Source organism: Streptomyces sp. NPDC028368, from assembly GCF_055565615.1.
Genome location: NZ_JBVHTY010000005.1, coordinates 140,975 through 255,410, shown reverse-complemented (window position 1 = coordinate 255,410; position 114,436 = coordinate 140,975). Strand labels below are relative to the sequence as shown.

The window sequence follows — 114,436 nt, the reverse complement described above, 5'->3', positions numbered from 1 at the left end:
CGTCACCCGCCATCTCCTCCTCGACGGGCAGCTGGTCCTCCGGCTGCACCGCGGCTACGACTACCACCAGGCCCTCGACGGCAGCGTCGTCGCCTACGAGGCGGACAACGTCAACAGCGGCGCGAGCGACACCTGGTCCGTGCAGTTCACCGGCACCGCCCGGGTCTTCCACCCGGCCCTCGCCGAGCGTGCGCTCTTCGGCCGCACCCCACGACTGGCCGACGGCTCGCCCTTCGACCCGGTCTTCCTCCGCATCGAGCCGGAGTTCGTGACCCTGCACCACCTGACGGACGTGCCGGTCTTCCAGTACGCGGGGACCGTGTGACGCGCGGCCCGGTGGCGCACGGCCCATGGGGCCGCTTCCCCCTTCCGTACGCTGCGTGAGGCTTTCCGGCAGACCCACTCCGCCGCACCCAGTTGATCTAACATCTGGCGGGTGCTGCGCTCATCTGTAGCCCGGACGGCGGCAACGCCCGACCGGCACTTCCTCGGATCCCTGCTGAGCCGCTACGAAGGCGCCGGGGATCCCCTGTCGTGTGAACCCGTCGCCGAAGGCCTGCTGAACCACGGCTACTTCCTCGCCACCACACACGGCCGCTACTTCCTCAAGCACCACCTCGACGGCGACCTCGGCGCCATCACCCGCCAGCACCGCGCCACCCGCCGCCTCAGCGACCTCGGGCTGCCGGTCGCCCCTGCGGTCCGCGCCACCGACGGCCGGACCGTCACCGTCCTGGACGGCCGCTGCTACGCCCTGCACCCGTGGGTCGAGGGAAGCCACCTGGGCGGCGCCGCGCTGAGCCGCGCCCAGTCCCGTCGGCTCGGCGCGCTGCTCGGACTGGTGCACACCGCCCTGGACCAGGTCATGGCGGCCGACCCGCGTCCACAGCGGCCCGCCTACCCCACCGACTCCGCCGAACCCGCCCACACCTTCGAGCTGATCGACGAGCTGCTGGCGCTGGCCCGCCGGGCCCGCCCCCGCACCAGCTTCGACGAGCTCGCCGAACACCGCCTCCTGGAGCGCCGGGCCCTGCTGAAGCGGATGGCCCACCGCCGCCCGGCGGCCGGCGCCGCACCCGCCGCGGGCTGGGTGCACGGCGACTTCCATCCGCTCAATGTGCTCTACCGCGGCGCGGAACCGGCCGCGATCGTCGACTGGGACCGGCTGGGCATCCAGCCCCGCGCCGAAGAAGCCGTACGGGCCGCCGCGATCTTCTTCGTACGGCCCTGCGGCACCCTCGACCTGGCCAAGGTGGCGGCGTATGCGGGCGCCTACCGCAGCGCCTGCGGGGCCGGAGCCGACGAACTGGCCGCCGCCGTGCACCGGGTGTGGTGGGAGCGGCTGAACGATTTCTGGATGCTCACCTGGCGGTACCGGCTGGGCGACCCCCGCACCGATCCGCAGTTCCCGGCGGCGGCCGCGCTGGCGGTGTGGTGGACCCGGGAGTACGCGGCGGTGCGGGACGCGTTCGCGGGCCGATGTTCCACGTGAAACGGCGGGCCGCTCCAGAGATCCTGGAGCGGCCCGCCGTTTAAGTCGGCCGGTCGGTCAGCCGCCGGTGACACCCGTCGTCGCACCGCTGTCCGCGCCGGCGTTGGTGCCGGCGTTGGCGCCGCCATCGCTGGTCCCGGTCGTGGTCCCGCCGTCGTCGGCGCCACCGTCCACGGTCCCGCCGTCGGTCGTACCGCCGTCCGTCGTACCGCCGTCACTGGTGTCGGTGGGCGGCGCGGACGTCGGAGGCTCGGACGGCGGCGTCTCCGAGCTGCTGGGCGGCTCGGACGTCGGCGGCGTGCTGGGCTCGGCGCTCGGCGTCGGGGAGTACGTATTGGGGTCGCCGCCCGTGGTGCCGGGCTGGGTCTCCGGTGTGCTCGGCTCGTCCGACGGCGGCTCGGAGGTCTTGTCGCTCTTGGACACCGACGGCGTGGGTGACGTGGTGGCGTCCTTCCCTCCGCCGGTGCCGTTGCCGGTGTTCTTCAGCGCGAAGGCCACGCCCGCCGCGATGGCAATCACCGCAAGCACCGCGATCAGCCAGACCTTGCCGCGGCCGCTCTTGGCGGACCGGTGGCCGCCGTCGAAACCGCCGTCGTCGTCCCGCCCACCGGGCAGGATCGGCTGCGCCGTGGTGCGGCCGGAGTCCGGGTGCGGCAGCGCGGTGGTGGCCGCGTTCCCCATGGCGGGGGTGCTGCCGCCCTCGTGCATCGCGACCGGGCCGGTGTTCCAGGTGCCGCTGTGGCCGCCCTGCTCGTGCAGCATCTGCAGCGAGTACTGAACCAGCCCGCGCATCTCCTCAGCGGTCTGGAAACGGTCGTCCGGATCCTTGGCCAGCGACCGCATGACCAGGCCGTCCAGCTCCGGCGGCACCGCCTCGGCGACCTCGGACGGCGGCACCGGCATGTCCTGGACGTGCTGGTAGACGACCGACAGCGGGGTCTCTCCGGTGAACGGCGGCCGCAGCGCGAGGAGTTCGTACAGCAGGCAGCCGGTGGCGTACAGGTCGGAGCGCGTGTCGACGGTCTTGCCGAGCGCCTGCTCCGGGGAGAGGTACTGCGGGGTGCCCATGACCATGCCGGTCTGGGTCATCGTGGACTGCGCACCGTGCAGGGCACGGGCGATGCCGAAGTCCATGACCTTCACGGCACCGCTGTGCGTGATGATCACGTTCGCGGGCTTGATGTCACGGTGCACGATGCCGTGCTGGTGGCTGTAGGCCAGCGCCTCCAGCACCCCGGAGACGATGATCAGCGCCTGGTCCGGCGGCGGCGCATCGGCGTTGAGCAGCAGGTCACGGATGGTGTGGCCCTCGACCAGCTCCATCACGATGTACGGCACGGTGTTGCCGGCGACGAAGTCCTCGCCGGAGTCATAGACGGCAACAACGGCGTGGTGGTTCAGCCCGGCCACGGACTGTGCCTCGCGCGTGAACCGGGCCTTGGACACCGGGTCCTCGGCAAGGTCGGCGCGCAGCAGCTTCACGGCGACGGTACGGCCCAGCCGCACGTCCTCGGCCGCGAACACCTCCGCCATACCGCCCCGGCCGAGCCGGCGCGTGAGCCGGTAGCGGCCATCGCCGACCAGCCCTCCATTGCCCCACATCTCCGGTGTATCGGGGATGTTGGAGCCGGTGGCCTCAGGATCGGACGGGCCCTGGGGGCTCTGCGTCGGTGCCATCGGTCCTCGCCGTCGAATCGATCCGCATTGAAAGCGGTAAGGTCTCGGTCTTCGCTACAGCACGCTACAGGTTCGACGACACCCACCGGTCCGTCGTGGACCGGTCATCAAACCGCCCGGATGCCAGTAGGGGCAAGTTCACCAGGGGTAGTCGACGGCGCAAAAGATCTCTCACCCGTGACCGGATCTTGCACATCTGGTCACGGAACGGGCACACGGCTTGACGTGTCCGGGCCCTGGGGCAGACTTGGCTGCGGAATTCCAGAATTTGATCGCGATACGTACGGGCCGTGCGCCCAGGGGGAAGCGGAACCATGAGCCAGGACGGCGCTCAAGGCCAATTCGAGGGCCGTTCGGTCGGCGGAGGACGTTACCAGCTTCGTGATCTTCTGGGCGCGGGCGGAATGGCGTCCGTGCACCTCGCGTACGACAGCGTGCTGGACCGCGAGGTCGCGATCAAGACACTGCACACCGAGCTCGGCCGCGAGCAGGCATTCCGCGAGCGCTTCCGCCGCGAGGCGCAGGCCGTGGCGAAGCTCACGCACACCAATATCGTCTCGGTCTTCGACTCCGGCGAGGACGAGCTCGACGGCAGCATGGTGCCGTACATCATCATGGAGTACGTCTCCGGACAGCCGCTGCGCTCGGAGCTCGACAACGACGTCGCCCAGCACGGCGCGATGCCGACCGAGAAGGCGCTGAAGATCACCGCGGATGTGCTCGCCGCGCTCGAGGCAAGCCATGAGATGGGCCTGGTCCACCGGGACATCAAGCCGGGCAACGTCATGATGACCAAGCGCAATGTCGTCAAGGTCATGGACTTCGGTATCGCCCGCGCCATGCAGTCCGGCGTGACGTCCATGACGCAGACCGGCATGGTCGTCGGCACTCCGCAGTATCTGTCGCCCGAGCAGGCGCTGGGCCGCGGCGTGGATGCCCGCTCCGACCTCTACTCCGTCGGCATCATGCTCTTCGAGCTGCTGACCGGGCAGCTGCCCTTCGACGCGGACTCCCCGCTGGCCATCGCCTACGCCCATGTGCAGGAAGAGCCGCCGGTTCCCTCGAGCATCAACCGCTCGGTGCCGCCGGCGGTGGACGCGCTGGTGGCCCGTGCGCTGAAGAAGAACCCCAATGAGAGGTTCCCGACCGCCGAGGCGATGCAGGACGAGTGCCTGCGGATCGCCGGGTCCGCCCAGTCAGGGTCGTCGCCGCTGATCATCAGCGAGGGCCCGCGGGCGCGCTCGAGCGGCTCGTCGGTGTCCTCCGCGGTGTTCCCCACCGCGAGCGGCAATCCGCACACCCCGGTGCCGCCGAGCGTGCAGCAGCCGTATCAGCCGACGCAGGCGGCCTACGGTCCCTCGACTCCGCCGCCGGTGAACAACGCCTACCCGACCCCGGCACCGGCGCCCGCGCAAACCCCCGCGCCGTTCAACAGCGGCGGCTACCAGGCCCCGCCGACGTTCACGCCGCCGCCGATGGCTCCATCGATGCCGCCGACCGGTGGGCCCGGGGCGCCCCGTAAGAACAACACTGCGGTGATCGTCGTCTCGGCGATAGTCGGTGTCGTCGTGGTCACCGCGATCGCGATCGGAATCGGTCTGAGCGCTGGGGGTTCCACCAGCAACACCGGCAGCGACGACCCGACGTCGACGTACACGACGTCCTCCGACTCGGCGTCGCCCACCCAATCCACCGCGCCCGAGGACACCAGTTCGCCGTCGATCCCGACGACCAAGTGCACCGACCCGGAGAAGGTCATGTACGGCGACGACAAGGGCGAGATCTACTTCCCGTCCCTCTCGTACAGAAACCTCAACTCGGTGAAGGCGTGCCTGGACGCCGCACACTGGAAGTACAAGATCACCGAGAAAGACGGCTACTACACCTCCAAGAACACCATCTTGGAGCAGATACCCTCGAGCTTCGATCACTGGGACCCGGACAGCGGCGAGACGATCCAGCTGACCGTCACCTCCGGGCACTACGGCAGCTGACCTGGGCACACAACAAACGGGAGGGGCCGGCACACACTGTGTGCCGGCCCCTCTTGCCATGAGGTGCGCTGGGCCGCGGCCTGGAGCAATCAGAGATACGGGCCCGAGCGGGCACCGCCATGACCGGGCTGGCCGTCGTCGCCTTCGCTCGGGGCACCGGGCGGCAGGGCGCGGCGCATCGACTCCAGCTGGGCGCGGGCGGCCATCTGCTGGGCGAACAGCGCGGTCTGGATGCCGTGGAAAAGGCCCTCCAGCCAGCCCACCAGCTGGGCCTGGGCGATGCGCAGCTCCGCATCCGTCGGCACCGATTCGTCGGTGAACGGCAGGGAGAGCCGTTCCAGCTCCTCCACCAGCTCGGGCGCCAGCCCGTCCTCCAGCTCCTTGACCGAGCTGGAGTGGATCTCCTTGAGACGAACCCGGCTCGCCTCGTCCAGAGGAGCGGCCTTCACTTCCTCCAGCAGCTGCTTGATCATGCTGCCGATGCGCATGACCTTCGCAGGCTGTTCAACCATGTCCGTCACCGGAACCTCGCGGGGCTCTTCGCCGTCTTGCCCGCCGCCAACGGAGCCGGCGCTGCCGAGCGCCATGCCGTCCGGGCCGACAACCAGGACGTGTGGGTTCTCCTGCGACCGTTCGTTCATCGGCATATCCATGCCGCCATTGTCGCGTACCCCCACGTTGCCGAGTTGCCCGCCGTGCTCCTTCTGTGGATTTGGGCTCGCCCGGCAGCGGGACCGGTGGAGGCTGTGGAGTTGACCGCGAGCTGTGTTTGTGGGGACGGCGGCAGACCTGCGGCGGCTTGGTTTCACGTGAAACGGTGGTTATCCGGTGGAGCGGTGGTTTTCCGGTGAAGCGGGCTGTTTCACGTGAAACATCGGGCCACGCGTCAGCGGCGGCGCAAGCGCAGGCCGAGGAAGGCCAGTCCGAGGCCGGTGAGCGCCAGGCCGGCACCCATCGGGAGAACGCGTTCGACCGGAGCCGTTGGGCTTTCCAGGGCGTACGGGCTCGCGGAGGCGGCCGGGTCGGCGTCGACGTCGTCGGGTGGCGTGGGGCGCTGCTTCTTGGGCTTGGCGGGCGGCTGCAGCGGCTTGTACGGGCGCTGGTGGAGGTGTCCCGCGACGTCGGAACGGGGCGAGGCCGAGGGCGAGGGCCGGGAGGGGGCGTGCTTGCGGGGTGCGGGCTTGGGGGGCGCGGGTGCCGGGTCGGACGGCGCCGTACGGTCCGGGTTCTGTGCGCCTTCGGGTGGGCCCTCGGGGGGATCGGCGTACTCGGGGTCCGTGGAGTCCGAGGAGTCCGTGGAGTCGTCCCCCGGTGCCGGAGCGGAGTCCGGGTCGGACCGGTGCTGGCGGTCGTTCCACGGGAGGTAGTCGGGCGGGTCATCCGGATAGCGCGGCATCTCATCCGGGATCTCCGCGACGAAGTCCCGCAGGCTGGGGAGGTCCGGGACCTCCATGTCGGCGTCCGGCCGCGGGATCTCGGGCGGATACCCCAGCGACTCCGGGCGGCCGGGGTGTCCGCGGCCTTCCCCCGCGCGGCTTCCAGCGAGCGGTGGATCCTCCGCATAGCTGTCGGGCAGTGCATGCCGGTGTACGAGGTGCGGAGGGCGGACGAAGAGGGTGGTGCGCTGCTCCGCGGCCGCCGCGGTGGTGGTCGCCAGTGGGACGGGCAGGGCGGCGGCGGCCACCAGCAGACCGGTGGTGATGCGCGAACGGAATCCTGGAGCCACAGCCATGCCCCTCCCGTGCCGAGCCGTCGAGTGACATGCCCAGAGTCACATGTGACTACATTCACGACATCTTGGACATGTCATTCGGGTTATGTGTCGCGGACGGGAGGGACCGCGGAAGGCGGGGTCTTCGGCCACGCCGGCAGGGCTCCGAGTGGTCGGCGTACGCGGAGCCTGCCGGTGGCGCCGGCCGGTCAGACCGTCAGCACGACCTTGCCTACATGGGCGCTCGCGTCCACCACACGATGTGCCTCGGCGGCGTCCGCCATCGGGAGGGTGCGGTCCACGATCGGCCGCACCTGGCCGTTGCCGATCAGCGGCCAGACGTGTTCACGAACCGCCGCGACAATGGCCGCCTTCTCGCTCAGCGGGCGGGCCCGCAGCCCCGTGGCGGTGATCGCGGCGCGCTTGGCGAGCAGGGCGGCGAGATTCAGCTCCGCCTTCACCCCGCCCTGCATCCCGATGATCGCCAGCCGCCCGCTGACCGCCAGCGCCTTGACGTTCTTCTGCAGGTACTTCGCACCGATGATGTCGAGGATGACATCCGCGCCCTTGCCGTCGGTGGCCTTGCGGAGCTCCTGGACGAAGTCCTGCTCGCGGTAGTCGATGAGGATGTCCGCGCCGAGCTCGGCGCAACGGGCCAGCTTCTCGGGGCCGCCGGCGGTGACCGCGACCCGCGCGCCGACCGCCTTGGCCAGCTGGATCGCCATCGTGCCGATGCCGCTGGCGCCGCCGTGCACCAGCAGCGTTTCGCCGGGCCGCAGATGCGCGATCATGAAGACGTTCGACCAGACGGTGCACGCCACCTCGGGCAGCGCGGCGGCCGTCACCAGGTCCAGGCCGGGCGGCAGCGGCAGCACCTGTCCCGCCGGGACGGCGACCTTCTCCGCGTAACCGCCGCCCGCCAGCAGCGCACACACCTCGTCGCCGATGGCCCAGCCGTGCACGCCGGGCCCGACCGCGGCGATCCGGCCGGAGCATTCCAGACCGGGGTATGGCGAGGAGCCGGGCGGCGGGTCGTAGAAGCCCTGGCGCTGCAGCAGGTCCGCGCGGTTCACGGCGCTGGCCACAACCTCGATGAGGACCTCGCCCTCCGCGGGCTGCGGATCGGGCACGTCCGCCCAGACAAGTGCTTCGGGGCCACCGGGCTCCGGGATAGTGATCGCTCGCATGAGCGCGAGGCTACTCGCCGACCGGGCAGGGGGCGATGGGGCGGGGTCCGCGGACCACCGCCGGGTGGCGTGCCGTCACGTGCTGAAGGGCGTCCGGCTACTCGTCCATCCGGTGCTCGTCCGCCCTGCGCATCGGTGAGACGCCGGTGCCGGGCAGCGTCGGGGACTGGGCGCGGTTCTGCCTGCCGGGGAGGTCCTGCTCCGCCGTCGCCGCCGCGCGGACGATCGTGATGAGCCGGTCCGCGGACTGCAGCGGGCTGGCCGCCGGGTCGTCGTAACCGATCAGGCGGTGGCCGCGCAGCACGGAAACGACCAGGTCGTCGGTCTCTCGTACGGACTTGCCGACTTCGGACTTCACCACCGGCCGCTCGATCAGGTCCAGCCCGCTGCCCTGCTGGATCAGATCCTCCATGACGGTGCCCGCGCTGGGGCTGTGCACCGAGAGCCCCAGCAGTCGTCCGGCCGCGCTCGCCGAAGTGATCACGGCGTCGGCGCCCGACTGCCGCAGCAGCGGGGCGTTCTCCTCCTCGCGCACCGCCGCGACGATATTGGCCCGCTTGTTGAGCTGACGGGCGGTCAACGAGACCAGGACCGCGGTGTCATCGCGCTGGGTGGCGATCACGACCTGGTGCGCCCGCTGGATCTCCGCCCGCAGCAGCACATCGCTGCGGGTCGCATCGCCGACCACCCCCGCGAACCCCTCGGCCACCGCCGCCTCGATCACCTTGACGCTCGGGTCGACGATGACGATGCGGTCGCGGGTCAAGCCCGTGGCGCAGAGGGTCTGCACGGCGCTGCGGCCCTTGGTTCCGTAACCGACGATGACGGTGTGGTCGCGCAAGACGGTTCTCCAGCGTTTCAGTTGCCACTGCTCGCGGGTGCGCTCGGTCAGCACCTCAAGCGTCGTACCGACCAGGATGATCAGGAAGAGCACCCGCAGCGGCGTGATGAGCAGGATGTTCAGCAGCCGCGCACTGTCCCCGTACGGGACGATGTCGCCGTATCCCGTGGTCGAGAGCGTCACGGTCGCGTAGTAGACGCAGTCGAGGAAATCCACCGAGCCGTTGGCGTTGTCGTGGTACTCCGCGCGGTCGATCCACACGATGAAGACCGTCGCGAGCAGGACCAGCAGCGCCATCATCAGCCGCCGGGCGACCTGCCGCAGCGGCGCCTTGGGAGCGCGGCGCGGCAGTATCACCCGGTGGGAGCGGTCCTCGGGGACGTCGCGCGCCGCGGCGTCGTGGGACGGGAGCTTCACTCGGCGCCTCCGGCAAGGCCGTGCGAGGCCGCGGTCCCGGGCGGTGACCAGTCCGCCGGCCAGGGGAGTTCGAGGAGTTCGACCTCGGTGCCGCGATCGCCGCCGCCGGGCGGGATGACGGCCAGCGCGTCGGCGGCGGCGATCCCGCGCAGCATGGCGGGGCCGTGGAAGTGCAGCGGTTCGGCCATCAGCCCGTACCGCTCGTCGTCGCGATAGGCCACGGGGACGAGCCGGGTGTCGCGCGGATGTCCCTGGGCCGAGGACCACAGCGGCGTGCGGTACGCGGCCGGGGTGCGCCGGGCGGACAGCGTACGAAGCAGCGGCTCGGCAAGGGTGAGCAGCCCGGAGACGGCGGCGAGGGGGTTGCCGGGGAGCCCGACCAGGTGGCGGTGCGGGGTGATCCGGGCGAGCAGCATGGGGTGACCGGGGCGCACCTCGACACCATTCACCAGCACCTCGGAGCCCAGGCGGCGCAGCGTGGGGTGCACATGGTCGACGGGACCCGCCGCCGTGCCGCCGGTGGTGATGACGACATCGGCCCGAGACCCGGCGATCGCCTCGTACAGCGTGTCGAGGTCATCGGCGAGGTGGCGTGGCGCGGCCGCATCGGCGCCCAGCGCATGCAGCCAGGGGCCGAGCATCGGGCCGAGCGCGTCCCGGATCCGGCCCTCGTGCGGCAGGCCGTGGCGCAGCAGCTCATCGCCCAGGACGAAGACGTCGACCCGCGGGCGGGGGTAGGTGGTCAGCTCGTCGTACCCCGCGGCCGCGGCCAGGCCGAGGACCGCGGGCGTCACCAGGGTGCCGGTCGACAGCAGGTGGTCGCCGCGGCGGCACTCCTGGCCGCGCGGCCGGATGTCCTGGCCCGGTGACGCGAGCCGCTGGGCATACAGCCGGGTCCGCCCGTCGCTCAGCTCCCGCACCTCGCCGTGCTCGCTGCGCAGCACGGCCGTGGCGCCGGCCGGGACCCGCGCCCCGGTGGCGATGGGGATCGCGTGACCGTCGGGGAGCGGCCCGGTGGGGGCGTGACCGGCGAGGATGCCGGGGCGGTGGCCGGTGGCGTCGCCGGGGGGATCGAGGTGCCAGGGGCCGGGTCCGGAGACCGCCCAGCCGTCCATGGCCGAGGTGTCGAAGGACGGCAGGTCGGTGAGCGCGGCCAGCGGTGCGGCCAGCGTATGGCCGAGCGCGTCGCCCAGCGGTGCCGTCTCGGGCGGGAGCGGGCCGGGCACGGCGCGGCGGGCGAGGTCGCGAGCGGAGTGCCAGGCGGTGGGGGTGACCGGAGCGGGGTCGGGGTCGGCGGGGCCGGGGGATTCGACGTGAGGGCCGGCGGGGGACGAGGGGGCAGGGGCAGGCGTGCTGCCGGTCCCGGGGGCGTTGGCCGGGGTGGCGCCCGGCGGTGCGCCGTTGGGCCCGTGCGCGGCGTACGGCCCGTGCGCGGCATACGGGCCACTCGCGTCGTACGGCCCGGTCGCCTCGAACACGCCGCCCGCGCCGTACGCCCGCCCCGCCCCGTACGACGCGCTCGCGGCTTCGCGCCGGGCGCCCGCCGTCACGGCTTCGTTGGCCAGTGCGAGCGCGTCGTCCAGCGCGGCGTCGAACTCCCCGTCAGTCATTGCGCGGGCTTCGTTTCGCCACCCGTGGCGCCGTTGGTGCCGTCCGCGCTCTCCTCGCCCTCGGCGGCCCAGCGGTTCGCAAGGGCGGCGGCCCGGTGCGCCAGCTCGGTCACATCGCGGCCCTGCTGCCCTGCCGCGTACCCGATCAGAAAGGTCGTCAGCGGCGCCGCCGGGCGGGCCACGCCGTGTGCCGCATCGCGGGCGAGGTCGAGCAGGGCCGCGGTATCGACATCGAGCTCGATGCCCAGTTCGGCCTTGACGGTGGTGATCCATTCGTCCAACACGTGTCCATGCTCCCTGATGCGAGCGCGTGCCGCGCCGATGTCTTCCCAGGTGTCGCAGTCGAAGGATGCCGTGGACGTGGCGTCCGGGACCCGTTCGAGCGTCAGCTCGGACAGCAGGGCGCGCAGCGGCAGTCCGGCCAGGGTGCCGTGTTCGGCGCACAGCAGGGCCAGTTCGCGGCGCAGCGACTCGGCCCGGTAGGCGGCGACCAGCGGCTGGTCCCGCCCGTCGGCGTCCCGCAGCACGGCACCGTCGCGAGGCGCGCCACCGTCCGCGGTCCCGGTCGCCGCCGCGAGGAGGCCCCGTACGGTCCCGGCCGTCAGGAACGGCAGATCGGCGGAGAGGACGAGGACCGTCGGGGCGGTGGTGTGCCGCAGGCCGGCGTCCAGCGCGGCGAGCGGGCCGCCGCCGGGCGGTTCCTCCAAAGCGCGGACGACGGGGCGGTCCACCGGGCGCCTGGGGCCGACGACGACGGTGACCGCCGCGTCGGCGCAGGCGGCGAGCACCCGGTCCAGCAGGGCGCGGCCGCCGACGGACAGGGCGGGTTTGTCCGCCCCGCCGAGCCGGCGGGCCGCTCCTCCGGCCAGCACGATGGAGTCGTAGTCGGTGTGGTCGCTCACCCCTTGAGTATCGCCAGGGGCGCCGCGTTCACACAGGAGTCACAGCCGCCAAAGTTTTCACGGCGGTCACAGAGTGCGCAGCAGCAGGGCCGGCTGCTCCACACAGTCGGCGACGAAGCGCAGGAAGCCGCCGGCCGTGGCGCCGTCGCACACCCGGTGATCGAAGGTGAACGACAGCTGGACGACCTGCCGGACGGCCAACTCGCCCTCATGCACCCAGGGTTTGGCGGCTATCCGGCCGACGCCGAGCATCGCGGCCTCGGGGTGGTTGATGATCGGCGTGGAGCCGTCGACGCCGAAGACGCCGTAGTTGTTGAGGGTGAAGGTGCCGTGGGTCAGCTCGGCCAGGGACAGGCCGCCGGACCGGGCCGTTTCCGTGAGCCGGGCCAGTTCGGCGGACAGCTCCTCGACGGTACGGGTATGGGCGTCGCGCACCACCGGGACGACCAGGCCGCGGTCGGTCTGCGCCGCGAAGCCCAGGTGGACGGCGGGCAGCCGGACGATCTCCTGGGTTGTGGTGTCGACGGTGGCGTTGAGATCGGGGAAGCGCGCCAGCGCGGCCGTGCAGATCCTGGCCAGCAGCGCGAGCAGAGACACCTTGGGGGCGCCGGGGACATTCATCGCCCGGCGGGTGGCAAGGAGTTCGGTGGCGTCGGCGTCCACCCAGCAGGTGGCGTCGGGGATCTCGCGGCGGCTGCGGCTGAACTTCTCGGCGGCGGCGCCCCGCATCCCCTTCAGCGGGATGCGCTCGGCTCCCGGTACCGCCCCGGTGGCTGGCGCGGTCCCGGTGGCGGGCGCGGTGGCCACCACATCCGCCACGGAGGCCGTCGCTGCGGCCGGCTCCCGCTCCCGGATCGCCCGCTCCACGTCCGATCGCAGAATCAGCCCGTCCCGCCCGGATCCGGTCAACGCCCGCAGATCCAGGTCGTTTTCCCGCGCCATCCGGCGCACCAGCGGCGAGATGACGGCCACCGGGGTGGTGGTATCGGGAGCCTGCGGGCCGGCCGCCACCGGGGCCACGGTCACGGCCTGGACCGGCTCAGGCGGACTCGGTACGCCGTTCGCAGGCCCCGGTCCCCCCGGCCGTTCCCCCGGCCGGATCCTGCGCCGCCGCGCCGCGGCCGCGCTCGTGCCGTACCCGACCAGCACATTCCCCGAGCCGGCGGCCTCCTGCGCGGTCCCGGCGCCGGAGACGCCCGTCCCTACGGCATCACCCGCCGCCCCGTCCCCCGCCATGTCGTCCGGTATCGCACCCACCGCCACCGTCACCAGGGGCGCCCCTACCGGGACCTCGGCCCCTTCCTCGCCGAAGCGGGCGGTGACCACCCCGCCATAGGGGCACGGCACCTCCACCATCGCCTTGGCGGTCTCCACCTCCACCACCGGCTCGTCGACGGCCACCACCTGGCCGACCTCGACCAGCCACTGCACGATCGTCGCCTCGGTGAGGCCCTCCCCCAGGTCGGGCAGGGTGAATTCGCGGACCACGGCCATCACTCACCACGTCCCTCGGTCCAGTCCGACTCCCACTGGAGGCGGGCGACGGTGTCCAGGATCCGGTCCACACCGGGCAGATGGTGCCGCTCCAGCATCGGCGGCGGATACGGGATGTCGAAGCCGGCCACCCGCAGCACCGGCGCCTCCAGATGATGGAAGCAGCGCTCGGTGATCCGCGCGGCGATCTCGCCACCGGGGCCGCCGAACCCGGCCGACTCATGGACGACCACGGCGCGCCCGGTACGCCGTACCGACGCACAGACCGCGTCGTCGTCGAACGGCATCAACGAGCGCAGATCGAGGACCTCCAGGTCCCAGCCCTCGGCGCGGGCGGCCTCGGCGGCCTCCAGACACACCGGCAGCGACGGGCCATAGGTGATCAGGGTGGCACTCTCGCCGCGGCGCCGGATCTCGGCGCGGCCTATGGGGGCGACCGGCGCGGGGGCGTCGGGCGACCAGTCGTCCTTGGACCAGTACAGCCGCTTGGGCTCCAGGAACACGACCGGGTCGTCGGAGGCGATGGCGGCACGCAGCAGCCCGTAGGCGTCCGCGACGGTCGCCGGGGTGACCACCTGGAGGCCGGGGGTGGCCAGGTAGTAGGCCTCGGAGGAGTCGCTGTGGTGCTCGACACCGCCGATCCCGCCGCCGTAGGGGATCCGGATGGTCAGCGGCATCGGCACGGCGCCCTGTGTGCGGTTGCGCATCCGGGCGACATGGCTGACCAGCTGCTCGAACGCCGGGTAGGCGAACGCGTCGAACTGCATCTCCACGACCGGCCGCAGCCCGTACATGGCCATGCCGACGGCTGTGCCGAGGATGCCGGCCTCGGCGAGCGGGGTGTCGCTGCAGCGGTCCTCGCCGAACTCCTTGGCCAGGCCGTCGGTGACCCGGAAGACGCCGCCCAGGGCGCCGACGTCCTCGCCCATGAGATGCACGGTCGGGTCCTCGGCCATGGCGTCGTGCAGCGCGCGGGTCAGCGCCTGCGCCATGGTGGCGGGCTTGCGGGCGGCCGCGGTGGTCGTCATGGCCTGGTCTCCTCGGCGGGCGTCTGCTCGGCGTCCAGCTCGGCGCGCAACTGCGCAGCCTGGTCGCGTAGTTGGCTGGTCTGCTCGGCGTAGACGTGAGTGAACAGATCCATCGGGTCGAGCACCGGGTCCTGGTTCATCCGCTCCCGCAGGTCGGCCGCCAGCTGCTCGGCGCCGTCCCGGGCGGCGCCGGCGAACTCGTCGGTGAGCAGATCGCGGGCGGCCAGCTCGCGCTCCAGAAGGGCTATCGGGTCATGCGCCCGCCAGGTCTCGACCTCGGCATCGGTGCGGTAGCGGGTGGCGTCGTCGGCGTTGGTGTGCGCCTCGATGCGGTAGGTGACGGCCTCGATCAGGGTGGGGCCGCCGCCCCGGCGGGCCCGCGCTACGGCCTCGGTGATGACCTCGTGCAGCGCGGGCGCGTCATTGCCGTCCACCAGGCGGCCGGGCATGCCGTAGCCGACCGCCTTGTGAGCCAGGGAGGGGGCGGCGGACTGCTTGGCGAGCGGTACGGAGATCGCGAAGCCGTTGTTCTGGACGAGGAAGACGGCCGGCGCCTGCCAGACCGCCGCGAAATTCAGCGCCTCGTGGAAATCGCCCTCGCTCGTGCCGCCGTCGCCCACCATGGCCAGCGCCACGACGTCGTCGCCCTTGAGGCGGGCGGCGTGCGCCAGGCCCACGGCATGCGGGAGCTGGGTGGCGAGCGGGGTGCACAGGGGGGCGATGCGGTGCTCGTGCGGGTCGTATCCGGTGTGCCAGTCGCCGCGCAGCAGGGTCAGCGCCTGTACGGGGTCGAGGCCGCGGGCCACGGCGGCGAGGGTGTCGCGGTAGCTGGGGAAGAGCCAGTCGCGGTCCTCCAGGGCCAGCGCGGCGGCGACCTGGCAGGCCTCCTGCCCGGTGGAGGAGGGATAGACCGCCAGCCGTCCCTGCCGGGTCAGAGCCGTGGCCTGGGCGTTGTAGCGGCGGCCGCGCACCAGCTGGACGTAGAGCCGCTTGAGCAGGCCCGCATCGAGCCCGCGGGCGGCGTCCGTCCCCAGGAGGCGGTACGGCTCGGCGTCCGGCAGGAGGGGCGCGGGGTCGACGCGCGGCCGCCAGTCGGGCGGCGGGCCGGGCAGACCGCTCTTGTTCCTGCTGCTGCCGGGCTGCTCAAGGACCGTCATGACGAGCACCTCCTCGGATCGAAGGGGCGGCGCGAGGCGCCTGATAGGGGTGGTGGCGGGCGACTCATGGGCAGGATGCATCCGGTCGGGGCGGGTGAGCCCTTCCCTACCGATTGTTCGGTCGCCAATGCATTTTGGCTACAGGCGGACTCAGCCTGTGGACAAACGGTTCTCCACAGCTTCAGATGAATGCAGGACGTCCACAACGGGGAGGCGGGACCATATGCGGGACGAACAGATGGCCAATCCGGGCGGACAGCCGTCGGCGGCGTCCGCCCCGCCTGCACCGCCCGCGCGCCCCCTGGACACCGTCGACCGCGCGATCCTGCGCATGCTGCAGACCGACGGCCGGGCCTCGATACGTTCCGTCGCCGAGCGGGTCCATGTCTCGCGTGCCAACGCCTACGCACGGATCAACCGGCTGATCGACGACGGCGTCATACGCGGCTTCAGCGCCCTTGTCGACCAGGAACGCGCAGGTCAGGGCGCATCCGCATATATCACGCTGAAGATCGTGCAGAACTCCTGGCGGACCGTGCGCAGGCAGCTCACGGCGCTTCCCGGGGCGTCCCACATCGCGCTGGTCAGCGGCGATTTCGACGTACTGCTGCTGGTCCACACCAAGGACAACCGGGAACTGCGGGAACTGGTCCTCACCCGCATCCAGTCGATCCCGGAGGTGCTCAGCACCCGCACCCTGCTGGTCTTCGAGGAGACCGAACTGGGGCCGGAGGAGGAGCCGGGCCCGGCCGCCCCGTAGGCCGCCGCCGGGTGGACGGCCTCAGTTCTTGCGCAGCCCCGCAAATGCCGTACGCACCACGGCCTCGGCCACCTCGTCCCGGCTCGCCGCGCCGCCGCGCCCCGGCCGGTACCACTCCGCAATCGAGTTGATCATGCCGAAGAGGAGCCGGGTGGCCAGCCGGATGTCGACGTCGTCCCGCAGATCACCATCGGCGGCCGCCTGCTTGAGCAGATCGGCGACCTCGTGGTCGAACTCGCGGCGGCGCCCCATGGCCCACCGCTCGGCGTCGGTGTTCCCGCGCACCCGCAACAGCAGCGTCACATAGGGGAGTTCGTCCATCAGCACCTCGGCCTCGCGCCGGGTGACGTACTCCAGCCGCTCGATCGCCCGCCCCTCGACGGCGCCCGGCTCCTCCAGGACGCCGAACAGTCCGTCCAGGGCGCGGCTTATCGCCCGGCGGAGCAGCTCTTCCTTGCTGCGTACATGGTGGTAGATCGAGGACTTGGAAATGCCGGCCGCCTTGGAGAGATGCTCCATGGAGGTGCCGTCATATCCGCGCTCGATGAACACCTCGACGGCGACCGCGAGCAGCGAATCGGGCGTATAGGTGTCGCGCTTGGCCATGGTCATGATTAGAGCACCTGTCCCTCCAGGTCCGCACGGCGCCTGAGGGCCCACGACGGTGCGTAGCGGCCACCGGCATTGTGGCGGTACATCGAATCCAGCAGGTCCCACACCCAGCGGGCGCCGAGGCGCTCGGCCCACTCCATGGGGCCACCGGGGTAATTCACACCCAGCCGCATCGCGGTGTCGATGTCCTTCGGCGTCGCCACCTCGCGCGCCGCCGCGTCCACGGCGAAATCCACGATCATCGCGATCGTACGGGCGGCGATCATGCCCGGCACGTCCTGGATGACGCTGACCTGCTTGCCGAGCGCCTGGAAGAGCCCGACCGCCTCCGCGAGGTCCGCCTCGGAGGCCCCCTGGGGGGCGGCCAGCGCGATCCGGGTCGCGGCCCGGTAGTCCAGCGAGAGATCGAACCGGATGCACCTGCCGTGCGCCGCGGTCGTCGCCGGACGGCCGTCGGTCAGCGCCAGCCGGGCCCCGCCGGGCAGCCGGATGAAGCCCTCGGACTCCCCCGGTGTGCGCTCACCGGTGATCTTGATGCCCGACTCCTCGATCAGCTCACCCAGCACCGCGGCGGGACCGGGCAGCGTCGCATGCAGGCCGACGGCCTCCGGGGCGGGACACGGCGCGGCCGTCCGGGGCGCGGGGCGCTGCGCCCCCTCGGCGTAGTCGAACCAGCCACGCCCGGACTTCCGGCCGTGCAGCCCGGACTCCACCAGGCGCCGCTGCGCCAGAGAGGGCGCGAACTTCGGGTCCTGGAAGAACGATGTCCACACCGAGTGGGTGACCGCCTCGTTCACGTCCTGGCCGATGAGGTCGGTCAGCTCGAACGGGCCCATCTTGAAGCCGGTGCCGTCGCGCAGTACGGCGTCGATGGTGGCGGGGTCGGCGACCCGCTCCTCGTAGGCGCGCAGGGCCTCGGCGTAGAAGGGGCGGGCGATGCGGTTGACGATGAACCCGGGGGTGTCCGCGCCGCGCACCGGTGTCTTGCCCCAGGCCGCGGCGGTGTCGTACGCGGTGGTGGCGGCGCGCTCGTCGGTGGCGAAGCCGCTGATCACCTCGACCAGGGGGAGCAGCGGGGCGGGGTTGAAGAAGTGCAGGCCCACGCAGCGGCCGGGGTGGCGCAGCGGGCCGGCGACGGCGGTCACGGAGAGGGAGGAGGTGTTGGTGGCCAGCAGGCAGTCCGCCGCCACGATGTCCTCCAGCGTGGTGAACAGCTCCTGTTTGGCCGGAAGTTGTTCCAGAATCGCCTCGATCACCAGCGCGGCGTCGGCCAGCTCGGCGAGGCCCGCGGCGGGGGAGAGGCGGCCGCGGGCGGCATCCCGCTCCTGCGAAGTGATCCGGCCTTTTTCGACGAGCCGGTCCAGCCGCCGCACGATGGCCGCGGCGGCCTGCCCGGCCCGCTCCGGCACCGCGTCCCAGAGCCGTACGCGGTGCCCGGCGACCAGCGCCACCTGCGCAATTCCCTGCCCCATGGTGCCGGTACCCACCACTGCCACGGTGCTGCCGGTCCCGATTGCCGTCATGGCGATTGATCCTCCCCGACCCGAGTTGTCCACAGGCATCCGGGACCCTCTTGCCCCGACCGATCGTTCGGTTACTCTAACTCCGTTGGCACTTCCGCTCCCAGTCCTTGGTTCCGATCTCACCGTCCTCGGTTGTGATCCACCGTCCTCGGTTCCGATCTCACCGCCTCATCCGCTCTCCGCCCGGCTCGACGAGGAGTTGGTCATCGATGGCCGCCGAAATGACCCCAGCGCAGTTGATCGAGAAGCACCGCCCCACCCTCGACCAGACGCTCGAAGCGATCCGTACCCGCGCGTACTGGTCGCCGCACCCCGAGCACCCCAAGGCGTACGGCGAGAGCGGCGCGGCCGACGGCCTGGCCGCGTTCGAGGCGCTGCGCGGCAAGCGCTTCGAACTGGACCAGCCCGGCACGGACGACTGGGCGGGCCAGGAAGTCTCCCCGTACGGCCCGGAGTTGGGCATCAGCTATCCGCACCCGGACGTGGACGTGCTGCTGCCCGCCATGCGTGCCGCGATCCCCGCCTGGCGGGACGCGGGCCCCGAGGCGCGGGCGGCCGTGTGCCTGGAGATCCTGGCGCGGATCAGCGCGCGCACCCATGAGTTCGCGCAGGCCGTGATGCACACCAGCGGACAGGCCTTCATGATGGCCTTCCAGGCGGGCGGGCCGCATGCCCAGGACCGCGGCCTGGAGGCGGTGGCGTACGCGTATGCCGAGCAGGTCCGCACCCCCGGGGAGGCGTCCTGGTCCAAGCCGCAGGGCAAGCGCGACCCGCTGGAGCTGACCAAGTCCTTCACGGCCGTGCCGCGCGGCGTCGCCCTGGTGATCGGCTGCAACACCTTCCCGACGTGGAACGGCTATCCGGGCCTGTTCGCCTCCCTGGCCACCGGTAACCCGGTGCTGGTCAAGCCGCATCCGCGGGCCGTGCTGCCGCTGGCGCTGACCGTCAAGGTGGCGCGCGAGGTGCTGGAGGAGGCCGGTTTCCCGGCCGACCTGGTGTGCCTGGCCGTGGACCGGCCGGGCGAGGGCCTGGCCAAGACGCTGGCGGTGCGCCCCGAGGTCCGCGTCATCGACTACACGGGCTCGACCGCCTTCGGCAACTGGCTGGAGACGCACGCCCGCCAGGCGCAGGTCTTCACGGAGAAGGCCGGCGTCAACACCGTCGTCATCGACTCCACCGACGACTACAAGGGCATGCTCGCCAACCTCGCCTTCTCCCTCTCGCTGTACAGCGGCCAGATGTGCACCACCCCGCAGAATCTGCTGATCCCGCGCGGCGGCATCACCACGGACGCCGGACCCAAGTCGTACGACGAGGTGGTCAGCGATCTCTCGGGCGCGGTGAACGGTCTGCTGGGTGACGACGCGCGAGCCAACGCCCTGCTGGGCGCAATCGTCAATCCGCAGGTCAAGGAGCGCATCGAGGCCGCATCGGGGCTCGGCGAGGTGGCGCTGGCCTCCCGCGAGGTGGCCAACCCCGACTTCCCCGGGGCCACGGTCCGTACGCCGGTGATCGTCAAGCTGGACGGCGCCAAGCCGGACTCGGAGGCGGCCTACCTCTCGGAGTGCTTCGGCCCGGTGTCCTTCGCGGTGGCCGTCGACTCGGCGGCCGACGCGGTGGAGCTGTTGCGGCGCACCGTACGCGACAAGGGCGCCATGACGGTCGGCGCGTACACCACCGACGCCGAGGTGGAGCGCCTCGTTCAGGACGCCTGCCTGGAGGAGTGCGCGCAGCTGTCGCTCAACCTCACCGGTGGCGTCTATGTGAACCAGACGGCGGCGTTCTCCGATTTCCACGGCTCCGGCGGCAACCCGGCGGCCAATGCGGCGCTGTGCGACGGCGCGTTCGTGGCGAACCGCTTCCGTACGGTCGAGGTGCGCCGGCCGGCGTAAGCCTCGGGCCTCTCGCGGGCCTCAGGGCCTCTCAGGGGGCCTCAGGGGCCTCGATACGGGCGTGGCGGCCGATCCAGGAGTGCATCGCGATGGCGGCCGCGGCGCCCGCGTTGATCGACCGGGTCGAGCCGAACTGCGCGATGGAGCAGACCAGGGAGGCGTGCCGGCGCGCCTCTTCGGTCAGCCCCGGCCCTTCCTGGCCGAAGAGCAGCACACACCGGCGCGGCAGCTCGGTCGTCTCCAGCGGCACGGCGCCGGGGAGGTTGTCGATCCCGATGATCGGCAGCTCCTCGGCGGCCGCCCAGGCGGTGAGGTCGGCGGTGTCCGGGTGATGGCGCACGTGCTGGTAGCGGTCGGTGACCATGGCGCCGCGGCGGTTCCAGCGGCGCTGCCCGACGATGTGGATCTCCTTGGCCAGGAACGCGTTCGCGGTCCGTACGACCGAGCCGATGTTGAAGTCGTGGCCCCAGTTCTCGACGGCCACGTGGAAGTCGTGGCGGCGGGTGTCGAGGTCGGCGACGATCGCCTCGCGCGTCCAGTAGCGGTAGTGGTCGACGACATTGCGGCGGTCGCCGTGCGCGAGCAGCTCGGGGTCGTAACGGGCATCCTGCGGCCAGGGCTGCGGGTGCGGGCCGACGCCGACCTTGGGGCCGTAGCCCTCGTCGTACTGGAGGGGCTCCGCGCCCGGGGCGGTGGCCTCGCCCTCCGGGGCGGTCGTCTCGCCGCCCAGGGCGGTTTTCTCGCTGCTCACCCCACGAGGGTATGGCCACCGCTGTCGCCGTGTGCACGGGCCTCCGGCTCGCCGCCACCGGCCGGGGATGCGACGCCGCGGCGGAACAGCCGCTTGCGCAGGCCCGACAGCCGGACGGAGAGCCAGGTCAGGAAGTTCGTCGGCAGGAAGACCGCGTCCGCCGCGATCATCGCGAGGGAGAAGAACGGCAGCCCGAGCAGGACCGCGATGGACAGGTGCTCGCAGATCATCGCGACCAGCAGCACATTCTTCAGCCGGCGGTTGGCGAGGGTGAAGGGGAAGGCCACCTGGACGATGACTGTCCCGTAGGTGAGCAGCATGACCATCAGGCCGCTGCTGCCGAGCACCTGGGACAGGTCCGGCCAGGGGGAGAAGTAGTCCAGGTGCATCGGGTAGAAGACCGCGGTGCCGTCCTGCCAGCGCGAACCCTGGATCTTGTACCAGCCGGCGGTGGCGTAGATCAGGCAGACCTCGACCATGATCACCAGCAGTGCGCCGTTGTGCGCGAGCTTGGCGAGGGTGTCCAGGACGATGCGCGGCTCCCCCGGCGCGTACCGCCGCACCGCCCACCACAGGCCGTGCACCGCCCACAGGCCCCACAGCGCCAGGCTCCAGCCGATGTGCGGGAAGGGGCCCTTGCCGAACCAGGTGAGGCCATAGGCTCCGAGCAGCTGGGCCACGGCCAGGGCGAGGCCGAGGACGGCCCACAGGAGGATGCCGGTGAGGTCGCGCTCCTCCCGGGCGGGGGTGCCGCCCCCGTTGGCGGCCGCCCGCTCGGCACGGCGGGCGTCCAGGGACCACACCTGGCCGCACCGGGTGAGCACGAGATACATCGACATCAGGTGGATGACGTTGTCGCCGCCGTCCCCCAGGAAGATGCTGCGGTTCTGCAGAGAGAGCACACCGACCATGAAGAGCACCGACATGGTGCGGGTGCGCCAGCCGAGCATCAGCAGGGCGCCGGCCACGATGGCCAGCACATAGACGCATTCGAACCAGCCGCTGCTGCCGGACCAGGGCAGTACGGAGAAGGCGTGGTTGCCGCCCAGGAGCCGGCGCGCCATGTCCAGGCTGAAGGGGCTGTCGGGGCCGTAGAGGGCGTGGCGGTTGGGCCATTCCCGCAGCAGGAACAGCAGCCAGGTCGCGGAGAACCCGATCCGGATCACGGCGGTCTGATACGGGGCCATCGCCCGGCTGGTGATCTGCAGGAAGCCGCGGCCGATGGCGCGCTCGAGCCGGGTCTCCTCGAGGGGTGTCTCCGGCTGCTGGGGCTGCTGGGTCTCGGGAGGTGTCCGGGGTTCGGTGGCCGACTGGTGCGGCATCGGTGAAGTCACTGGTTCTTCGCCCCCTCGGGCAGGTCGTGTGCGGTGACCTGCCACCAGGGCAGTACGCGGTACATGGGCTTGTCGCTGATCTTCTCCGTGCTCCACGGCGGCGGGCTGACGGCCGTCGTCACCGAGCGCGCCTGCAGCTGCTCGACCCGGCCGTCCTTGGCCCACTCGGCGCCCATGCGGTACATCACGATGCGCCGGACGTAGCGCTCGGACAGCTCACCGCGCATCCCGATGGGGCTGTTCTGCGCGGAGTGCGAGTTGAGGAAGAACTCCCAGCCGCGGCGCAGCATGTTCTGCTGGGTGTGGCTGGGGAACGGGTTGTGGAGGATGTCGTGTGCATCCCGCGCGGTCAGGTCGGTCCAGCCGGTGGTCCGCGGCGTGCCGTCCCCACTGCGCAGCTGGGCACGGACCTGGACGTTGATGTTCTGCTGCAGCGGATTGGGCGCGAACAGCTTCCAGTTCTGCTCGTACTCGGGATAGACGTAGTCGCTGATCAGGTTGCCCTGCTGCTTGCTGAGCGTGTTCTGCGGTGCGACGTGCAGGAACATCATGGCCAGATGAATCGCGACGATCACGGCGCCGGCGCTGGCCGCCACACCTATGACGATCCGCGAGGGCAGCGAGAGCGCGGCGAGCGGCCGCGCTTTGTCCCCGTATGACTGCATTCCTGCCCCGTTCCCAGAATCCACTCGGCCGACACTCGACTGACTCTCGGTTCACTCCGCCACGGAACGGTACCTACGCGGCGGCACCCGGCACACCTTCCCCCGAGTTTTCTCAGGGTTGACACCCGCGGTCCGCCCGCCCACCATTGAACCGAACGATCGGTCGGTCGGGAGCGAGGGGGCACCACATGACGACGATCGCACCGGAAGAATCAGCGCTCGAAGCCGTCTTCGATGCCACCGTGGCCGCGGACGAACGCATCGAACCGCGGGACTGGATGCCGGATGCCTACCGCTCGTCCCTGGTACGCCAAATAGCGCAGCACGCCCACTCCGAGATCATCGGCATGCAGCCGGAAGCCAACTGGATCACCCGCGCGCCGTCCCTGCGCCGCAAGGCGATCCTCATGGCAAAGGTCCAGGACGAAGCCGGCCACGGCCTCTACCTCTACAGCGCCGCCGAAACCCTCGGCACCGGCCGCGACGAACTCCTCGACAAGCTGCACACCGGCCGCCAGAAGTACTCCTCGATCTTCAACTACCCGACCCTGACCTGGGCCGACGTCGGCGCCATCGGCTGGCTGGTGGACGGCGCGGCGATCACCAACCAGGTCCCGCTGTGCCGCTGCTCGTACGGCCCCTACGCCCGCGCCATGGTCCGCGTCTGCAAGGAGGAGTCCTTCCACCAACGCCAGGGGTACGAACTCCTGCTGGCCCTCAGCCGCGGCACCGACGCACAGCACGCCATGGCGCAGGACGCGGTGAACCGCTGGTGGTGGCCCTCGCTGATGATGTTCGGCCCGCCGGACGACGAATCGGCGCACTCCGCGCAGTCCATGGCCTGGAAGATCAAGCGGCATTCCAACGACGAGCTGCGCCAGCGCTTCGTCGACATCTGCATCCCGCAGGCCGAAGCCCTCGGGCTGACGCTCCCCGACCCGGATCTGACGTGGAACGACGAACGCGGCCACTGGGACTTCGGGCCCATCGACTGGGCCGAGTTCCGGGAAGTCCTCAAGGGCAACGGCCCCTGCAACGAACAGCGGATCAGCCGCAGGCGAAAGGCTCACGAGGACGGCGCCTGGGTGCGCGAGGCAGCCGCCGCACACGCGGCCAAGCATCACGGGAAGGCCGACCGATGACGACACCACGCCCCACCGAAACCCCCGCAGCCGCCGCGCCCGCAACCGCCCGGCCCACCGAATGGCCCCTGTGGGAGGTCTTCGTCCGCAGCCGCCGCGGCCTCTCCCACACCCACGCCGGCAGCCTGCACGCCCCCGACGCCACCATGGCGCTGCGCAACGCCCGCGATCTCTACACCCGCCGCTCGGAGGGCATCTCCATCTGGGTGGTCCCCTCCGCCCAGGTCACCGCCTCCTCCCCGGACGAGAAGGACGCCTTCTTCGAACCGGCCGGCGACAAGCCCTACCGCCACCCGACCTTCTACGAGATCCCGGACGGGGTGCATCACCTTTGACGAACCTCACCCTCACCCCGGCCCTGGCCCTCGGTGACGACGCCCTGATCCTCTCCCACCGCCTGGGCGAGTGGGCCGGCAACGCCCCCGTCCTCGAAGAGGAGGTCGCACTCGCCAACATCGCGCTGGACCTGCTCGGCCAGGCCCGCATACTGCTCTCCCTGGCAGGCGACGAGGACGAGCTGGCGTATCTGCGCGAGGAACGCCAGTTCCGCAACCTCCAGCTCGTCGAGCAGCCCAACGGCGACTTCGCCCACACCATCGCCCGCCAGCTCTACTTCTCCACCTACCAGCAGCTGCTGTTCGACCACCTCGCCACCGGCGGAAGCGAGCTTGCACCACTGGCGGCGAAGGCCGTCAAGGAGATCGCCTACCACCGCGACCACGCCGAACAGTGGACGCTGCGGCTGGGCGACGGCACCGACGAGAGCCACACCCGTATGCAGCGCGGACTCGACGCCCTGTGGCGCTTCACCGGCGAGCTCTTCGAACCGGTCGAAGGACTGGATGCGCCCTGGCCGGCGCTGCACGACGCCTGGACGACACGCATCACCACCCTCCTGGAACGGGCCACCCTCACCGTCCCCCAAGGACCACAGCGCGGCGCCTGGACCGCGGGCGCCGGCCGTCAGGGCCTGCACACCGAACCGTTCGGGCGGATGCTCGCCGAGATGCAGCACCTGCACCGCAGCCACCCGGGGGCGACATGGTGACCACCACCGGCCGCACCGCCCTCGAAGAGAAACTGCTGGCACTGGCCGGCTCCGTTCCCGACCCCGAGCTGCCCGTCCTCACCCTCGCCGAGCTCGGCGTGCTGCGCGGCGTACGACTGACATCCCCGGACCACGTCGAGGTGCAGCTCACGCCCACCTACACCGGCTGCCCCGCCATCGAGGCGATGTCGGCCGACATAGAGCGGGTGCTCCACGAAAACGGCATACCCGAGGTCGAGGTCCGTACGGTCCTCAGCCCGGCCTGGACCACCGACGCCATCACCCCCGAAGGCCGCCGCAAGCTCGCCGAATTCGGCATCGCGCCACCGCGCCCCACCGGACCGGCCGACGGCCCCGTCAGCATCGACCTGACGATCCGCTGCCCGCAGTGCGGATCCACCGACACCACCCTGCTCAGCCGCTTCTCCTCCACGGCATGCAAGGCCCTGCGCCGCTGCGAGTCCTGCCGCGAACCCTTCGACCACTTCAAGGAGTTGTGATGTTCCACCCGCTCCGGGTCCGGGAGGTCGAGCGGCTCACGGACGACGCGGTGGCCGTCACCTTCACGGTGCCGCCCGAGCTGCGCGAGACATTCCGGCACACCCCCGGACAGCACATCGCGCTGCGCAGATCGGTCGACGGCCAGGAGATTCGCCGCACGTACTCCATCTGCACCCCGGCCACCGACGATCCCGTACTGCGCGTGGGCATCCGCCTGGTCGAGGACGGCGCGTTCTCCACCTACGCCCTCAAAGAGCTGACGGCCGGCGACACCGTGGAGGTCATGGCCCCGGCCGGCCGGTTCACCCTCGCACCACGCCCCGGCCACTTCGTGGGCATCGTCGGCGGCAGCGGCATCACCCCCGTGCTCTCCATCGTCTCCACCCTGCTCGCCCGGCAGCCCGACGCCCGCTTCTGCCTGATCCGCAGCGACCGCACGGCGGCCTCGACGATGTTCCTGGAGGAGGTGGCCGACCTCAAGAACCGCTATCCGCAGCGCTTCCAGCTGATCCAGACCCTCTCCCGCGAAGAGCAGCAGGCCGGTCTGCCGTCCGGACGGCTGGACGAAGAACGGCTGCGTTCGCTGCTGCCCGCGCTCCTGACCATCGACTCGGTCGACGGCTGGTTCCTGTGCGGCCCGCTCGGCCTCGTCCAGAGCGCGGAACAGGCGCTGCGCTCCCTGGAAGTGCCCCGCAGCCGCATCCACCAAGAGATCTTCCACATCGACAACGGCACCACGGCCGCACCACCGGTCCCCACCGCCTCCGCGCCCGCACACAGCACGGTGACCGCCACCCTCGACGGACGGTCCGGCAAATGGCCGGTGCACGACGGCGAATCGCTGCTGGAGGCGGTGCTGCGCAATCGCGCGGACGCGCCGTACGCCTGCAAGGGCGGGGTGTGCGGCACCTGCCGGGCGTTCCTGGTGTCCGGCGAGATACGCATGGACCGCAACTTCGCGCTGGAGGCGGAGGAGGTCGACGCCGGGTATGTGCTGGCCTGCCAGTCGCATCCGGTCACGGAAAAGGTCGAGCTGGACTTCGACCGCTGACACCCACTCCCCCACCGGCGCGCGGGGACATTTCCCGCCCCTGCCATTCCCAATTCCTGCAACCTGTTCTACCTTGACGCTCCGTCAGAACAGTGCGCCGCGTGGGAGGACAGACCAGTGGACTTCACCTTCACCGAGGAGCAGCAAGCCGCCGTCGAAGCGGCCAAGGCCGTCTTCTCGGGGGTCGCTCCCGACAGCGTGCCCAGCCCCGCGCTCACCCCCGGAGCCGTCGCCGACGACTTCGACCGCGCGCTGTGGCAAAAGCTCGCCGACGCCGATCTGCTGAGCCTGCTGATCGCCCCCGAACACGGCGGCGCAGGCCTCGACCCGATCGCGCTCTGCCTCGTACTGCGCGAAGCGGCCAAGGTGCTGGCCCGCGTACCGCTGCTGGAGTCCACCGCCGCCGCACACACCCTCCAGGCGTACGCGACCGGCGAGCTACGCACCGACGTACTGCCCCGGATCGCCACCGGCGACCTCGTCGTGACGGCGGCCTCTGCCGGCCGCACCGGCCACGACCCCGCCGAACTCGCCGTAACCGCCCGCCAGGACGGCACGGACTGGATACTCGACGGCGCCCACACCACCGTCCCCTGGGCCCAGGCCGCCGACCGGATCCTGCTTCCCGCCCACACCCGCGACGGCCACGCCGTCCTCGCCCTCGTCCCCCGCACCCACCCCGGCGTCGCGCTCCAGGACCAGATCTCCACCAGCGGCGAGCGCTACGCCGAGGTCCGGCTGGATTCCGTACGCCTCGGCACCCGGGAAACGATCACCGACCCCGCCGCCTGGGAGACACTGCGCAACGTCCTGACCACCGGCACCTGCGCGCTCGCCCTGGGCCTCGGCGAACGCGTCCTGGCCATGACCAGCGACTACACCGCCAAGCGCGAACAGTTCGGCTTCCCCGTGGCCACCTTCCAGGCCGTCGCCGTCCAGACCGCCGACCGCTTCATCGACCTGCGTGCCATGGAAGCCACCCTCTGGCAGGCCGCCTGGCGCATCACCACCGGCGCGGCCGGAGCGCTACCGCCCGCGGGGGATGTCGCGGTCGCGAAGATCTGGGCAGCCGACGGCGTCCGGCGGGTCGTCCAGACCGCCCAGCACCTGCACGGCGGCTTCGGCGCCGACACCGACTATCCCCTGCACCGCTATCACGCCTGGGCCAAACAGCTCGAACTCTCCCTGGGCCCGGCCGCCGCCCACGAGGAAACGCTTGGCGATCTTCTCGCCGCGCATCCGCTGAGCTGAGCGGAGGAGGGGAGGGGAGGACGAGTGCGCTTCGAGGAGCGGGGGAAGCCGGGCGCGGTCGCGGAGCCGGTCACGAGGGAGCGGGGCGCGGACGACCCGCTCAGACGGCCCCCTCGCCGATGGCCGGCTCAGCCGTCCGGATCACACGCCCGGGTCACACGACCGTCCCGGCGCCGCCCTTTCCATCCGACACGGGGCGTCCGGTGGCCTCCCAGGCCTGCATACCGCCCGCGACGTTCACCGCGTCGATACCCTGCTGGATCAGATACTGCGCCACCTGGGCCGACCGCCCGCCGACCCGGCACAGGACATACACCTTGCCGCCCTCGGGCGCCGCTTCGGTCAACTCCCCGTAACGAGCCACGAATTCACTCATCGGAAGGTGCAGCGCGCCCTGCGCGTGACCGGCCTCCCACTCGTCGTCCTCGCGCACGTCCAGGAGGAAGTCCTCGGACGTGAGAGCGTCGACACCGACCGTGGGCACAGAACCAAATTGCATACTCCCGACGCTACCCGACCAGCTGCACGAGATACGCCTCGCGTTCTGCCACATCGGCGAGCAGCTTCTCGGCGATCTCGTCCAGCAGTGCATCCGGGTCCTGTGGCGCCATCTTGATCATCTCCCCGATCGCGCTCCCCTCCAGCTCCGCCGCAACGGCTGCCAGCATCTCCTTGCGCTGAGCCAGCCAATCCAGCCGGGCGTAGAGCTCCTCGCTCTCGCTCAGCCGCTCCTCGGCCGGTACGGGGCCGGCCGCCCACTCCTGCGCCAGCTCGCGCAGCACCGCTTCGTCACCCCGGCCGTACGCCGCATTGACCCGCGCGATGAACGCGTCCCGCCGGGTCCGCTCCGCATCGTCCCGCGCCAGATCCGGGTGGGCCTTGCGCACCAGGTCGCGGTAGACCTTGCGGGCCTCCTCGCTGGGCCGCACCTTCTGCGGCGGCTGCACCGGCTGCTCGGTGAGCATCGCCTGTGCCTCGGAGTACAGCCCGTCCGATCCCATCCAGCCGTGGAACAGCTCTTCCACGTTGGGCATCGGCAGCACCGAGGCCCGTGCTTCCTTGGCCTTACGGATGTCCTCGGGGTCACCCGTGCGCGCCGCCACCGCCTCGGCGATCTGCGCATCCAACTCGTCCAGCCGCGCGTACATGGGGCCGAGCCGCTGGTGATGGAGCCGGGAGAAGTTCTCCACCTCCACCCGGAAGGTCTCCACCGCGATCTCGAACTCGATCAACGCCTGCTCGGCTGCCAGCACCGCCTTCGCCAGACGCCGGGTCGCCTCGTCCTGAGCCGCCTGGTCGCCCCGACCGTCGCCAGGGTCGTCCGATGCCTGCGGGTCGGCCGGGGCTTCGGATGCCTGCGGGTCAGCCGGGCCGTCGGATGCGCCCGGTGCGCCCTGTGCACCTGGCGCGTCCACTGCGTCCGGTCGGTCCTGGCCGTCCTGCGCGTTCTCCGCGTGCGAGTTCGTCACCCGGTCAGCGTACGGCCCATGCGGGTGGGGAGGGGGCGGCTGCCTTCGTGGCGCACCGCCCGGCTTCCCCCTCCCCCTCCCCCCCACGCCCCCAGCCCACCCCCGCGGCCCATCCCCTGTCCCGCGCATCCCGCGCGCCCGGCCGCCCAGCCGCAGGGTGCGCACCCCCCACCCCCGCGCGCCGCCGTCCCCCGTCCCACCTCCCACTCACCGCAGCACCAACGCGTGCCGCGCTGTCCCATGGCCGTCGCTTCCATGACCGCTCAGGACCACGCCGGACCAGCGGGCCCACGCCAGGCCTACGCGTCGGCCTGCGTCAGCTCCACCTCGGTCCCGCGTCCGCCCGAAGTCGGCCCGCTCGCTCCGCACGTCTGGTCGCGTCCGACCCCGACGCCCGCAGCCCCCCGGTCCCAGCGGCCCCGCCGAAGGCCCGGCGCCAAGCCCGCAGCAGACCGCCCGCCAAAGAAATCCGGCCTGGTCACACACCCATTTCCGCGGCTATTCGACCACTCTTGACCGCCGCCACCAGGTCCGCGTGATCGGCCTCCGTGCGGTCCGCATACGCCACCGCGAACGCCGCCATCGCCTCGTCCAGCTCCTCCGCCTTGCCGCAGTACCCCGCCACCAGCCGCGGGTCGGCGCTGTGCGCATGCGCCCTCGCCAGCAGCGCGCCGGTCATCCGTGCGTAGTCGTCCAACTGCTCTCCGGTCAGCTGCGCCGGATCCACGCTTCCCTTGCGGTTCCGGAACTGCCGGACCTGGAACGGCAGCCCCTCCCGCCCGCACCCCGCCACGTCCTGCACCGTTGTCCAGCCCAGCAGCATGTCGCTCACGACCTGCATCCGCCGCTGCCCGCTCACCACCCGACGCCCCTCGTGCGCCACTGCCGGCACCTCAAAACCGGCCTTCTCCACGAACGGCGCCAGCACCGAACCGCGCGCCTCCTTCACCTGGAGCACCAGCGGCTCACCCCGGTGATCGAGCAGCAGCACCACGTACGAGCGCAGCCCCACGCTGCCCGTCCCGACCACCCGGAAGGCCACGTCCTGTACGGCATACCTGGCCAGCAGGGGCAGTCGGTCCTCGGGGAGCGTCTCCAGATAGCCGCTGAGTGACGAGGCCACCGCTGCCGCTTCCGCGTCCGACACCCGCCGCAGCACCGGCGGCGCGTCCACGAACCGCCGGCCACCGTCCGGCCCCCGCTCCGTGGCCTTCGCCGCGAACCGCGCACTGGTGTTCTTACGCGCCTTGGCGGAAACCCGCTCCAGCGTCCCCAGCAGGTCCCGGGCGTCGGTGTGCGAGACCAGCTCCTCGTCCGCGATCGCGTTCCACGCCTCGGTCACCGGCAGCTTTGCCAGCAACCGCATCGTGCGCCGATAAGCTCCCGCCGCATCCTGCGCCGCCTTCCGGCAGTCGTCCTCGCCGACGCCCGCCTCCCGGCCCGCAAGAACCAGCGACGCGACAAGCCGCTTCACATCCCACTCCCACGGCCCGTGCAAGGTCTCGTCGAAGTCATTGAGATCTATGACGAGGCCGCCGCGGGCGTCCGCATAGAGACCGAAGTTGGCGGCGTGTGCATCCCCGCAGAGCTGCGCGCCGATGCCGGTAACGGGAGTGGCCGTGAGGTCGTACGCCATAAGGCCCGCGGAGCCGCGCAGAAAGGCGAACGGGCCGGCTGCCATCCGCCCGACCCGTATCGGCGTCAGCTCCGGCAGCCTCCCGGCATTGGACTCCTCGACCGCCGCCACCGCATCCGGCCGCCCGGCCACGACCGACAGGGCGGCCTGCTCGGAACGGCGCAGCCGCTCACGCAGCACCCGGCCGGCGGCCTTGGGTGAAGCCCCCTGTGCCTCCGCCTTCGCGAACCCCGGTACGTACGGCACACGCGACATCGCGCGTCACCTCCCCCTTCACGGCCTGCTTCCGTCTGGCCTGATCGCCAGTTCTTTCTCGTTCGCCCATGACCGTACCGACACCGACCGCGGTCCGGCAGGGCCTGTGGATAACTCTCCGCAGGGGGCGGGCGGATGAGGAAGAGAGGGGATGGAAAGGGGGGATGGCAAGGGATCGCGGGGGCGCGCAGCGCGAGGCGAAAACGGGTCGGATCCGCTGAAGTGCAAGGCCAGAAGTGCAAGGTCAGACGTACAAGGTCAGACGTACAAGGTCAGACGTACGAGGTCAGACGTACGAGGTCAGATGTACGCGGTCAGAGTACGAACCCGGAAGGCCGGCGGCGACGCCCAGCAGCCGAGGGCCGTTCCACCACCAAGTGCTAGCCGCCGCCGGACAGTTGTCAGGAACCGGGAACAACGTCGTAGGCACGTCGCAGGGCGTTGAGACAAACCGTTGAGGAGAGGCGTTGGCGAACACCGACTCACTGACGCCGCGCCAGTTCCGCCGAGCGTCCCGACTGGACTAGCCACCCCAACACCCCGGGCCCCGCCAACACCGCCAACACCGCCACCCACGCTCCCACCTACACCCCCACAGCCTCCTCCATCTCCTCCTCAACCGCCCGCTCAGGCACCGTCGCCGCCACCGCGGCCGCCGCCACCGCCGCGGCATTGGCGGCCGCAGTCGCCTCGGCCCTGCGGCGCTGCCTCTCGGCCAGGCCCGCCACGCCGACCATCAGCAGGCCGACGACCAGCCATACAGCCAGCGTCCAGACGTGCCCGCCCAGGCCGTAGCCGTCGAAGTAGACCTGACTGCGGGTGCCCTCGACGAAGCCCGCACCGTTCCAGAACGAGTGCAGCGCAGCGAAGAAGCCGTTCTGCATCTCGGGGCGGAAGATTCCGCCGGAGGACGTGAAGTTGAGCATGACGAACAGCGCCATCACACCGAGCGTGGTCCAGCGCTTGAGGAAGGTGTGCAGTCCGGTACCGATCAGCAGGATGCCCGCGGAGTACAGCCAGCCCATGCCCCACACGCCCCACAGGCCGTGGTCGACGAGGTGGAAGACCGGACCGGCGAACGCCGTTCCGATGAGACCGACCACGAAGGATGTGCCGATCGCCAGCCCCGCACGCCGCCGCAACGGCAGCACGGCTCCGGCTCCGCCGATCACCGCGACCGAGGCGTACGAGCCGATGCTGATCGCGACCAGGAGGAAGAAGATGCCTTGGCCCGTCGGGTCGTCCTTGGCGGTCGGCACCACGTCCGTGACCTTGAGCGGGGCGCCCTGCTGCGCCGCGATCGGGGTGAAGATCTTCTGCACCACGGACGCGCTGGTGTCCGAGCCCGCGGTCGCCACGATCAGCTCAGGACCCGACGGCCGGCCTTCACCGCCCACCCCGCCGGCGCCCCAGTTCGGCTTCATCACGTACGCACCGAAGATGTCCTGGTGCTTGAGCTGGTCGACCGCAGCGGACCGGTCGCCGACCGTCCGTACCTCCAGGTCACCGTCCGCCTTGTCATTGATCGACTGGGCGAGCAGCTGCGCGCTCCGTCCCGACCCGACGATCGCCACGGGCAGGTGGTGCGGCGCGGGATTCGCGAAGGCGCCGAGGTAGGCCAGTCCCATGCCGACGCACATCAGCAGCGGGGTGATCAGGTGCGTCAGGACATGACGCAAACCGGCGGAGTGGGCGGAGCGATGCGTGCCCGGCCGCTCCGTACGGAGATCAACTCGGTCGGCACTACGAGGATCGCTTCGGTGGTGGTCGGGACGGGAGACCGAACTCATGGGGCGGGCCTTCTCAGCTAGTAGAACAACAGTCGAATCGGTCGCATCCGCTGTCGCGGGCGACCGCCTCGGCAGCCCTGACGGCGGGGACAGCGGCATCACTCCTCATCACGCGCGCCACGCCACGTACGCCACGCACGCCATATACGTGGCGTACATGGCGTATATGGCGTATATGGCGTACGTCTCATGTGCCTCATGCACCTCGTCCATCTCATGTACCTGAGCGCGACGCGACGGTGGCGCGATATGCCACCGAGAGCCGACCGGCTAACCCAACCCGAAGAGTTGGCAATTACAACCATCAGCTCACGTTGTACTATACAACTACTTCAACGAAAGGCAACCCCGTGCCCCACCGCGACACCTCCGTCGAGACCATCCAGCAGGAGATGACCGCGTTCGCCAGGCGGGCCCGCGCGACCGCCGCGCGGATGCACCCCGAGCTGTCACTGGTCTCCTACACTCTGCTCGCGCACCTCGATGACCAGCACGGATGTCGCGCCACCGACCTCGCGGCGCACTACCTCCTGGATAAGTCCACGGTCAGCCGGCAGATCGCCGCGCTGGAGAAGCTCGGCTTCGTCGAGCGCCGCGTCGACCCCGACGACCACCGCGTCCAGGTGCTGCATCCCACACAAAAGGGCGCCGAGGTGCTCGCCAACGTCACCGCGAGCCGCCGTCAGGCATTCCATGAGCGGCTGGCCGACTGGGACGAGGACGACCTCGACCGCTTCGCGACGTACCTACGGCGCTACAACGCCGCACAGGAACGCCTCGGCTGACACGGATCGGCTGACACGGATCGGCTGACGCGGAAGAGAACCAGCAAGGAGGCCAGGAGCCGACAGCTCAGCAGACGAACAGGCCGCCTCCCGCACTCCCGAAGCCCTCTCCGGAAGCCCTCCCCGGAAGCCTGCTGAAGCCCCCGAAGCCCCCTCCCGAGCCCCGCCAAAGCCCCTCGAAGCCCCAACCCCTACTGCAACCCCTACTGCCGAAACCGCTCCGGGCACTGCCCGCCATCGGTGAGATACGTCTCGGCCCACCGCGACAGTTCCTTGAGCGCGGGCTCCATCGCCAGCCCGGCCTCCGTCAGCCGGTATGCGACGCGCAGCGGCGGCCCCGCGTCCACCTCGCGTACGACCAGGCCGGTGGCCGCCAGCTCCATGAGGCGGTCGGACAGCATGCGCTCACTGATGCCCGGGATCGCCCGCCGCAGGTCGGCGAAGTGCACCGGCCCCGGCATCAAGGTGGCGACGATCAGGCCCGTCCAGCGTTTCCCGAACAGCTCGAAGACGCGCGTCATGCCGACGTCGACCTGCCTGCACGTCGCCTCGCTGTGGTTCGCCATGCGCCCAGGGTACCGCTTTCATGTTGGCTACTGCAGAAAAGTAAGCTCCTGTGCTATTAATAGGGACGTACGGAATTCAACAAGTGTGCCGAACATCGTCCGGCCGCGACCCGAAGGACCGATCATCATGGCCACCCTTCTGCACATCGATTCCTCCGTCTTTCCCGAGGGCGGCTCCGCCTCCCGCTCGGTGACCGCGGCCTTCCGCAAGACCTGGGAGGAGCAGCACCCCGACGGCACCGTCATCTACCGCGACCTGAGCGCCGCCCCGCTGCCGCACCTCGACGGCGTCGCCGCCTCCGCGGGCTTCTCCGACCCCGCCACCCACTCCCCCGAGCAGCAGGCCGCCTTCGCGGTGCGCGTCGAGCTCGCCGAGGAGCTGGAGCGGGCCGACGCCGTCCTGATAGGCGCCCCGATGTACAACTTCACGATCCCCTCCACGCTGAAGGCGTGGCTGGACCAGGTGATCATCATGGGCCGTACGTCGGGCGCCGAGCCGAGCGCCAAGGGCACCCCGGTCACCGTCGTCGCCAGCCGCGGCGGCTCGTACGCACCGGGCACCCCCCGCGAGGACTTCGAGTACGTGCAGAACTACCTCGAGGCCGTACTGGGCGCCGGCCTCGGCCTCGACGTCGACTTCATCGTCCCGGAGCTGACCATGGCGCCCGTGAACGCGGCGATGGCCGACCTGATCCCGAAGTTCGAGGCCTCCCGCGACAAGGCCCACGAGGACGCGGCGGCCAAGGCCAAGGCCCTCGTCGAGCGCTTCGCCGCCTGACGCCGTAACCAGCAACCAGCGGCAACCGGCAGCAGCTGGCGGCACCCGGCCCAACGGGCTCACGCCCCGAGCGGCTGGTGGGGGTGAAGGGCAATGCCCCTCACCCCCGCCAGCGCTCCCCGGTGGCCTCTACTCCCGCCCCGGCTCCGGCCCCCTCCCGATCCCCACCGTCACCAGCGCCCCCACCGCGAGCGCACCGCCCAGCCACATCACACCGACGGCACCCCAATCGTCCGCGGTCCGCCCGCCGGCCAGTGCCCCCAGTGCGATCGCCCCGTTGAACACCGCGACGAACAGCGCGGAGGCCGCCTCCCGCGCGCCCGGCGCCGCCGCCATCAGCCAGGTCTGCGTGCTGACCGAAACGCCCCCGTAGGCCAGCCCCCATACGGCCAGTACGAGCGCCGCCCCGGGCACCCCCGCGCCGCGCCCCAGTACCGGCAGCAGCAACACAGCCCCCGCCAGCACCGCACAGATCACCAGCAACGTGGCCCGCGGCGAACGCGCCGCCCCGGCACCGGCGGCGAAGTTCCCGATGAGCCCGGCGACACCGAAGGCCAGCAGCAGCGTGCTGATCTGCCCGGCACCTGCCCCGGCCACCTCCTCCAGCACCGGCCGCACATAGGTGTACGCGCCGAAATGACCCGTCACCAGCAACGCCACCAGCAGCAGCCCGGTCCGTACGGAGGCCCGGCGGAACAGCCTGAGCACCCCGCCCAGCCGCACCGCCCCGGTGGCCGGCAGCGGCGGCAGCAGTACGGCCATCGCCACGGCCACCGCTGCGCAGACTGCGGCCATCGCCGTGAACGACGCGCGCCAGCCGCCCAGTTCGCCCACGAACGTGCCCGCCGGCACCCCGAGTACAGATGCCGCCGCGACCCCGCTGAAGACGAGGGACGTGGCCGCCGCCACCCGTCGCCCCGGCACCAGCCGCACCGCAAGCCCCGCCGCTATCGTCCAGACCCCGCCCATCCCCAGGCCCACCAGCACCCGTGCCAGCAGCAGCACCGCGACATTCGGCGCATACGACGCGAGCAGATTCGCCGCCGCCAGCGTCGCCATCAAGGCGGTCAGCACCACCCGCCGGTCCAGCCGCCCCACCAGCCAGGTCAGCAACGGCGCCGCCACCGCCGCGACCAGGCCGGTGACGGTCACCGTCAGGCCCGCCGTCCCGTCAGAGATCCCCAGATCCCGGCCGATCGGCGTCAGCAGCCCCACCGGCAGCATCTCCGACGTCACCACCGTGAACGTCCCGGCCGCCAACGCCCCCACAGCAGGCCACCCGCCGCCCCGGGCGGGCTCCAACCCGCCTGGCCGTGCGGCGAGTTCATCCAGCCGGCCCGATTCCTCAGTTTTCGCCATGCCCCCAGCCAACTCCCGTGCGCATCGGGGAACAACGGCGAAGTCCTCAGCCTTCAATAAGCAGGACTCATCGATCTCCGACCAGCTGCACTCATCGACCGGACCGCGGTCCGGTCCGCCACCGAAGGGACCCCTTGAGCCGCATGAGCCCCAGGAGTGGCGTGAGCACGGCTGCCGTTTCCAGCCTCGACCTGCGCGAGCTGGAGTGCTTCCTGGTCCTCTCCGAGGAGCTGCACTTCGGCCGCGCCGGCGAGCGCCTGTACGTCTCACAGAGCCGCGTCAGCCAGCTGCTGCGCGCCCTGGAGTCCCGGATAGGCGCCCGCCTGGTGGAGCGCACCAGCCGCCGGGTGTGCCTCACCCCGCTCGGCGAGGAGTTCCGTACGTCCTTGCGCCCCGCCTACGAGGCGCTGCGCGCCACCGTCGAGTCCGCCCATGCGGCCGCCCGCGGCATCGAGGGCCGGCTGACCATCGGCTTCCAGGGCACCGCCGACGACCGGATCATGAGGGCCATCGACGCCTTCCACGCCCGCCACCCGGGCTGCGACACCGAGATCGTCGAAATCCCCCTCTGCGACCCCTTCGGCGCGCTCCGCAACGGCGCCGTCGACGTCGCGGTCACCCTGCTCCCCGTCGCCGAGCCCGATCTCACCCTCGGCCCGGTCTTCTCCGCCCAGCAGCAGACCCTGGCCCTGTCCGTACGGCATCCCCTGGCATCCCGGGCCACCCTCACCGCCGAGGACCTCGCCGACGTCCCGCTGATCTCCCCGGACGCTCCCGCTCCCGCCTATTGGCGCGAGGCCCACGCCCCCGCCTGCACGCCCGCAGGACGCCCCATACCCGCCGGCCCCAGCGTCAGCACGCTGCAAGAAGGCCTCACCCTCGCCGCGGCCGGCCGCGGCGGGATGCTGCTGTGCCGCCCCACCGCCGATTACCACGGCCGCCGCGACATCACCTTCCTCCCCGTGACCGGCCTCCCGGACTCCGTCCTGGGCCTCGTCCATCACCCCGCCCGCGAAACCGCCCGCATCCGCGCCTTCCGTACGGCCGTGACGCAGGCCAAGCAGGCCACGGACCCCGTGAATGTCATGGACACCGGTGATGCCATGGATGCCATGGATGCCGTGAATGGCACGGCTCCCGTCAAACGACGAATGCAATGGACGCAGTGAACCCGGTGAACGCAGCGAACGCGATGAATGGAACGGATGTCATGAATGTCACGAATGCAGTGAGCGCGAAGGACCCGGGACATGCGAGAGATCCGAGGAGTACGAGGGATGAGAGGGATGTGCGAGATATAGCGAATGCCTGAAGGTGATGCGCCCGGACCGAGTCGCCATCCCTGTGTCCCTGTGCGCAGCGCAACAAGGTGACAAACGCAACAAGAAACCCCCGGTCCGGATTTCTCCGGAGACCGGGGGTCTCATCTGTGCGCGAGGGGGGAGTTGAACCCCCACGCCCTTTCGGGCACTGGAACCTGAATCCAGCGCGTCTGCCTATTCCGCCACCCGCGCATGGGTGCTGCCGATTGATTCTCTCACGCGATCCGGGCTGTTCTGTCCGGGTCTTGTGCGAGCGCCTGCCGACATCCAGAAGATTAGCACGGTGTTGAGGGTGCCTTCACACGCCTTTCCCCCGGTCCCCGGCCCGGCGGGCGGCCCGCCGCGCTCACCGGGGCATTCGCCGAGGGCGGCCCTGAGGGTTCACACTCGCGGTGTCCGCCACCGGGGGCCGCGCCCCCTGGTCGGGCGCACCCCCGGGCCGGCCGCGGCGCGTGGCCGGAAGGGCTCATACCCCCGCCCGGTCGGACAGCGCGGCGGTTGCGGGACACTGTGTTGGGGGCACATCTACGATCGCAGTGCTTGAACAGTGGGCAAGGAGACAGGCAAGGTCCGGGCAACCCTGTGAGGGGCGACACTCGTCCTCCAAGCGGGAAAGGGGAACCAGCCGATTTCCCGGTGCGTGGATACGATCAGTAAGCAGTATCAGGACGACCCGATCAGGACGACCCCGACGAAGACTGAGGAAGGAGGTGCCCCGTGGGAGTACTGAAGCGTTTCGAGCAGCGTCTCGAAGGTCTCGTCAACGGCACCTTCGCCAAGGTGTTCAAGTCCGAGGTGCAGCCCGTTGAGATCGCCGGCGCGCTGCAGCGCGAGTGCGACAACAACGCCACCATCTGGAACCGCGACCGCACGGTCGTCCCCAATGACTTCATCGTCGAGCTGAGCACGCCCGACTTCGAGCGGCTGAGCCCGTACAGCGGCCAGCTCGGCGACGAGCTCTCGGGCATGGTCCGCGACTACGCCAAGCAGCAGCGGTACACCTTCATGGGCCCGGTCAAGGTCCATCTGGAGAAGGCCGACGATCTCGACACCGGCCTGTACCGCGTCCGCAGTCGTACGCTCGCCTCCAGCACGTCCCAGGAGCCGGGCGGCCAGGCGGCCGCCCACCGTGCCCCCGCGACGCCCCGTGGCGGCCAGCCCGGCGGCGGTCACGTGGGTGCGCCCCCCATGCCCTCGTCCCCGCCTCCCGGCGGCGCGCAGCCCGTACCTCGTACGGCACCGCCCGGTGCAGGGCCGCAGCCTCATGCGCAGACCCGGCGCTGGATCGAGATCAACGGCACCCGCCACCAGATCTCGCGCCCGACACTTGTGCTGGGCCGCAGCACCGACGCTGACGTACGGATCGACGACCCGGGTGTCTCCCGGCGTCACTGTGAGATCCGGGTCGGAACGCCCCCCACGATCCAGGATCTGGGTTCCACGAACGGCATCGTGGTAGACGGGCAGCACACCACTCGCGCTAATCTCCGCGACGGCTCGCGGATTGTCGTGGGCAGTACCACCATCGTTTACCGGCAAGCCGAAGGGTGAAGCGGGGGCAATGTCAGAGCTGACCCTCACGGTCATGCGGTTGGGTTTCCTCGCCGTACTGTGGCTGTTCGTCATCGTGGCCGTTCAGGTCATCCGCAGTGATTTGTTCGGCACGCGCGTCACACAGCGCGGTGCCGCCCGGCGCGGCGGGCAGGAAGCGCGTGCGCAGCGGCAGGCTGCGGCACCGCCGCAGCAGCAGCGCCGCCAGGACGGCGGGCGCGGCAACAACCGCCAGCGCCGCGGAGCGCCCACCAAGCTGGTGGTCTCCGAGGGTTCGCTGACCGGCACCACCGTCGCCCTCCAGGGCCAGACGATTTCTCTGGGCCGTGCGCACGACTCCACGATCGTGCTGGACGACGACTACGCGTCCAGCAGGCATGCCAGGATCTACCCGGACCGTGACGGCCAGTGGATCGTCGAGGACCTCGGTTCCACCAACGGCACGTACCTGGACCGGACCCGACTGACGACCCCGACACCGATTCCGCTGGGAGCCCCGATCCGCATCGGCAAGACCGTCATCGAGCTGCGGAAGTAGTACGACAATGAGCGAGCGGAGCGAGCGAGCCGCGGCGGTCCGCCCGACGGACCCGGGCGTGCTCCCGACCGGAGGGTGGGCAGTGTGGCTCGAGGAGACCGGCTGTACCCCGAACCGACGGGTGAGGTGCGCATGAGTCTGTCACTGCGCTTCGCCGCCGGATCGCACAAGGGCATGATCCGCGAGGGCAACGAGGACTCCGGCTATGCCGGTCCGCGCCTGCTTGCCATCGCCGACGGCATGGGCGGCCAGGCCGCCGGTGAGGTCGCCTCGTCCGAGGTGATCTCGACGCTGGTCCAGCTCGACGATGACGTCCCGGGCTCGGACATCCTCACGTCGCTGGGCACGGCCGTGCAGCGTGCCAATGACCAGCTGCGGGTGATGGTCGAGGAGGACCAGCAGCTGGAGGGCATGGGCACGACGCTCACCGCGCTGCTGTGGACCGGGCAGCGGCTCGGCCTCGTGCACGTCGGTGACTCGCGCGCCTATCTGCTGCGGGACGGTGTGCTGACGCAGATCACGCAGGACCACACCTGGGTGCAGCGGCTGGTCGACGAGGGCCGGATCACCGAGGAGGAGGCCACCACGCATCCGCAGCGGTCGCTGCTGATGCGGGCGCTGGGCAGTGGTGATCATGTCGAGCCCGACCTGTCGATCCGGGAGGTCCGGGCCGGCGACCGGTATCTGATCTGCTCGGACGGTCTTTCCGGGGTCGTCAGCCACCAGACGCTGGAAGAGACCCTCGCCGGCTACCACGGGCCGCACGAGACGGTGCAGGAGCTGATTCAGCTCGCGCTGCGCGGCGGCGGGCCCGACAACATCACCTGCATCGTCGCCGACGTCCTGGACGTGGACGGCACGGACACGATGGCCGGGCAGTTCAACGACACCCCGGTGATCGTCGGTGCCGTTGCCGAGAACCAGAGCCAGCTCAGCGACCCGAGCACCCTGCAGACGCCGGCGGCCCGCGCCGCCGAGCTCGGACGCCGGGACGGCCCTCCGGCGCCGCCCGGAGGTGCCTTCGGCCCGCCCGGCAGCGGCGGCCCGGGGGTCGGGGGCCCGCCCCAGGGTTCCTTCGGCGCGTTCACGGACGAGGACTTCCTCAAGCCGCAGCGGCGCGGAAAGTGGATCAAGCGGTCGCTGTTCATCGCCCTCGCGCTGGCCGTGGTCGGCGGCGGGCTCTACGGCGGCTACCGCTGGACGCAGACCCAGTACTTCGTCGGGGCCAAGGACAACCACGTCGCGCTCTACCGCGGCATCAGCCAGGACCTGGCGTGGATCTCGCTCAACAACGTGGACGAGGACCACCCCGAGATCGAACTCAAGTACCTACCGGTCTACCAGCGCAACCAGGTCAAGGCGACGATCCCGGTCGACAGCCGCACCCAGGCCGGCGAGAAGGTCACCGAGCTCGGCAAGCAGGCCAACGCCTGCCTCGCCAAGGAGCAGCGGGAGGCCGCCGCCGAGGAAGCGGCCCGTAACAAGGGCCGGGGCCAGGCCGGCGGTACGTCGGGCGGCAAGACCGGTTCGGCCGGCAAGCCCGGCAGCACCGCCAAGCCCGGCAGCACGGCCAAGCCCGGTTCGACGGACAAGTCGACGAAGCCGGACAGTGCTCTTCCCGGTGCGTTCGCCGCGTCCGCCACTCCCACACCCACCACCAGCCAGGCCCCCTCCGAGGAGCAGCAGAAGCTGGAAAAGAATTGCAGCACCCAGCAGTGAGGGCGTAGGGGGCCGTACATCTCATGAGCAGTACCACCAACACCACCACCATCGGCACGATCGGCGCCCCGAGCCGCCGCAACACCGAGCTGGCGATGCTCGTCTTCGCGGTGCTGATCCCGGTGTTCGCCTACATCAACGTCGGTCTGGCCAAGGACGGTTCGGTCCCCGCCGGCGTCCTCGGTTACGCGCTGGGGCTGGGGCTGCTGGCGGGTGTCGCGCATCTCGTCGTCCGGAAGTGGGCGCCGTACGCCGACCCGCTGATGCTGCCCATCGCCACCCTGCTCAACGGCCTGGGGCTGATCTTCATCTGGCGCCTCGACCAGGAGCCGGCGATCACGACCAAGCAGCTCGGCGGCGCGATGGCGCCGGGCCAGCTGATGTGGTCCACGCTCGGTGTCGGACTCTTCCTGGCCGTGCTGATCTTCCTCAAGGACCACCGTGTCCTGCAGCGCTACACCTATATCTCCATGGTCGTCGCGCTGGTGCTGCTGATCGCCCCGGTGTTCTTCCCGGCGCGGTTCGGTGCCCGAATCTGGATCACCATCCCGGGCATCGGCGGTCTGCAGCCCGGCGAGTTCGCCAAGATCATCATCGCGATCTTCTTCGCGGGCTATCTCATGGTCAAGCGGGACGCGCTGGCGCTGGCCAGCCGCCGCTTCATGGGGCTCTATCTGCCGCGCGGCCGTGACCTGGGCCCGATCCTCGTCATCTGGGCGCTGAGCCTGATGATCCTGGTCTTCGAGACCGACCTGGGTACCTCGCTGCTGTTCTTCGGTCTCTTCGTCGTGATGCTGTACGTGGCCACCGAGCGCACCAGCTGGATCGTGTTCGGCCTGCTGCTTAGCGGGGGCGGCGCGGTCGCGGTCGCGACCTTCGAGTCGCACGTCCAGGTCCGTGTCCACAACTGGCTCAACCCTCTGGAGCTGTCCAACGGCGGTGTCACCGAGACCGCGCAGGCGATGTACTCCTTCGGCTCCGGCGGGATCATGGGCTCCGGCCTCGGCCAGGGCTACTCCCGTCTCATCGGCGGCATCGCGCCCAAGAGTGACTACATTCTCGCCACCGTCGGCGAGGAGACCGGCCTGGCCGGCCTGATGGCGATTCTGATGCTGTACGGCCTGCTGATCGAGCGCGGTATCCGTACGGCGCTGGCCGCCCGTGACCCGTTCGGCAAGCTGCTGGCGATCGGCCTGTCCGGCGCCTTCGCGCTGCAGGTCTTCGTCGTCGCCGGCGGTGTGACGGGCCTGATCCCGCTGACGGGTATGACGATGCCGTTCCTCGCCCAGGGTGGTTCGTCCGTGATCGCGAACTGGGCGCTGGTCGCGATCCTGCTCCGGATCAGCGACACCGCGCGCCGGCCCGCCCCTGCCCCTGCCCCGTCCACCGACGCCGAGATGACCCAGGTGGTCCGCCCGTGAACAAGCCCCTGCGCCGGGTCGCGATCTTCTGCGGCCTGCTCGTCCTCGCTCTGCTGATCCGGGTCAACTGGGTGCAGTTCGTCCAGGGCGACCAGCTCAAGAACGACCCGCACAACCGCCGGGTCGCCATCGAGCGCTACAGCATTCCGCGCGGCGACATCATCGTCGACGGCAAGGCGGTCACCGGCTCGACGACGACCGACAGCGGCGACTTCAAGTACAAGCGGACGTACAAGAACGGCAAGATGTGGGCGCCGGTCACCGGCTATGCCTCGCAGGCCTTCGACGCCAACCAGCTGGAGAAGCTGAACGACGGCATCCTCTCCGGCACCGACGACAAGCTCTTCTTCAGCCGCACGGTCGACATGTTCAGCGGCGGCAAGAAGAAGGGCGGCAACGTGGTGACCACGCTGGACGCCAAGGCCCAGAAGGCCGCCTTCGACGGGCTCGGCAACAACAAGGGCGCGGTCGCCGCGATCAACCCGGAGACCGGTGCGATCCTGGCGCTGGCCAGCACCCCGTCGTACGACCCGTCGACGTTCGCGGGCAACTCGAACAAGGACGCCGAGGCGTACAGCGCGCTGCAGAAGAAGAACGACCCGGACGAGCCGATGCTCAACCGGGCGCTGCGCCAGACCTATCCGCCCGGCTCCACCTTCAAGGTCGTCACGGCCTCTGCGGCGCTGGAGAACGGTCTCTACGACGACGTCGACGCCAAGACGAAGTCGCCGTTGCCGTACATCCTCCCCGACACCTCCGGCTTCGAGCTGAAGAACGAGGGACCCATCCCGTGTGAGGACGCCAGCTTGCGTGTGGCGCTGCGGTATTCCTGCAACACGGTCTTCGGCAAGATCAGCGCCGACCTCGGCAACAAGAAGATGAAGGCCGAGGCGCAGAAGTTCGGCTTCAACGACTCGCAGATCGACACTCCGGTCCGGGCCGCGGAGAGCATCTTCCCCACGGACAACCGGCCGCAGAACGCGATGGCGGGCATCGGCCAGGCGTCCAACCGGGCCACGCCGCTGCAGATGGCCATGGTCGCCTCGGCGGTCGCCAACGGCGGCAAGCTGATGAAGCCGTACATGGTCGAGCAGCTGGAAGCCCAGAACCTCAGTGTGGTCCAGCAGCACACGCCGCAGGTGATGAGCCGTCCGCTCTCGCCGGAGAACGCGTCGAAGGTCCAGAGCATCATGGAGACCGTCGTCAAGGAGGGCACGGGAACCAACGCTCAGATCCCCGGCGTCACCGTGGGCGGCAAGACCGGTACCGCGCAGCACGGCGAGAACAACAAGGACAATCCGTACGCATGGTTCATTTCGTACGCGAAGACCGGTAAGGGCACCCCCGTCGCGGTCGCCGTTGTCATTGAGGGTTCCGACACACTCCGCGATGACATCGCGGGTGGCAAGCTCGCAGCTCCCATCGCCAAGAGCGTCATGGAGGCGGTACTCGAGAGCAACAAGTGACGCGGGTCATGCCAATACCGGTCACGTATCAGGTTGCGGCAGCGGCCCGGTCCGGTGCGGCACGCCGGGTACGGTATGCCCGGACAGCACACCGCCGGACCACACACGGGTGCGGTCGGGACTGACGGAGAGGGCTGGAGAAGCTTATGGAAGAGCCGCGTCGCCTCGGCGGCCGGTACGAGCTGGGGTCGGTGCTCGGCCGCGGTGGCATGGCGGAGGTCTACCTCGCCCATGACACCCGCCTGGGCCGCACCGTCGCTGTGAAGACGCTGCGGGTGGACCTCGCCCGCGATCCGTCCTTCCAGGCCCGGTTCCGCCGTGAGGCCCAGTCGGCCGCCTCGCTGAACCATCCGTCGATCGTCGCGGTGTACGACACCGGCGAGGACTACGTCGACGGGGTCTCGATCCCGTACATCGTCATGGAGTACGTCGACGGCTCGACGCTGCGTGAGCTGCTGCACTCCGGCCGGAAGCTGCTGCCCGAGCGCTCGCTGGAGATGACCATCGGCGTCCTCCAGGCGCTGGAGTACTCCCACCGGGCCGGCATCGTCCACCGCGACATCAAGCCGGCCAACGTCATGCTGACGCGCACCGGCCAGGTCAAGGTCATGGACTTCGGCATCGCCCGTGCCATGGGCGACTCCGGAATGACGATGACGCAGACCGCGGCGGTCATCGGCACCGCGCAGTACCTCTCGCCCGAGCAGGCCAAGGGCGAGCAGGTCGATGCCCGCTCCGACCTGTACTCCACGGGCTGTCTGCTGTACGAGCTGCTCACCGTGCGGCCGCCGTTCGTCGGTGATTCACCGGTCGCGGTGGCGTATCAGCATGTGCGGGAAGAGCCGCAGAAGCCGAGCAACTTTGATCCCGAGATCACGCCCGAGATGGACGCGATCGTCCTGAAGGCGCTGGTCAAGGACCCGGACTACCGCTATCAGTCGGCGGACGAGATGCGCGCCGACATCGAGGCGGCACTCGACGGCCAGCCGGTCGCCGCGACCTCCGCGATGGGCGTGGGCGGCTTCGACCAGGACCAGCCGACCACGATGCTGCGTCCGCAGGACGGCGGCGGCCCGAAGACGTCCATGCTCCCGCCGATGAACCCCGACGACGGGGGCTACGGCTACGACGATCGTGCCGACCGGCGACGGGGCGGCGGCCAGAAGAAGAGCCACACGTCGACGATTCTGCTGGTGCTCGCGGCGGTGCTCGTCCTGGTCGGTGCGATCTTCATCGGCCGGGCGATGTTCAGCGGCGGCAACAACAACGGCAAGACGGAGCTGGTCGACCTCACCGGCAAGAGCCTCGACCAAGCCAAGGACTACGGGCGCAACGGCAACTTCAAGGTCGCCGTGGGTGGCCGCAAGGCCTGCACCAACGCCAAGAAGAACCAGGTCACCGACCAGTCCCCGGCACCCGGCACGAAGATCGGGAAGGGCGAGACGGTCACCGTCACGATGTGTACGGGGCCGGAGCGGTTTACGGTTCCCAGCGTCAGGAGCCTCCCCGAGGCCCAGGCCAAGTCGGAACTTGCGGCCCGCGGATTCACCAACGTCGATACCAAGCAGGTCGTCTCCGAACGGGACGAGGGCACTGTCACCGATCAGGACCCGAAGCCGGGCTCCAAGAAGCCCAAGACCACCCTGATCACGCTGTCCATCGCCAAGGCGGCCCCGAAGGTCCACGTCCCGAACGTGGTCGGCAAGGACTTTGACTCGGCGAACAAGCAGCTGACGGATCTCGGTCTGACCGTGGAGAAGCAGGAGCAGGACGTGACCGACCCGGCGCAGGTCGGCAAGGTCACCTCCATGAACCCGACAGGTGACTCCGACGTCAAGCCGAACTCGACCATCACGCTGACGGTCGGCAAGGCCCAGACGGCGATTCCCACCGTCGTCGGTATGAACGTGAAGGATGCGAAGAAGACGCTGCAGGATGCCGGCTTCACCAACATCCAGTTCGCCGACGGCAGTTCGCAGGAGGACAACGCCATGGTGGTGGGCCAGGATCCGCCGCAGAACACGCCCTCCGATCCCGCGAGCACGACCGTGAAGCTGACCACCGCGGGTGGCGGCGGCAACGGTAACGGCGGGGACAACGGCGGCGGTTGGATCGGCGGCGGCGGCGGTCCCTTCGGGAACTAGCAGCCCCGCACCTCGTACGAGGAAGCCCCGGCAGCCCTTGGAGGGCGGCCGGGGCTTCGTCGTGCGGGAAGGGCCGATGCGCGCTGTGCGCGGGTCAGCTGAGTTCCTTCGGCGGCGTGCGGTCCGCGTCGACCTTTTCCGTGCGCTCCAGCTCGCCCCAGACGATGTAGCGGTAGTTGGAGGTGTAGACCGGGGTGCAGGTCGTGAGGGTGATGTAGCGGCCGGCCTTGTTCTTGCCGGACTCCTTGGGGACGTTGTCGAGAACGCCCACGTTGTACTTCGAGGTCTGGCTGAGCACGGCGTAGACCTTGTAGATGTACCAGGTGTCCCGGGTCTCGAAGACGATCGGGTCGCCGTCCTTGAGCTTGTCGATGTTGTGGAACTTCGCGCCGTGGCCGTCGCGGTGCGCGGCGAGGGTGAAGTTGCCCTTCTTGTCCTGCGGCAGCTCCGACTTGACCGGCTTGGTGTAGTAGCCGGCCACGCCCTCGTTGAGGATGTCGGCGTCGGTGCCCTTCTTGACCAGCACATCGCCGTTGTCCATCGCCGGGACGTGCAGGAAGCCGATGCCGTCCTTGGTGTCCAGCTGGCCGGGTCCCTTGGGACCGCTGGGGCCGGCCTTGGCCCAGTGCTGGCGTACCGCGTCACCCTGCTTGTGTGCCTCGCGGTCGGCGAGGACGTTGGTCCACCACAGCGAGTAGACGACGAAGAGACCCAGAATCAGTCCGGCCGTGATCAGCAGCTCGCCGATGACGCTGACGACGGAGGCGGCGATCCGCCATCCGCGGCGCGGCTTCGGTGACGGCTCGGAGGGGTCGGTGTCTTCGTCGTGTTCAGTCGCGGTCACCGCGTCATACCCCTCTTACATTCGGTCAGCCGGCGAGCGCTTTCGGTTTGCCCTTGCTCCGCGGTCGCTCGTCGACCATCTTGCCCCAGACGATCATTCGATAGGTACTGGTGAATTCTGGGGTGCAGGTCGTCAGCGTGATGTAGCGCCCGGGACCGGTGAATCCCGAGCCGGGCGGTACGGGTCCGATCACGCTGGTGTTGCTCGGCGAGGTCTGCGGGAGGATGCTCTCCATCTCGTACGTGTAGTACGCGCTCTGGGTCTCTACGACGATCTTGTCGCCCTTGGTGAGCTTGTTGATGTAGCGGAACGGCTCACCGTGCGTGTTGCGGTGGCCTGCCACGGAGAAGTTGCCCTTCTTGTCCCAGGGCATCGCCGTCTTGATCCCGCTGCTCTTGTCGTAGTGACCGACCATGCCGTGGTCCAGCACATTGTGCTTGTCGATGCCCTCAGCTATCGGCGCCTTCACATCCAGCTTCGGGATGTACATGATTCCGAAGCGCTCGCCGACCGCGAGATTCTTCTTTTCTCCGCCGCCCTTTTCCCACTCGTGCTGGAGGGTGGTGGCGGCGCCGCCCGCTTCTTCGTCGGCCATCACATTCGTCCACCACAGCTGATAGGTGACGAACAGCAGCATCAGCACGCCGAGGCTGATGAACACCTCGCCGACCGCGCGGCTGACGATCAGGCTGAGGCTTTCCTTGGCAGCACGGGCGGCGCGGCGGGCCTCCAGCCGGGAGGTGGGGGCGGGCGGCGGTTCGGCGGCGGAGGCGGCCTTGGGGGCTGCGGCGGCTGCAGCGGCTGCAGCGGCCACGGTGGCCCCGGCCCCGTGCCGGCCGCGCCTGCCGCCCCGCTTGGTGGCTTCCTGGGCGGCCTTGCGTCGGGCCGCCCGGCCGCCCGGCGCCGGCGTCGCGACTGTTTCACGTGAAACAGCGTCGCGGGCTTCGGTTTCACGGGCCTTGGTTTCACGTGAAACGTCGTCCCCGTCACCACCCTGCCCCCTGCCGCGGCTCACCCCCGACTCCTCGGCCTGACGCAGTGCCATGGTCGCGTTGTCCGGGTGCGGCCCGGCGGCGGAGCCGTAGCTGGGGCCGTTCCCCTCGTCGTAGCCCTGGGCCGGACCGGGTGCGGCCAGGCCGGGTGCGGGCGAGCCGGGCCCAAAGGTGCGCGGCCGGCGGGGCGTGGGGTCGTGGGAGTGCCGTCCTCGTGCGGGCGGATCCGGTGGGCCGGGCTGATCCGCTCCACGGTGCGGCCGGAGCCAGGGCGAGTCGTCGCTCGCGCCGCGATGGGCCGGCCGGCCGGGTTGCTCGTACGGTCCGGGATCGGGCGCCGGTGCCGCCTGGCCCGGCAGCGGGTCGTTCAGCGGATCGTTGAGCTGCCCGACTGCTGCCTCGAACGCGTCGGGCCGACCGTACGTCTCCGGTGGGTCGTAGGGGTCCTGCGCCCCGTGGGGCTGCTCGGATACATACGACTGCGCCGACTCGTGCGGCTCATAGGATCTCCCTTCACGCTCCGGGCGCAGGGCCGTCACGCGCCGGCCTTGCCGACCACCGGGGCAAGCCCCGTAGAGCGCTGCACCGCCCCCTCGTCGCCGCACTCCACGAGCCAGTTGGCGAGCATCTTGTGGCCCCATTCCGTCAGCACCGACTCGGGGTGGAACTGCACGCCCTCCACCGGGAGTTCGCGGTGCCGCAGGCCCATGGGGATCCGCCCGCCGGGGGCATCCACGGCCTCCGTCCAGGCCGTGACGATCAAGTCGTCGGGGACGGAGCCGGGCTCGACGGACAGGGAGTGGTAGCGCGTGGCCGTGAAGGGGGAGGGCAGGCCGGAGAAGACCCCGGCGCCCTCGTGGGTGACGAGCGAGGTCTTGCCGTGCAGGAGCTCGGGGGCCCGGTCCACCACGCCGCCGTAGGCGACCGCCATCGATTGCATGCCCAGACAGACGCCGAACACCGGGACGCCGGTTTCCGCGCAGTGGCGGACCATGTCGATGCAGACGCCGGCCTGCTCGGGGGTGCCGGGTCCGGGTGAGAGCAGGACGCCGTCGAACCCGTCCTGGGCGTGCCGGGGAGCGACCTCGTCATTGCGCAGCACCTCGCACTCGGCACCGAGCTGGTAGAGGTACTGGACGAGGTTGAAGACAAAGCTGTCGTAGTTGTCGACGACGAGAATCCGTGCGGTCATCGGAGTGCCGCCATCCCTTCATTGACCGTGACGTCATTGAAGGGGAGCAGCGGCTCCGCCCACGGAAAGACGTACTGGAAGAGCACGAAGACGACCGCCAGCCCCAGCACCAGTGAAATCAGCGCCTTCACCCATGCGTTGCCCGGCAGATGCCGCCAGATCCAGCCGTACATGCGCTCGCTGTCCCCTTGCCGATGCCGATGACGTTGTCGATTGCCCCACCAGAGTAAGGGGCGAGGGCGGGCACAGGTGGGTCAGCCGGGCAAAGCCGATGGCCTTCCCTGTTCGACGGGTTGGGTGGAATCCAGGTGTGCCCAGGCGATCAGCCGGTGGCTGTGGCCCCATTCCGGCTCGCAAGTGGTCAGCGTGAGATAGCGTCCCGGGCCGTTGAAGCCAGATTTTGCCGGTACGGGGTCGATCACTCCGATGTCGCCTGGCAGCGTCGTATAGGGGCGGTTGTCGATGCGGTAGGTGAACCAGGTCGTGCCGTCGGTCAGCACCACGGCGTCGCCGGGGCGCAGCCGGGGGAAGTCCTTGAAGGGGTCGCCGTAGGTGCGGCGGTGTCCGGCGACGGCGAAGTTTCCGACCTGGCCGAGCCGCGCGGTGCGGTCGTAGTGGCCCAGGCCGCGTTTGAGGATGTCGGTCGCGGTGCCTTCCAGCACGGGTTTGGCCCAGTCCGAGCCGAGGCGGGGGATGTACATCACGGCGAAGGACGCGCCCGCTGTGTAACGGCGGGGTGGCTTGGCCGGGGTGGGTGCGGGGGCGTTGTCGTGGGAGGTGACCGGTCCCGTCGACCATTGCTCCTGGAGCTTGCCGATCTCGCCGTCCATCGCGCTGTCCGCCCGTACGCCGGTCCAGAACAGCACATAGACGACGAAGAGCACGATGAGTGTGCCGGCGGTGACACAGATTTCGCTGAGCGTCCGTACGATCCACCGCATCGTCGTCCGGCTCCGCACCGTCATTCGGCCCCGCCCCTCCCGCCGCCCCGCGGCGCGCGGGCTACGGCTTCACAGGCTGTGCGTAGTGGAGATCCACTGTGCCGGAGTAACCGGGAAGAGTCACCGTCTCGCGCTGGTCGACTTTCCAGCCCAGGCCGTAGGCGTTCACGTACTGCAGATAGTTCTGGATGGTGGGCGAGGCGGTCAGCGCGCTGTTGAGCGCGGCGCGGTCGCCGACGGCGGTGATCGTGTACGGCGGGGAGTAGACCCGGCCCTGGAGGATCAGGGTGTTGCCGACGCAGCGCACCGCGCTGGTGGAGATCAGCCGCTGGTTCTTGACCTGGATGCCCTTGGCGCCGCCCTGCCACAGGGCATTCACCACGGCCTGCAGGTCCTGCTGGTGGATGACCAGGTCGTTGGGCTGCGGTTCGGGGATGCCGGGGATCTTGGCGGTGGCGTTGGGCGGGGCGTCGGTGAGAGTGACGGTGACGCCCTGGCCCTTCAGGGGCTTGGTGCCGGCGTTCTTCTCCAGCGCCTTGAGCTTGGCGTCCTCGGCCTTGGAGCTGCCGTTGTCGCGCTGGGCGAGGGCGTCGACGCGTTCGCGCAGGGTGGCGTTACGGTCGTCCTGGGCACCGTTTTTGTGGCTGCGCTCCTGGATGAGGTCGGACAGTCGCAGCATGGAGTCGTCCGAACGCAGGTTGGTACCACGCGCGGTGTCGAAGCTCAGCCAGAACAGCAGTCCGGCGAGGGCGAAGACGGTGAGGGTCAGGAGCCGTACCGGCCGCAGGCGCGGGCGGGCGGGGCGATCTGGGGAGTCAGCGGAAGTGCTCAACGTACCCTTACTCCTTACGACGCCGCGGAAGCACTACGCTAACGGACGCCCGGGGAAGGAATCGCGCCCCACCGCTTCCCCTCCCGGCAACCCTTCCGTACCGCCCCCGCGCAGGTGGGGGCACCGCCCGCTCGAGCGCCGCCACGAGTGGGGGAGCAGCGCATCGACAGGAGAGTTCCTCGTGCCGAAGTCACGGATCCGCAAGAAGGACGACTTCACGCCGCCGCCGGCGAAGACCACCAGTCTGAAGATGAATTCAGGCCGTGGCTGGGTCGCGCCGCTGATGCTGGCGATGTTCCTGATCGGACTCGCCTGGATCGTGCTGTTCTACGTCTCCGAGGGCGATCTGCCGATCAGGGCCATGGGGAACTGGAATATCGTGTGCGGCTTCGGCTTCATCGCGGTGGGCTTCGGCGTCTCCACTCAGTGGAAGTAGCGCAGGTCCCGCCGAAGCAAGCCCTGCCCAAGGCCATCCACACGGTTATCCACAGCCGGGGAAAACTTCAGAAGATCTGTGGATAACCCTTCGGAAGGTTGACGCCGGTGTGACCGGCGGGGGCCGCCACCTGGCCCCGTCTCCCCTGTCCTGGCTGGGGAAACGCAGGTCAGCGCGGCTCAGAACGAGTGTTCCCCACAGCTTGCACAAGATCCGCCACGCACTGTGGACAACTTGGTGCGGGCAGGCCCCCGAAAGCGGTGCGGCCCGGTCAGCCCACCAGTTGGAGCGTCCGTACCCACACCACCGCGACGATCGCCAGCAGCGCCACCACGCACGTCGCGGTATGCACCACATTCCGGCGCTCGCGCGGCGCATGCACCATTCCGTACGCGACCGCCGCGCCCACCACCAGGCCACCGATATGCGCCTGCCAGGAGATGTTCGGCCAGGCGAAGGTGAAGACCAGGTTGAGGCCGAGCAGGATCAGCACCGGCTTCATGTCGTAGTTCAGCCGGCGCATCAGGACGGCGGTGGCCCCGAGCAGCCCGAAGATCGCGCCGGAGGCGCCGAGGGAGAAGTCGGACGGCGCGGCGAGCAGATACGTCAGAGCGCTGCCGCCGAGGCCGGAGAGCATGTACAGGACGGTGAACCGGAGCCGGCCGAGCGCCGCCTCCAGGGGCGGGCCCAGCCACCACAGCGAAAGCATGTTGAACGCGATGTGCGGGATCTCCTGGTGCAGGAACATCGCCGTCACCAGGCGGTACCACTCACCCTCGGCGACGCCGTGCGGCACGTACCCGGGAGGCGTGCGGCCGAGCATGATCAGATCGTTCAGCAGCCCGGTGCCGTCCGCCCGCACCGCGATGAAGACCGCCAGGTTGATACCCATCAGGATCAGGGTGATCAGCCGCGGATTGGCGGCGATGGTGCCGCCCGCGATGGTGCGCGGGGCCGTGGCGCTCGCCGAGTGTCCGGTGCCGCCTCCGCCGCGTACACAGTCCGGGCATTGGAAGCCGACCGAGGCACTGACCATGCAGTCCGGGCAGATCGGCTTGTCGCACCGGGTGCAGTGGATGCCGGTCGTACGGTCCGGATGGCGGTAGCACCCCGGCAGACCGTCGCCGCCATGGGCGTCCTTCGGCTCCTGCGGGCTGCCTGGCACCTGGTCCATCGGTCCCCTCGTCCTCTTCGTCCGGTCGGTCAAAAACACCGCCCCGCCCGGTGTACGACCGGGCGGGGCGCAATGGTTCCCCGAAGCGGGACGCTACCGTCCGGCTCCGGGCCGCAGGAATCGCTCAGCGGGTCTCGATGACGACCGACTCGATGACGACGTCCTGCAGCGGACGGTCGGTCCGCGGGTTGGTCTGGGTGTTGCCGATGGCGTCCACGACCTTCTTGCCGGCGTCCGTGGTGACCTCGCCGAAGATGGTGTGCTTGCCGGTCAGCCACGCGGTCGGCGCGACGGTGATGAAGAACTGCGAGCCGTTGGTGCCCGGGCCGGCGTTCGCCATGGCGAGCAGGTAGGGCTTGTTGAAGGCCAGGTCGGGGTGGAACTCGTCCCCGAACTGGTAGCCGGGGCCGCCGGTGCCGTCGCCCAGCGGGTCCCCGCCCTGGAGCATGAACCCGCTGATCACACGGTGGAAGACCGTGCCGTCGTACAGCCTGTCCTTGGACTTCTTGCCGGTCGCCGGATGCGTCCACTCGCGCTCGCCGGTGGCGAGCTCGACGAAGTTCTTGACCGTCTTGGGAGCATGGTTCGGCAGAAGCCGAATCTCGATGTCGCCCTGGTTGGTCTTCAGGGTGGCGTAGAGCTGTTCAGCCACGATCTACCTTCCATAAGTCTTCACTGGCGGTTACCGATCCTCGCACGGACCCCCCACCCGTCGCCCGACCACCGCCCCCCAACGAGCTTCGCGCGTATTTTCACCCGTCGCCCCGCCGTCGCCGGGCCCCGGGGAACCGGGCGCGCAAGGCGGCAAACCGTGGCATTGTCGTCACAAGGCTCCGGAAGGTCCCCAATGACCCGGATGCCCGCTCTTACATGCCGTACGACGTGTGAGCGGGCATGATCTTGCATCGGGTGGACAGGCGACACAGCAGACATGGGGGACCACCCCCCCAACGCCCCGGACACGCCACCGAGGAGGAGGATCCCGTGACCCGCAAGGACAGCGTGCGCGCCGCGACCGGTACGGCCAAGGACAGCGTGCGGCACGCCGCGGAGGTGGTGGCTCCGTATGCCGGTACGGCCAAGGACACCGCCGTGCACTACGCACATGAGGCCCGTACCCGCATGGGGCCCAAGGTTGCCGAAGCCGCGCACCAGGCCCGCTCGCAGTACGACGCGCATCTGCAGCCGCGCCTCGAGCACGCCCGTGACGCCCTGCCGCCCAGGGTGGACGCCGCGGCCTGCCGGGCCGCCAACCGGACCCGTAAAGCCGCCCGGCAGGCCGCCGAGTACACCGCACCGCGGCTGGAGCACGCGGTGATCACGGCCCGCGCCGCCGCCGAGCCGGTGCGCGACGAGGCCCTCGCCCGCGGCGCCGCCGCCCTCGCCGCACTGCGCGGCCAGGTGACGGCCGCCGAGATCGCCAAGTTCCAGAAGAAGCAGCACCGCCGCGCCTGCGCCGGCAAGGTCGCCAAGCGGCTGGCGATCCTGGGCATCCTGGCGGGCGGCGCGATCGCCGCCTGGAAGTGGTGGGACAAGCAGGCCAACCCGGACTGGCTGGTCGAGCCGCCGGCCCCCACCGAGGTCGGCGATCGTGGCCGCCTCAACGCCGTCGACGGCAGCCAGGGCGCCTCCCTCGACCCCGAGGTGCAGGCCAAGCAGGACGAGAGCGAGTCCGACGAGCGCGGCGGCGGCAGCACCGCCTGACGCGTCCCGCACCACAACGACGGGCCGTGCCCGCCTTTCCCTCAACAGGGTGGCGGGCACGGCCCGTTGAGGTTCGCACCGCCCCGGAGGCCGCCGGATCACCGTCGGCCTCGCAGACCGTCCCGTACTGCATAACGCACCGTCAGGACCGTGCGTCCACCCAGGTGAAACACGCGCCTTCAGGGGCGCCAAACGTGCCGAAAAGCATATTGGCCGGTTACCTCGTGCCTGCCCACCGGTCGTGGCGTGCACTGCGCCGCGACCGCTGCCGGAGCACAGCGGAGGAGTACCGTCATGTCGTCGCGTTTCGTCAAGCGGTCCGTCGAAGCGAGCCTGTCCGTGCTGATCGTGCTGCTGAGCGCCCTGGGCCTCACCGCCCAGGCCACCGCGGCGGCCGCGCCGCCAACCGCCCCAGTGGGCACGGACTGGGAGCGGATCGCCGAATGCGAGAGCAGCGGCCGCTGGCACATCAACACCGGCAACGGCTACCACGGCGGGCTCCAGATCGACGCCACCACTTGGCGGGCCTACGGCGGCCGGAACTACGCGCCCCGCCCCGACCTCGCCTCCCGGTCGCAGCAGATCTCGGTCGGCGAGCGCATCGCCGGGGACCGTGGCATGGCGCCGTGGCCGAACTGCGGACGATTCGGCCTGTTCGGTTCCGGCTTCACCTCGGTCGACGACGACGAAGCCGTCCCCCACCACCGGCAGCCGTCGGCGACCCACCACTCACGCCAGACGTACCAGCCCCAACGGACCCACCGGTCCCCGTCGGCGAACCACCCGCCGAAGCAGCAGCACGCCCCCAAAGCCTCCGGCACCCGGGCCGGCGCCGCCTACGTCGTGCACCGCGGCGACTGTCTCTCGGTCATCGCGCATCAGCAGCGGATTCCCGGCGGCACCCAGGCCCTGTACGACCTCAACAAGCACACGCTCGACGAGGGCCCGGACCACATCTACCCGGGGCAGCAGCTGCGCCTGCATCAGTGACCGGAAGCCCGGCAGCCCGGCGCCCCGCGGCGCCCCGGCCTCTCCCAGCATCTTCCAGCGCACAAAAATGCCCCCTGACCTGCGGTGACACAGATCAGAAGGCATTGGATGGTGGAGCCTAGGAGAGTCGAACTCCTGACATCTGCCATGCAAAGACAGCGCTCTACCAACTGAGCTAAGGCCCCTTCGCGGACCAGGGTACCTGGTACCTGACCGCTTTCCCGACCGGGTATCGCCGCACCCCGCCACTCTCCGTAGGATGCTTCGCGAGATTCGCGGCAGCGAAGCGCGATCGGGGAGACAGGGGAAACGCATGGACGCAGCACAGCAGGAAGCCACCGCGCGAGCCAGGGAGCTGCAGCGCAGTTGGTACGGGGAGCCTCTGGGTGCGTTGTTCCGCCGTCTTATCGAAGATCTCGGTCTCAATCAGGCCCGGCTCGCCGCCGTACTCGGCCTGTCCGCTCCGATGCTGTCGCAGCTGATGAGCGGGCAGCGCGCGAAGATAGGCAACCCGGCCGTGGTGCAGCGCGTCCAGGCGCTGCAGGAACTGGCCGGACAGGTCGCGGACGGCAGCGTCAGCGCAGCCGAGGCCACCGACCGGATGGAAGAGATCAAGAAGACGGCCGGCGGTTCGGTGCTGAACAACACCACGCAGCAGACGTCGTCGACGGGGGCCACCACCGTACGGCGCGTGGTGCGCGAGATTCAGTCGCTGCTGCGCTCGGTCTCCGATGCCGGCGACATCATCGATGCGGCGAACACCCTCGCCGCCACACACCCCGAACTGGCAGAGTTCCTCAGGGTCTACGGTGCCGGCCGCACCGCGGACGCGGTCGCGCACTACGAGGCGCACCAGAGCTAGCCACAACGGAGCTTGCGGAGTTCGGGAGCGGAACGGGGCGTCATGGGTGAGATCTTCGCCGGTCGGTACGAGCTGATCGACCCGATCGGACGGGGCGGTGTCGGCGCCGTCTGGCGCGCCTGGGACCACCGGCGGCGCCGCTATGTGGCAGCCAAGGTGCTGCAGCAGAGCGATGCCCACACTCTGCTGCGCTTCGTACGGGAGCAGGCGCTGCGGATCGACCATCCGCATGTGCTGGCTCCGGCGAGCTGGGCCGCGGACGACGACAAGGTGCTGTTCACCATGGATCTGGTGAACGGCGGCTCGCTGGCGCATCTGATCGGTGACTACGGCCCGTTGCCGCCGCAGTTCGTGTGCACGCTGCTGGACCAGCTCCTGGCCGGGCTGACCGCAGTGCATGCGGAAGGGGTGGTGCACCGCGACATCAAGCCGGCGAACATCCTGCTGGAGGCCACCGGAACCGGGCGTCCGCATCTGCGGCTGAGCGACTTCGGCATCGCGATGCGCAAGGGCGAGCCGCGGCTCACCGAGACCAACTATGTGGTGGGCACGCCCGGTTACTTCGCACCCGAGCAGATGCTGGGCGCCGAGCCGGACTTCCCGGCGGACCTGTTCGCGGTCGGTCTGGTGGCGCTCTATCTGATCACCGGCGCCAAGCCGGACGCGGAGGCGCTGATCCGCCACTTCGCCGAGCGAGGCATCCCCAACGCCCCCGAGGGCGTGCCGGAACCGCTGTGGCAGGTGCTGGCAGGGTTGGTGCATCCGGATCCGGAGTCGCGGTTCAAGACGGCCACGGGAGCGCGCAAGGCGGTCCTGTCGGTGGCCGAGATGCTGCCGGACGCGACGATCGAGGAAGAGATCGTCGAGGTCTTCGACCACATCGGGCCGCTGCCGGGCGGGTTCGGGCCGACCGGACCGCTGGCCTCCAAAGGCGTGTCCGGGGGCGGCGAGGCCATGGGTGCGGCCGGCGGGGCTGTCGGCGCGACCTCCGGGCAGGTTTCCCTGTCGGACACCGGGAGCTTCCAGCTCGCGCCGCCGGAGCAGAGCCTGTCGGCGCCGCAGCGGCCTAGCACCCCGCCCACCCCGACACCCCTGCCCAGTGCGCCTCCGGGTGGTACGCCCCCGGGCCAGGGTATGCCCGTCGCGCCGCCCACGCCACCGCCGGCTCCGATGCCGTCGTACGAGCCGACGGCGGCCATCCGGCCGGAGGTCTCGGCGACCCGGCCGTACACCGCGGGTCCGTACCCGGTTCCCGGTCAGCCGCCGGTCGCCGGGCCTGGGCAGCAGGCTCCTGTTGCGCACACGACGCCTCCCGCGGGCGCCCCGGCCGGTGCGCGCCCCGCGGCCGTTCCGGTCCCGGAAAGGCGGCCGGGACCGCCCGCGAAGGTGGCGGTCCCGGTGCTGATCGTGGCGCTGCTGTGCATCGCGGTGGGCGTCTGGGCGCTGTCGGTCTCCTGACGACGCGCCACGGCGGCCCTGCCGCGGGCGCCTACCAGCCTTGGGGCGGCCCGAACTGCTGCTGTCGGCCGCCCTCGTGGGGCTGCTGTGGCTGCGTCGGCTGCTGGGCTTGCTGGACCTGCTGAGGGAGCGCCCCAGCCGTCCCAGGCGCTCCTGGGACGCCTGGAGTGCCCGCGGCCTTGCGCCGGGCCACCAGCGTCCAGGCGCCGAGCCCTGTCAGCAGCACCACACCCGTGCCGATCCCGGCGTAGGCCACCATCCGCAGCGTGCCGCTGCTGTCCGCCTCCTGCGCGGTTTGGCCGGTCCTGGCCCTCTCGCGGTCCTCGTCGGTGACGGTGAACTCAGGGGCGGGTTTGGCGTAGGCCGGTCCGGATTTCGGGTCATTGCGTACGTCCACCCGCAGGGTGAGATCGGCGCCGCCCTTGGGGAAGTACTGCGCGGCATCGGAGCTCAGGGTCACTTCGAGGTAGTACCAGCCAGGGAACCGCATCGCCTTGACCGCTTCCGTGGTGCCGAAGCGGTTGCCGTAGTCGACGGGGGCGGTGAACTCCTTGGCGACGGCGCCCTTTCCGTCGTACGGGACGAAGTTGTCGTCGATGACGACACCGCGGGCGGGGTTGAAGACATTCAGCCCGAGCGCGTCGGAAACGGTCCGGCCGTCGTTGGACACGGTCGCGTTCGGCAGCTGCGCGCTCAGGTTGAGCCGCTGGCCCCACGTGACCGGCACCTGGTAGAAGCGGGTTTCGCCGGGCCTGATCTTGTCCTTCCAGACGCCGGTGGTGACCGCGCCGGCGTCGTTGAAGCCGGTGCCGCCGGCCCTGCGCTTACTCGGGTCGGTGCGTGGCGCGGGGGTGGCGGTGCTCGGGCTCGGACTTCCCTCACCCGGCGGGGCGGGGGCGCGGCCCTTCAGCGGGGGCTCCTGGATATAGCCCAGTTCGATCGGCCAGCTGTCGGGCCCGGACGTGGCCGACCCGTTGCGGCTGACCACCACGTAGTACGGACCGGCCGTCTGGCACTGCGTCGCGCCGCCGCCGATACCACGGCTGGCGTAGTCGCCGATGGGATAGGCCGTCCCACCGGCGTGGAAGGACTGCGTGGCCTCCGTACTGCACACGTTGCTGTTGGCCTCCTCGACCCTGACGGTCAGCTCGTCCTTGAATTCCTCGACCTTCGTACCGGGACTTGGTGCGGCGACCGCCGAGAAGTAGGCGCTGTACTTGGCGTCCAGATTCACGGCGTAGTACTTCTTCTCGCCGCGCTTGATGCTGTCGGTGTACAGGCCCGGCTTGATCCGCGGCGCCTCCAAGTTGCTGGCGGTGCCCGTGACCGGGGTGGCGCCCTCCGCCGTCTTGTAGGTGGGTACCTCCTCGGCCGAGGCCACCCCCACCGCCCCCGGCATGACCGCCACCATGGCGAGCGCCGCCAGCGCGGCGAGCCCTGTATTCGTCCCGCGCCCCGTCACCACGAGCCACCCCTCATCGCATCCGAATCGCCGCTGGTCTGCGGCTTCCTGCGGGGGCGCAGGTAGGCAACCGCGAGACCGGCGAGCAATAGCACGCCGATGCCGCCGAAGACGGCCGCGACCACCGGGCCGGCCGCCCATCCTGCGCTGCCGTCCTGCGTGCCGTCCGCAGCGGGTCCGGAAGTCCCGGCGGCGTCGTTCTTGGTGACGGCGGCACCGGCCTGCGGACCGGACTTCGCCTTGCCCAGTACGGCGACCCGCAGCACCACGCCGATCTGCGGGTTCTGTGCGATCTCGGCGGCATGGGCGCCCAGTGTCACCGCGATGTAGAAGTTGCCCTTGTCGTGCACGGGAATGACGTTGGGGTGTGTCTCGTAGCGGTTGGTCCAGGCGACGGGGACCGTCCCCATGCTGAGGGAGGCCGGCCGCCCGTTGTAGGTCACCTGCGGGCTGAACTCCGTCGTGCCGCTGCCGACCGGCGCACGTGCGGGGGTGTAGACCTGGGTGGCGCCGTAGGAGATGGCCGCGCTGTGGTCGTTGACCGTGGGCTCATTGGCGAATTCCACGTCGTAGCGCAGCTGCTGGCCCCAGCCGACCGGGACCTTGTACCAAAGGGTCTGCGAAGGCAGGACCTTGTCCCGCCAGACTCCCTGGGTCAGGGTGCGGGCATCGTTGAAGCCCGTGCCACCGGTGACGTCCTTGGGGGCGCTGGTGGGCAGCGTGGCGCTCTTGCCGCCCGCGCCGTACTCCGGCTCCGACTGGGCGGGTGTGACGCCCTTCGTCAGCGGATGTTCCACGTGAAACATCAGCTCCAGCGGCCAGGACGAGGCGTCCGAGCCCTTGGCGGCCTTGCGCTCGACGACGAACCAGTAACGGGCTGCCTTGTCACAGCCGCCGGTGCCGCTCTCCGAGGGGATGCGGCTGATGCCGGAGGTGAGCGGGGTGGCGCCCTCGTGCTGTCCGAACAGCGAGGTGGTGGATTCGCAGGTGCTGTTGATGCCGTACGCGATCTCGGTGTGCAGGGCGTCGAGGGAGTCGACCGCCGCGCCGGGCGGCGGGACCACGGTCGCCGAGAAGTCGGCCGTGGAGACCGCATCGAGATCGGTGGCGTAATAGCGCTTTTCGTTGGGCCCGATGCTGTCCAGGTACTGCCCCGGAGCGATGCCGGGCGGATTCGATTTGCTGGGCGTTCCTCGGACCTTCGTGCCCTTGAACCGGTAGCCGTCGGCGGAGAGTTGCCCGGCCCGCTGGAGCTGGCGGGCAAGCGCCTTGGCGTCCGGGGCGTCGTAGTACTGGCCATTGCCGGATTTGGCGATGCACTCCAGCTGCTGCCGGGCCCTGCCCGCGACCTGGAAGCCGATGGCGTCGATGTGCAGATCGATGCCGGACGCGGCGAGTTGGGCGGCGACCTTGCAGGGCGGCGGCGCCTGGCAGTTGTCCTCGCCGTCGGAGATCAGCAGGATCGTGCGCTTGCCGATCGAGCCGTCGGAGGCCTTGGGCAGGTCCTGGGCGGCCTTTTTGAGGGACAGGCCGATGGGGGTGTCACCCTTGGGGCTGACGCGCGCGACGGCCCGTTTGATGCCCGCCCGGTCGAGCGGGGCCACGGGCTGGGCAAGCCGGGTGTCGTCGCAGCCCTTGGGCTTGTCGGCGCCGTAGACCCTGAGTCCGGTCGGGTAGCCGGCGGGCAGCGCGTCGACGACTGTGCCGACGGCCTTACGGGCGGCGGCGATCCGGGTGCCGCCGGAGCCGTCCTTCTCGGCCATGGAGCCGGAGGAGTCCAGCACCATCACCATGCCGGAACCCTTGACGGACGGCGCGACCGGCGCGGTTGCCGCACTCGCCGCGGCCGGCGTTGTCTGCAGCGGCGCGGCGACGAGCGCCGCCAGCAGTCCGCCGAGCAACGCCACCGCCCCTTTGCGGTGTCGTCGTGCCATATCCCTCGTCCCCCTTGCGTACCGCGTGTCTCTTCCCGCACATCAACGCACACCGGGATACCACGCACATCAACTTTGCTACTGCAAGTTAGTAATGTGCTATCGCAAATTCAAGAAGATTGGCGTCACGGCCTCGCAACAACGCCAATCCGTTGCAACGCACATACGTTCGAAGACGCTCCATGGCGTCGCGCCACCCACAATGCACGAAACCCCGGCTGCCAAAGGCAACCGGGGTCCGTACGAACTGCTGTGCGTTGGGGTCTCACACACCCGAACCTGCGGGCACGGAGTCGGTCGCCTCCGTCCACAGATCCTGCTCGGCGCGATCCGCCTGGATCTGGCGGTACACGAGGAGCCCGCCGATGGCGGCCAGTGCGACCAGGAGAAGCTTCTTCACCGCGCGACCTCGTCTTTCGTTGACGTAGGGGACCTATGTCGGCCGATGATACACACCGACCGATACCGATCGGTTATCTAGGCCGGGCTCGGCTGCAACCAGACACCTGACCTCGCAGGAGGCTCAACTTCCGTTTCCCTTACGGCGAATCGGCCCGGCGCCGCGCACGCTCTCCGTACGGCACAACGCATCGGCCCGGCCGGAGAAATCTCCGGCCGGGCCGAGTGTGCAGTGCGGCTACCAGGACTTGAACCTGGGGCCTCTTCCTTATCAGGGAAGCGCTCTAACCGTCTGAGCTATAGCCGCGCGTTCGCTGCACCGAAAGATTAGCGCACTTCAGAGGCGTTCCCAAAATCGGTTCCGCCGGCCGCCCGAAGGGCCTGCCACCAGGGGCTCTACTCGTCCTCGGCAAGGGTGAGCTCGACCCCGCCCACGAAGCCCGCCGACAGGTTGTAGATGAACGCACCCAGCGTCGCCAGCGCCGTCGCCAGCACCACATCGATCACCGCGATGACCGATGTGAACAGCAGCACCCGCGGCAGCGACAGGAACGACTGCAGATCGAACCCGCCGCCGTCGCCCGAGCCGGTCGCCTCGCTGATCGTGCCGCCGACGGTGGAGAAGACGCCCATCGCGTTCATCACCATCCACAGCACCGAGACGGCCACCACCGTGCAGATACCCAGCGCGATCGACAGCAGGAAGCTGACCTTCATCACCGACCAGGGATCGGCCCGCGCCACCCGCAGTCTGGCCTTGCGGGTGCGCGGCACCGTGCCGGCGCCCGTACGGGGCTTGCGCACCGTCTGACCGCCACCGGTACCGCCGCCCGTGGGATAGGCCTGAGGCGGCTGATACGGCTGCCCCTGGCCGCCCTGGGCCGGCGGTTGCGGCTGGGCCTGCGGGCGCGGCTGCGGTTGAGGTTGCGGCTGACGCGTATCGGTCACGGTTCCCCCCTTGTTGGAGCCCTCGTCTCGGGGGCCTTCGGACGCGGCAGAGCCACGGGCGCCGACTTCCGTCACGGTCGCGGGTCCGGACGAAGAGCCCTTCTTGGCTCCCGATCCACCCGCTGCAGCGCCCGTGGCTCCACTCACGACCTACTCCTCGTGCTACTCCGCCGCGGGCTGCTCGCCCTCGGCCGCCGTCGGCTCGGCCTCCGTGACCTCTTCGGTCTCCTCGGCCCCTTCGACCCCGTCGACCTCTTCGGCCTCACGACCGGCCTCGGCGTTCCGTGCGATGCCGACCACGGCATCTCGCTTGCCCAGGTTGATCAGTTGGACGCCCATGGTGTCACGGCCGGTCTCCCGGACTCCGTTGACCCGCGTACGAATCACGCCACCACCCAGGGTGATCGCCAGGATCTCATCGGTCCCCTCGACCACCAGCGCACCGACCAGCGAACCCCGGTCCTCCACGATCTTGGCGGCCTTGATGCCGAGGCCGCCGCGACCCTGGACGCGGTACTCGTCCACCGGAGTGCGCTTGGCGTAGCCGCCGTCCGTCGCGGTGAACACGAACGTACCCTCACGCACCACATTCAACGAGAGCAGCTCATCGCCCTCGCGGAAGCTCATGCCCTTGACGCCGGAGGTGGCCCGGCCCATCGGGCGCAGCGCCTCGTCCGTCGCGGTGAACCGGATCGACTGTGCCTTCTTGCTGATCAGCAGCAGGTCGTCGGTCTCCGACACCAGCTCGGCGCCGATCAGCTCATCGTCCGTGCCGTCCTCCTGCTCGCGCAGGTTGATCGCGATGACGCCGCCGGAGCGGGGCGAGTCGTAGTCCTTGAGCGGTGTCTTCTTCACCAGGCCGGCCTTGGTGGCGAGCACCAGATACGGCATGGCCTCGTAGTCGCGGATCGCCAGGATCTGCGCGATCTGCTCGTCCGGCTGGAAGGCGAGCAGATTGGCCACATGCTGACCGCGGGCATCGCGGCCCGCGTCCGGCAGCTCGTACGCCTTCGCGCGGTAGACCCGGCCCTTGTTCGTGAAGAACAGCAGCCAGTGGTGGGTGGTGGAGACGAAGAAGTGGTCGACGATGTCGTCTTCCTTCAGCTTCGTGCCCCGCACGCCCTTGCCGCCGCGCTTCTGCGAGCGGTAGTCGTCGGTCTTCGTACGCTTCACATAGCCGCCACGGGAGATCGTGACGACGATGTCCTCCTCGGCGATCAGGTCCTCGATGGACATGTCGCCCTCGAAGGGCACCAGCTTGGAGCGCCGGTCGTCGCCGAACTTCTCGACGATCGCGGCCAGTTCCTCGCTGATGATCTGGCGCTGGCGCTCCGGCGAGGCCAGGATCGCGTTGTACTCGCTGATCTTTCGCTGCAGCTCGTCGTGCTCGGCGGTGATCTTCTGGCGCTCCAGGGCGGCCAGCCGGCGCAGCTGCATCTCCAGGATCGCGTTCGCCTGGATCTCGTCGATGGTCAGCAGGCCCATCAGGCCCTCGCGCGCCACCTCGACCGTCTCGCTGCGCCGGATCAGCGCGATGACCTCGTCGATCGCGTCCAGCGCCTTGAGCAGACCGCGCAGGATGTGCGCCCGCTCCTCGGCCTTGCGCAGCCGGAACTTCGTCCGCCGGACGATGACCTCGACCTGGTGGTTGACCCAGTTACGGATGAACGCGTCCAGGGAGAGCGTGCGCGGCACGCCGTCCACCAGGGCGAGCATGTTCGCGCCGAAGTTGGTCTGCAGATCGGTGTGCTTGTAGAGGTTGTTGAGGACGACCTTGGCGACCGCGTCCCGCTTGAGGACGATGACCAGGCGCTGGCCCGTACGCGAGGACGTCTCGTCGCGGACATCCGCGATGCCGCCGATCTTGCCGTCCTTGACCAGGTCGGCGATCTTCTGCGCGAGGTTGTCCGGGTTGGTCTGGTACGGCAGCTCCGTGACCACCAGGCACTGGCGGTTCTGGATCTCCTCGACCGCCACCACCGCCCGCATCGTGATCGAGCCACGGCCGGTGCGGTACGCCTCCTCGATGCCCTTACGGCCCACCACCAGCGCGCCGGTGGGGAAGTCGGGGCCCTTGATGCGCTCGATCAGCGCGTCCAGCAGCTCCTCGCTCGAGGCTTCCGGGTGGGCCAGCGCCCACTGCGCGCCGTCCGCAACCTCGCGCAGGTTGTGCGGCGGGATGTTCGTGGCCATACCGACCGCGATACCGGCCGAGCCGTTGATCAGCAGGTTGGGGAAGCGCGCCGGCAGGACCGTCGGCTCCTGGTTACGGCCGTCGTAGTTGTCCTGGAAGTCGACGGTCTCCTCGTCGATGTCCCGGAGCATCTCCATCGACAGCTGCTTCATCTTGCACTCGGTGTACCGCATGGCGGCGGCCGGGTCGTTGCCCGGGGAACCGAAGTTGCCGTTGGAGTCCACCAGCGGCATCCGCATCGACCACGGCTGCGCCAGGCGCACCAGCGCGTCGTAGATCGAGGAGTCGCCGTGCGGGTGGTACGTACCCATGACGTCACCGACGACGCGGGCGCACTTGTAGAAGCCCTTCTCGGGGCGGTAGCCGCCGTCGTACATCGCGTACAGGACGCGGCGGTGGACGGGCTTGAGGCCGTCCCGTACGTCCGGCAGCGCACGCGAGACGATGACGGACATCGCGTAGTCGAGGTAGGAGCGCTGCATCTCCGTTTCGAGCCCGACGGGCTCGACGCGCATCCCGACACCTTCGATGGTGGCGGGCGCGCCCTCGGGAGTCACGCCGTCCGGGGTCACAGGGGGGTTCTCGTCGGCCATTGCTGTTCAAAGTCCTTTCGAGCTGCGGCTGTTGTGAGGGCCGACAGGGCTCAGATGTCGAGGAAGCGGACGTCCTTGGCGTTGCGCTGGATGAAGGAGCGGCGCGCCTCGACGTCCTCTCCCATCAGCACCGAGAACAGGTCGTCCGCGCGGGCGGCGTCATCGAGTGAGACCTGGCCCAGGACCCGGTGGTCGATGTCCATCGTGGTCACCCGCAGCTCCTCGGCGTTCATCTCGCCCAGACCCTTGAACCGCTGGACCGAGTCGTCCTTGATGCGCTTGCCGGCCTGCTTGCCGCGCTCGATCAGGGCGTCGCGCTCCGGGTCGGAGTAGGCGTACTCGAAGTCGTCCCGGCCCCACTTGATCTTGTAGAGCGGCGGGCGGGAGAGGTAGACGTGCCCGGCCTCGACCAGCGGCCGCATGAAGCGGAAGAGGAAGGTGAGCAGCAGGGTGTTGATGTGCTGGCCGTCGACGTCGGCGTCCGCCATCAAGATAATCTTGTGATAGCGGAGCTTCTCGATGTCGAAGTCCTCGTGCACACCCGTGCCGAACGCCGAGATCAGCGCCTGGACCTCGTTGTTCTGCAGGATCTTGTCGACCCGGGCCTTCTCGACGTTAAGGATCTTGCCGCGGATCGGGAGGATCGCCTGGTACTGCGGGTTACGGCCGGACTTCGCCGAGCCGCCGGCGGAGTCACCCTCGACGATGAAGATCTCGCACTTGGTCGGGTCGTTGGACTGGCAGTCGCTCAGCTTGCCCGGCAGCGACGCCGTCTCCAGCAGGCCCTTACGGCGGGTCAGATCGCGCGCCTTGCGGGCGGCGACGCGGGCGGTGGCCGCCTGGATGCCCTTGCGGATGATGTCCGCGGCCTCGTTGGGGTTGCGGTCCAGCCAGTCCGTGAGGTGCTCGTGGACGACCTTCTGAACGAACGTCTTCGCCTCGGTGTTGCCCAGCTTCGTCTTGGTCTGGCCCTCGAACTGCGGCTCGCCCAGCTTGACCGAGATGATCGCCGTCAGACCCTCGCGGATGTCCTCACCCGTGAGGTTGTCGTCCTTCTCCCGCAGCAGCTTCTTGTCGCGCGCGTAGCGGTTGATCAGGCCCGTCAGCGCCGCCCGGAAGCCCTCTTCGTGGGTGCCGCCCTCATGCGTGTGGATGGTGTTCGCGAAGCTGTAGACACCCTCGCTGTACTGGGTGTTCCACTGCATCGCGATCTCGACCGAGAGCATCCGCTCCCTGTCCTCGGCGTCCACGCTGATGACGGTCGGGTGGACCAGCTCGCCCTTGCGCGAGTTGAGGTACTTCACGAAGTCGACGATGCCGCCCTCGTAGTGGTACCTGACGGAGAGCGGGTTGCCCTCCTCGTCCACATGGTCCAGGCGCTCGTCCCGCAGCGCGATCGTCAGACCCTTGTTGAGGAACGCCATCTCCTGGAAGCGCCGCGACAGCGTCTCGAAGCTGTAGGCGGTGGTCTCGAAGATGTCGCCGTCGGCCCAGAAGGTCACCGAGGTACCGGACTCGTCCGTGGCCTCGTGCTTGGCCAGCGGCGCCGTCGGCACACCGAGCTTGTACTCCTGCGTCCAGCGGTAGCCGTCCGTACGGACCTCGACCGCCACCCGCTGCGACAGCGCGTTCACGACGGACACACCCACGCCGTGCAGACCACCGGAGACCGCGTAACCGCCGCCGCCGAACTTGCCGCCGGCGTGCAGCACCGTCATCACGACCTCGACGGCCGGCTTGTTCTCCGACGGCACGATGCCGACCGGGATACCGCGGCCGTTGTCGATCACGCGGACGCCGCCGTCGGGCAGGATCGTCACGTCGATGGTGTCCGCATGACCGGCCAGCGCCTCATCGACGGAGTTGTCGACGACCTCGTACACGAGGTGGTGCAGACCGCGCTCGCCTGTCGAGCCGATGTACATGCCGGGGCGCTTACGGACCGCGTCCAGGCCTTCGAGGACGGTGATCGCGCTGGCGTCGTACGACTTCTCCACCGAGGAGTCGCCCATGGCGCCGGCAGGAACCCCCTCTTCAGTAGAAGCCGTGTTGTTCTCGTTGAGGTCGCCGGAGTCGGCCACGAAGCGCCCTTTCTGGCACAGCACAAGCCCTTCCGCGCCTGCGGGGCAACCCCAGAAAAGACAGGCGAGAACGGCTGCGTCGTTCGACATGTTCCGCGAGTGGGCGGGATTGCCACCAGTCTACCGGTAGCGCTGACACTCATGGGGGTTTGCAGGCACCTGAGTCGTCATGTGCCGCCCTGAACTGACGTCCGCCGACTCCCCATATTCGAGAAGGGGCCTCAGGACGCTCACACGGGCACTCAGCGCTTCCGGCTGTCAACCGGCGGCTACCGTGAGCGGAGTCTCATCCACCCCATGCGTTTACAGGGGTCGTACGGCAGTGCGGTGTTTCACGTGAAACCGTCCACAAGGGCCGCAAGCGGGACGGGGCGGCTGTTTCACGTGAAACACCGCACCCGCCCACCGGCCGGGGCCTAGCCGTAGGTGTCGCCGGGGCCCTTACTGCCGGGCGCCCGCAGGGATCCGTAGCGCCGTGCGGGACCGCCGGGCCCCAGCACCTTGATCAGCTTTACGGTGCCCTGGCCCAGGTCCTGGTTGAGCCGCGCCACCAGCTGCGGCGCCAGCAGCCGCAGCTGCGTCGCCCACACCGTCGAGTCGCACTGCACCGTCAGCACGCGCGCGTCCTCGTCGTACTTCTGCGGCTCGCAGTGCTGCGCCACCTCGGGCCCGACCAGCTGCGGCCAGCGCCCCATCACCCCGCCGACCGCCGCCGGTGTCTCCCAGCCGCGCTCCGTGATCAGGCGGTTGATCGCCGCACCCAGCGGCAGCGGATCGCGGCCGTCCGCCCGCGCACCCGAGCGCAGCCCGCCGCGCCGGGCCTGCTTCTTCTGCTGTGCGGCCGCGCCCCGCGCACGTGCCTGCTCCTTGGCGGCCACCAGCGCCTGACGGGCCAGATCCACACCGGACAGCTCCGGCGCCTTGGGCCGCTCCGGCTCCGGGGCGCTCACGGCGTCACCTTCTGCACGCTGCCGTCGGACACCGCATAGCGCGCGCCGACCAGTACGCCCGGCACATCGTCGTCCACCGCCGCGGTCACCAGCACCTGCTCACCCGGCGCCACCAGCTCCGCCAGCCGCTCCCGCCGCCGCGCGTCCAGCTCCGCGAAGACGTCGTCCAGGACGAGCACCGGCTCATTGCCCTCGGCCCGCAGCAGGTCGTACGAGGCCAGCCGCAGCGCCAGCGCATACGACCAGCACTCGCCATGGCTCGCATAGCCCTTTGCCGGGAGCTGCCCCAGCTTCAGCACCAGATCGTCACGATGCGGACCGACCAGCGTCACTCCGCGCTCGATCTCGCCCTTACGGGCCTCACCAAGCGCCGCCAGCAGCACGCTGTACAGCTCCTCGCGGCTCGACACGGCGGCCATCGCCTCGCCCGCCGACCCGCGGTACTCCAGTGCCAGCGGCCCGCCACCGGGCGCCAGTTGCTCATACGCCTTGTCCGCCAGCGGCTGCAGCGCACCGATCAGGTCCAGCCGCTGTGCCAGCAACTCGGCGCCCGCGCGCGCCAGATGCTGGTCCCACACATCCAGGGTCGACAGATCCATCTGTCGCCCGCCGTGCCGCCGCGCCAGCGCCGCCGTCTTCAGCAGGGTGTTGCGCTGCTTGAGGACGCGGTCGTAGTCGGAACGCACCCCCGCCATCCGCGGCGAGCGGGCCGTGACCAGCTCGTCCAGGAACCGCCGGCGCTCACCGGGATCGCCCTTGACCAGGGCCAGATCCTCCGGCGCGAACAGCACCGTCCGTATGATCCCCAGTACATCCCGCGGTCTGACCTGCGAGGACCGGTTGATCCTCGCGCGGTTCGCCTTGCCCGGGTTGAGCTCCAGCTCCACGAGCTGCTGCCGCTCGCCCTGGACGACCGCGGCCCGGATGATTGCCCGCTCGGCGCCCATCCGCACCAGCGGCGCGTCGGAGGAGACCCGGTGGCTGCCGAGCGTCGCCAGATAGCCGACGGCCTCGACCAGATTGGTCTTGCCCTGGCCGTTGGGACCCACGAAAGCCGTGACGCCCGGGTCGAGCGGGACCTCGACCCGGGCGTACGAGCGGAAGTCGGCGAGCGAGAGATGCGTTACGTGCATGGCTTGGTGCGCCGATCCTCCCCCGGCTACTGGCTGTTGCTGGTTACTTCTTGTTCTCCACCGCGTGGCCGCCGAACTGGTTGCGCAGCGCGGCGATCATCTTCATCTGCGGGGAGTCGTCCTGACGGGAGGCGAAGCGCGCGAAGAGCGAGGCCGTGATCGCGGGCAGCGGTACGGCGTTGTCGATCGCGGCCTCGATGGTCCAGCGGCCCTCACCGGAGTCGGCGGCGTAGCCACGCAGCTTCTCCAGGTGCTCGTCGTCGTCGAGGGCGTTGACGGCCAGGTCCAGCAGCCAGGAGCGGATGACCGTGCCCTCCTGCCAGGAGCGGAAGACCTCGCGCACGTCCGTGACGGAGTCGACCTTCTCCAGCAGCTCCCAGCCCTCGGCGTAGGCCTGCATCATCGCGTACTCGATGCCGTTGTGGACCATCTTCGCGAAGTGGCCGGCGCCGACCTTGCCGGCGTGCACAGAGCCGAACTCGCCCTCGGGCTTGAGAGCGTCGAAGATGGGCTGCACCTTGGCGACGTCGTCCTTCTCGCCGCCGTACATCAGCGCGTAGCCGTTCTCCAGGCCCCACACGCCACCGGAGACACCGCAGTCGACGAAGCCGATGCCCTTGGCCTTGAGCTCCTCGGCGTGCTTCTCGTCGTCGGTCCAGCGGGAGTTGCCGCCGTCCACGACGATGTCGCCGGGCGAGAGCAGCTCGGCAAGCTCGTCGACCGTCGACTGGGTGGCGGCACCGGCCGGCACCATGACCCAGACGACCCGGGGACCCTTGAGCTTGTCCACAAGCTCCTTGAGGCTGTTGACATCAGCCAGGTCCGGGTTGCGGTCGTATCCGACGACGGTGTGGCCGGCGCGGCGAATGCGCTCGCGCATATTGCCGCCCATCTTGCCGAGACCGACGAGACCGAGCTCCATCAGAGACCCTCTTTGCACGTAGTCGTTGCTGTTGTACCCGAGTCCGAGCCTACGCCCGCGACCCCGTGCACAGCTGTGGGCTCAGCCGCTCATCGGGGGCCCTTCAGCCAGTCGCCGCAAGGGCTCCGATGAGCGGCCGGACGCTCGGCCCAGCTACGTCAGCCGCTCAGCCGCACCGGCATGCTGCGACCTTGCGAGGGCCGACCCTCGCGCTCCCAGCCGGAGGTGTTCGGCCCGTGTCAGCCGCTCAGCCGCACCGGCATGATCAGGTACTTGTACGCGTCGTCCGCCTCGGCGTCCTTGGCCGGGCGGCCGCTCAGCAGTGCCGGCTTGGTGGACGTCGTGAAGGACAGCTGCGCCACGGGGGAGTCGATGGCCGACAGGCCCTCCAGGAGGAAGCCCGGGTTGAAGGCGATGGAGATGTCGTCGCCGTCCAGGTCGGCGTCGACCCTCTCCACAGCCTGTGCATCGTCGCTGGAACCGGCCTCCAGGATCAGCACACCCTGCTCGAAGCTCAGCCGCACCGGGGTGTTCCGCTCGGCCACCAGCGCCACACGCTTGACGGCCTCGACGAACGGGGCGGTCTCGATCACGGCGACCGAGTTGAACTCGGTCGGGAAGAGCGTGCGGTACTTCGGCAGGTCGCCTTCCAGCAGACGCGTCGTCGTACGGCGCCCGGCGCCCTCGAAGCCGATCAGGCCCTCGCCCGCACCCGAGCCAGACAGCGCCAGCGTGACGGTGTCTCCGCTGCTCAGCGACTTGGCGGTGTCCAGGAGCGTCTTGGCGGGGACCAGCGCGACGGCCGAGGCGTCCGGGCTCTCCGGCTTCCAGAGGAACTCGCGGACCGCGAAGCGGTAGCGGTCGGTGGAGGCCAGCGTGACGGTGTCGCCCTCGATCTCGATGCGAACGCCGGTGAGCACCGGGAGGGTGTCGTCACGGCCCGCGGCGATGGCTACCTGGGCGGCGGCCGCGGCGAAGACCTCACCGGGGACGGTGCCGGTGGCGGTAGGCATCGTCGGCAGCGTCGGGTACTCCTCCACAGGCAGGGTGTGGAGGGTGAAGCGGGACGAGCCGCAGACCACGGTCACTCGTACACCGTCGGTGGAAATCTCCACCGGGCGGTTGGGGAGCGCCCGGCAGATGTCGGCGAGCAGCCGGCCGGAGACGAGGACCGTGCCCTCCTCATCGACCTCCGCCTCCACCGAGACCCGCGCCGAGACCTCGTAGTCGAAGCCGGAGAGGCTCAGGGAGCCGCCTTCCGCCTTGAGCAGCAGGCCCGCGAGGACGGGCACCGGCGGACGGGCCGGGAGGCTCTTGGCCGCCCAGGCCACTGCCTCCGCGAGTACATCGCGCTCCACCCGGATCTTCACCGGAAACCGCCTCCTGCTGTTGCTGGCTTGCGCCCTGCTGGCCTTCTTCGTCGGCTGGGTTGCCGGAGACCAGTCTGACGTACGCCACCGACAGTCGGTGGCGCTCGGGGTCAAGTCGGCTCGACCCGGTCCGGGCGCTCGGCGGCCAACTTGTGCACAGCCCCCGCTTTCAAGCGAAGTCCCCGGTAGATATCAGTGGTCGTAGTAGTAGGGCCTGTGGAAACCGTGGACAACTGCCTTTACGCAGGTCAACACGGCTTTTTTGTCCACCGGCCCTGTGGGTGGCAGTCGTGGATAAGCGGGCGATTCTGTGGACCGCCGAAAGTTCTGCACACCGGATACACAGGGGAGGGGTAGTTCTCCCCAGCGCCATCCCCAGATTTACCCCGGTTCCCCACAGCCCAACCAGCCAACTTGATGTGACGGCTTTCACTCGGCCCGGTGAGGTCGGGTGTTGGGTTGCCGAACAGTGGACAGAGGTGTGGAGAAGCTGGGGATCGCTGGGGACAAGGCAGCCTCTCCTGTGGGTAGCCGGTGGACAAGCTGAGGGCCCCTCTGTGGATGAAATTTTTGTCCACACCCTGTGGATTACGGTTGGCCACAAATCCACACCCGGTTGACCTCCCCCGATGCCCTGCCAGGACGGCGTCCTGTGGATTCCCCAGGGATAACTCTGCTCTCCCCAGGGTGTGGATGGAAGATTCTTGCCCAATCTGTGGAGAGAGGCCGTGACCTGGTGCGGAATCGAACACGCCCGGCACGCTCCACAGGTTTGGGACGGCGGCGGGACGGGTCCGGGAGGGCGTCCGGAGGGGACAGGAGGGGACAGGAGCGCCTCGTCGGGCGTCCCCGTACGACGAAGGGCGCCCCGGGAACGTGTTCTCCGGAGCGCCCTGTGCGCGTCTGGCGTGGCCGGCCTCAGCCGTTCTTGATGCGGTTGGTCAGCTCGGTGACCTGGTTGTAGATGGAGCGCCGCTCGGCCATCAGCGCGCGGATCTTGCGGTCGGCGTGCATCACGGTCGTATGGTCCCGGCCGCCGAACTGCGCGCCGATCTTCGGCAGCGAGAGATCGGTCAGCTCACGGCACAGATACATGGCGATCTGGCGGGCGGTGACCAGCACCCGACTGCGCGAGGAGCCGCACAGGTCGTCGACGGTCAGCCCGAAGTAGTCAGCGGTCGACGCCATGATCGCGGTGGCCGTGATCTCCGGCGCCGCGTCCTCGCCGCCCGGGATCAGATCCTTCAGCACGATCTCGGTCAGCCCCAGATCCACCGGCTGCCGGTTGAGCGAGGCGAACGCCGTGACACGGATCAGCGCGCCCTCCAGCTCGCGGATGTTGCGCGAGATCCGCGAGGCGATGAACTCCAGCACCTCCGGCGGCGCGTTCAGCTGCTCCTGCACCGCCTTCTTGCGCAGGATCGCGATCCTGGTCTCCAGCTCGGGCGGCTGGACGTCGGTGATCAGGCCCCACTCGAAGCGGTTGCGCAGCCGGTCCTCCAGGGTGACCAGCTGCTTGGGCGGCCGGTCCGAGGACAGCACGATCTGCTTGTTCGCGTTGTGCAGCGTATTGAAGGTGTGGAAGAACTCCTCCTGCGTCGACTCCTTGCTCGCCAGGAACTGGATGTCGTCGACGAGCAGGATGTCCATGTCGCGGTAGCGCTTGCGGAACGCGTCCGCCTTGCCGTCGCGGATGGAGTTGATGAACTCGTTGGTGAACTCCTCCGAGCTCACATACCGCACCCGGGTGCCCGGATACAGGCTCCGCGCGTAGTGCCCGATGGCGTGCAGCAGGTGGGTCTTGCCCAGGCCCGATTCGCCGTAGATGAACAGCGGGTTGTACGCCTTGGCCGGCGCTTCGGCCACGGCGACCGCGGCGGCGTGCGCGAAGCGGTTGGAGGCGCCGATGACGAAGGTGTCGAAGAGGTACTTCGGGTTCAGCCGCGCGGTCGGCTCACCGGGGCCGGTGGCCGGCGCGGGCTGCGCGGCGAGCGGGCTGGGCGCTCCGCTGGGCGCGGGCAGTGCGGGGCCGCCGGACCGGCCGGGCGGCTGGTGCTCGGACAGGTCGCGGCGCGGCGAACGGTAGTCGTTCTGCTGCTGTATGTGGGAGGGCGGCGGCGAGGCGTACGGGTCGCGGTCGGGGAAGCCGCCGAGGTGCTGTTGCTGCCAGCCGTAGTCGTCGCGCGGGCCGGGGCCGCCGCCCATGGTGGTGGGGTGCTGAGGCCAGGATCCGGGCTCGCGCCGGGGCTGCTGGTAGTCGGGGTAGGCGGGCCGGACGTTGGGCATCTCGTCGCCCTGGTGCCCGTAACTCTGCCGACTGTCGTGCCGGTTGTCGTGCCGACTCTCGTGCCGGTTGTCATAGCCGTCGTACGCGTCGTGCTGCGGCGGCGCCTGGTGTGACGGCTGGTGCGGCGACTGCGGGTGCTGTTGCTGCTGCACCGGGTGCGCGGACTGCGCCGGCGGCTCCTCGGAGGAGTCGTCAACGGTGATCGCGATCCGGATCGGCCGCCCGCATTCATGGCTGAGCGCCTCGCCGATCAGCGGCGCCAGCCGCCCTTCGAGCACACCCTTGGCGAATTCGTTGGGGACGGCGAGCAGTGCAGTGTCGGCGACCAGCGCCAGCGGCTGGGTGCGCTTGAGCCAGTCCTGGTCCTTGGGCTTGAGGCCGTCGGCCTCGGCACGCAGGAGGTGGTCGAGTACGCGCGGCCACACTGCGGCAAGATCGGCAGGGACTTCAGCCACAAGGCACGCTCTCTCACAGTCCCACGAATGTGTGATTCTCAGGACGGGCGGGAAGGAATCGGAGTTCACCAACGGTAGTCAGGCCGGGCCTGCGGATTCAAGTTGTTGTCCACAGGCTGTGCATAGTGTGTCCTGACAAGGGGCTGTGTGGGTCATCCCGGAGCCGGTTTGACCGGATGGCGTAGCCGCGCGTACCGTGACCAGGTCGAGTTGTCGATGGCTGCTGCCGCCTGCCTCCGATGGGCAAAGATCGCGCTCTGGTGATCGTGAAGCGGTGCACTTAGGCGTTGCGAGTTACTCGTGGGCGCACGGTGACAGCCAGCGGCGCCCCACATCTGTCTCGCCTTTGAGACAACAAGCATTCCTGGAGCCCCCGAGTGAGCAAGCGCACCTTCCAGCCGAACAACCGCCGTCGTGCGAAGACCCACGGCTTCCGTCTGCGTATGCGGACGCGTGCCGGCCGCGCGATTCTCGCGACCCGCCGTGGCAAGGGTCGCGCCCGCCTGTCGGCCTGAGCAGCCTGAACCTAGGTCCATGACGTGCTGCCTACCGAGTATCGGCTGAGGCGGCGCGAGGACTTTGCGACCGCGGTACGCCGGGGACGCAGGGCCGGGCGCCCGCTCCTTGTCGTTCATTTTCGTAGCGGTGCAACGGACCCGCACGCACCGGGGGAATGTGTTCCCTCGGCGCGTGCGGGTTTCGTCGTGAGCAAGGCCGTTGGCGTCGCCGTCGTCCGCAACAAGGTCAAGCGCAGGCTTCGCCATCTCATGCGAGATCGGCTGGACCGGCTTCCCGCCGGTAGCCTGGTTGTCGTACGGGCCCTGCCCGGCGCGGGTGCGGCGGAGCACGACCAGCTGGCCCACGACCTGGACGCCGCGCTTCAGCGGCTACTGGGAGGGGCGTCGAAAGGCTGCAATCCCACCGGGGACACCACCCGGAAACCCGGACGGGACCCGGGAGGGAGCGCACAGTGAAGTACCCGCTGCTGCTTTTGATCAAGATCTATCAGTGGACCATCAGCCCCCTGCTGGGCCCGGTCTGCAAGTACTACCCGTCGTGCTCGCACTATGGCTATACGGCCATTGACCGGCATGGCGCGGTGAAAGGGACTGCGCTGACTGCCTGGCGCATCCTGCGCTGCAATCCGTGGTCGCTCGGTGGGGTCGACCACGTCCCTCCCCGGAAGCGTCCGGTTTGGCATCAGCGGCTGAGGAGCCGCCTGGGCGGGCCCACCGTCCCTGAGCCTGTCGCCCAGCCCGAGACTCAGCCCAACGCCCAAGGAGCCTGATTCGTGGACACGATCCTGAATCCTCTCTATTACGCTGTTTCCTGGATCATCGTCCAGTTCCACTCGTTCTACAGCCTGATCTTTGATCCGAACAGCGGCGCGGCGTGGGGTCTGTCCATCGTCTCGCTGGTGGTGCTGATCCGTATCTGCCTGATCCCGCTCTTTGTGAAGCAGATCAAGTCGACGCGGAACATGCAGGCGCTCCAGCCGAAGATGAAGGCGATCCAGGAGCGCTACAAGGGCGACAAGCAGCGCCAGTCCGAAGAGATGATGAAGCTCTACAAGGAGACGGGCACCAACCCGCTCTCGAGCTGTCTCCCGATTCTGGCCCAGTCGCCGTTCTTCATCTCGCTGTACCAGGTCCTCAGCCACATCGCGAACGGCAAGACGGTCGGTTTCATCGACCAGGCACTGCTGGTGAGCGCGCAGAAGGCGCACATTTTCGGTGCGCCGCTGGCGGCGAAGTTCATGGACAGCGCGGCGAAGATCCAGAGCCTGGATGCTTCGGTCATCAACGTCCGCGTCGTCACGATCATCATGATCGTTCTGATGTCGGCGTCGCAGTTCTACACGCAGCGCCAGCTGATGACCAAGAACGTCGACCTCACGGTGAAGACGCCGTTCATGCAGCAGCAGAAGATGCTGATGTACGTCTTCCCGATCATGTTCGCCGTCTTCGGTATCAACTTCCCCGTCGGTGTTCTCGTCTACTGGCTGACCACCAACGTGTGGACCATGGGCCAGCAGATGTTCGTCATCCGTCGTAACCCCACCCCGGGCAGCCGGGCCTTCACGGAGCGCCAGGAGCGGCTGCGGGCCCAGGGCAAGCTGGTCGAGGACCCGGCCGAGGTCGAGGCGAAGAAGGCCGCCGAGGAGGCGCGTCAGAACCGCCAGCAGCCCAAGCGTCAGCCGAAGGCCAAGCGTCAGCACCCCTCGGCCGGCGCAGGTGCCCCGGCCGGTGGCGCGCAGAACCGTACGCGGGCGGGTTCGACGGGCGGCGGTGCCTCGTCCGATGACGGCGACGCGAAGAAGCAGTCGCTGGAGAAGAAGGCCCCGCAGGACAGCAACGAGAAGGGCGGCGCGTCCACGAAGGGCGCCTCCGCCTCCGGGTCCCGTAACAGCAAGTCCGGACAGCGCAAGGGCCAGCAGCGCCCCAAGCACCCGACCAAGAAGTAAGAAGGAGTCCTTTCGTGACGGACACGACCCCTGGCACCGAGGGCACCGACACCCTGACCCGCCTGGAGCAGGAAGGCGAGATCGCGGCCGACTACCTCGAGGGGCTGCTGGACATCGCCGACCTCGACGGCGACATCGACATGGATGTCGAGGCCGACCGTGCCGCGGTGTCGATCATCAGCGACTCGACCGGCCGCGATCTGCAGAAGCTGGTGGGCCGTGATGGTGAGGTGCTGGAGGCGCTGCAGGAGCTGACCCGGCTGGCCGTGCACCGCGAGACCGGTGACCGTAGCCGTCTGATGCTGGACATCGCCGGCTTCCGGGCGCGTAAGCGTACGGAGCTCGCCGAGATCGGTGCGAAGGCGGCGGAGGAGGCCAAGGGCACCGGTCAGCCGGTGAAGCTCGACCCGATGACGCCGTTCGAGCGCAAGGTCGTGCACGACGCGGTGGCCGCGGCCGGGCTGCGCAGCGAGTCCGAGGGCGAGGAGCCGCAGCGCCGAGTGGTCGTTCTCCCGGCCTGATCTTTCAGCGCTTCAGGCTCTTTGGCCCCGTCTGCTCGCAGGCGGGGCCAAATGTTGTCAGCGTTCTGTGTTATCCCGGGGCGTATCCCCCGGTTCCCGGCAGGAAAAGCAGTCCAGAGGAAGGGCGGTTCCCGTGACGGAGGCAGCAGCGGAGCTCCCTCCTGCGCCGAAGGCGGCACAGGAGGTATTCGGTGAGCGCTTTCCGGAGGCCGTGCGGTACGGCGAACTGCTCGCCGACGCGGGGGTGAGGCGAGGACTGATCGGCCCGCGCGAGGTGCCGCGGCTGTGGGAGCGGCACCTGCTGAACTGCGCGGTGCTCTCCGAGGTGGTTCCGGAGGGTGTCTCGGTCTGTGATGTGGGGTCGGGAGCCGGGCTGCCCGGTATTCCGCTGGCACTGGTGCGGCCGGATCTGAAGATCACGCTGCTGGAGCCGCTGCTGCGACGGACGAACTTCCTGCAGGAGGTCGTCGAGCTGCTCGGGCTTGATCATGTGACGGTGGTGCGGGGGCGCGCCGAAGAGGTCATGGGCAAACTGCCGCAGGTGCATGTGGTGACGGCGCGGGCCGTCGCCCCGCTCGACCGGCTTGCCGGCTGGGGCGTTCCGCTGCTGCGTCCTTACGGCGAGATGCTGGCGCTCAAGGGCGATGCGGCGGAGGAAGAGCTCAAGGGGGCTCGGGCAGCGCTGAGCAAGCTCGGCGTGGTGCAGACGTCGGTGGTGCACGTGGGCGAGGGCATCGTGGATCCGCCGTCGACCGTCGTGCGCGTCGAGGTCGGCGAGAGCCCTGGCGGTGTGCGCTTCGCGGCCAAGCGGGCGAAGGCGGCGCGCGTCAGCCGTGTGTCGAGAGGGCGTCGGCGCTGACGTTCTGATGCCGGAGGCGCCCAGGCGGGCGTCGCTGCCGCGGGCCTGTCAGCTGCGCGGCAATGAATAAGGCAAATTCCGTAAACGCCATCAAAACGTCATAGGACGGAGTGTCGCGACTTAATCGGGCGCGGCGCTGGCATCGTGTTTCACGTGAAACGTCGTTCTCTGCTGCAAGGGATCATTGACCGTGGTCGCGCGGCCGCCGCGCCGCGCGACCGTAAGCCCACAAGGGTCACGGAAGTATCCACAGAAGTGGATTCGTCCACAGGAGAACGGACCTCACTGGTTCACGACACCGAAAGCATGGCAGGCTCTGACCATTGCGAGCCTGATGTCGAGGAGAGTGAATCCTTGCGGTCCGACGCCAACATCGCGGGACCGATGACCGATCCGGTCCCCGGTCCCCGTAACGAGTCGTTCGGGGACGACGTTTCACGTGAAACGCCGCCCCCGATGGACGACACCCCGATCGGTCGTGCAGCTCAGCTGGCGGTAGAGGCATTTGGCCGCGCGGGCGACGGGCTGCCCCGGCCCGAACAGACCCGGGTCATGGTGGTTGCCAACCAGAAGGGCGGGGTTGGCAAGACCACGACCACGGTGAACCTGGCGGCCTCGCTGGCCCTGCACGGGGCACGGGTCCTGGTGGTCGATCTCGATCCACAGGGCAATGCCTCGACGGCGCTGGGGATCGATCACCACGCCGAAGTGCCATCGATCTACGACGTGCTGGTGGACAGCAAGCCGCTCTCCGATGTGGTGCAGCCGGTGGTGGATGTGGAGGGCCTGTTCTGTGCGCCCGCCACGATCGACCTGGCCGGTGCGGAGATCGAGCTGGTCTCGCTGGTGGCCCGGGAGAGCCGGCTGGACCGGGCCATCAAGGCGTATGAGCAACCGCTGGACTACATCCTCATCGACTGCCCGCCCTCGCTGGGCCTGCTGACCGTGAACGCTCTGGTCGCCGGCGCCGAGGTGCTGATCCCGATTCAGTGTGAGTACTACGCGCTGGAAGGCCTGGGGCAGTTGCTGCGGAACGTCGACCTGGTGCGGGGGCATCTCAACCCCAAGCTCCATGTCTCGACGATCCTGCTCACCATGTATGACGGGCGCACCCGGCTGGCCTCCCAGGTCGCCGACGAGGTACGTAGCCACTTCGGGAACGAGGTGCTCCGTACGAGCATCCCCCGCTCGGTGCGTATCTCCGAGGCACCCAGCTATGGGCAGACGGTGCTCACCTATGACCCGGGATCCAGCGGTTCGCTCTCGTATCTCGAAGCGGCCAGAGAGATCGCGTTGCGTGGGGCCCCTCAGACCGGTGGTCAGGGCCTCGCCGTCAACTATGAAGGACAGCACAGCATGTCGGAGGGGACTCAGTGAGCGAACGACGTAGAGGACTGGGCCGTGGGCTCGGTGCGCTGATCCCCGCGGCACCGCAGAGCACGGACAACGGGCCTGTGGTGGGAAGGGGTGCGACGTCACCGTCGGCCGTACCGGTACTGACACCGGACCGGGGGGTGGCGGCCGCCAAGGTCGCAGCGCTGCCGGCAAGCGGTGTTTCACGTGAAACAACGGCACCGGCCGAGCCCGAGGCGATGCCTCAGGACGTATCAGAGGTCGCGGGCGCGCATTTCGCCGAGGTGCCGCTGGATGCGATCACGCCCAACCCGCGGCAGCCGCGGGAGGTGTTCAACGAGGACGCGCTCGCCGAGCTGGTGGTCTCCATCCGAGAGGTGGGCCTGCTTCAGCCGGTCGTGGTCCGCCAGACCGCGCCGGAGCGCTACGAGCTCATCATGGGCGAGCGTCGCTGGCGGGCGTGCCGTGAGGCCGGGCTGGAGAAGATTCCTGCCATCGTCCGGGCCACGGAAGACGAGAAGCTGCTGCTCGATGCGCTTCTGGAAAACCTGCACCGGGCACAGCTCAATCCGCTGGAAGAGGCGGCTGCCTACGACCAGCTGCTGAAGGACTTCAAGTGCACGCATGACGAGCTGGCTGACCGGATCGGGCGATCGCGTCCGCAGGTCACCAACACACTGCGGCTGCTGAAGCTGGCGCCATCGGTCCAGAGCAGGCTCGCGGCGGGTGTGCTCTCCGCGGGACATGCCCGTGCCCTGCTTGCCGTGGAGGATCACGAGGAGCAGGAACACCTCGCGCACCGTGCTGTGCGAGAGGGACTGTCGGTCCGCAGCCTTGAGGAGATCGTGAAGGTCCTGGGGGCGGACCCCAAGAGTGCGCCCAAGGCCAAGAAGCCGCGTGCGGGAGCTCTGGTGTCCCCCGCGCTCACCGGTCTCGCCACGCGGTTGTCGGACCGTTTCGAGACCCGGGTGAAGGTCGACCTCGGCCAGAAGAAGGGCAAGATCGTCGTCGAGTTCGCCTCAATGGACGATCTGGAGCGCATTCTTGGCACGCTGGCCCCCGGCGAAGGTCCGGTCCTGGGGAAGACGCTCGCCGAGGAGAGCGACGACACGGAATGAGCTGACGCGGGGTCGGTTCTTGGGCGGGCCGTGTTCCGGAGTCCATACCGGAACACGGCCCGCCCTTTGCTCTTTGCCGGTACCCGTGCCCGTAAAGGGTGGATACGATGCGATCGGGTATGGCACGCATCCACATGGAGAGACCTCACAACGAGGAGAGGCCATGCGATCAGTGAGCCGCACCGGACTGTTGGCAGCGGGGTTCGGCCTTGCTGCCGTCGGAGGGTTCGTCGGTGGCCTGCTCAGGGAGCAGGCGGCACTGACGGCGCTGCGCGGTGCGGCAGGCGAGGGAAGTGAGGATCTGGCTTCATGGGCCGTCGGCTCGTACCGCTCACGCTGGACAACCTTCCGGATCTCCCCAAGCGCTGCCGCTCCTGTGTCTTCTGGGAGCTCGACCCCGTCAGCGGCGAAGCCGCAGTAAAGGCGGGCCGACCCGAGCTGGAGAAGGAAGCCTGGATCTCGGCGGTATTGCTGGAGTGGGGTTCCTGCGGGCGGCTGGTCTATGTCGACGACGTCCCCGTCGGGTTCGTGATGTATGCCCCGCCCGCCTATGTGCCGCGGTCCATGGCCTTTCCCACCAGTCCGGTGTCGGCGGATGCGGTGCAGCTGCTCACGGCGTGGCTGACCCCGGGTTACCAGGGTCAGGGGCTGGGCCGGGTGATGGTGCAGACGGTTGCCAAGGACCTCATCCAGCGCGGCTTCAAGGCCATCGAGGCCTTCGGCGATGCCCGCTGGACCGAGCCGGCGTGTGTCCTGCCCGCCGACCATCTTCTCGCGGTGGGCTTCAAGACCGTACGTCCCCACCCACGTTTCCCGCGGCTGCGGCTTGAGCTGCGGGCCACTATCTCGTGGAAGGAAGACGTGGAGCTGGCCCTGGACCGTTTGCTGGGAGCCGTCCAGAAGGAACCCGCGCTCCGACCGCTGTAGCGGCTCAGCCGCACAGGGAACGGGCCCGCCCCCACGAGGGGACGGGCCCGTTGTTTCACGTGAAACGTGATGACTACTTGGCGAGGAGGAAATCCGCCAGCTCCCGCTCGATACCAGCCTTCGGCTTGGCGCCGACGATGGTCTTCACGACCTCGCCGCCCTGGTAGACGTTCATGGTCGGGATGGACATGACGCCGTACTTGGCGGTGGTCGCCGGGTTCTCGTCGGTGTTCAGCTTGGCGATGACGATCTCGTCGTGCTCGGAGGCAATGGCTTCCAAGGACGGGGCGACCTGGCGGCACGGGCCGCACCAGGTGGCCCAGAAGTCGACGAGGACGGGCTTGTCGCTCTTGAGGACGACCTCTTCGAAGTTGTCGTCCGTCACGGTCACCGTGGCGCCGGCCATGGCAATCTCCTTACTGGGTGGGTGGTGAAAAGCTGGGGGGGGGCGAGTTCAGGCGGAGACGGTCTTCTCCGGCTCGGCCGTGGGTTCTCCGTCGGACAGCGCCGCGAGGAACCGCTCCGCATCGAGGGCGGCGGAGCAACCCGTGCCGGCCGCGGTGATCGCCTGGCGGTAGGTGTGGTCGACGACATCTCCGGCGGCGAAGACGCCCGTCAGGTTGGTACGCGTGCTGGGCGCCGCGACCTTGAGGTAGCCCTCGTCGTCCAGATTCAGCTGGCCCTTGAACAGCTCGGTCCGCGGGTCGTGGCCGATCGCGATGAACAAGCCGGTCACCGGGAGGTCGGAGGTCTCGCCGGTCTTGACGTTGCGGAGCGTCAGGCCGGTGAGCTTGTTCTCACCGTGGATCTCGGCGACCTCGCTGTCCCATACGAACTTGATCTTCGGGTCGGCGAAGGCACGATCCTGCATCGCCTTGCTCGCCCGCAGGGCCTCGCGGCGGTGGACGACCGTGACGGAGTTGGCGAAGCGAGAGAGGAAGGTTGCCTCTTCCATCGCGGTGTCGCCGCCACCGATGACGGCGATGTCCTGGCCCTTGAAGAAGAATCCGTCGCAGGTCGCGCACCAGGAGACGCCGCGGCCGGACAGCTCGTCCTCACGAGGGAGTCCCAGCTTGCGGTGCTGCGAGCCGGTGCTGACGATGACGGTCTTCGCCCGGTGGACGTTGCCCGCGGTGTCGGTGACGGTCTTGACCTCCTCGGAGAGGTCGACCGCGACGATGTCATCCGGCACGAGCTCGGCACCGAAGCGCTCGGCCTGGGCTCGCATGTTGTCCATCAGGTCCGGCCCCATGATGCCGTCGCGGAAGCCGGGGAAGTTCTCCACGTCGGTGGTGTTCATCAGCGCGCCGCCGGCGGTGACGGCACCTTCGAAGACCAGCGGCTTCAGGGACGCGCGGGCGGTGTACAGCGCTGCCGTGTAGCCCGCGGGCCCGGAGCCGATGATGATCACGTTGCGAACGTCGCTCACGGGTGTCTTCCTTGTCTCTGCCGACTGCTTGCTGGGGTCTCGGAACTCTCACCCCACCCAACGGATCCTACGGGGCCAGCATTCCCGGAGTGCCACAGCGCACGTCTCGTCGTTCAGTCTCGCTGGTACGAGTGGGTCAGCAGGACCGTGCCGGGAGCCGGTGGGGTAGCGGAGACGCACGAGGCGGACACGACGTAGGCGGTGACGCGTGACGGGTCGGACGCGTGCGGCAGCACCACGAGGTAGGCGTCCTTGCCGTTGAAGGTGTTCTGGCTGGATGCAAGCGGCGCTTCCGTACGGCCGATGCCTTGGCGCACACACGACGGGGCGGTGTTGGCATCGCCCCGTAGCGGCGTTTCGGGGGAGCTGCGGGTGCCGATCTCCGGGGATTTGTGTCCGTGCTTCGCCGCGAGCAGGCCGTGGACGTGTGTTCCGAGGGACGCGGCGGTCAGGGCCGAGCCGTCGGGGCTCTGCTCGGCGGATGCGCTCGCGTGGTCCCGGTTGGTGGCTTGTGTGCCGTCGGTGGCAGCGTTCTGAATGAGGAGACCGCCGATGCTGATGGCCGCCGCAGCCGCTGCCGTGCTGAGCAGGATCCGGGGCCAGCGTCGCGAACGGGACGAGCGGGTGCCCGGTGCCTGGCGGCTGGGCCCGGAGGCACCCCGGGGGCGACCCGCTGGTCGATCCGGCGGTGTGCCGTGTGTGGGCGATTCCACATTGGTTTCACGTGAAACCGAAGCCGGAGCGATGGATGTTTCACGTGAAACAAGAGTCCCTGTGGCGGGAGTGGTGGAGTCCAGCAGAGCCTCGGCCGCGAGGGCGGCATCGATGCGCCCGGCGACATCGGCGGGCATCCTAGCCGGGCCGGGGAGCGTGCCGAGTAGCTCCCGGATTTCCTCCAAGGAGGCATGGACGTCTGCGCACAGCGGACAGTCGGTGAGATGGTCGCGGAGCTCCGTCGTGCGGGACGGGGGCAGCAGTCCGTCCGTGAACTCGGAGATCTCGGCGACCTCCGGGTGCTCCTCCGAGCCGGTCGTCGACGTCACGCTCGCCCACCTCCGCCCTTCACGGCACCTGTGTCATTCGGTCCTGCCGTCGGTGGGACGGATGTCCCCTGCGCCCGGTTCCTTCCCCCGCTCGCAGGCCGGCTATCCCCGCCCTCGGCGCGCAGATGGGTGACCAAAGGAAGGAGCCGAGCGCGGCCCCGTGCGCAGCGGCTCTTCACCGTCCCTGTCGGGATCCCGAGGACCTCGGCGGCCTCGGCGACCGGATAACCCTGCATATCGACGAGGACGAGCGCGGCGCGCTGTTCCTCAGGGAGGGTGCGCAGTGCGCCGAGCAGCTGTCGGTGCAAGTCGTGCCGCTCGGCGGGAACGGCGGCGGACTCTTGTGGCTCGAGGAGCTGTTCCAGCCGCTCGGTCTCGGCAACGGGCGAGGTGCGCCGGGAGGCGGCCTTGCGGGCCCGGTCCAGGCAGGCATTCACCGTGATGCGGTGCAGCCAGGTCGTCACGGCGGACTGCCCGCGGAAGGTGTGAGCCGCGCGGTAGGCGGAGACCAGGGCGTCCTGGACGGCATCGGCGGCTTCTTCGCGATCGCCGAGGGTGCGCAGTGCCACGGCCCAGAGGCGGTCGCGGTGGCGTCGGACGATCTCCCCGAAAGCATCGGGGTCGCCCTTCACATGCAGGGCAAGGAGATCGGCGTCGGTTGGTGTCGAAGCCTCGTCGCTGTCGGTGGACACGGGCCCCCCGGCCGTAGCTGCCTGATCTCGGGTCCCATTGAAGCCCGCCAGGTCAGGAAAGTAAATGCCGATGAATTCGGGGCCCTGGCCGTTCCATCCGACCGGGGCCCCGCACTATTTCTGGACAGCTGCTGAGCTCGCCGCCTTCTCAGCTGGTGAAGGAAACCTCCGTCACGCCCTGCTTGTATCCGGGGTCGCTGAAGGCATCTTTAGGGGAGTACGGCATGGCGGTGATCCAGGCCAGGACGTACCGCGCCTTCGCCGGCTTCTTGAGCTTGACCTCCGCCGTCGTCTGCGATGTCCGGGCGCTGCCGAGCTTTTGCATGGAGCTCAGCGGTTCGGAGGGCGAGAGGGAGTTGGCCGCATACAGCGTCACGGTGGTGTACTTGCCGGCGTAGTGCAGCCCGATCGACGCGCTGCTTATCTTTTGCTCCGAGCCCAGGTCGTAGACCAGGCCGACGCCCTGCTTGAAGGCCGGATCAAGGTCGGGGCCTTGCTTGAAGCTCAGGCTGCGCCAGTAGGTGCCGGGGTCCCCGTCGTAGGTGTCCTGCGCCTGGTTGGGGTGCTGTGGCTTGCCGTCGGGGTAGTACTCCGCGGCATTTGCGATCTTGATCGGCTTGCCGTCCGGCTTCTTGGCCTTGGCGCCGGTCGTCTGCGAACTGCCCGGGGTGTCCCGGTCGTTCTCCAGTTTGAGCAGGGTGTCCGCGAGCTGCCAGCTGCCCAGTCCCAGTGCCGCGATGAGCAGCGCGGAAACGGACCACTTCAGCGCCTTGCCGGTACGGCTCTGCAATGGGGGCGGTGGGGTGGGGATGGCCTGCGTCGGCCGGCCGGGCTGGCCGTTGCGGGCCGGCGACTGGCGGTAGGTGCCCTGCTGGTATCCGGTGCGCTGGTAGGGCGGCGGCGTGTTGAAGGCCGTCTCCGGAGGCCGAATACGCGGCATCGCCGCGACGGCCTTGGCCAGCTCCTCCGGCGTGGTGCAGGGCTGCTCCTGCCGCGAGGCCGTGGCACCGTCGTTGACGAGCGCGCGCATGGCGAGTTCGGACAGCCCGCGGTGGACCCCCGCCCGCACCTGGTCGGGCGCGACCAGTCCGACGCCCTTGGGCAGACCGGTGAGGCCGTAGGCGTCGTTCTCGTACGGCCAGCGCTGGGTCAGGGCGGCGTACAGCAGTGCGCCGATCGCTTCGGTGTCCGTGCGCTGGGGGTGTTCGCAGGTGATGCCGCGCAGCGCGGCCATGACGGCCAGGCCGCGGATGCGGTATTGGCCGGATTCCGTCCGCAGCACCGAGCCGGGAGTGATCCGCAGATGCGCCAGGCCTTCACGGTGCGCGGCGGCCATGGCCTGGGAGACCTGGCTGACGAGCTGGTAGGCGTCGTGCGGTTCGAGCGGCCCGCTCGCGAGGACGGTGGTCAGCTCCGTGGCGTCCGGCAGCCATTCGTGGACGACATAGACCAGGTCGTTCTCCTCGACGGCGTCGAGGACCTGGACGAACCGGGGGTCGCCGAGGAGCGCGGAGGAGCGGGCCGCGGACAGCACAGGGCGGGCCCGTGGGTGGTCGGAGGGCAGGATGTGCACGCCGACAGCTCTGCGCAGCTTTTCGTCGACCGCGCGCCAGCTGCTGAATCCGTCCAGACGGGTGAGGCACTCCTCGAGACGGTAGCGTCTGGCGAGCTTGTGGCCACTGTGCAGTTCCGGTGGCTGGGACTCGGCCGCCGCGGCACCGATCTCGTCAGTGCGTGCGGTGTCCTTTTCCCCGCCGGATACCTTCTCGGCCTCCGCTCCGTCGTCCGTGGCCTGACCCGCCTTGGCGGTCAGCGGTTCCTCACCGCTCGTGTCGGCCACGTCGACGGCAGCCGTGCTCCGTTCCGCCACCGTCGTTCCTGCCTCCCCATCCGTTGCAGGCTCAATGAGCCAAGACAATTGTGCCCACAGTCCGCCACTATGCACGACACACGGTGGCGGCCGATGGTTGTGCTCGGTCAGCGCCCCAGCTTGGCGCGGACCATCCCGACCAGGGCATTCAGCTCTTGAATCCGCATCTTTCGGGCGGCTGCGTAGAAGACCGCCAGAAGTGCAACGCTGCCGCCGACGAGGGCGGCGAGCGAGCCGAGGAACCCGCTGTCGAGAGTGTGCATGATGCCGTACACCACGGCCCCGGAGACGATCGTGGCCGGAACGCTGGCGCCGGCCAGCCGTGCGTAGGTGCGCACGACATGCGCGGTGTCGAGGTCGCCGCCCATGCGCTTGCTCAGGCGGCGCCAGGCCACACCCACGCCGATGATGTACGCCAGGCCGTAGGAGGCCGCCATTCCGATCACGGCCCAGCGCGCTGGGAGGATCAGGAAGCAGAGGGCGGAGGCGACGGCGTTGACGGCGGCGACGATCACCGTGTTGTAGAAGGGGGTGCGGGTGTCCTCGTAGGCGTAGAAGGCGCGCAGGACGACGTACTGCACCGAGAACGGGATCAGGCCGACGCCGAAGGCCATCAGCATGTAGCCCATGGGGATGCCGGCGCCGGACGAGCCGTAGACCAGCGTGCACAGCGGGATGCCGAGAGACAGGAAGCCGAACGAGATCGGGACGATGGCGACGGCGGAGGTCCGCAGACCCTGGGACATGTCGTCGCGGACGGCCGCGGTGTCGCCGTCGTGCGCCGAGCGGGCCAGACGCGGTAGCAGCGCCGCCATCACGGAGACCGTGATGATCGCTTGGGGCATGTTCCAGATCAGCTGCGCGCTGGCGTAGGAGATGAAGCCGGTGCCCGGATGGCCCTGCCGGTCGGCGGTATTGCCGGCCCAGGTGGAGAGCTGGGTGACGACGAGGACGCCCGCCTGGTTGGCGAGGACGAACAGGACCGTCCACTTGGCGAGCTTGGCGGCCTTGCCCAGACCATGCCCGCGCCAGTCGAAGCGCAGCCGGAGCTTGAAGTCGGCGTCGCGCAGGTACGGGATCATCGCCAGCGCCTGGACGACGAGGCCCAGGAGGGTGCCGATCCCCAGCAGCCGGATGCCTTCGGTGGGGATGGTCGTCACGCCGATGTGGGACGTTTTGGCCGAGCCGTAGACCCAGATGAACAGGCCGAAGGTGGCGATCATGACGATGTTGTTGAGGACCGGGGTCCACATCATCGCGCCGAAGCGGCCACGGGCGTTGAGGATCTGTCCCATGACGACATGCAGACCCATGAAGAAGATCGTGGGCACGCAGTAGCGGGTGAACGCGACAGCGACCTCGTTGGCTGCCGGATCGCGGGAGATGTCGAAGGAGACCAACTTCACCAGGAGTGGCGCGGCCACCACGGCCAGGACGGTCAGTGCTCCGAGGATCACGATGACGAGTGTGAGCAGGCGGTTGGCGTAGGCCTCGCCGCCGTCCTCGTCCTCTTTCATCGCGCGGACGAGCTGCGGGACGAAGACGGAGTTCAGGCCGCCGCCGATGGTCAGAATGAAGATCATCGTCGGTAGTTGGTAGGCGACCTGCCAGGAGTCACCGAGGACCGCACCGCCGAGCGCCGCGACGATCAGCGCCGAGCGGACGAAGCCGGTGAGCCGCGACACCATCGTGCCGGCGGCCATCACGGCGCTGGACTTGAGCAGGCCGGACGCGCGGCCGCCGGACGACTTGTCGGCCGCCGCGGGTGCGGGCTCCGGAGTCGGCGCGGGCTGCTCCGGTACGGCCTCCGGGCCCGGCACCCCCACTGCGCCGGCCATGGCGGGTGCCGCCGGTGCCGGTGCGGGGCGCTGGGGCTCGTAGGGCTGCTGGTCCCGGAAGAGATGCGCGAAGGCATCGGACTCCGGGCGCTCCTCGGAGGCCTGGGTGATCAGGTCGTCGACACCCACGAACTGGGTGGTCGCGGCGGCGTCGCCGTATGAAAGGTCGCGGGTCGGACCGTCTGGCTCGGGTGGCGGAGGCGCCGCCCAGAACCGCGGGTCGGGGGTGTGCTGTGCCGCGGGAGGCTGCCGGTAGAGCGGCTGCGTGTGCTCGCCGGGAGGCGGGGGCTGCACGGCGCGGTCGTAGTGCGCCGGGGCGGGCGGATCCTGGGCCGTCGGGTGCTGAGCGTGGAGCGGGTTGCCGCGGTAGGCGTCCTGGACAGGGGAGTCCTGGGTGTAGGGGCCGGAAGCTGCGGGCACCTGGGGCGTCGCAGGGACCGGCCCAGCGGGGTCGCCATGGGCGTCCCGGCTGCGGTCACCGTCGTACGGCGCGTTCATCGCTGCCCCATCTCATCCGTCGCGGGCCATCCGGCCCCGCCATCTATCAACGGTCCACTTTCTCACCTGAGCCGGACGGGTCGGTGCTTTCCGAACCGGTGTCCGGCGTGGGGTCACTCGGCTGCTCGGGCTTATCGCCGTCCGTGCCGCCGTTGTCCCCGTTCGTGCCTTCTTCGCCGTCCGGGCCCTCGTCGTCGGGCCCGTCCTCGGTGGGCGCCGTGGCCATCCGCTTGCGCTGGAGGTAGATCCGCACGCCGGCGAGGACCAGCAGCAGTACGCCGCCGGCGATGACGAGCATCACGGTCGCGGTGATCTCGGTGACGTTCACCTGGAACGTCATCGGCTCACCGTAGGGCTTTCCGTCCGCCGTGTAGAGCTGGGCGGTCACCCAGGCTCGTCCGTTGGCGTTCGCAGTGGTGTTGAACTTGAACGACTGGCTGTGCCCGCCGTCGACCTTGATCTGCTGCGACTCCCCCACGTCCAGGCGGTTGGGCTGGGACGAGGTCAGCTTGAGCGTCATGCCCTCGACGCCCTGCACCAGGTTGTTCTGCACCGTCACCGGAATCGTCGCGCTGCGCCCGGAGAGTGTCGCATCCGACTTCTGGATCAGATGGACCTTCTTGGCCAGGCCGTCGAGATAGCTGCGCACGGAGCGGCGGAAGGACCCGGCACCTGTCGGATCGCCCCGCCAGGCGGTCGACATCTCCCGCATTATGGCGGTGCCGAACGGGGTCACCACACGCTCCGGCTGGGCCAGGATCACCCGGTAGTCGTCCAGTGCGGACTGGGTGTTCTGGATCTGGCGGAAGGCCTTGGTGGGGAGTTCTTCCCTGCGCAGCGAGCCCGGGTAGGCGGCGCCGCTCGGCACACGGCGGGTGGCGGCAGGGTCGGGCTTGGCTGTGGTCGCGTCGCTGAGGTCCAGAGGCGTCGTCCAGCGGCCCGAGTCCTGCAGACCCCGCAGGGCCGTGGCCATCGCGTGAGCCTGGGTGGCCGACGGCATGCGCTGTGGTGCGACGACGATGCTGCGCTGCCGGTCCGGGGCCTGGAGATTGATCATCTGGGTCTGGGCGAGGAACTGCTGCACGGCGCGGGAGGCGTTGTCCACCTTCGACAGATCGCCCTCGAACGCCCGGGAGAGCCGTGCGTCCGCGACGATGGCGGTGGTGCCGCCGCCGATGGGGCGGGCCGCCGTCGGGGTGTAAGGCAGTCCGCCGACCTCGCGCAGGCTGTCGCTGCGAGTGATGACGTTGTGCGCGCCGGCCGAAGTGGCGACATCGACGATCGAGGAGTCGATGGCGCCGTTGACGGGCCAGGCGAAGTCCGTACGCGGCGTGACACCCAGGACGGTGTCCACGGTCTTGGCGGCGAGGTCGGTGGCCGGACCGAGGTGGCTGAGCGCGCTGGGGACGCTCTTGCCGTGGTGGGCGAGCGAGGCGAGGTCGGGGTCGGCGAACGGCAGCGCGATGACCTCGTGCGTCTTCACCGCTTTCTCGAGGTCATTGAGCCACTGCTTGGCGACAGCCTGATTCTTGCCCGCGGGGCCGTCCGGGCCGTCGATCTTGTACGACCTGGTCATGGCGTCGACCGTGGCGAGCAGGTCGGGATCAATGACGAAAGTCACCGGCAGGTTCTTGGCGAACGCCACCATCTGCTGCAACCGGCCGCCGGGTGCGAGCTCCGCGGCAAGGTCGTCGTTGCGGAAGACCGGAGTCTGCGCGGCGTCGGTCTCGGCAGTGAGGTGGGTGGTGGAGATCAGCGGCCATAGGTACGTGAGCTGCGTCTTCTTGGCTGCGGCGCCGTTCTGCCAAGGCAGGAACGTGCGGTCGATACCGAGTACCCGGTCGATGGCAGCGCCCTGGGTGCGTCCTGACAGTGAGACACCGAGTTGGTACACACCGTCGTCGCCGAGGTCGAGGTCCTTGACCGGCACGCTGAGGGAGAAGGGGCGGCTGGCGCCGGGAGCCAGCTTGTCGACCTTCTCCTTGTGCCCCTTGACCTCCGGCCCGTCGACGCCAGGCACGTAGCCGGTGCGCTGGGACGCGGTGTCGATGGAGCTGCGGCCGCTGAGAGATGAACCACGGTGGATTCCGACATGCGCGTTGGTGATCGTGCTGCTGCCGTCGTTGGTCAGCGTGCCGGAGACGGTGACCGTATCTGCCTTCGTGGGGGCGGACGGCGTCATCGACTCGATGGCGACGTCGACCGTGCGGGAGCCCGTGGGGGCGGCCTGTGCGGAGGGGGCCTGCGGGACCAGCAGCACTCCTGCGAGCAGGGGTGTTCCGGTGAACAGTGCCACGGTTCTGCGCAGCCATCGGCCGCGCGGCCGTTCAGTCCCCTGGAACCCTGCCGCCTCGGCCACGCGCTCGCCCGTCCCTCGTCGTCGTCAGTGGTCGTCGGAATGTGCGTCCACGAATGGTAACGAGGCCCGCTGTGTCGTAGTGCCGGGGACTGCTCCACATGATCGCCGGTACGGCGCCTGGCCACCGCGTCCCCTTTATTAACGTGACGCTTCTTATAGCGCGGCCACGTACTCTGTTCTGTTGTGCCGAACGCCAACAATGACCTCCCCACCCCGCCGACCGAGCGGACGCCGCAGTCGACGAACGCGCTGAACCATGTCCAGCGCCGTGCCGTGAGCGAGCTGCTGCGGGTGTCCCCCGTTGCGGACGACCTGGCTCGCCGATTCCAGGAGGCCGGGTTCACGCTTGCCCTGGTCGGCGGTTCGGTGCGGGATGCGCTGCTCGGCCGGCTCGGCAACGATCTGGACTTCACCACCGATGCCCGTCCCGAGGACGTCCTGAAGATCGTCCGGCCGTGGGCGGACGCGGTATGGGAGGTCGGCATCGCCTTCGGCACGGTGGGCTGCAAGAAGAGCTCGTTCGACATCGAGGTCACGACCTACCGCTCCGAGGCGTACGACCGGACCTCACGCAAGCCTGAGGTGTCCTACGGCGACTCCATCGAGGACGACCTGATCCGTCGGGACTTCACGGTGAACGCCATGGCGGTGCTTCTGCCGCAGAAGGAGTTCGTGGATCCGCACGGTGGGCTGGAGGACCTGGCGGCGCGTGTGCTGCGGACGCCGGGGACGCCGGAGGAGTCGTTCTCCGATGATCCGTTGCGGATGATGCGCGCGGCCCGCTTCGCCGCACAGCTGGACTTCGAGGTCGCCCCCGAGGTTGTCGCCGCGATGAAGGCGATGTCGGAACGGATCGAGATTGTCTCTGCGGAGCGCGTACGGGACGAGCTCAACAAGCTCATTCTGGGTGTGTACCCGCGCAAGGGACTGCGGCTGCTCGTCGACTCGGGGCTCGCGGACCGGGTCCTGCCCGAGCTGCCCGCGCTGCAGCTGGAAAGTGACGAGCATCACCGTCACAAGGACGTCTACGAGCACTCACTGACCGTCCTGGAGCAGGCCATCGACCTCGAAGAGGACGGGCCCGACCTGGTGCTGCGGCTGGCGGCTCTGCTGCACGACATCGGCAAGCCCAAGACGCGGCGTTTCGAGACGGACGGCAGGGTCTCCTTCCACCACCACGAGGTAGTGGGAGCGAAGATGACCAAGAAGCGGATGACCGCGCTGAAGTACTCCAACGACATGGTCAAGGACGTCTCGCACCTGGTGGAGCTGCATCTGCGCTTCCACGGATACGGGACGGGTGAGTGGACGGACTCGGCGGTTCGCCGCTACGTACGGGATGCCGGCCCGCAGCTGGACCGGCTGCACAAGCTGACGCGCTCGGACTGCACCACACGTAACAAGCGCAAGGCGAATGCGCTGTCGCGCGCTTACGACGGGCTTGAGGAGCGCATCGCGCGACTCCAGGAGCAGGAAGAGCTGGATGCGATCCGTCCGGATCTGGACGGCAACGACATCATGCAGATCCTGGGGATCCCTGCGGGGCCGGAGGTCGGCAAGGCCTACAAGCAGATGCTGGAACTGCGACTGGAGCACGGCCCCATGGAGCGCGAGGAGGCGGTCGCCGCTCTGAAGGAGTGGTGGGCCACTCAGGACTGATGTTTCACGTGAAACGTGTGGTCGAGGAATCGCCATGTTTCACGTGAAACATGGGGCGGTGTTTCACGTGAAACACCGCCCCATGCGCTGGGCGCGGTGTTCGGTTCACTTTGCTTCGCCGTTGTTCGTGATGCAGTCGCCCGGCCTCGGCTATGGCTGGTGCGGGGCCTCGTCGTGGCGACGACGTCTGGCTGCTCGCAACGCGGGACGGACCAATGCCGCGGCGACGATCGCGTAGAGAACGGTCACCACGACAAGCAGAACGACGGATTTTCCGCTCGGCGGCAGTATGAGGGCCGCGACCGCCGCCGCACCGACGAAGGCAACGTTGAACAGCACGTCGTAGATGGCGAAGATCCGGCCGCGGAAGGCGTCGTCGACCGACGACTGCACCACCGTATCCGTGGAGATCTTGGTCCCCTGGGTGCTGAGGCCGAGCAGAAGTGCGGCGGTCAGTCCCGGGCCGGGAGTGAAGAGCAGCCCCAGGGTCGGCACCAGAACGGCTCCCATGGCTGCGCAGCAGGCGATCCAGCCGAACGGGCCGAGCCGCTCGACCGCCCAGGGGGTGACGAGGGCCGCCGCGAAGAAGCCCACTCCGGACACCACGACGGTGATTCCGAGCAGGGCGAGGCCCTCGGATTCGGTGTCGGCCCAGGAGTATCGGCACAGCATCAGCATCAAGACCAGCAAAGCTCCGTAGCAGAAACGGACCACGGTCATCGCGGTAAGGGCGTGGGCGGACGCGCGCCTCTCCCTGAGGTGTCGCAGACCTTCGGCGAGACCCCGCACGGTGCTCAACAGGGCTTCTCGCAAGTGGGGTTGGAGTCGTGAGGGGTCGGGTCCGAGGAGCTCCGGTGCCATGCGCAGGGCGGTGAGGGCCGAACAGAAATAGAGGGCCGAGGCGAGCAGCACGACGAACGCGTCCACATGCGAGCCGGCGAGCCGGACGGCGAACGCGAGCCCGCCGCCCGCCGTTGCGGCAAGCGTTCCGGCTGTAGGAGCAATGGAGTTGGCCATCACCAACTGCTGCTCACCATCGACCACACGGGGCAGCGCGGCCGAAATGCCGGCCAGGACAAAGCGGTTCACGGCCAGGACGGAGAGGGCCGAGGCATAGAAGAGCCACTCAGGCACATGGGTCACGATCAATGAGGCCGTCGCGGCGGCCAGCAGGGTGCGCAGCAAATTTCCGTAAAGCAGCACCTGGCGGCGGCGCCAGCGGTCGAGCAGCACTCCGACGAACGGCCCGAGCAGGGAGTACGGAAGCAGCAGGATCGCCATGGCGGAGGCGATGGCCGCGGGCGAGGTCTGTTTCTCGGGTGAGAAGACGACGTATGTGGCCAGCGCTACCTGGAAGACGCCGTCGGCCGCCTGGGACAGGAGGCGCGAGGCAAGGAGCGACCGGAAGTCGCGTAGCCGGAGTAATACGCGGAGATCGCGCACTGCATGCATGGCGCACAGCCTCACACAGCCCGCAGGCCCCCGGGTGGAATTTCCGGGGGCCTGCGAACGAGGGTGTGGCGAACGCCTTAGCGCTCGACCTCGCCCTGGATGAACTTCTCGACGTTCACCCGTGCCTCGTCGTCGAAGTACTGCACCGGCGGCGACTTCATGAAGTACGAGGAGGCGGAGAGGATCGGGCCACCGATGCCCCGGTCCTTCGCGATCTTCGCGGCGCGCAGGGCGTCGATGATGACACCCGCGGAGTTCGGGGAGTCCCAGACCTCGAGCTTGTACTCGAGGTTCAGCGGAACGTCACCGAAGGCGCGGCCCTCGAGGCGGACGTAGGCCCACTTGCGGTCGTCCAGCCAGGCCACGTAGTCCGACGGGCCGATGTGGACGTTGTCCTCGCCGAGCTCGCGGTCCCTGATCTGGGAGGTGACGGCCTGCGTCTTGGAAATCTTCTTGGACTCCAGGCGCTCGCGCTCGAGCATGTTCTTGAAGTCCATATTGCCGCCGACGTTCAGCTGCATGGTGCGGTCCAGGATGACGCCCCGGTCCTCGAACAGCTTGGCCATGACGCGGTGCGTGATGGTGGCGCCGACCTGCGACTTGATGTCGTCACCGACGATCGGGACACCGGCCTCGGTGAACTTGTCCGCCCACTCCTTGGTGCCTGCGATGAACACCGGGAGGGCGTTGACGAATCCGACCTTGGCGTCGATGGCGCACTGGGCGTAGTACTTCGCGGCGTCCTCGGAGCCGACAGGGAGGTAGCAGACCAGAACGTCGACCTGCTTGTCCTTGAGGATCTGGACGATGTCGACCGGAGCCTCGGTGGACTCCTCGATGGTCTGGCGGTAGTACTTGCCCAGACCGTCGAGGGTGTGACCGCGCTGTACCGTCACGCCGGCGTTCGGCACGTCACAGATCTTGATGGTGTTGTTCTCGCTGGCGCCGATGGCGTCCGAGAGGTCGAGGCCAACCTTCTTGGCGTCGACGTCGAAGGCCGCGACGAACTCGATGTCACGCACGTGGTATTCGCCGAACTGCACGTGCATGAGGCCGGGCACGCGGCTCTTCGGGTCGGCGTCCTTGTAGTACTCGACGCCCTGTACCAGCGAGGCGGCGCAGTTGCCCACGCCGACGATGGCTACGCGAACCGAACCCATTCCGGTTGCTCCCTGTGTTCTCGATGAGGACCTGGCACCGCAGGGCCTCATGTGGTGGTGTCATCGGACGGATCCGGCCGGGAACCACCCCGGTGCCGGGGCAGGCCGTCCGCATCTTCTGACTTCTTGTCCTGCTCTGCGGGATCCGGTGCGCGCTGATCGCGCCCGGTGCGCTCACTCTCGATGAGCTCGTTCAACCAACGGACCTCGCGCTCCACGGACTCCATGCCGTGACGCTGCAGTTCGAGGGTGTAGTCGTCCAGCCGCTCACGGGTCCTGGCCAGGGAGGTGCGCATCTTCTCAAGGCGCTCCTCCAGCCGGCTGCGTCGGCCTTCCAGTACGCGCATCCGAACGTCCCGCGACGTCTGACCGAAGAATGCGAAGCGGACACCGAAGTGCTCGTCCTCCCACGCATCCGGCCCGGAGTGGGCGAGCAGTTCCTCGAAGTGCTCTTTGCCCGCTGCGGTCAATCGGTAGACGATCTTCGCTCGGCGCCCTGTGAGTGCCGCGGCGGGCGCGCCCTCAGGGGCATCGCCCGTCTCCTCGATGAGCCAGCCGCTCGCGACCAGCGCTTTGAGGCAGGGGTAGAGGGTGCCATAGCTGAACGCACGAAAGACCCCGAGCGAGGTATTGAGCCGTTTTCGCAGCTCATAGCCGTGCATCGGAGACTCGCGGAGCAGGCCGAGGACGGCGAACTCGAGGATGCCGGAACGTCTGCTCATCCTCCGCCTCCTTGGCCCGGTGCGTTCTTTATCTCGTGCTGATGTATCGACTCGATACATCCAGACGATAGAACGGTGGCCTGGGTGGAACAAGCGGGGGGATGGTGAACGGCGTCACATCACCGATTCGCTCTACTCAACCTGACTGATTTGGAGTGAATTTCAACACTGGGCAGGTTTTGGCGGTGCGTAGTCTGTGCGGCATGCAGACTGCCGGGAACCGTGGGCCGATATCTGGCGTCCCCGTCCTCGGTGTAGTGCGGCCCGCACCCCAGGGGTGGGCCGTGCATCGGGGGGACCTGAAGACAACTGCCGCCTTCAGGCGACGAGAAAGCGCGCCTGCCCGAGGAGTAATCGTTCCATGAGCGAGCACCGTCGCAAACCGCCACAGCCGCAAGGTGGCGGACGTGCCGCGGCACGACGTGCCGCGCAGCAGCCATCAGGGCGTCGTGCCGCGCCCTCACGAGGCTCCGCTGCCGGTCCTCCGCCCACATCCGATCCGCATGGTCAGGAGCGGCCGTACGGCGGACGTGCCGAGGCCCGGCGTGCCGCGCAACGCGGCGGCCGTCGGCGGGCATCCGATACCGAGACGATGGCCGCCGGAGGTGGTTCCGGTGGCCGTGGTGGTGGAGGCCGCCGCGGCGGTGGCGGCGGAAGTGGCCCTGAGGGAGGCCGGGGTCGCGGGCGCGGCAGCGGGAAGCCTGCCAAGAAGCGCTTCATCGATTACCCGCGCGCCAACCGCAGCGGCTGGCGCCGGTTCGTGCCGTCCTGGAAGCAAGTCACCAGCGTGTGCGTCGGCTTCGTCGGCCTGGTCGTGGGGGTGTGTGGCGTTGCGCTGGCCACGGTGACGGTGCCCAAGGAGAGCGACGCCGCCAAGTCCCAGAACAATGTCTACCTCTGGTCCAATGGCGCGGTCATGGCTCGCGATGGCGAGACAAACCGACAGAACATCACGATAGACGACATTCCCCCGTCCATGTCTAATGCGGTCATCTCCGCGGAGAACGCTTCGTTCCGTGACGACTCGGGTGTCGACCCCATGGGTATCGCGCGAGCTCTGTTCAACATGGCCCGGGGCGGTGAGACCCAGGGCGGGTCCACCATCACCCAGCAGTACGTCAAGAACGCGATGCTGTCTCAGGAGCAGACTCTTGACCGCAAGTTCAAAGAGCTGTTCATCTCGATCAAGGTCGGCTGGCAGATGTCCAAGGACAAGATCCTCCAGGGATATCTGAACACCAGCTACTACGGTCGCGGCGCCTACGGAATCCAGGCAGCGGCTCAGGCGTACTACGGCAAGGACGCAAAGAAACTCAAACCGGACGAGAGCGCCCTCCTGGCGACCGTGCTCAAGGGCGCCAACCTCTACGACCCTGCCGGCGGCACCGGTCCGCAGGCCACTCAGCCAGAGAACACCAAGCGTGCCAAGGCGCGCTGGAAGTGGATTCTCGACCGTGAGGTGGCCAACCACCACATGACGAAGGCGGATCGGGCCAAGTACCCGATCAGCAAGTTCCCCATGCCGGATACGCCGAAGCCGGTGGCCAGCAAGGGCGGCCAGATCGGCTACTTGATGGACACCGCGAAGAAGTACGTGCTGAAGCACTCGACGGCGGATATGAGTGAGGCCAAGTTCGACAAGGGCGGCTACACGATCCGTACGACCTTCGACAAGAAGAAGACCGAGGCGCTCACGGCCGCGGTGAAGAAGGTCGACAAGCGGTACATCAATCCGGAAAAGCGCGCCAAGGACAAGTACGTCCAGTTCGGCGGTGCTTCAGTGGTGCCGGGAGATGGCAAGATCGTCGCGCTCTATGGCGGCGAGGGCTACGACAAGGGGCACTTCAGCAACAACGCCGACACCTACGGTGTGCCGGTCGGCTCGACGTGGAAGCCGTTCGTGCTCGCAGCGGCGATGAAAGACGGGACCAGCGAGAGCAACTACCAGCCGATCTCGCAGACCAGCCATTACAACGGCAATGACCATCTCAAGGTGAAGAAGGCGGACGGCAGCTACGTCCTGAAGCAGGACAGCTCGCCCTTCTACCAGGAAAACGAGAGCGCTCATCGCTGGGGCTATATCCCCTTGGTCAAGGCGATGGAGCAGTCCGTCAACACTCCGTTCGTCCAGCTCGCCATGGATGTCGGGATGGACAAGGTCAAGGACATGGCACACCGGGCGGGGATCTCGGAGGAGAGCTTCGACAAGAACCTCAACCCGTCCTTTGCGCTGGGTACTTCCACGCCGAGCGCGATCCGGATGGCCGACGCCTATGCGACCTTCGCCAACTCGGGGTCACAGTACGAGCCGTACTCGGTGACCGAGCTGACCTACAAGGGGGAGGACCAGCCGGGATTCGAGAAGCCGACGTCGAATCAGGCGATGTCTTCCCAAATCGCCGACAACGTGACCAGCGTGCTGGAGAACGTCATCAAGAACGGTACGGCTAAGGAAGCCAGGCGGCTTGGCATGCCGGCAGCGGGCAAGACCGGCACCACCGACGAGAACAAGTCGGCCTGGTTCGTCGGCTATACCAAGCAGCTTTCGACGGCCATCACGATGTTCCGCGAGGATGCGAAGAATCCACGCCAGCTGTCCATGAACGGTGTCGGTGGCTTCGACTCGATCCATGGTGGTGCCCTGCCCACCGAGGTATGGACCGAGTACATGCTGCAGGCGATGAAGGGCGTCACCTCGGTGCCGTTCCCGACTGCGGTGCCCATCGGTACGCGGGTGGACGAGCCGGGCATGCCCTCTCCGACGCCTACCCCCACGCCCTCGGAGACGCCCTCGGACTCTCCGTCCGCGACCCCCAGCGACTCCGCTTCCCCGTCGGACTCCGCGAGCCCGTCCCCGACCGAGACCTGCTCCAAGTGGGACATCGGCTGTAACAGCAACGGCGGTACGGGCAACGGCGGGGGCAACGGCGGTGGGCCGGGCGGCGGTACCACCGGCGGCGATACGAGTCCCACCCCCGACCCCACAGGCGGTGGCGGCTGGATCGGCGGACCCGGCTCATGACCGTCGAATGTTTCACGTGAAACCCGAGGCCCGTTTCACGTGAAACATCGCCTCACGAAGCCCCCGACCCGGGTGACCGGGCGGGGGCTTCGCCGCGTTCGGCCAAGGGCCGTACGGCAGGATGGGGCCATGACGAGCGTGGGACAGGACGAGCCCGTACGGCCGACGAAGCGGGATGAGGTGGCGGCGGCCGGGAGCGAGCTGATCGGAGGGCCGATCGGCCGGCGTGCGCTGCTCGGAACGAACTGGCTGACGCCGGTACGGATCATCGCGCTGGTCGCCATCGGCATGTTCGCGCTCGGTATGGTGCAGAAGCTGCCCTGCTACAACGGTGGATGGTTCTTCGGCGCCACGACCCAGTACACCCACGCCTGCTACTCCGACATTCCCCATCTCTATGTGGGGCGGGGTTTCGCCGATGGGCTGATCCCGTATTTCCAGCGGCTGCCCGGCGACATGGAGTATCTCGAGTACCCGGTGCTGACAGGTCTCTTCATGGAGGTCGCCTCGTGGATGACCCCGCACCCGGGATCGGTCCAGGACCGTGTCCCGAGTGAGCAGATCTACTGGCTGGTCAACGCCGGGATGCTGATGGCGTGCGCCGCCATCATGGCGGTGTGCGTGGCCCGTACCCACCGTCGCCGCCCGTGGGACGGCCTGCTCGTCGCCCTGGCGCCTGCTTTCGCCCTCACCGCCACCATCAACTGGGACCTGCTGGCCGTCGCCCTGACCGCCGCCGGGATGCTGATGTGGTCGCGCAGCCGCCCGCTGACGGCCGGCGTCCTGATCGGCCTGGCGACCGCGGCGAAGCTGTATCCCGTGCTGTTGCTGGGGCCGCTGCTGGTGCTGTGCTGGCGGGCGGGAGCCTGGCGGGCGTACGGGAGAGCGCTTACCGGCGCCGTGGCAGCCTGGCTCGTGGTGAACCTGCCGGTGATGATCGCGCACGATGCGACCGGATTCCACATCAGGGAGGGCTGGGCGAAGTTCTACACCTTCAGCCAGGAGCGTCCCATCGACTTCGGCTCGCTCTGGCTCCTGATCTCGCAGCGCACCGGGAACCCCCTGGAGAACGCCAATACCTACGCCACGCTGCTGATGATCGTCGGCTGCGGCGTCATCGGTCTGCTGACTCTTTACGCACCGCGCCGGCCACGCTTCGCGCAGCTCGCGTTCCTCGTCGTGGCGCTGTTCATCCTCACCAACAAGGTCTACTCGCCGCAGTACGTCCTGTGGCTGATCCCGCTCGCCGCCCTGGCCCGGCCACGCTGGCGGGACTTCCTGATCTGGCAGGGCTGCGAGGTCATGTACTACCTGGGGATCTGGATGTACCTCGCCTACACCAGCAATGGCGACAAGCACCAGGGGCTGCCGCCCGAGGGCTATCAGCTCGCCATCGCGCTGCACCTCCTGGGCACGCTCTACCTGTGCGCTGTGGTGGTGCGGGACATCCTGATGCCGGAGCGCGATGTCGTGCGCAGAGACGGGGACGATGACCCGTCGGGCGGCGTCCTGGACCGGGCGCCCGATGTGTTCGTGCTCGGGCGGGCCACGCACGAGCCGCGGCACGCGGTGCACTTCGCGGAGGCGTCGAAGGTGCGCTGGGGCGCCGTACGGAAGTGAGCCGACCACGGCGGATACGCATCGGGCCCGGTGCCGCAGAGGATGTCTGCGGCACCGGGCCCTTGGCGTTGCGGAGCGCTGGGGCTCGGCCGGTTCAGCGGTCCACGATGCGGTCGAACTGGGTGGTGGTGTGCCGGAGGTGGGCCACCAGCTCCTCACCGACCTGCGGCTCGGCCGCATCCGTCGGTACGAACAAAATCGACACCTGCATGTGCGGCGGCTCCGCGAACCAGCGCTGCTTCCCGGCCCATACGTACGGTGCCAGGTTGCGGTTGACGGTCGCCAGACCCGCTCGGGCCACACCCTTGGCGCGGGGCATCACACCGTGCAGCGCCTTGGGGGACTCCAGGCCGACGCCGTGCGAGGTGCCGCCGGCGACCACGACCAAGTAGCCGTCGGAGGCTGCCTTTTGCTGGCGGTAGCCGAAGCGCTCCCCCTTCGCGACCCGGGTGACATCGAGGACCGAACCGCGGTACTCGGTCGCGTCGTGGTCGCCGAGCCACAGCAGCGTGCCGATCCGCGCGCGGAAGCGGGTCTGCGGGAACTGCTGCTGGAGACGGGCGAGTTCCTGGGCCTTGAGATGGCTCACGAACATGGTGTGCAGCGGGAGCCGGGCGGCGCGCAGCCGGTCCATCCAGCCGATGACCTCGTCGACCGCGTCGGACCCGTCGGCACGGTCCAGCGGCAGATGGATCGCGAAACCTTCGAGCCGGACGTCCTCGATGGCCGCGGCAAGCTTCGGCAGGTCCTCCGGCTTGACGCCGTGCCGCTTCATGCTGCTCATGACCTCGATGACGACGCGGGCGCCGACCAGACCGCCGACACCTTCGACCGAGGAGACCGAGCGGATCGCGCGGTCGGGCAGCGGTACCGGCTCCTCGCCGTGCCGGAACGGGGTCAGGACGAGCAGGTCGCCGCTGAAGAAGTCCTTGATACGGGCCGCTTCGTAGGTCGTACCGACGGCGAGGATGTCGGAACCGAGGCGGGTCGCCTCATCGGCGAGTCGCTCATGGCCGAAGCCGTAACCGTTGCCTTTGCAGACCGGGACCAGCCCGGGGAACTGCTGGAGCACGCTCTGCTGGTGTGCCCGCCAGCGCGCGGTATCGACGTAGAGAGTGAGCGCCATGGCCGGGCCCGGGACCTTTCTCGTAGCTGGGTGTCTCAGGGTACGAATGGTGCGGTGGAGCTGTCGGCGGTGCGCAGGCTATCCGCGGAGCGACATCGCGATGTCGAACGCCTTCTGCATCAGCTTGTTGAGCGGGAAATCCCACTCACCGAGGTACTCCGCTGCCTGCCCACCCGTACCGACCTTGAACTGGATCAGGCCGAAGAGATGGTCGTTCTCGTCGAGGGAGTCGCTGATGCCGCGGAGGTCGTAGACCGAGGCGCCGAGTTTGTAGGCGTCCTGCAGCATGTGCCACTGCATTGCGTTGGAGGGGCGGACCTCCCGGCCGATGTTGTCGGAGGCGCCGTAGGAGTACCAGACGTGCCCGCCGACGACCAGCATCGTCGCGGCGGAGAGGTTCACGCCGTCGTGCCGCGCGAAGTACAGCCGCATGCGGTTGGGGTCCTCGGTGTTGAGGGCTTTCCACATGCGCTGGAAGTAGCTGAGCGGCCGCGGCCGGAAGTGGTCGCGCTCCGCGGTGATCTCGTACAGCCGCTGCCATTCGGCCAGATCGTCGTAGCCGCCCTGGACGACCTCGACGCCGGCCTTCTCGGCCTTCTTGATGTTGCGGCGCCACAGCTGGTTGAAGCCCTTGTGGACCTCCTCCAGGGTGCGGTCGGCGAGCGGCACCTGGAAGACATAGCGAGGCTGCACGTCGGCGAACCCGGCGCCGCCTTCCTCGCCCTGCTGCCAGCCCATGCGGCGGAGCTGGTCGGCCACCTCGAAGGCGCGCGGCTCGATGTGGGTCGCCTCGACGTCGCGCAGGCGCTTGACGTCCTGGTTCTGGATGCCGGCCTTGATCGCGGCGGCGTCCCAGCGGCGGATGATGACCGGCGGGCCCATCTTCACGGTGAAGGCGCCCTGCTGCTTGAGGTGCGCAAGCATCGGCCGCAGCCAGTCCTGAAGGTTCGGCGCGAACCAGTTGATGACCGGGCCCTCGGGGAGATAGGCGAGGTAGCGCTTGACCTTGGGCACCTGGCGGTAGAGGACGAGGCCGGCGCCGACCAGTTCGCCGCTCGCGTCGAACCAGCCCAGGCTTTCCGACCGCCATTCGGCCTTGACATCCGCCCAGGCAGGGACCTGCATGTGGCTGGCCGCGGGCAGGCTCTGGATGTATGCCAGATGCTGCTCTCGACTGATGGTCCTCAGGGTCAGGGTCATGCGGGGCGCTCCTCGGCAGGTGTGTCCCCATTGTCGGGGCTCCGGCTCTCGCGCCGAAGCCTACTGTGACCGGGGAGCGCCCCGACTGGGCCGTAGGCGCACGGCCCCTACGCGTCCTGATCCGTTGCGCTAACCGATGACGCCGCCGAAGAGGCCGCCGTGTGCCAGGCCGAGGTAGAAGCCGAAGGCCGCCGCCCCGAGCCCGATGATCAACAGGAAGCGTTCACCTGTCGTCGACGAGATGAACTGGCCCCAGAGGCCGGTGCCGATTCCGACCAGGCCGACCCAGGAGCTGACCAGGTGCAGACCGGGGGAAAAAGTGGCGAAGGCGGCGATCGCGCCGAGGACTACGGTCACGATGGCGAGAGTGTTCTCGACGGGATGAGCCTGGCCGTCGCTGTTGAGCAGCGAGATCAGGCTGCGCTGGGTCCTTACTGCCTGTGCCATGCGGCACCTCCGATGACAGGGCGGCGCACTGTAACGCCGCTCACACCCGTTGTGTTCCAGATTGAGGGGTGTGGCGCTCGGATTTCAACCGGAAGGCCTGAGGCAGGTACTCTGTACGGTCTGCGCCCATGTCTGTCCGGATACTCCGGCCGGGCTGGGTGCGGAACGCATACGACCCTCCTGCCACGGAACGACCGTGGCCGCTGAGTCCAAAGGAGGTGGGTTCTACATGCGTCACTACGAGGTGATGGTCATCCTCGACCCCGATCTCGAGGAGCGCGCTGTCTCCCCGCTGATCGAGAACTTCCTCTCCGTCGTCCGTGAGGGCAACGGAAAGGTTGAGAAGGTCGACACCTGGGGCCGTCGTCGTCTCTCGTACGAGATCAACAAGAAGCCTGAGGGCATCTACTCGGTCATCGACCTGCAGGCCGAGCCCGCGGTCGTCAAGGAGCTCGACCGTCAGATGAACCTGAATGAGTCGGTCCTCCGGACCAAGGTCCTCCGTCCCGAGACCCACTGAGCGCGCAAGCGCCCAGCGGTAACCGGGTTCGAGTAGCAGCAACACCAGCAGCCAGCAGCACACCCGCCGAGAGGTTCCCCTAATGGCAGGCGAGACCGTCATCACGGTTGTCGGCAATCTTGTCGACGACCCCGAGCTGCGCTTCACCCCGTCCGGTGCGGCGGTCGCGAAGTTCCGCGTCGCGTCCACTCCCCGCACCTTCGACCGTCAGACCAATGAGTGGAAGGACGGCGAAAGCCTGTTCCTGACCTGCTCGGTGTGGCGTCAGGCGGCGGAGAACGTCGCCGAGTCCCTTACGCGGGGTACCCGCGTGGTCGTGCAAGGCCGCCTTAAGCAGCGGTCGTACGAGGACCGCGAGGGCGTGAAGCGCACGGTCTACGAGCTCGACGTCGAGGAAGTGGGCGCGAGTCTGAAGAACGCCACGGCCAAGATCACCAAGACCGGTGGTCGCGGTGGCCAGGGCGGCGGCGGCTTCGGCGGCGGTCAGCAGGGCGGTGGCGGCCAGGGTGGCGGCAGCTGGGGCGGCGGCTCCGGCGGCGGCCAGCAGGGCGGCGGCGGTGCTCCCGCCGACGACCCGTGGGCGACCAGTGCTCCTGCCGGCGGCGGCCAGCAGGGTGGCGGCGGCGGCGGTGGCTGGGGCGGCGGCTCCGGCGGCGGCTACTCGGACGAGCCGCCCTTCTAGGTCCGTACACCGGCATATCTCCGCGGTGTTTCACGTGAAACACCGCCGTGGGAACGGCCGGGGGCCTTGAGGGCGTCAGCACAAACTTCTTGAACTCACTGGAGAGAGACAATGGCGAAGCCGCCTGCTCGCAAGCCCAAGAAGAAGGTTTGCGTGTTCTGCAAGGAGAAGATCTCCTACGTTGACTACAAGGACACGAACCTGCTGCGGAAGTTCATTTCCGACCGCGGCAAGATCCGTGCCCGCCGAGTCACCGGCAACTGCACTCAGCACCAGCGTGACGTCGCCACGGCCGTGAAGAACAGCCGTGAGATGGCGCTGCTGCCCTACACGTCCACCGCGCGATAAGGGAAGGGTGACCGAAACATGAAGATCATCCTCACCCACGAGGTCTCCGGCCTCGGCACCGCCGGCGACGTCGTTGACGTCAAGGACGGTTACGCCCGTAACTACCTGGTCCCGCGTGGTTTCGCGATCCGCTGGACCAAGGGTGGCGAGAAGGACGTCGAGCAGATCCGTCGCGGTCGCAAGATCCGCGAGATCGCCACGATCGAGCAGGCCAACGAGGTCAAGGGCCAGCTCGAGGGCGTCAACGTGAAGCTGGCCGTTCGTGCCGGCGACGCGGGCCGCCTGTTCGGCTCCGTCACCCCGGCCGACGTCGCCTCGGCGATCAAGGCTGCCGGTGGTCCGGACGTCGACAAGCGCCGCGTCGAGTTCGGTTCGCCGATCAAGACCCTGGGCGCGCACCAGATCTCCGTGCGTCTGCACGCCGAGGTCGTTGCGAAGCTCGGCGTCGAGGTCGTTGCCGCGTAATCGCAGCAGCACAGCACCACGCTGAAGGGCCGTACCCCGTCACCGGGGTACGGCCCTTCTTCTTGTCCGGGGCGCCGGGGGCCGCGGCTCAGTCCACGTCCTGGGCGTGTTTGTACAGGTCGGCGACGTCGTCGTCGAAGTACGCGGCATAGGAGACATCGTCCTGGTCGCCACCGCCTTCGTGGCCGCCCAGGACGCCGATGACCGTGCCGGTGTGGCTCTTGGGGTCGTAGTCGGCCAGCCAGGGGCTGCCGCTGGTGCCGCCCTCGAAGTCGGTGCACTGGATGCGCAGCTGGGTGTCGCTGAACTTCGTGGTGCGGTTCTGGCAGGAGATCGGGATATTGCGGCTGGTGGGATAGCCGGTGATCTTGACCTCGTTGTCGTAGCCGCGGTCGATGCCGAGGGTGTTGCCGCCCAGGACGTCCTGGATCTGCTTGCCGTCCTTCTTGTCGAGCATGAGGAAGGCGACGTCGAGATCCTCGTCCTGTGACTTGGCCCAGCGGTGGTCGACGACCACCTTCTTGACCTTCCACAGGCCGGTGGGCTCTTCGCCGTTGCGGTAGTCGGGGGCGAAGACGAGATCGTTCACCGTGGTTCCGGCGTCGGCGTCGAAGGCGCAGTGTGCCGCGGTGATGAGCATGTTCCGGCCGGGGCTCTGGACGACGCTTGCGGTGCAGAAATGGTCGCCGCGGTCGTCCTTCTCGAAGACCGCGCCGATCCGGGCGTTCTGCTCCGTTCTGCGCGGGGTGTAGGCGTTTCCGTCGTCGGCCGGTGCGGTCGCGGCGGGATCCTGGTCCTGGGGATCCTGGCCCGGCTCACCGGATTTGCCGAAGCTGCTGCGGCCTCTGTTGCTGAGGCCTGTATCGGCGTCCTCTGCGGCGTAGCCCACCACAGCGGCTGCCACGATGACGATGAACGTCAGGGGCAGGACGGATTTCCTGGCGAGCGCACGCACACGGTCATTATCGACAGCCACTCGCGGGTTACGGGACAGTTCAGCGGGAGGCTCCGGTCACAATCCACCGGCCCGAGCGGGTGCGCAGCCAGAGCGTCAGCATGCGCACGGTCATCATCAAGGCCATCGCCCACCACAGGGCGACCAGTGCGCCGCCGAGTGCGGGTACGGTCAGCGCCACGGGCGCGAACAGGGCCAGGGTCACGACCATCGCCCAGGCGAGGTACCGGCCGTCGCCCGCGCCCATCAGGACGCCGTCGAGTATGAAGACGATGCCGGAGATGGGCTGGGTGACCGCCACGACCAGGAGTGTGGTCATCAGGGGGCCCCGGACGGCGGGGTCGGCGGTGAACAGGGGGATGAACAGCGGCCGGGCGAGCGCGACCAGCACCCCGAGTACCAGGCCCGAGGCGATGCCCCACTGCACCATGCGGCGGCATGCGGCCTGGGCGCCGTCGCGGTCGCCCGCACCGAGGTAGCGCCCGATGATCGCCTGGCCGGCTATCGCTATGGCGTCCAGGGCGAACGCCAGCAGGGACCAGAGCGTGAGCACGATCTGGTGGGCGGCGATCTCGGCGTCGCCGAGCCGGGCGGCGACGGCTGTGGCGATCATCAGCACTGCGCGCAGCGAGAGGGTGCGGACCAGCAGTGGGACGCCGGCCTGTGCACAGGCCCGTATCCCCGTCGCGTCGGGGCGGAGCGAGGCGCCGTTGCGGCGTGCGCCACGGATCACGACGGTGAGGTAGGCGGCGGCCATGCCGCACTGGGCGATGACGGTGCCCCAGGCGGAGCCCGCGATGCCCAGGCCGACGCCGTAGACCAGGCCGGCGTTGAGTGCGGCGTTGGCGGAGAAGCCGCCGATGGCGACGTACAGCGGGGTCTTGGTGTCCTGGAGGCCGCGGAGTACGCCGGTGGCGGCCAGCACGACGAGCATCGCGGGGATGCCGAGGGCGCTGATGCGAAGGTAGGTCGTGGCATACGGTGCGGCGGTGCCGGATGCGCCGAAGGCTTCGACGAGCCAGGGGGCGGTGGGCAGTACGGCCGCGATGACCGCGGCGCCGAGGAGGAGGGCGAGCCAGATGCCGTCCATGCCCTGTCGGATGGCGGCGGGGAGATCGCCGGCGCCGACTCTGCGGGCGACCGCGGCGGTGGTGGCGTACGCGAGGAAGACGAACACGGAGACCGCGGTGGTCAGCAGGGCGGCGGCGACGCCGAGGCCGGCCAGCTGGGAGGTGCCGAGGTGGCCGACGACTGCGCTGTCGACCATGACGAAGAGAGGTTCCGCGACCAGTGAGCCGAAGGCCGGCAGGGCGAGTGCGATGATCTCGCGGTCATGGCGGCGGTGGGCGCGCCGTGGCGTCGCGGGAGCCTGTGTCATGCAGGCAATCTAATCTTCCACAGGTAAGAGATGCAACTGTCGAGTGATCCTTACTTTCCGCTGTGCGGAGTCGCGGTCTCCGCGCCGTTTGCCGTGATCTTGAACAGGTCGCGAAAGTTTTTCTCCCCCACAGCCTATGGATGAGAAAACTGCAGGTCACGAGCCTGTTGGTGAGCTGATTGTGTGCTTGTCCACAGTAGTTTCCCCCGGGTCGTGCACAGGTTCTGGGGACTTCTCCACAGCTAGAGGCCCGTCATCCACACGGCCTGTGGATAACCAGATTGGCGGACGGTGCCCGCGGGCCTACCGTGGTCCGGCACCCGCCGCCTGTTCCGACCTGAGACATCGTCCGAACTCGACGCGCCGTAACCGGAGTCGGGCGTCTCGATTGTCAGAGCTGTGCCGTAAGAAAGAAGAGCACAGCAAGGTCCGCGTCGCGGACGGGAGGAGGTGCCGGGGTGAGTATGCCCGAGCCCATGGAGGACCCCTGGGCGGACTCCGGTCCGAGCGACCGGCTGCCGGCGCCCCGCTCCCGTCGAGGCGAGGGAAAGGGCCGCGGGCGCGGCGACCGCCAGGAGCGCGGCGACGATGACGGCGGTTCCTGGGCGGGCGGCTTCGAGCGGGTCCCTCCGCAGGATCTGGACGCGGAGCAGTCGGTGCTCGGCGGCATGCTGCTGTCGAAGGACGCCATCGCCGATGTCGTCGAGGTCCTCAAGGGCGACGACTTCTACCGCCCCGCCCACGAGCTGGTCTTCCAGGCCATCCTTGATCTGTACGCCAAGGGCGAGCCCGCCGACCCGATCACCATCGCGGCGGAGCTCACCAAGCGCGGGGAGATCGGGCGGGTCGGCGGCGCGTCCTATCTGCACACCCTCGTCCAGTCCGTGCCGACGGCCGCCAACGCCGAGTACTACGCGGAGATCGTCCACGAGCGCGCCGTGCTGCGCCGGCTGGTCGAGGCCGGCACCCGGATCACGCAGATGGGATACGCCGCGGACGGCGACGTCGACGAGATCGTCAACAGCGCCCAGGCGGAGATCTACGCCGTCACCGAGCAGCGGACCAGCGAGGACTATCTGCCGCTCGGGGACATCATGGAGGGCGCCCTCGACGAGATCGAGGCGATCGGCTCGCGCCAGGGCCAGATGACGGGTGTGCCCACCGGCTTCACCGACCTCGATTCCCTGACGAACGGCCTGCACCCGGGCCAGATGATCGTGATCGCGGCCCGTCCCGCCATGGGTAAGTCGACCCTCGCGCTGGACTTCGCGCGGGCCTGTTCGATCAAGAGCAATCTGCCGAGCGTGATCTTCTCGCTCGAAATGGGGCGCAACGAGATCGCGATGCGTCTGCTCTCCGCCGAGGCCCGGGTGGCGCTGCACCATATGCGCTCCGGCAGCATGACGGACGAGGACTGGACGCGGCTGGCCCGCCGGATGCCGGATGTGTCGGCCGCGCCGCTGTACATCGACGACTCGCCCAACCTCTCGATGATGGAGATCCGTGCCAAGTGCCGTCGGCTCAAGCAGCGCAATGAGCTGAAGCTGGTGGTCATCGACTATCTGCAGCTGATGCAGTCCGGCGGTTCGAAGCGGGCCGAGAGCCGTCAGCAGGAGGTCTCGGACATGTCGCGAAACCTCAAGCTGCTGGCGAAGGAACTGGAGCTTCCGGTGATCGCGCTCTCCCAGCTGAACCGTGGCCCGGAGCAGCGCACGGACAAGAAGCCGATGGTCTCCGACCTGCGTGAATCCGGATCGATCGAGCAGGACGCCGACATGGTGATCCTGTTGCACCGCGAGGACGCCTACGAGAAGGAATCCCCACGCGCGGGCGAGGCCGACCTGATCGTGGCGAAGCACCGTAACGGTCCTACGGCGACGATCACCGTGGCGTTCCAGGGGCACTACTCGCGGTTTGTGGATATGGCGCAGACGTGAGGCAGGCGGCTGTGGGGTCTCACATTCCGTGTCCTCATCTCAGCTCCGATGGCCAAGTGGTGGCCGATAGCACGCGGTTCTGAGGCTGGCTCAGCGTTCGTCAGGCGCATCCCTCTGACTACCCGCCGATCACCGGGCGGGCCCGGCGGTGGTGGCCGGGGCTCGAATCGGAGTCGGTACGCGGCCTTCGCTACGACCGTGAGGTCGGCGGGCCGCCAGGGTGCCTATGCTGCCGCGCATGGAACAGGAGCTGGAGATTCCGTTGACCGGCGGCCGGATCACGAAGGGGGTCGTCCGTGTCGGGGACACGGTGCGGCGGCCGGTCGGGCACTCACCGTTTGTGCACCGGCTGCTGCGGCATCTGGAGGACGTCGGCTCCGACGCCGCGCCGAGGCTGCTCGGAACCGATGCCAAGGGCCGCGAGATCCTCAGCTTCCAGCACGGTGAAGCCCCGGCCGCCTTCCGGGCCCATCGACCGGGGCGTGGAAAGCAGCAGCTGACGGGGTGACCGAAAGCGGTCCGCACAGCACGGAGGGGAGGGCGGCGCGACCGACGCCGTGGCCCAGCTGCCGGCACAGACCCGGGACGGGGGCGCCCTGAGGCCGGCTGACCTCTCGGCCCTGCGGGGGCTTCTTGGCATCATCTCGGCATGGCCCCAGCTCTTCCCCGCACCATCCGAGCCGTCGACACCGACCAACTCCTCGACCTGCAACAGGAGGCCGCCACATGCGGCTTCAGCCAGCGGCTCCCGGTCGACTGGCTCCAAGAACACCTCGCCGCAAAGGCGACGCACTACGTGGTCCCCACAGTCGTGCACCGGCTCAGCCACCGACCCGAAGTGTCGCCGCAGTGGAGGTGCCGGCTGCTGCTGACCGTCAGGACCGGCGAACGGATTTGGGGTCTGCTCGACGTCCTTCCCGACACCTTCGACAAGCTTCCGGAGACCTTGGACGGGGCGTCCAGGAAGGACATCGTCAGTCGCATCGAGCGAGCCGTGCCCCAGCGTGAGTGGGCAGAACGGATGACCGCTGAGGCCGCTCCCGAAGGGCCACGGAACTGAGACAGGGGCGCGTGGACATGGGCTGAGAAAGCCCAGAAACCCGCTGGTCAGGGCTGTGCCCTCTGACTCGAGCCGCGAGATCCACCAGCGGCGTGGGTTCTCGGCTCGCGCGGTGCGGTGCATGTCGGGCCCGATCTTCGTGGCCCTGCGCTTCAGCGGTTCCGCAGAAGCGCAAAAAACGGGTCCCGGTGTCCGGCCTGTGGCTCGGGCACCGAGACCCATTTCAGCTATCTACACGACTGTCCGGCGCTCACCAACCTTCACACCCCATGTCCGAACCCACGCGGGTGGCCTGCCCGCCCGCGGAGCCCTCGCCGTTCAGCGCGTTGCCCAGGAGGCCGTTGAGGATTCCGACCTCGCCGAGGACGTCGACGTTCAGGTCGTGCGACTTGCAAACGCCGCGGCCTCCGCCGTGGGCGTTGGCGGTGCCGGCGCCGAGGAAGCTGACGGTGGCGAGGACGGCGGCCACGACAGCAGCCTTGCGAACCTTGCGCATTTTTCCTCCATTGGTTGTCCGGATGCGATCCGTAACAGATCCACTGCGTACAGTTACGGCAGATTAATATGAAAAATCCCGCAGCGCTCTTCGGCACCGCCATCCGGGTCCGGCCGCCCGATGGCGCGCAACACCCGGGTCCGGCCTCGGGCAACCGGCCCCGCCATTCCGCACTTCGGCGCGCGTGACCGGTCCGTAGCTGGTGTGCTGGTTGAGGGGGCCGTCGTCCCTTTACCCGGGAGAAGTCCAGATGAGCACCTACCGAGTCGCGCAGGTGGCCGCCGCCGGCGGCCCCTTCGAAATCGTCGAGCGTGAGGTTCCGCGGCCGGGCCCCCGCCATGTGCGGGTGGCCGTGGACGCCTGCGGGATCTGCCACAGCGACGTCTTTTTCGTGGACGCGTTGTTCCCTGGAGTCCGGTTTCCACTGGTCGCCGGGCATGAGATCGCCGGGCGCATCGAGGAGCTCGGTGAGGGCCTGGATGACTGGGGATGGCAGGTGGGCGACCGGGTGGCGGTGGGCTGGTTCGGCGGCAGCTGCGGTCACTGCACGCCCTGCCGCCAGGGCGACTTCATCGTGTGCGAGAACTTGAAGGTCCCCGGGTGGGCATACGACGGCGGGTACGCGGAGTCGGTGATCGCTCCGGTGGATGCCCTGGCCCGGATCCCCGATGCGCTGGCGGCGGCCGACGCGGCGCCCATGGCCTGCGCGGGGGTGACCACGTTCAACGGGTTGCGGCGCAGTTCCGCGCGGCCGGGCGACCTGGTCGCCGTACTCGGCATCGGTGGCCTCGGCCACCTGGGGGTGCAGTACGCGGCCGCGATGGGCTTCGAAACCGTGGCCATCGCCCGCGGGGCCGGCAAGGCCGACTTCGCCAAGCAGCTCGGCGCGCACCACTACATCGACAGCACGGCGGACACCCCCGTCGCGGACGCGCTGCAGTCCCTCGGCGGCGCCAAGGCGGTCCTGGCCACCGCGTCCAACTCCGACGCCGTCACGGCGACCCTTGACGGGCTCTCCCATCGCGGCGAGCTGGTGGTCATCGGCGCGGCCCCTGAACCGCTGGGAATCAACCCGGCTCAGCTGATCCTCAGCGGCAGGGTCGTCCGCGGTCACCCGGCCGGCACCGCGCAGGACGTCCAGGACACGCTGGCGTTCAGCGCCCTGCACGGAATCCGGCCGGTGACCGAGATCGTGCCGCTGGACCAGGTGGACGAGGCGTACCGAAAGATGCTCTCCGGCGCCGCTCGCTTCCGGATGGTGCTCAACCCCTGACGCATCCGGCTCTCGGCTTCCCCGGCTGGTCTCGTTGCGTTCGCCGAGCGCCTGCACCGGGCCGTGATCGGCGGGTACGGCGCGCGGGCGCACTCCGGCGGGGGCACGGGGGCACCGCACCTGGCCCATGCGGCTCGCCGCCCGTCGGCGAGGGTCAGCGACGGGAGAGCAGAGCCGCGCGTCGGGATTCCCTCAGAACGCGTTCAGCCCGGTGAGTTCGCACGAGAGCTCCCAGAGGCGGGATGCCGCATCGGGGTCGGTCGCCCAGGGCTTGACCCCGCCGATGAGCATGTCGTCGGTGCCGGCCGGCTCGGCGATGTCGCAGTCCTGGCAGTAGGCCCCGCCGCGGTCATCGAGCAGCGGGGATGTCGCCGCCCACACGGCTGTTGCCGCACCTTGCGCCGGAGCCTTGAAGCCGTCGGCCGGCTTGCCGTCCGGGCTCACCCAGCCGTGCGCGGACCACTCCTCGCGGGGAATGTGGCGCTGCAGCGGGGTGAGGATGCTGCCGGGGTGTACGGCGAAGGCGTGCAGGTCGCTTGCGGCGCCGATGCCGTCGAGGTGGCGAGCGAACAGGGCGTTGGCGGTCTTGGACTGGGCGTAGGCGAGCCAGCGGTCATAGCCGGTACGGAAGTGGATGTCGTCCCAGCGGATGTCGGACAGGAAGTGGCCGGACGAGGCCACGGCCACGACCCGGGCGCCCGAGGCGAAGGACGGACGGAGGCGGTGGACGAGCGCGAAGTGTCCGAGGTGGTTGATCGCGAAGTGCGCTTCCCAGCCGGGGCCGACGCGGGTCTCGGGGCAGGCCATCACGCCCGCGCCGTTGATGAGGATGTCGAGAGTGCGTCCGGATTCCAGGAAGCGGTCGGAGAACGTACGGACGCTCGCCAGGTCTGCCAGATCAAGCGTGTGGACTTCTGCCTGGGGGATGTCGTGCAGGGCTTCCGTCGCGGC

Annotated in this window: 101 protein-coding genes, 3 tRNA genes and 1 pseudogene (2 of these 105 cut by a window edge); 45 read left to right on the top strand and 60 right to left on the bottom strand. The window is 69.1% G+C overall.

Annotation, left to right across the window (positions count from 1 at the left end; genetic code table 11):
* A protein-coding gene (locus tag ACZ4S3_RS13980) for a pyridoxamine 5'-phosphate oxidase family protein (protein ID WP_467931953.1) crosses the window boundary here: on the top strand, positions 1-325 show its 3' portion. 92 nt of this gene lie to the left of the window's left edge; the window shows 325 of its 417 coding nt (coding positions 93-417); its start codon lies beyond the left edge, outside the window; the stop codon is at positions 323-325.
* 111 nt (positions 326-436) lie between these two features.
* Positions 437-1,492, top strand: a complete 1,056-nt coding sequence (locus tag ACZ4S3_RS13975; RefSeq protein ID WP_467931952.1) for a phosphotransferase — start codon at positions 437-439, stop codon at positions 1,490-1,492.
* Positions 1,493-1,549: 57 nt separating this feature from the next.
* On the opposite strand, the gene ACZ4S3_RS13970 is transcribed toward ACZ4S3_RS13975, so the two are convergent.
* Entirely contained in the window at positions 1,550-3,169 is a 1,620-nt protein-coding gene (locus ACZ4S3_RS13970; RefSeq protein ID WP_467931951.1) for a protein kinase domain-containing protein, read from the bottom strand.
* Between the two features lie 314 nt (positions 3,170-3,483).
* On the opposite strand from ACZ4S3_RS13970, the gene ACZ4S3_RS13965 reads away from it, so the two are divergent.
* Positions 3,484-5,163, top strand: a complete 1,680-nt coding sequence (locus ACZ4S3_RS13965; protein ID WP_467931950.1) for a protein kinase domain-containing protein — start codon at positions 3,484-3,486, stop codon at positions 5,161-5,163.
* Positions 5,164-5,252: 89 nt separating this feature from the next.
* On the opposite strand, the gene ACZ4S3_RS13960 is transcribed toward ACZ4S3_RS13965, so the two are convergent.
* From ACZ4S3_RS13960 to pdhA, 9 genes are all read right to left on the bottom strand, one after another.
* Positions 5,253-5,816 (bottom strand): bacterial proteasome activator family protein, encoded by a 564-nt coding sequence (locus tag ACZ4S3_RS13960; protein WP_467931949.1) that lies wholly within the window; start codon positions 5,814-5,816, stop codon positions 5,253-5,255.
* A gap of 233 nt (positions 5,817-6,049) precedes the next feature.
* A complete protein-coding gene (locus tag ACZ4S3_RS13955; RefSeq protein ID WP_467931948.1) occupies positions 6,050-6,895 on the bottom strand; it encodes a hypothetical protein in 846 nt (281 codons plus the stop codon).
* 188 nt (positions 6,896-7,083) lie between these two features.
* Positions 7,084-8,061, bottom strand: a complete 978-nt coding sequence (locus ACZ4S3_RS13950; RefSeq protein WP_467931947.1) for an NAD(P)H-quinone oxidoreductase — start codon at positions 8,059-8,061, stop codon at positions 7,084-7,086.
* Between the two features lie 97 nt (positions 8,062-8,158).
* Positions 8,159-9,319: a potassium channel family protein gene (locus ACZ4S3_RS13945; protein ID WP_467931946.1), complete on the bottom strand. Its 1,161-nt coding sequence runs from the start codon at positions 9,317-9,319 to the stop codon at positions 8,159-8,161.
* A complete protein-coding gene (locus tag ACZ4S3_RS13940; RefSeq protein WP_467931945.1) occupies positions 9,316-10,929 on the bottom strand; it encodes a molybdopterin molybdotransferase MoeA in 1,614 nt (537 codons plus the stop codon). Before ACZ4S3_RS13940 ends, ACZ4S3_RS13945 begins: the two co-directional genes overlap by 4 nt.
* Positions 10,926-11,831 (bottom strand): NTP transferase domain-containing protein, encoded by a 906-nt coding sequence (locus ACZ4S3_RS13935; protein ID WP_467931944.1) that lies wholly within the window; start codon positions 11,829-11,831, stop codon positions 10,926-10,928. The genes ACZ4S3_RS13940 and ACZ4S3_RS13935 overlap by 4 nt, the downstream gene beginning before the upstream one ends.
* A gap of 66 nt (positions 11,832-11,897) precedes the next feature.
* Complete coding sequence (locus tag ACZ4S3_RS13930; RefSeq protein ID WP_467931943.1) at positions 11,898-13,325, bottom strand: dihydrolipoamide acetyltransferase family protein; 1,428 nt, start codon at positions 13,323-13,325, stop codon at positions 11,898-11,900.
* On the bottom strand, positions 13,325-14,353 hold the full coding sequence (locus ACZ4S3_RS13925; protein WP_467931942.1) for an alpha-ketoacid dehydrogenase subunit beta: 1,029 nt from the start codon (positions 14,351-14,353) through the stop codon (positions 13,325-13,327). The genes ACZ4S3_RS13930 and ACZ4S3_RS13925 overlap by 1 nt, the downstream gene beginning before the upstream one ends.
* Complete coding sequence (gene pdhA / locus ACZ4S3_RS13920) at positions 14,350-15,510, bottom strand: pyruvate dehydrogenase (acetyl-transferring) E1 component subunit alpha (RefSeq protein WP_467931941.1); 1,161 nt, start codon at positions 15,508-15,510, stop codon at positions 14,350-14,352. Before pdhA ends, ACZ4S3_RS13925 begins: the two co-directional genes overlap by 4 nt.
* Before the next feature lie 223 nt (positions 15,511-15,733).
* Between pdhA and ACZ4S3_RS13915 the strand changes: the two genes are divergently transcribed.
* A complete protein-coding gene (locus ACZ4S3_RS13915; RefSeq protein WP_467931940.1) occupies positions 15,734-16,270 on the top strand; it encodes an Lrp/AsnC family transcriptional regulator in 537 nt (178 codons plus the stop codon).
* Between the two features lie 21 nt (positions 16,271-16,291).
* Here the strand turns inward: ACZ4S3_RS13915 and ACZ4S3_RS13910 are convergent, their stop codons facing one another.
* Entirely contained in the window at positions 16,292-16,882 is a 591-nt protein-coding gene (locus tag ACZ4S3_RS13910) for a TetR/AcrR family transcriptional regulator (protein ID WP_467931939.1), read from the bottom strand.
* 2 nt (positions 16,883-16,884) lie between these two features.
* Positions 16,885-18,405: a 3-hydroxyacyl-CoA dehydrogenase gene (locus ACZ4S3_RS13905; RefSeq protein ID WP_467931938.1), complete on the bottom strand. Its 1,521-nt coding sequence runs from the start codon at positions 18,403-18,405 to the stop codon at positions 16,885-16,887.
* 209 nt (positions 18,406-18,614) lie between these two features.
* Between ACZ4S3_RS13905 and paaN the strand changes: the two genes are divergently transcribed.
* Complete coding sequence (paaN, locus tag ACZ4S3_RS13900) at positions 18,615-20,297, top strand: phenylacetic acid degradation protein PaaN (protein WP_467931937.1); 1,683 nt, start codon at positions 18,615-18,617, stop codon at positions 20,295-20,297.
* A gap of 31 nt (positions 20,298-20,328) precedes the next feature.
* Here paaN and ACZ4S3_RS13895 read toward each other — a convergent pair whose 3' ends face one another.
* Genes ACZ4S3_RS13895 through ACZ4S3_RS13885 form a run of 3 tightly spaced genes read right to left on the bottom strand, consistent with a single transcriptional unit; the run spans position 20,329 to position 23,047 of the window.
* Positions 20,329-21,027, bottom strand: coding sequence for a TrmH family RNA methyltransferase (locus tag ACZ4S3_RS13895; RefSeq protein ID WP_467932501.1), 699 nt, complete (start codon positions 21,025-21,027; stop codon positions 20,329-20,331).
* A 17-nt stretch (positions 21,028-21,044) separates the two neighbouring features.
* The gene (locus tag ACZ4S3_RS13890; protein ID WP_467931936.1) at positions 21,045-22,370 is read right to left on the bottom strand and encodes an HTTM domain-containing protein; all 1,326 of its coding nucleotides are present in this window, start codon (positions 22,368-22,370) and stop codon (positions 21,045-21,047) included.
* Between the two features lie 8 nt (positions 22,371-22,378).
* Positions 22,379-23,047, bottom strand: coding sequence for a DUF5819 family protein (locus ACZ4S3_RS13885; RefSeq protein WP_467931935.1), 669 nt, complete (start codon positions 23,045-23,047; stop codon positions 22,379-22,381).
* Between the two features lie 188 nt (positions 23,048-23,235).
* Here ACZ4S3_RS13885 and paaA point away from each other — a divergent pair, with 188 nt between their 5' ends.
* From paaA to ACZ4S3_RS13855, 6 genes are all read left to right on the top strand, one after another.
* Positions 23,236-24,189 carry a 1,2-phenylacetyl-CoA epoxidase subunit PaaA gene (gene paaA, locus ACZ4S3_RS13880; RefSeq protein WP_467931934.1) on the top strand — a complete coding sequence of 318 codons (954 nt, stop codon included), beginning with the start codon at positions 23,236-23,238 and terminating at the stop codon, positions 24,187-24,189.
* A complete protein-coding gene (paaB, locus tag ACZ4S3_RS13875) occupies positions 24,186-24,524 on the top strand; it encodes a 1,2-phenylacetyl-CoA epoxidase subunit PaaB (protein WP_467931933.1) in 339 nt (112 codons plus the stop codon). Before paaA ends, paaB begins: the two co-directional genes overlap by 4 nt.
* Entirely contained in the window at positions 24,521-25,237 is a 717-nt protein-coding gene (gene paaC, locus ACZ4S3_RS13870; protein ID WP_467931932.1) for a 1,2-phenylacetyl-CoA epoxidase subunit PaaC, read from the top strand. The genes paaB and paaC overlap by 4 nt, the downstream gene beginning before the upstream one ends.
* Positions 25,231-25,737 carry a 1,2-phenylacetyl-CoA epoxidase subunit PaaD gene (paaD, locus tag ACZ4S3_RS13865; protein WP_467931931.1) on the top strand — a complete coding sequence of 169 codons (507 nt, stop codon included), beginning with the start codon at positions 25,231-25,233 and terminating at the stop codon, positions 25,735-25,737. The genes paaC and paaD overlap by 7 nt, the downstream gene beginning before the upstream one ends.
* Positions 25,737-26,789: a 1,2-phenylacetyl-CoA epoxidase subunit PaaE gene (gene paaE, locus ACZ4S3_RS13860; RefSeq protein ID WP_467931930.1), complete on the top strand. Its 1,053-nt coding sequence runs from the start codon at positions 25,737-25,739 to the stop codon at positions 26,787-26,789. The genes paaD and paaE overlap by 1 nt, the downstream gene beginning before the upstream one ends.
* A 117-nt stretch (positions 26,790-26,906) precedes the next feature.
* The gene (locus tag ACZ4S3_RS13855; protein ID WP_467931929.1) at positions 26,907-28,040 is read left to right on the top strand and encodes an acyl-CoA dehydrogenase family protein; all 1,134 of its coding nucleotides are present in this window, start codon (positions 26,907-26,909) and stop codon (positions 28,038-28,040) included.
* A gap of 154 nt (positions 28,041-28,194) precedes the next feature.
* Here ACZ4S3_RS13855 and ACZ4S3_RS13850 read toward each other — a convergent pair whose 3' ends face one another.
* The 4 genes from ACZ4S3_RS13850 to ACZ4S3_RS13835 all read right to left on the bottom strand — a co-directional run bounded on the left by ACZ4S3_RS13850 (position 28,195) and on the right by ACZ4S3_RS13835 (position 33,190).
* Positions 28,195-28,539, bottom strand: coding sequence for a rhodanese-like domain-containing protein (locus tag ACZ4S3_RS13850; RefSeq protein WP_467931928.1), 345 nt, complete (start codon positions 28,537-28,539; stop codon positions 28,195-28,197).
* Between the two features lie 10 nt (positions 28,540-28,549).
* Complete coding sequence (locus ACZ4S3_RS13845) at positions 28,550-29,509, bottom strand: J domain-containing protein (RefSeq protein WP_467931927.1); 960 nt, start codon at positions 29,507-29,509, stop codon at positions 28,550-28,552.
* Between the two features lie 478 nt (positions 29,510-29,987).
* Positions 29,988-31,400, bottom strand: a complete 1,413-nt coding sequence (locus ACZ4S3_RS13840; RefSeq protein WP_467931926.1) for a DUF2252 domain-containing protein — start codon at positions 31,398-31,400, stop codon at positions 29,988-29,990.
* A gap of 584 nt (positions 31,401-31,984) precedes the next feature.
* Positions 31,985-33,190 (bottom strand): ABC transporter permease, encoded by a 1,206-nt coding sequence (locus ACZ4S3_RS13835; RefSeq protein WP_467931925.1) that lies wholly within the window; start codon positions 33,188-33,190, stop codon positions 31,985-31,987.
* 350 nt (positions 33,191-33,540) lie between these two features.
* On the opposite strand from ACZ4S3_RS13835, the gene ACZ4S3_RS13830 reads away from it, so the two are divergent.
* Positions 33,541-33,975: a MarR family winged helix-turn-helix transcriptional regulator gene (locus ACZ4S3_RS13830; RefSeq protein WP_467931924.1), complete on the top strand. Its 435-nt coding sequence runs from the start codon at positions 33,541-33,543 to the stop codon at positions 33,973-33,975.
* A 203-nt stretch (positions 33,976-34,178) separates the two neighbouring features.
* Here ACZ4S3_RS13830 and ACZ4S3_RS13825 read toward each other — a convergent pair whose 3' ends face one another.
* Positions 34,179-34,541 (bottom strand): winged helix-turn-helix transcriptional regulator, encoded by a 363-nt coding sequence (locus tag ACZ4S3_RS13825; protein WP_467931923.1) that lies wholly within the window; start codon positions 34,539-34,541, stop codon positions 34,179-34,181.
* 127 nt (positions 34,542-34,668) lie between these two features.
* Between ACZ4S3_RS13825 and ACZ4S3_RS13820 the strand changes: the two genes are divergently transcribed.
* A complete protein-coding gene (locus ACZ4S3_RS13820; protein WP_467931922.1) occupies positions 34,669-35,319 on the top strand; it encodes an FMN-dependent NADH-azoreductase in 651 nt (216 codons plus the stop codon).
* A 129-nt stretch (positions 35,320-35,448) separates the two neighbouring features.
* On the opposite strand, the gene ACZ4S3_RS13815 is transcribed toward ACZ4S3_RS13820, so the two are convergent.
* Positions 35,449-36,678 carry an MFS transporter gene (locus ACZ4S3_RS13815; protein ID WP_467931921.1) on the bottom strand — a complete coding sequence of 410 codons (1,230 nt, stop codon included), beginning with the start codon at positions 36,676-36,678 and terminating at the stop codon, positions 35,449-35,451.
* 143 nt (positions 36,679-36,821) lie between these two features.
* Between ACZ4S3_RS13815 and ACZ4S3_RS13810 the strand changes: the two genes are divergently transcribed.
* On the top strand, positions 36,822-37,847 hold the full coding sequence (locus ACZ4S3_RS13810) for a LysR family transcriptional regulator (RefSeq protein ID WP_467931920.1): 1,026 nt from the start codon (positions 36,822-36,824) through the stop codon (positions 37,845-37,847).
* Positions 37,848-38,108: 261 nt separating this feature from the next.
* Here ACZ4S3_RS13810 and ACZ4S3_RS13805 read toward each other — a convergent pair.
* Positions 38,109-38,192: transfer RNA gene (locus ACZ4S3_RS13805), tRNA-Leu, on the bottom strand.
* A gap of 525 nt (positions 38,193-38,717) precedes the next feature.
* Here ACZ4S3_RS13805 and ACZ4S3_RS13800 point away from each other — a divergent pair.
* From ACZ4S3_RS13800 to pknB, 6 genes are all read left to right on the top strand, one after another.
* Positions 38,718-39,551, top strand: a complete 834-nt coding sequence (locus tag ACZ4S3_RS13800; RefSeq protein ID WP_467931919.1) for an FhaA domain-containing protein — start codon at positions 38,718-38,720, stop codon at positions 39,549-39,551.
* Positions 39,552-39,561: 10 nt separating this feature from the next.
* On the top strand, positions 39,562-40,089 hold the full coding sequence (locus ACZ4S3_RS13795; RefSeq protein ID WP_467931918.1) for an FHA domain-containing protein FhaB/FipA: 528 nt from the start codon (positions 39,562-39,564) through the stop codon (positions 40,087-40,089).
* 132 nt (positions 40,090-40,221) lie between these two features.
* Entirely contained in the window at positions 40,222-41,808 is a 1,587-nt protein-coding gene (locus ACZ4S3_RS13790) for a PP2C family protein-serine/threonine phosphatase (protein WP_467931917.1), read from the top strand.
* Positions 41,809-41,831: 23 nt separating this feature from the next.
* Positions 41,832-43,229: an FtsW/RodA/SpoVE family cell cycle protein gene (locus ACZ4S3_RS13785; protein ID WP_467931916.1), complete on the top strand. Its 1,398-nt coding sequence runs from the start codon at positions 41,832-41,834 to the stop codon at positions 43,227-43,229.
* Complete coding sequence (locus ACZ4S3_RS13780) at positions 43,226-44,695, top strand: peptidoglycan D,D-transpeptidase FtsI family protein (RefSeq protein ID WP_467931915.1); 1,470 nt, start codon at positions 43,226-43,228, stop codon at positions 44,693-44,695. Before ACZ4S3_RS13785 ends, ACZ4S3_RS13780 begins: the two co-directional genes overlap by 4 nt.
* 146 nt (positions 44,696-44,841) lie before the next feature.
* Positions 44,842-46,839, top strand: a complete 1,998-nt coding sequence (gene pknB / locus ACZ4S3_RS13775) for a Stk1 family PASTA domain-containing Ser/Thr kinase (protein WP_467931914.1) — start codon at positions 44,842-44,844, stop codon at positions 46,837-46,839.
* 94 nt (positions 46,840-46,933) lie between these two features.
* Here the strand turns inward: pknB and ACZ4S3_RS13770 are convergent, their stop codons facing one another.
* The 6 genes from ACZ4S3_RS13770 to ACZ4S3_RS13745 form a co-directional block, all read right to left on the bottom strand.
* Positions 46,934-47,683 (bottom strand): class E sortase, encoded by a 750-nt coding sequence (locus ACZ4S3_RS13770; RefSeq protein WP_467931913.1) that lies wholly within the window; start codon positions 47,681-47,683, stop codon positions 46,934-46,936.
* Between the two features lie 25 nt (positions 47,684-47,708).
* Positions 47,709-49,214, bottom strand: a complete 1,506-nt coding sequence (locus ACZ4S3_RS13765; protein ID WP_467931912.1) for a class E sortase — start codon at positions 49,212-49,214, stop codon at positions 47,709-47,711.
* Positions 49,211-49,867, bottom strand: coding sequence for an aminodeoxychorismate/anthranilate synthase component II (locus tag ACZ4S3_RS13760; RefSeq protein WP_467931911.1), 657 nt, complete (start codon positions 49,865-49,867; stop codon positions 49,211-49,213). The genes ACZ4S3_RS13765 and ACZ4S3_RS13760 overlap by 4 nt, the downstream gene beginning before the upstream one ends.
* A complete protein-coding gene (locus tag ACZ4S3_RS13755) occupies positions 49,864-50,040 on the bottom strand; it encodes a hypothetical protein (protein WP_467931910.1) in 177 nt (58 codons plus the stop codon). Before ACZ4S3_RS13755 ends, ACZ4S3_RS13760 begins: the two co-directional genes overlap by 4 nt.
* Before the next feature lie 81 nt (positions 50,041-50,121).
* A complete protein-coding gene (locus ACZ4S3_RS13750; RefSeq protein ID WP_467931909.1) occupies positions 50,122-50,832 on the bottom strand; it encodes a class E sortase in 711 nt (236 codons plus the stop codon).
* A 37-nt stretch (positions 50,833-50,869) separates the two neighbouring features.
* Complete coding sequence (locus ACZ4S3_RS13745; protein WP_467931908.1) at positions 50,870-51,640, bottom strand: DUF881 domain-containing protein; 771 nt, start codon at positions 51,638-51,640, stop codon at positions 50,870-50,872.
* 181 nt (positions 51,641-51,821) lie between these two features.
* Here ACZ4S3_RS13745 and crgA point away from each other — a divergent pair, with 181 nt between their 5' ends.
* Positions 51,822-52,076, top strand: a complete 255-nt coding sequence (crgA, locus tag ACZ4S3_RS13740) for a cell division protein CrgA (protein ID WP_467931907.1) — start codon at positions 51,822-51,824, stop codon at positions 52,074-52,076.
* A 271-nt stretch (positions 52,077-52,347) separates the two neighbouring features.
* On the opposite strand, the gene ACZ4S3_RS13735 is transcribed toward crgA, so the two are convergent.
* Together ACZ4S3_RS13735 and ACZ4S3_RS13730 are read right to left on the bottom strand one after the other, a co-directional pair.
* On the bottom strand, positions 52,348-53,250 hold the full coding sequence (locus ACZ4S3_RS13735; protein ID WP_467931906.1) for a rhomboid family intramembrane serine protease: 903 nt from the start codon (positions 53,248-53,250) through the stop codon (positions 52,348-52,350).
* 124 nt (positions 53,251-53,374) lie between these two features.
* On the bottom strand, positions 53,375-53,902 hold the full coding sequence (locus ACZ4S3_RS13730) for a peptidylprolyl isomerase (protein ID WP_467931905.1): 528 nt from the start codon (positions 53,900-53,902) through the stop codon (positions 53,375-53,377).
* 332 nt (positions 53,903-54,234) lie between these two features.
* Here ACZ4S3_RS13730 and ACZ4S3_RS13725 point away from each other — a divergent pair, with 332 nt between their 5' ends.
* The gene (locus ACZ4S3_RS13725) at positions 54,235-54,954 is read left to right on the top strand and encodes a DUF5324 family protein (protein ID WP_467931904.1); all 720 of its coding nucleotides are present in this window, start codon (positions 54,235-54,237) and stop codon (positions 54,952-54,954) included.
* A gap of 294 nt (positions 54,955-55,248) precedes the next feature.
* Positions 55,249-55,944, top strand: coding sequence for a transglycosylase family protein (locus ACZ4S3_RS13720; RefSeq protein WP_467931903.1), 696 nt, complete (start codon positions 55,249-55,251; stop codon positions 55,942-55,944).
* Between the two features lie 109 nt (positions 55,945-56,053).
* Here ACZ4S3_RS13720 and ACZ4S3_RS13715 read toward each other — a convergent pair.
* A tRNA-Ala gene (locus ACZ4S3_RS13715) sits at positions 56,054-56,129 on the bottom strand.
* Positions 56,130-56,257: 128 nt separating this feature from the next.
* Between ACZ4S3_RS13715 and ACZ4S3_RS13710 the strand changes: the two genes are divergently transcribed.
* Together ACZ4S3_RS13710 and ACZ4S3_RS13705 are read left to right on the top strand one after the other, a co-directional pair.
* On the top strand, positions 56,258-56,806 hold the full coding sequence (locus tag ACZ4S3_RS13710; RefSeq protein WP_467931902.1) for a DNA-binding protein: 549 nt from the start codon (positions 56,258-56,260) through the stop codon (positions 56,804-56,806).
* Between the two features lie 42 nt (positions 56,807-56,848).
* Positions 56,849-58,264: a serine/threonine-protein kinase gene (locus ACZ4S3_RS13705; RefSeq protein WP_467931901.1), complete on the top strand. Its 1,416-nt coding sequence runs from the start codon at positions 56,849-56,851 to the stop codon at positions 58,262-58,264.
* Positions 58,265-58,295: 31 nt separating this feature from the next.
* Here ACZ4S3_RS13705 and ACZ4S3_RS13700 read toward each other — a convergent pair whose 3' ends face one another.
* The 12 genes from ACZ4S3_RS13700 to dnaA form a co-directional block, all read right to left on the bottom strand.
* Positions 58,296-59,729 carry a hypothetical protein gene (locus tag ACZ4S3_RS13700; RefSeq protein WP_467931900.1) on the bottom strand — a complete coding sequence of 478 codons (1,434 nt, stop codon included), beginning with the start codon at positions 59,727-59,729 and terminating at the stop codon, positions 58,296-58,298.
* The gene (locus ACZ4S3_RS13695; RefSeq protein ID WP_467931899.1) at positions 59,723-61,660 is read right to left on the bottom strand and encodes a vWA domain-containing protein; all 1,938 of its coding nucleotides are present in this window, start codon (positions 61,658-61,660) and stop codon (positions 59,723-59,725) included. Before ACZ4S3_RS13695 ends, ACZ4S3_RS13700 begins: the two co-directional genes overlap by 7 nt.
* A gap of 265 nt (positions 61,661-61,925) precedes the next feature.
* A complete protein-coding gene (locus ACZ4S3_RS13690; RefSeq protein WP_003958712.1) occupies positions 61,926-62,060 on the bottom strand; it encodes a DLW-39 family protein in 135 nt (44 codons plus the stop codon).
* Between the two features lie 232 nt (positions 62,061-62,292).
* Positions 62,293-62,366: transfer RNA gene (locus ACZ4S3_RS13685), tRNA-Ile, on the bottom strand.
* An 89-nt stretch (positions 62,367-62,455) separates the two neighbouring features.
* Positions 62,456-63,154, bottom strand: coding sequence for a DUF3566 domain-containing protein (locus ACZ4S3_RS13680; RefSeq protein WP_467931898.1), 699 nt, complete (start codon positions 63,152-63,154; stop codon positions 62,456-62,458).
* Between the two features lie 15 nt (positions 63,155-63,169).
* A complete protein-coding gene (gene gyrA / locus ACZ4S3_RS13675) occupies positions 63,170-65,794 on the bottom strand; it encodes a DNA gyrase subunit A (protein WP_467931897.1) in 2,625 nt (874 codons plus the stop codon).
* Positions 65,795-65,844: 50 nt separating this feature from the next.
* Entirely contained in the window at positions 65,845-67,875 is a 2,031-nt protein-coding gene (gene gyrB, locus ACZ4S3_RS13670) for a DNA topoisomerase (ATP-hydrolyzing) subunit B (protein ID WP_467932497.1), read from the bottom strand.
* A gap of 416 nt (positions 67,876-68,291) precedes the next feature.
* Positions 68,292-68,825, bottom strand: coding sequence for a DciA family protein (locus ACZ4S3_RS13665; protein WP_467931896.1), 534 nt, complete (start codon positions 68,823-68,825; stop codon positions 68,292-68,294).
* Positions 68,822-69,958, bottom strand: a complete 1,137-nt coding sequence (gene recF, locus ACZ4S3_RS13660) for a DNA replication/repair protein RecF (protein WP_467931895.1) — start codon at positions 69,956-69,958, stop codon at positions 68,822-68,824. Before recF ends, ACZ4S3_RS13665 begins: the two co-directional genes overlap by 4 nt.
* Before the next feature lie 43 nt (positions 69,959-70,001).
* Positions 70,002-70,880 (bottom strand): phosphogluconate dehydrogenase (NAD(+)-dependent, decarboxylating), encoded by an 879-nt coding sequence (gene gnd / locus ACZ4S3_RS13655; RefSeq protein WP_467931894.1) that lies wholly within the window; start codon positions 70,878-70,880, stop codon positions 70,002-70,004.
* Positions 70,881-71,119: 239 nt separating this feature from the next.
* The gene (dnaN, locus tag ACZ4S3_RS13650; protein WP_467931893.1) at positions 71,120-72,250 is read right to left on the bottom strand and encodes a DNA polymerase III subunit beta; all 1,131 of its coding nucleotides are present in this window, start codon (positions 72,248-72,250) and stop codon (positions 71,120-71,122) included.
* Between the two features lie 918 nt (positions 72,251-73,168).
* Positions 73,169-74,992 carry a chromosomal replication initiator protein DnaA gene (gene dnaA, locus ACZ4S3_RS13645; RefSeq protein ID WP_467931892.1) on the bottom strand — a complete coding sequence of 608 codons (1,824 nt, stop codon included), beginning with the start codon at positions 74,990-74,992 and terminating at the stop codon, positions 73,169-73,171.
* Positions 74,993-75,369: 377 nt separating this feature from the next.
* Between dnaA and rpmH the strand changes: the two genes are divergently transcribed.
* The 9 genes and pseudogenes from rpmH to ACZ4S3_RS13600 all read left to right on the top strand — a co-directional run bounded on the left by rpmH (position 75,370) and on the right by ACZ4S3_RS13600 (position 82,234).
* Entirely contained in the window at positions 75,370-75,507 is a 138-nt protein-coding gene (gene rpmH / locus ACZ4S3_RS13640) for a 50S ribosomal protein L34 (protein WP_030354375.1), read from the top strand.
* A gap of 24 nt (positions 75,508-75,531) precedes the next feature.
* A pseudogene (rnpA, locus tag ACZ4S3_RS13635) lies at positions 75,532-75,900 on the top strand (ribonuclease P protein component); the annotation flags it as partial.
* Positions 75,901-75,962: 62 nt separating this feature from the next.
* Positions 75,963-76,280, top strand: a complete 318-nt coding sequence (yidD, locus tag ACZ4S3_RS13630; protein WP_006604423.1) for a membrane protein insertion efficiency factor YidD — start codon at positions 75,963-75,965, stop codon at positions 76,278-76,280.
* Between the two features lie 3 nt (positions 76,281-76,283).
* Positions 76,284-77,456: a membrane protein insertase YidC gene (gene yidC, locus ACZ4S3_RS13625; RefSeq protein WP_467931891.1), complete on the top strand. Its 1,173-nt coding sequence runs from the start codon at positions 76,284-76,286 to the stop codon at positions 77,454-77,456.
* A gap of 14 nt (positions 77,457-77,470) precedes the next feature.
* Positions 77,471-77,977, top strand: coding sequence for a Jag family protein (locus tag ACZ4S3_RS13620; protein WP_467931890.1), 507 nt, complete (start codon positions 77,471-77,473; stop codon positions 77,975-77,977).
* A 133-nt stretch (positions 77,978-78,110) separates the two neighbouring features.
* The gene (gene rsmG, locus ACZ4S3_RS13615) at positions 78,111-78,836 is read left to right on the top strand and encodes a 16S rRNA (guanine(527)-N(7))-methyltransferase RsmG (protein ID WP_467931889.1); all 726 of its coding nucleotides are present in this window, start codon (positions 78,111-78,113) and stop codon (positions 78,834-78,836) included.
* Positions 78,837-79,142: 306 nt separating this feature from the next.
* On the top strand, positions 79,143-80,213 hold the full coding sequence (locus tag ACZ4S3_RS13610; RefSeq protein ID WP_467932494.1) for a ParA family protein: 1,071 nt from the start codon (positions 79,143-79,145) through the stop codon (positions 80,211-80,213).
* A complete protein-coding gene (locus ACZ4S3_RS13605; protein WP_467931888.1) occupies positions 80,210-81,307 on the top strand; it encodes a ParB/RepB/Spo0J family partition protein in 1,098 nt (365 codons plus the stop codon). Before ACZ4S3_RS13610 ends, ACZ4S3_RS13605 begins: the two co-directional genes overlap by 4 nt.
* Before the next feature lie 309 nt (positions 81,308-81,616).
* Positions 81,617-82,234 carry a GNAT family N-acetyltransferase gene (locus ACZ4S3_RS13600; protein ID WP_467931887.1) on the top strand — a complete coding sequence of 206 codons (618 nt, stop codon included), beginning with the start codon at positions 81,617-81,619 and terminating at the stop codon, positions 82,232-82,234.
* Positions 82,235-82,307: 73 nt separating this feature from the next.
* Here the strand turns inward: ACZ4S3_RS13600 and trxA are convergent, their stop codons facing one another.
* The 7 genes from trxA to ACZ4S3_RS13565 form a co-directional block, all read right to left on the bottom strand.
* On the bottom strand, positions 82,308-82,640 hold the full coding sequence (gene trxA / locus ACZ4S3_RS13595) for a thioredoxin (protein WP_467931886.1): 333 nt from the start codon (positions 82,638-82,640) through the stop codon (positions 82,308-82,310).
* Between the two features lie 48 nt (positions 82,641-82,688).
* Entirely contained in the window at positions 82,689-83,663 is a 975-nt protein-coding gene (trxB, locus tag ACZ4S3_RS13590; protein ID WP_467931885.1) for a thioredoxin-disulfide reductase, read from the bottom strand.
* Positions 83,664-83,776: 113 nt separating this feature from the next.
* Positions 83,777-84,706, bottom strand: coding sequence for an anti-sigma factor family protein (locus ACZ4S3_RS13585; RefSeq protein WP_467931884.1), 930 nt, complete (start codon positions 84,704-84,706; stop codon positions 83,777-83,779).
* The gene (gene sigM, locus ACZ4S3_RS13580; protein WP_467931883.1) at positions 84,703-85,398 is read right to left on the bottom strand and encodes an RNA polymerase sigma factor SigM; all 696 of its coding nucleotides are present in this window, start codon (positions 85,396-85,398) and stop codon (positions 84,703-84,705) included. Before sigM ends, ACZ4S3_RS13585 begins: the two co-directional genes overlap by 4 nt.
* A 148-nt stretch (positions 85,399-85,546) precedes the next feature.
* Positions 85,547-87,268, bottom strand: coding sequence for a protein kinase family protein (locus ACZ4S3_RS13575; protein WP_467931882.1), 1,722 nt, complete (start codon positions 87,266-87,268; stop codon positions 85,547-85,549).
* A gap of 107 nt (positions 87,269-87,375) precedes the next feature.
* Positions 87,376-89,604: a murein biosynthesis integral membrane protein MurJ gene (gene murJ / locus ACZ4S3_RS13570; RefSeq protein WP_467931881.1), complete on the bottom strand. Its 2,229-nt coding sequence runs from the start codon at positions 89,602-89,604 to the stop codon at positions 87,376-87,378.
* 46 nt (positions 89,605-89,650) lie between these two features.
* A complete protein-coding gene (locus tag ACZ4S3_RS13565; protein ID WP_467931880.1) occupies positions 89,651-91,963 on the bottom strand; it encodes a DUF6049 family protein in 2,313 nt (770 codons plus the stop codon).
* A gap of 183 nt (positions 91,964-92,146) precedes the next feature.
* Between ACZ4S3_RS13565 and ACZ4S3_RS13560 the strand changes: the two genes are divergently transcribed.
* Positions 92,147-93,622 (top strand): CCA tRNA nucleotidyltransferase, encoded by a 1,476-nt coding sequence (locus tag ACZ4S3_RS13560; protein ID WP_467931879.1) that lies wholly within the window; start codon positions 92,147-92,149, stop codon positions 93,620-93,622.
* Positions 93,623-93,772: 150 nt separating this feature from the next.
* Here the strand turns inward: ACZ4S3_RS13560 and ACZ4S3_RS13555 are convergent, their stop codons facing one another.
* The 3 genes from ACZ4S3_RS13555 to ACZ4S3_RS13545 form a co-directional block, all read right to left on the bottom strand.
* Complete coding sequence (locus ACZ4S3_RS13555) at positions 93,773-95,074, bottom strand: MFS transporter (protein WP_467931878.1); 1,302 nt, start codon at positions 95,072-95,074, stop codon at positions 93,773-93,775.
* A 77-nt stretch (positions 95,075-95,151) separates the two neighbouring features.
* Positions 95,152-96,234, bottom strand: coding sequence for an inositol-3-phosphate synthase (locus tag ACZ4S3_RS13550; RefSeq protein ID WP_467931877.1), 1,083 nt, complete (start codon positions 96,232-96,234; stop codon positions 95,152-95,154).
* A 47-nt stretch (positions 96,235-96,281) separates the two neighbouring features.
* Positions 96,282-96,956 carry a PadR family transcriptional regulator gene (locus ACZ4S3_RS13545; protein ID WP_467931876.1) on the bottom strand — a complete coding sequence of 225 codons (675 nt, stop codon included), beginning with the start codon at positions 96,954-96,956 and terminating at the stop codon, positions 96,282-96,284.
* 361 nt (positions 96,957-97,317) lie between these two features.
* Between ACZ4S3_RS13545 and ACZ4S3_RS13540 the strand changes: the two genes are divergently transcribed.
* Together ACZ4S3_RS13540 and ACZ4S3_RS13535 are read left to right on the top strand one after the other, a co-directional pair.
* Positions 97,318-99,978, top strand: coding sequence for a transglycosylase domain-containing protein (locus ACZ4S3_RS13540; protein ID WP_467931875.1), 2,661 nt, complete (start codon positions 97,318-97,320; stop codon positions 99,976-99,978).
* Positions 99,979-100,107: 129 nt separating this feature from the next.
* Entirely contained in the window at positions 100,108-101,598 is a 1,491-nt protein-coding gene (locus ACZ4S3_RS13535) for a glycosyltransferase family 87 protein (RefSeq protein WP_467931874.1), read from the top strand.
* Between the two features lie 94 nt (positions 101,599-101,692).
* Here ACZ4S3_RS13535 and ACZ4S3_RS13530 read toward each other — a convergent pair whose 3' ends face one another.
* The 3 genes from ACZ4S3_RS13530 to ACZ4S3_RS13520 form a co-directional block, all read right to left on the bottom strand.
* Complete coding sequence (locus ACZ4S3_RS13530; RefSeq protein WP_467931873.1) at positions 101,693-102,724, bottom strand: alanine racemase; 1,032 nt, start codon at positions 102,722-102,724, stop codon at positions 101,693-101,695.
* Positions 102,725-102,802: 78 nt separating this feature from the next.
* Positions 102,803-103,924: a lipid II:glycine glycyltransferase FemX gene (locus ACZ4S3_RS13525; protein WP_467931872.1), complete on the bottom strand. Its 1,122-nt coding sequence runs from the start codon at positions 103,922-103,924 to the stop codon at positions 102,803-102,805.
* Positions 103,925-104,053: 129 nt separating this feature from the next.
* Positions 104,054-104,371 carry a hypothetical protein gene (locus ACZ4S3_RS13520; protein WP_467931871.1) on the bottom strand — a complete coding sequence of 106 codons (318 nt, stop codon included), beginning with the start codon at positions 104,369-104,371 and terminating at the stop codon, positions 104,054-104,056.
* Between the two features lie 229 nt (positions 104,372-104,600).
* Here ACZ4S3_RS13520 and rpsF point away from each other — a divergent pair, with 229 nt between their 5' ends.
* The 4 genes from rpsF (at position 104,601) to rplI (ending at position 106,386) form a co-directional block, all read left to right on the top strand.
* Positions 104,601-104,891, top strand: a complete 291-nt coding sequence (gene rpsF, locus ACZ4S3_RS13515) for a 30S ribosomal protein S6 (protein ID WP_003978891.1) — start codon at positions 104,601-104,603, stop codon at positions 104,889-104,891.
* Positions 104,892-104,973: 82 nt separating this feature from the next.
* Complete coding sequence (locus ACZ4S3_RS13510) at positions 104,974-105,573, top strand: single-stranded DNA-binding protein (protein ID WP_467931870.1); 600 nt, start codon at positions 104,974-104,976, stop codon at positions 105,571-105,573.
* Between the two features lie 111 nt (positions 105,574-105,684).
* A complete protein-coding gene (gene rpsR / locus ACZ4S3_RS13505; RefSeq protein ID WP_003978893.1) occupies positions 105,685-105,921 on the top strand; it encodes a 30S ribosomal protein S18 in 237 nt (78 codons plus the stop codon).
* Positions 105,922-105,939: 18 nt separating this feature from the next.
* Positions 105,940-106,386: a 50S ribosomal protein L9 gene (gene rplI, locus ACZ4S3_RS13500; protein ID WP_392376581.1), complete on the top strand. Its 447-nt coding sequence runs from the start codon at positions 105,940-105,942 to the stop codon at positions 106,384-106,386.
* An 88-nt stretch (positions 106,387-106,474) separates the two neighbouring features.
* Here the strand turns inward: rplI and ACZ4S3_RS13495 are convergent, their stop codons facing one another.
* On the bottom strand, positions 106,475-107,341 hold the full coding sequence (locus tag ACZ4S3_RS13495; RefSeq protein ID WP_467931869.1) for a trypsin-like serine peptidase: 867 nt from the start codon (positions 107,339-107,341) through the stop codon (positions 106,475-106,477).
* Positions 107,342-107,381: 40 nt separating this feature from the next.
* Entirely contained in the window at positions 107,382-108,719 is a 1,338-nt protein-coding gene (locus tag ACZ4S3_RS13490; RefSeq protein ID WP_467931868.1) for an MATE family efflux transporter, read from the bottom strand.
* Positions 108,720-109,183: 464 nt separating this feature from the next.
* On the opposite strand from ACZ4S3_RS13490, the gene dnaB reads away from it, so the two are divergent.
* The 3 genes from dnaB (at position 109,184) to ACZ4S3_RS13475 (ending at position 111,716) form a co-directional block, all read left to right on the top strand.
* Complete coding sequence (gene dnaB / locus ACZ4S3_RS13485) at positions 109,184-110,656, top strand: replicative DNA helicase (protein WP_467932490.1); 1,473 nt, start codon at positions 109,184-109,186, stop codon at positions 110,654-110,656.
* A gap of 238 nt (positions 110,657-110,894) precedes the next feature.
* Complete coding sequence (locus ACZ4S3_RS13480; RefSeq protein WP_467931867.1) at positions 110,895-111,164, top strand: hypothetical protein; 270 nt, start codon at positions 110,895-110,897, stop codon at positions 111,162-111,164.
* 141 nt (positions 111,165-111,305) lie between these two features.
* The gene (locus ACZ4S3_RS13475; RefSeq protein WP_467931866.1) at positions 111,306-111,716 is read left to right on the top strand and encodes a hypothetical protein; all 411 of its coding nucleotides are present in this window, start codon (positions 111,306-111,308) and stop codon (positions 111,714-111,716) included.
* Positions 111,717-111,966: 250 nt separating this feature from the next.
* Here the strand turns inward: ACZ4S3_RS13475 and ACZ4S3_RS13470 are convergent, their stop codons facing one another.
* Positions 111,967-112,212 (bottom strand): hypothetical protein, encoded by a 246-nt coding sequence (locus ACZ4S3_RS13470; protein WP_467931865.1) that lies wholly within the window; start codon positions 112,210-112,212, stop codon positions 111,967-111,969.
* 250 nt (positions 112,213-112,462) lie between these two features.
* Between ACZ4S3_RS13470 and ACZ4S3_RS13465 the strand changes: the two genes are divergently transcribed.
* Entirely contained in the window at positions 112,463-113,485 is a 1,023-nt protein-coding gene (locus ACZ4S3_RS13465; protein WP_467931864.1) for an alcohol dehydrogenase, read from the top strand.
* 192 nt (positions 113,486-113,677) lie between these two features.
* Here the strand turns inward: ACZ4S3_RS13465 and ACZ4S3_RS13460 are convergent, their stop codons facing one another.
* Positions 113,678-114,436, bottom strand: partial view of an SDR family NAD(P)-dependent oxidoreductase gene (locus ACZ4S3_RS13460; RefSeq protein ID WP_467931863.1) — the 3' portion only. 192 nt of this gene lie beyond the right edge of the window; the window shows 759 of its 951 coding nt (coding positions 193-951); the start codon falls outside the window, past its right edge — the gene reads right to left on this strand; the stop codon is at positions 113,678-113,680.

Coding starts and splice junctions, on each gene's coding strand:
- ACZ4S3_RS13970 (WP_467931951.1), bottom strand. CDS start 3,169: ATGGCACCGACGCAGAGCCCCCAGGGCCCGTCCGATCCTGAGGCCACC.
- ACZ4S3_RS13965 (WP_467931950.1), top strand. CDS start 3,484: ATGAGCCAGGACGGCGCTCAAGGCCAATTCGAGGGCCGTTCGGTCGGC.
- ACZ4S3_RS13960 (WP_467931949.1), bottom strand. CDS start 5,816: ATGGATATGCCGATGAACGAACGGTCGCAGGAGAACCCACACGTCCTG.
- ACZ4S3_RS13955 (WP_467931948.1), bottom strand. CDS start 6,895: ATGGCTGTGGCTCCAGGATTCCGTTCGCGCATCACCACCGGTCTGCTG.
- ACZ4S3_RS13950 (WP_467931947.1), bottom strand. CDS start 8,061: ATGCGAGCGATCACTATCCCGGAGCCCGGTGGCCCCGAAGCACTTGTC.
- ACZ4S3_RS13940 (WP_467931945.1), bottom strand. CDS start 10,929: ATGACTGACGGGGAGTTCGACGCCGCGCTGGACGACGCGCTCGCACTG.
- ACZ4S3_RS13930 (WP_467931943.1), bottom strand. CDS start 13,325: ATGGCCGTGGTCCGCGAATTCACCCTGCCCGACCTGGGGGAGGGCCTC.
- ACZ4S3_RS13925 (WP_467931942.1), bottom strand. CDS start 14,353: ATGACGACCACCGCGGCCGCCCGCAAGCCCGCCACCATGGCGCAGGCG.
- pdhA (WP_467931941.1), bottom strand. CDS start 15,510: ATGACGGTCCTTGAGCAGCCCGGCAGCAGCAGGAACAAGAGCGGTCTG.
- ACZ4S3_RS13915 (WP_467931940.1), top strand. CDS start 15,734: ATGCGGGACGAACAGATGGCCAATCCGGGCGGACAGCCGTCGGCGGCG.
- ACZ4S3_RS13910 (WP_467931939.1), bottom strand. CDS start 16,882: ATGACCATGGCCAAGCGCGACACCTATACGCCCGATTCGCTGCTCGCG.
- ACZ4S3_RS13905 (WP_467931938.1), bottom strand. CDS start 18,405: ATGACGGCAATCGGGACCGGCAGCACCGTGGCAGTGGTGGGTACCGGC.
- paaN (WP_467931937.1), top strand. CDS start 18,615: ATGGCCGCCGAAATGACCCCAGCGCAGTTGATCGAGAAGCACCGCCCC.
- ACZ4S3_RS13890 (WP_467931936.1), bottom strand. CDS start 22,370: ATGCCGCACCAGTCGGCCACCGAACCCCGGACACCTCCCGAGACCCAG.
- ACZ4S3_RS13885 (WP_467931935.1), bottom strand. CDS start 23,047: ATGCAGTCATACGGGGACAAAGCGCGGCCGCTCGCCGCGCTCTCGCTG.
- paaA (WP_467931934.1), top strand. CDS start 23,236: ATGACGACGATCGCACCGGAAGAATCAGCGCTCGAAGCCGTCTTCGAT.
- paaB (WP_467931933.1), top strand. CDS start 24,186: ATGACGACACCACGCCCCACCGAAACCCCCGCAGCCGCCGCGCCCGCA.
- paaD (WP_467931931.1), top strand. CDS start 25,231: ATGGTGACCACCACCGGCCGCACCGCCCTCGAAGAGAAACTGCTGGCA.
- paaE (WP_467931930.1), top strand. CDS start 25,737: ATGTTCCACCCGCTCCGGGTCCGGGAGGTCGAGCGGCTCACGGACGAC.
- ACZ4S3_RS13850 (WP_467931928.1), bottom strand. CDS start 28,539: ATGCAATTTGGTTCTGTGCCCACGGTCGGTGTCGACGCTCTCACGTCC.
- ACZ4S3_RS13840 (WP_467931926.1), bottom strand. CDS start 31,400: ATGTCGCGTGTGCCGTACGTACCGGGGTTCGCGAAGGCGGAGGCACAG.
- ACZ4S3_RS13835 (WP_467931925.1), bottom strand. CDS start 33,190: ATGAGTTCGGTCTCCCGTCCCGACCACCACCGAAGCGATCCTCGTAGT.
- ACZ4S3_RS13825 (WP_467931923.1), bottom strand. CDS start 34,541: ATGGCGAACCACAGCGAGGCGACGTGCAGGCAGGTCGACGTCGGCATG.
- ACZ4S3_RS13820 (WP_467931922.1), top strand. CDS start 34,669: ATGGCCACCCTTCTGCACATCGATTCCTCCGTCTTTCCCGAGGGCGGC.
- ACZ4S3_RS13815 (WP_467931921.1), bottom strand. CDS start 36,678: ATGGCGAAAACTGAGGAATCGGGCCGGCTGGATGAACTCGCCGCACGG.
- ACZ4S3_RS13810 (WP_467931920.1), top strand. CDS start 36,822: ATGAGCCCCAGGAGTGGCGTGAGCACGGCTGCCGTTTCCAGCCTCGAC.
- ACZ4S3_RS13795 (WP_467931918.1), top strand. CDS start 39,562: ATGTCAGAGCTGACCCTCACGGTCATGCGGTTGGGTTTCCTCGCCGTA.
- ACZ4S3_RS13790 (WP_467931917.1), top strand. CDS start 40,222: ATGAGTCTGTCACTGCGCTTCGCCGCCGGATCGCACAAGGGCATGATC.
- ACZ4S3_RS13785 (WP_467931916.1), top strand. CDS start 41,832: ATGAGCAGTACCACCAACACCACCACCATCGGCACGATCGGCGCCCCG.
- pknB (WP_467931914.1), top strand. CDS start 44,842: ATGGAAGAGCCGCGTCGCCTCGGCGGCCGGTACGAGCTGGGGTCGGTG.
- ACZ4S3_RS13760 (WP_467931911.1), bottom strand. CDS start 49,867: ATGACCGCACGGATTCTCGTCGTCGACAACTACGACAGCTTTGTCTTC.
- ACZ4S3_RS13755 (WP_467931910.1), bottom strand. CDS start 50,040: ATGTACGGCTGGATCTGGCGGCATCTGCCGGGCAACGCATGGGTGAAG.
- ACZ4S3_RS13750 (WP_467931909.1), bottom strand. CDS start 50,832: ATGACGGTGCGGAGCCGGACGACGATGCGGTGGATCGTACGGACGCTC.
- ACZ4S3_RS13735 (WP_467931906.1), bottom strand. CDS start 53,250: ATGGACCAGGTGCCAGGCAGCCCGCAGGAGCCGAAGGACGCCCATGGC.
- ACZ4S3_RS13720 (WP_467931903.1), top strand. CDS start 55,249: ATGTCGTCGCGTTTCGTCAAGCGGTCCGTCGAAGCGAGCCTGTCCGTG.
- ACZ4S3_RS13710 (WP_467931902.1), top strand. CDS start 56,258: ATGGACGCAGCACAGCAGGAAGCCACCGCGCGAGCCAGGGAGCTGCAG.
- ACZ4S3_RS13705 (WP_467931901.1), top strand. CDS start 56,849: ATGGGTGAGATCTTCGCCGGTCGGTACGAGCTGATCGACCCGATCGGA.
- ACZ4S3_RS13695 (WP_467931899.1), bottom strand. CDS start 61,660: ATGGCACGACGACACCGCAAAGGGGCGGTGGCGTTGCTCGGCGGACTG.
- gyrA (WP_467931897.1), bottom strand. CDS start 65,794: ATGGCCGACGAGAACCCCCCTGTGACCCCGGACGGCGTGACTCCCGAG.
- recF (WP_467931895.1), bottom strand. CDS start 69,958: ATGCACGTAACGCATCTCTCGCTCGCCGACTTCCGCTCGTACGCCCGG.
- gnd (WP_467931894.1), bottom strand. CDS start 70,880: ATGGAGCTCGGTCTCGTCGGTCTCGGCAAGATGGGCGGCAATATGCGC.
- ACZ4S3_RS13610 (WP_467932494.1), top strand. CDS start 79,143: ATGGCAGGCTCTGACCATTGCGAGCCTGATGTCGAGGAGAGTGAATCC.
- ACZ4S3_RS13600 (WP_467931887.1), top strand. CDS start 81,617: ATGGGCCGTCGGCTCGTACCGCTCACGCTGGACAACCTTCCGGATCTC.
- trxA (WP_467931886.1), bottom strand. CDS start 82,640: ATGGCCGGCGCCACGGTGACCGTGACGGACGACAACTTCGAAGAGGTC.
- murJ (WP_467931881.1), bottom strand. CDS start 89,604: ATGAACGCGCCGTACGACGGTGACCGCAGCCGGGACGCCCATGGCGAC.
- ACZ4S3_RS13555 (WP_467931878.1), bottom strand. CDS start 95,074: ATGCATGCAGTGCGCGATCTCCGCGTATTACTCCGGCTACGCGACTTC.
- ACZ4S3_RS13550 (WP_467931877.1), bottom strand. CDS start 96,234: ATGGGTTCGGTTCGCGTAGCCATCGTCGGCGTGGGCAACTGCGCCGCC.
- ACZ4S3_RS13545 (WP_467931876.1), bottom strand. CDS start 96,956: ATGAGCAGACGTTCCGGCATCCTCGAGTTCGCCGTCCTCGGCCTGCTC.
- ACZ4S3_RS13540 (WP_467931875.1), top strand. CDS start 97,318: ATGAGCGAGCACCGTCGCAAACCGCCACAGCCGCAAGGTGGCGGACGT.
- ACZ4S3_RS13535 (WP_467931874.1), top strand. CDS start 100,108: ATGACGAGCGTGGGACAGGACGAGCCCGTACGGCCGACGAAGCGGGAT.
- ACZ4S3_RS13530 (WP_467931873.1), bottom strand. CDS start 102,724: ATGGCGCTCACTCTCTACGTCGATACCGCGCGCTGGCGGGCACACCAG.
- ACZ4S3_RS13525 (WP_467931872.1), bottom strand. CDS start 103,924: ATGACCCTGACCCTGAGGACCATCAGTCGAGAGCAGCATCTGGCATAC.
- ACZ4S3_RS13520 (WP_467931871.1), bottom strand. CDS start 104,371: ATGGCACAGGCAGTAAGGACCCAGCGCAGCCTGATCTCGCTGCTCAAC.
- rpsF (WP_003978891.1), top strand. CDS start 104,601: ATGCGTCACTACGAGGTGATGGTCATCCTCGACCCCGATCTCGAGGAG.
- ACZ4S3_RS13510 (WP_467931870.1), top strand. CDS start 104,974: ATGGCAGGCGAGACCGTCATCACGGTTGTCGGCAATCTTGTCGACGAC.
- rpsR (WP_003978893.1), top strand. CDS start 105,685: ATGGCGAAGCCGCCTGCTCGCAAGCCCAAGAAGAAGGTTTGCGTGTTC.
- rplI (WP_392376581.1), top strand. CDS start 105,940: ATGAAGATCATCCTCACCCACGAGGTCTCCGGCCTCGGCACCGCCGGC.
- ACZ4S3_RS13490 (WP_467931868.1), bottom strand. CDS start 108,719: ATGACACAGGCTCCCGCGACGCCACGGCGCGCCCACCGCCGCCATGAC.
- dnaB (WP_467932490.1), top strand. CDS start 109,184: ATGCCCGAGCCCATGGAGGACCCCTGGGCGGACTCCGGTCCGAGCGAC.
- ACZ4S3_RS13480 (WP_467931867.1), top strand. CDS start 110,895: ATGGAACAGGAGCTGGAGATTCCGTTGACCGGCGGCCGGATCACGAAG.
- ACZ4S3_RS13475 (WP_467931866.1), top strand. CDS start 111,306: ATGGCCCCAGCTCTTCCCCGCACCATCCGAGCCGTCGACACCGACCAA.
- ACZ4S3_RS13470 (WP_467931865.1), bottom strand. CDS start 112,212: ATGCGCAAGGTTCGCAAGGCTGCTGTCGTGGCCGCCGTCCTCGCCACC.
- ACZ4S3_RS13465 (WP_467931864.1), top strand. CDS start 112,463: ATGAGCACCTACCGAGTCGCGCAGGTGGCCGCCGCCGGCGGCCCCTTC.